This window comes from Mucilaginibacter sp. BGA-UO-ETr-C110 (assembly GCF_059567985.1).
The window spans coordinates 1-115,343 of sequence record NZ_JCAQPB010000002.1; the positions used below are offsets into that span (position 1 = coordinate 1).

Sequence of the window (115,343 nt, forward strand, 5' to 3'; positions counted from 1 at the left end):
GACAAACCATTAGCGCTGCCGCGCCGATTGACATACTGCCGCTTTATGTAAAAGCAGGTTCCATCATCCCAATGGGTCCGCATATGGAATACGCCACCGAAAAACCGGCCGATAACATCGAACTGCGCATTTATCCAGGTGCTGATGGTTCATTTAAATTTTACGAGGATGAGAACGATAACTACAACTACGAAAAAGGGCAATACGTCACTTTTACATTCCTATGGAATGACAAACGGAAAGAATTGACGATTTCAGACACCAAAGGAAAATTTGCCGGTATGTTAAGACGCCGCATTTTCAATATTGTTGTGGTTGATGGTAAACATGGATCGGGTCCGTCAGAAACTGTCAGATTTGATAAAAGAGTGGTGTACAACGGCAGTGCTGTGGTGGCGAGATTATAGCATAGTTATTATAGTTAATACAAATATACCTGGCTGCTTTGATGAGGTGATGAGGCAGGTAATGCATCTGTACATCCGGTTACTGGCGCGTCCTTGTTTTTTTAGTGCCTTTTTACAAGAAACCAATTTTATTTACAATATGAGAACCTTAAACTATTTTTATTGCATCGCAATCATGCTGGTGGTATCGGGATGCCACAAACAGCAAATGGCCAATTCACCCGTTAATCCGCTTGTTAAAACGGGCACCAAAACGTTGACCGCAACCAGTTACCCGAGTTACAACACATCCCCCCTTCCGCCTGATCAGACAGGTATGAGCAGTACGGCGGTTCAGATCGCTTCAAGAATCCAGTTAGGATTTAACATTGGTAACACCATGGAAGCCGTTAATAATGAAAACGGATGGGGAGCTCCTAATATTACCCAGGCATTCATCGACAAGGTAAAACAAAGCGGCTTTACCGCAATACGGATTCCTTGTAATTGGAATTGGTCACATGTACCGGATTCTACAACTTCAAAAATAGACCCCGCCTGGCTTAGCCGTGTGCAGCAGGTGGTGCAATATTGTGTTAACGACGGTTTATATGTGATATTAAACATACATTGGGACGGCGGATGGTTGGATAACAATATTACAACTGCGGCGCAGGCTGCAGTTAACGCCAAACAAAAGGCCCTTTGGGAGCAAATTGCAACGCAAATGCGTGGTTTTGATGAACACCTGCTTTTTGCCAGCGCGAACGAACCTCCGGCTGCAGATGCCACAGGGATGAGCATTTTGCTTTCTTATCATCAAACTTTTATCAATGCGGTGAGATCAACCGGGGGCCATAACAGTTACAGAACTCTGGTAATACAGGGGCCAAGTACAGACATTGTAAAAACAAACAGTTTGATGAACACCCTGCCCACAGATCCGGCCTCCAATCGCATGATGGTTGAAGTTCATTACTACACCCCTTATAATTTTTGTTTGATGGACGGCGACGCATCATGGGGCAATATGTTTTATTATTGGGGATCAGGATATCACTCCACCACCGATCCTTCCCGCAATGCAACTTATGGCGAGGAGTCGGACCTCAATGGATATTTCCAATCAATGAAGACGAAGTTTGTTAACCAAGGCATCCCGGTGGTCTTAGGGGAATTTGCCGCGGGGCGCCGATCGTCCCTTACAGGAGATGCTTATAATCTCCATATTGCTTCCAGGGCATATTGGTATAATTATGTTATACACCAAGCATTGTTGAACGGTATGCTGCCGTTTCTTTGGGACACTGGGTCGATCATTGACAGGTCGACGTACACCGTAAAAGATCAACAACAACTGGCTGCAATGGTGCAGGGGACGCAAAGTAGTACATCTCCGGGAATTCAGGCTGGAAGCGTATATCAGATTGTTAACAGATACAGTTTTAAGGCTCTGGATATTGCCGGCTGGGGAACCGCTAATCAAACATTAGCAGATCAATGGGATTATTCAGCCGGATCAAATCAGCAATTTAAAGTGCAGTCTGCCGGCAGCGGCTACCTGTTAACGCCGATGCACACCTCTGGTAAGTGCCTGGAAATAAATGGCTGGTCTACTACTAACGGCGGTTTCGCAGATATATGGGCTTACACCGGTACGGGCGGAAATAACCAAAATTGGTTAATTCAGCCAACCGACAACGGGTACTATAAAATTATCAATGTCAATAGTGGGAAAGCCCTGGAAGTCGCACAATCTTCGCTCGCAAATGGCGGCGCGCTTGATCAATGGGATTACAATGGCGGCAAAAACCAGCAATGGGCATTTTTGAAATTATAACTTTTAGAACTGCTGCAAAGCAATTTAAACATCCGTTAAAAACCTGCTATCGGCCGGTTTAAAAGACAGATAAGAGAATAAAACATTTAGTTGAAAAGACAGGTCAATGCGGTCCGGGGTGCGATACGGACGCATTTTTTTAAAAGATCATAACCATAGTTGTGATTGAATTTGAAAAAGACAGGTCAATGCGTCCCGAGTGAGATCCGGGGCGCATTTTTTATGATCTATTGTGATCAATAACAGCAATGGATAATTAGCTGTATTGTTATATATTCATAATCTTATTGTGTCACATTTATATTACCTTAGTGTATTGGTTATATTTTAATTCTGTTGATTCCCGGTTCGTCCAATGTTGAACTCCATGCGCGTAAAATTCTATTATTACCTTCTTGTGCTTACATTGATTGGGGGATGTCTCCCCGCTTTTGGACAAAGCGGCCAGTACCGTTTCTCGCACCTCGATATAAGTGACGGACTATCGCATAACCAGGTCAACAGCATATTAAAAGATTCGGAGGGCTTCATGTGGTTTGGTACGGCCTCAGGCCTCAACCGGTTTGATGGCTATACCTTTAAAGTATTTAAGCATGACAGCAATAATAAAAATTCTGTCAGCTATGATTTTATCACAAATATTTTTGAAGGTCCTGATAAAAAATTATGGATATCAACGCGCAATGGGTTCTGTTTTTATGATCCTGATACAGAGAAATTTAATAGTGATATGTCATTGTTGTTGCGGCCTTTAAAACTCCCGCTTGATCAGAATGTCACTAAGATAGTCCAAACTAGTGCTGTGGACTTTTGGTTTTTGTATCCGGATTCAGGTATTTACCGATATAATACGGTAAGCAAGCAGACGAAACATTATGATCATGGTACTAATTCCATCCCTTCGTTATATTCAAACTCCATTACAGATATCTCCGTTGATAGTAAACGTAATATATGGATAGTATACAGTGACGGTACAGTGGAAATGTTGGATGTTAAGCTTAATAAAATCAGCTATCAAACAGATATTTTTAAAAAGGCAACCAATAAAAAAAATGGTTATTATTTCTTAACCGTCGACCGGGATAATGATCTGTGGTTTTACGCGCCATATGGTGATTTGGGTGTGTTTTATTATAAGCCACCAACAGGGACTCTTCAGCATATTGATAAGGAATCAGCCGGGATAAAGTTAAGCGCAAGTATCATTACCAATATCGTCGAGGCCGATGATGGCCGTATATGGATTGCGACCGATCACGGAGGAATCAACGTACTGGATAAAAAGAAATTTGAAATGACGTACCTGCTAAACCGTGAAGACGATGTCAAATCGTTAAGGCAGAATAGCGCTAAGCTCTATAAGGATAATTTGGGTATTATATGGGCCGGCACTGTTAAAAAAGGAATAAGTTATTATCATAAAAATATTATCAGGTTTCCGCTTTACCAGCATTTTGCGTCAGATCCCGCCAGTTTGAGTTTCAACGATGTCAACAAATTTGTCGAAGATAAGCTGGGGAATTTATGGATTGGCACCAACGGGGGAGGCCTGATTTATTTTAACCGCAAAAGCGGCAAATACACACAGTACAAACACGATCCGGGAAACCCCAATAGCTTGACTAATAACATTATTGTCACTTTATGTATTGATCATGACCAAAAGTTATGGATCGGAACGTATTTTGGCGGGCTGGATTGCTTCGACGGCAAAATATTCACCCATTATAAACACGATGACAAATTAGCCACCAGTATTGCTGATGATAGGGTATGGAGTATTCTGGAAGATTCCTCCCTCCGTTTATGGATCGGAACGTTTGAAGGTGGTCTGGAGATTTTCGACCGGCCAAAAAAAATATTTTATCATCCTTTTAAACAGTCCGATATCAGGTCCCGAATGGTGTCCTCTATCTTTGAGGATAAGCAAGGCAATATATGGACAGGGGGATACCTGGGTGTAGATGTTATATTGAAAAATACTGGACGGGTGATCCATTATATCGCCAATGGAAACAGCGTAAATAGCTTAATCGACAATACCGTAAACAGTATCAACCAGGATAGCCGTGGTTTGATATGGATCGCGACGGCAGGCGGCGTGAATATTCTGAATCCTGAAACAAACGCATTCATCTCACTGACGAAGAAAAACGGGCTCCCCGCTAATGCCGTATCGAATACAGAAGAGGATGACAGGGGAGCGATGTGGTTGAGTACGTCAAACGGGTTAAGCCGTGTTACCTTAACACCAACAGCAAATACTTTTACATTTCACTTTGAAAACTTTGACGAAACGGATGGCCTGCAAGGCCGGGAATTTAATATAAATTCCGCTTTAAAAACACATCGTGGGGAACTGATATTTGGTGGCGGCGATGGCTTTAATATGTTTGATCCAGCAAGTATACAACCTGTTACCAATAAATCCCGGTTAGTTTTTACCGATTTTCAATTGTTTAACAAGAGTATATCGGCCAATGAGGCTGTTAATGGTCATGTGGTGCTGTCAAAAGCCATAGCAGTAACACGAGATATAACCCTCAATCACAGCGAAAATGTTTTTTCCATAGAATTTGCCGCTCTTGATTTTTTTAACCCGGGCAAAGTTAAGCACCAGTATATGCTGGAGGGTTTTGACAAGGGCTGGGTAAATGCCGATAACAGGACGCGGAAAGCCAGTTATACCAACCTGGATCAGGGCGACTATGTTTTTAAGGTACGGGCCACTAATGCAGAGGGGGTGTGGGACCCGGATTATATTTCATTAAGAATTAAAATACTCCCTCCATTCTGGGAATCGACCTTAGCTTATATCATTTACCTGGCACTGTTTCTGGGTACGCTTTTGTTTATCCGGCAAAGGGGGATACAAAAAATAAGAAGAAAATTCCTTGCGGAAAAAGAAAAACGGGAAGCTAGATTAATCATTGAACAGGAGCGCCAGGAAATTAAGCGTATGCAGGAACTCGACCAATTGAAGACTAAATTTTTGACGAATGTTAGTCACGAGTTCAGAACGCCACTGTCTTTGATCATGGCGCCGGTTGATAAAATGCTTATGCGCGCTGATCGGGAACAGGAACAACAGCTGAACATGATCAGAAAAAATGCCAGGCGACTGTTAAACCTGGTCAATCAATTGCTTGATTTTCGTAAGATGGAAGTTCAGGAGTTGAAACTGCATCGCAAGCCTGGAGATATTGTAAAGTTCATCAGGGAGACAAGCCTTTCATTTACAGATATTGCGGAAGAAAAAGAAATCGGGTTTGTATTTGACACTACGATTGATTCTATGTTTACCACATTCGATCAAGATAAGATAGAAAGAATATTGTTTAACCTGATATCAAATGCTTTTAAATTTACGCCTGCCGGCGGCAAAGTAAGTGTCCTGCTTAATCCGAATGAGGAGGCTGATTGCAAAATTGTTCTTGAAATTAAAGTGATCGACACGGGCATAGGCATTCCCGAGGAAAAGCATAGTAAAATTTTCGAGCGTTTTTTTCAGCACGATATCCCCGATTCGATGATCAATCAGGGCAGTGGCATAGGCCTTGCGATAACCCGGGAGTTTGTGAAGATGCATGGAGGAGAAATTATGGTTGAAAGTGTGCCGGACTACGGCAGTTGCTTTATCATCAGGCTGCCGCTCGTCATTTGTACCCCTCCGGAAACGGACATGTCAGCCGGCGATGAGGCTGATAATGAAAACCTGGTTGATGTCAGCCAAAATGAAATTAAAACGGTCGCCAAACAGCAGCGGGCAAATAAAAAGCCGGTGGTCCTTTTAGTGGAGGATAACGATGACTTTCGTTTTTATCTGAAGGATAATTTAAAGGATATATTTTTATTGATTGAAGCTTCAAACGGACGGGAAGGGTGGCAAAAGGCGCTTTCACTACACCCGGATATTATCGTAAGCGATATCAGTATGCCGGAGATGACTGGGATTGAACTGTGCAAAAAACTAAAGAATGATAAGCGTACCTCACACATTCCTGTTGTACTGCTAACCGCATTAACGGGTGAGGAAGAGCAAATCAAAGGCCTGGAAATCGGAGCGAATGAATATGTGACCAAACCTTTTAATTTTGAAATACTGCTTTCAAAGATCAAAAACATCCTCACGCTCCGGGAAACCTACAAACGGACCTACAAAAAGCAAATCGATGTCCAATTACAGGAACTACTTATAGAAAATGAAGACGAAAAGCTGTTAAGGAGCATCGTCGAATATATAGAAATAAATATCTCTAATGACAGTCTTTCGGTAGAGGAGTTAAGCCGCAAGATGAACATGAGCCGCGGATCGCTTTATAACAAGATACTGATGCTTACCGGCAAATCACCTCTGGAGTTCATCCGCTCCATACGGTTGAAAAAAGCGGTGTATTTATTGGAAAATAGCCAAATGACCATTAGCCAGATCTGCTATGAGGTGGGTTTCAATACCCCTAAATATTTTACGAAACTGTTCAAGGATGAATACAACATGCTGCCCTCTGCCTACATCACTTCCGTTCGGCAAAACGGATTGTCCGAAGCTGAAAGCGGCAAATAATCTGATTTTACCCTGCCCCGGTTTCACCAACCGTTTCGGTCACTTCAATGACGGATTTGAAAATGAATTGATTCGAAATCTGCCCGGTATGACTGGAACAGGTTAGTCATGGTTTGTCCTCTATAACCCTTAATACTTCCAGTAAGTATGCTAATGGGCCATTTATTTCTTCAAACGTTCGCAAGTACCGGAATACTTACGAACGTTTTTTATATTTTCTCAGCTAAAGGGATTAATAGATCCTGATTACCATGCTGGCATGGCTATCAGCAGGTTTCATGCTTACTTCCAGCCTCCACCCAAATTTTGGTACAGCGTAACTATTGCAGTTAACTGTTGCAGCCTGTCGCTTACGCTGCTGAGCTGGGCCGATAAATATCCCTGCTCCGAAGTAAGTACATCTGTATAAGTTACAAAGCCCCCTTTCAATAGCAAACGGTTATAATCTACCGCCCGTTTCCAGGCATCAAGCTGCAGGTTACGGGTAGTTGTTTTGTTTTTTGCCGACTGGTAACTGTAAAGGGAGTTAGAAACCTCCTGGCCGGCGCTTAAAACCGTTTGCTGAAAGGTTAATACATATTCGTCATATTGGGCTTTAGCCACCTGTAACCGCTGTTTATTAAGGCCCTGATTAAAGATAGGCTGCGTTAAACCACCAACAATATTACCGAAGAAAGACGCTGAATTAAACAGGCTTTGGGTAGTAGCAGACTGCCATCCGCCCTGTGCGGTAATGGTAAGCGAAGGATAAAAATAGGCCCTGGCCACGTTAATTTGTTCAAAATAATACCGTACGTTAAATTCCGCCTCCTGAACATCAGGTCTGTTGCTTAATATTTGTGCCGGTAGGCCGGTTTGCAGTAAAGTATCTACCTGCTGCACCTCTAACGCGTTCCTTTGAATGGTTCCTGGTTGCCTGCCCACTAAAACACAAATCGCATTTTCGGTTTGACTGATATTATTTTGCAGATCAGGAATGGTAACCTCGGCTGCGTACCTGTTGGCTTCGCTTTGTGCTACTGATGCTTCATTGATACGATTAGCCTTTTTTAAAGCATGATTGGTTTCCACATCATTTTTGTAGCTTTCAACCGTTTGCCTGGTTATGGCCAGCTGTTTATCATAAGCCAGTAAATTATAATAATCAGTGGCTATGTTAGCAACCAGTTGTGTTTGAACAGATCTTCGGTAAGCATAACTTTTTAGCAATGAGGCTAATGCTGCTTTATTGGCGCCTTTTAGTTTACCCCAAAGATCAATTTCCCAACTGGCGCTTCCGGATAATTCATAAATACGGGTAGGGAATATACCCAAAGAACCACCTTGCGAGCCTGACGTTCTTTGCTGGGTAACCTGCGGTTCTACACTTAAAGTGGGTAGAAACGCAGCTTTACTTTGGCGAAGATTTGCTTCGGCTTGCTTGATACGGGTAACTGCTATTTTCAAGTCATAGTTATTAGCTATACCCTCCTGCAGCAAAGCTTGCAGCTTTTCGTCCGTAAACATTTGCTTCCAGGATATATTGGCCAAAGAGGTTGTGTCCTGATTATTTGCACCGCGGTATAAACTGTCTGTTTTAACATCGGGGCGTATATAGGCCTGTCTTAATTTACATGAAGGCAGGACTATTGCGGTTGCCACAACTATTGCGACAACACTGCTGAAATATTTTAAGTTCATAAACATTATCTTTTTTAATGTGTCGCGGCAGGGGCAGTACCGTCTGTTGATTCTTTAGGCTTGTTTTTGCTGCTCAGTTTCTCCTGCAGTGATTGAAAAATGATGTACAATATTGGGATAACGAATACACCGAAAACCGTCCCGATCAGCATACCACCTACAGCGCCTGTACCGATGGAACGGTTACCGGCTGCACCAACACCTGTTGAAAACATCAGTGGCATCAGACCGAAAATAAAGGCGAGTGAGGTCATTAATATAGGGCGTAAACGGGCTGTGGCGGCTTCAACGGCCGCCTCAATGATGGGCATTCCCTTTTCTCGCCTTGCTACCGCGTATTGTACAATCAGGATAGCATTTTTGGCCAGTAAGCCAATCAACATCACTACGGAGATCTGCATATAGATATTATTGTCGATCCCCATTATTTTGGCGAAGAGATAAACTCCAGACAACCCAACGGGTAAGGAAAATAACACAGCAAGCGGGATGATATAGCTTTCATAGAGCGCGCTCAGCAGGAAAAACACAAACACCACGCACAATATGTAAATAAAGATGGTTTGGCTTCCCGCACCAACCTCTTCCCTTGATAAACCCGAATAGTCAAAAGTATAACCTGCAGGCAGGGTTTTGGCGGCAGTTTCCTGCACTGCTTTAAGCGCGTCGCCACTGCTAAAGCCAGGTTTGGGGCTTCCTAATACCGAGATATTATTGAACAAATTAAACCGGGATAAGCTCTGCGGCCCATTGATGGCAGTAAGTGTTATAAATTCTGAAGCAGGGGACATGGTACCTGATCCATTTTTTACATAGATATTGTTAAGTCCCTGTGAGTTGCTTCTGTATTTTGCATCGGCCTGGATCATTACCCGGTATTGTTTACCAAACTCATTAAAATTTGATGCATAAATACCTCCATAGTAACCCTGCATGGCGGTCATCAGATCGCTGACCAATATGCCGGCCTGTTTTGTTTTAGCCACATTTACCGACATTAGGTATTGCGGGTAGTTGGGGTTAAAACCTGTAGCGCCGTACAATATTTCGGGCCGCTGATTTAAGGCGCCCAGAAAACCTCCGGTTACCTTATAAAAATCGGCAATGCTACCACCTGTTTTATCCTGCATTTCAATGGTGAATCCATTGGCATTACCAAAACCCGGAACAGTAGGAGGGGCGAAAAATAAGATCTTAGCATCTTTGATATCTTTCGTCAATCCAAATAGCTGCCCTATAACATCATCAACCTTGACCCCTTTTCTTTTGTCCCATGGTTTAAGCTTGAAAACCAGGAGTGAAAAGTTGCTGCCTGTTCCGTTAATAATACTTTGGCCGGTAACTTTAGCCCTGTTTGCAACCACAGGGATCCTGCTGGCAATTTTATCAACCATATCCGTTATTGCGGCTGTTTTTTCAAGTGAAGTACCTGGCGGCAAGGTGATATCGCCAAATATGGTACCCTGATCTTCGCTGGGTACAAATCCGCTTGGCGTTGTTTTCATGCAAAACACCAGGAGGGCACTAAAACAAACTACCATTACCGGAACTATCCAACGCCTGCGGTTTAAAAAGCCTATGGAACGCTGATACTTATTTTTTAAGGCATCAAAAGCGGTATTAAATGCGGCATAAAACCGTTGTAAAAGATTTTTCCTGTGCGTTTCATGTTCATCATGTGGTTTCAGGAACAAGGCGCATAATGCCGGGCTTAACGTAAGCGCGTTAATGGCTGATATAATGATTGCCGAAGCTAAGGTTAGCCCAAACTGTTTAAAAAACACACCCGAACTGCCACTTATAAATGATACCGGGATAAATACGGCCGCCATGACTAAAGTGATGGCAACTATGGTACCTCCCAACTCGCTCATCGCGTCAATAGAAGCTTCTTCTGCTGATTTATAACCCTCGTCAAGTTTAGCGTGTACCGCCTCGACCACTACGATGGCATCATCCACCACAATACCTATGGCCAGAACCATGGCAAATAGTGTAAGGAGGTTAATAGTAAAGCCAAACAGACTAAGACAGGCAAACGTACCAACGATAGAAACGAAGACCGAAACACCCGGAATAATGGTTGAACGGAAATCCTGCAGAAATATAAAAACAACGATGAAAACAAGTATATAAGCTTCGATCAAGGTTTCAATTACCTTTTCGATAGAAGCACTCAAAAAGTCGTTCGCGTTTAATAGAGAAACGTAACTCACGCCCTTAGGAAAAGATGTCGAAGCCTTGTCAAGCGTAGCTATGGTTTCTTTAATAATGGTTTGTGCATTTGAACCGGCTATCTGGCTCACCGAAATAACAGTGGAGGGTTTACCATCCGTACTTAAATTTGACGAGTAGGTAAGCGCCCCCAATTCAAGCCGGGCAATATCCTTTAACCGTAACAGGGAACCATCGGCATTTGAACGCATGACGATGGTTCCAAACTGGGTGGTGTCTATTAATCGTCCTGTGTATTGAATGGTGTATTGGAATACCTGGTTGCTGTTCTCACCGAATTTACCCGGAGCAGCATCAAAGTTTTGCTCGGCAAGCGCATTGTTTACATCTGTTGGTGTTAAACCATAGGTAGCCATTACATCAGGCTTTAGCCATATCCTCATGGAATAATCCTTGCTGCCGAAGGCTGATACGCTACCCACCCCGCTGATCCTTTTTATTTCCGGGATGAGGTTGATGTTGGCATAATTATTTAAGAATGTTTGATCATATTCCGGGTTATCACTTTTAAGCGCAAAGATGAGCAGGTTACTGCTTTGCTGTTTCTGAACAGTAACACCTGCCTTAGTTACTTCTGCAGGCAGTACGTTGCTTGCAACCGACACCCTATTTTGTACGTTTACCGCGTTCATATCGGGGTTGGTACCCAATTTAAAGTATACGGTTATAGTGGCGCCGCCGTCATTGGTTGCGCTTGATGTCATATAGGTCATTCCGTCTACACCATTGATCTGTTCTTCCAGCGGTACGATAACGTTTCTTTGAATAACATTTGCACTGGCCCCTGTATAGGTTGCTGATACTACAACAGTAGGCGGCGCTATATCCGGGTATTGCGAAACCGGCAGCCCCAGATAGGCCAGTACACCCAGTATCACAATCATGACTGATATTACAGTTGATAATACCGGCCTTTTAATGAATATTTTAAGCATGATAATATTTTTTAAATTCAGGCGATGCCCTATTTGTGATTTGAATTTTTAGTGCTGTTTGTAGTTTGTGTTTTGGCATCAGCATACAAACTGTCGGCATTGGCGGGTATTGGTTTTATAGCCATTCCAGGCTTTAAATTGCCTAATCCTTCTATTACTATTTTGTCACTTTGTTTTAAACCGCTTTGCACTACATATAAATTGCCTATCGGGTTATCAGATAGCTGCACTCCTGTATTTACGGTACTGTCTTTATCGCTTAGCGTATACACAAACTTTTTACCTTGCATATCATAGGTAGCGTTCTGGGGGATCAAAATGGCGGCATCCAGATTAACTGGTATTTTAATAGTGGCACTACTGCCGCTCCTGATTAAGCCGAGTGGGTTGGGGAAATTAGCCCTGAAGCTTACCGAGCCGGTTTCTGTGGCAATTAGTCCGCTGGCCATTACAATCCGTCCTTTTAGCGGATATGCTGAACCGTCGGCCAATACCAATGATACATCGGCCATGGTAGCCAGCTTATCCTTTAAGGTATTGCCTTTTACAGTTCTTGAAAATTCAAGCAATTGCTTTTCATTTAAAGAAAAATACACGTAGATGTTTTTTGTATTGTAAACGGTGGTAAGCGGATTGGTTGATGTGCTGGTAATGAGGCTGCCAACTTTATAAGGAATAGTACTGATTACCCCATCTGACGGACTGGTGAGATAGGTGTAACCCACATTCACCTGGGCGTTCACCAGGTCTGCCTTGGCCGAAGCCAGGGAAGCTTTTTTTGATTTCAATGTGAATTCATCAGATTTTAGTTCGTAATCGCTGATGATATTCTTATCTACTAATGGCCTTACCTTCTCCACATTCATTTCGGCCGTACTTACGTCTGCCTCTGCAATTTTTACATTAGCCAGGGCTGTTCTTAAAGCAGCATCATATTGAGGATTCCGGAGTTGAAATAAAGGCTGACCTTTATGTACAACAGCGCCTTCATCAACAAAGATGTTTTGTATAAAGCCATCAACTTTAGGACGAATCTCGATATCCTGTTCGCCCTGGATAGTAGCGGGATAATTATAATACATCGTTGCCGGACCCGAGTACACCCCGGCAGTTTTATAAGGGATTGGTCCTGATGGGCCGCCCGGACCTCCAGTACCGGCACCTGGTTTTGCTCCGCTATGGCAGGCAGTGAATAATATGGGTAGTAGTAACAGTATCATAAATGCTGTACTCTTTTGTGGCGATATGCTATTTTTCATGTTGTTTTATACTAATTGTTTGACTTTATTATTCTGTTAATTTGTTTTACTTTATTGTTTTATTAAATTGTTTAACAATTTTGTTAAATCAAGGTCAAAAAAAATGCTTTTTTCAAGCATCTAAAAAAAGCAATTTGATGATCACCTCCTTGCGTTCTGCAATCAGCTTTTTATATTCATCGTCATTAATGGAGAAAGCGTTTTTAATAATATCCCGGCCTAAAAACGGAAAAGAGCATAATGACATCATGCTAATGATAAAATGATGTGGCGTAATAGGTTTCATACGGCCCTCTGCAACCTCATTTTTAATATCATTTTCTAATTGTTCTATTCTTTCTTTCTCATTGCTTGGCTTTAATAGTTGTAATTGAATTGTTGGATTGGTATTAATTTCTGTTGCAATGAACATTTCCAGGTAGGGATGTTTTAGAGATTTTTCGATAAAAGTTTCAATGAATTTTTCAGTTCTCTCCCTGAATGAGAATCCCCCCTCCATAATATCTTGTATCTTACTTCTCATTTCTGTAGTTGCTTCGATAAAAACGGTATCAAACAGTTTTTGCCGGCTGCGAAAATAATAATGAATGGATGCCCGGTTTATTCCTGCTGCATCAGCTATTTCCTGGGTTGTAGCATGAAGTTTGCCCTCTGCAAAGAAAACCCTTTTCGCGGTTTCCTTGATCAACTGTTCGGTGTCTGTAGCTAAAATTTCCATTATCTGAATTGTTTAACAATATGTATATGCAAATTTGTATAACATTTTTGTTAAACAAAAATTAAATTGTTTCTATTGTGTAATCTTTGAATTAAAAAGTGTCATATCAGATATGCACACTCAGGGGATATGGTATATCTGTAAACTCACCAACTTTGGTCAGGGTACCCCGTCTGTTACGTGCATCGCAATTTCAGTTTTGCCGCCAGGCGTTGAGGCGGATGGTAGGTTGAAAAACGCACATTTATTCTACTTTTTACGAATATCTGCTCCTTCTTCCGAATCTTGCAGTTGCTAAATCTAATTTAAGCCTGAGTTTTCGTGAATTCTGGATTGTATAGGTGTTTGCTGTATGTGTAAATATCTTGTTTTCAGTTGTTTATAATTAATTGAACATTTAGTCTATATTTTTAGTCAACTCTGCCATGTCCTGTAGTTTAAGTTAGTATAGTTTCACTCCCCGGAATAAAGCCTCAAGGCGATGAGTTAACTCACACCGCCTTTGAACGATGTTCCACCAATTATCAATAAGCCAATAGTTAATTTTTCGTGACCGAGTAAACAGGCTGATGGCTTGCTTAGCTTTTTTGCTGGTAGTTCGAGCGGACTGATGCGCAGAAACTTATCCATGAAGTTGATTCAAACGGTTGTTATTGAGTACTGGTGTGCCCTGGAATTATACAAACCCAAACCCTATTGATATAGATAAGAATTAAAACTATTCATTACTAACCAAAACAACAATGAACCAATTATCAAACCTTAAAATCCCTTTGCAAAATGGATAAAAATTTACAAAAGCGAATGAGATACCGTATTTCCTTATTGATGGCAAGCATGTGGCTATGTTTTTCAAGCTACGCCCAAACTGTCAGTATCTCCGGAAAGGTAACAAAGGCCGACAACTCCGAACCGATGGTGGGAGTAAACATTAAAGTTAAAGGAACAGAAACCAAAGCTTCCACTGCCATTGATGGTAGTTATGTAATAATAACAAAACCGGGCGATATACTTGTCTTTAGCTATTTAGGTTATACATCTCAGGAAATAGCAGTTAAACAAAGCAACAAAATTAACGTCAAGCTAAATTCAACATCCAGTAACTTAGAGGAAGTAGTGGTTATTGGTTATGGTAAACCGATAGCAAGAAAAGATGGTACTGGCTCCATAAGTTCAATATCGGGGAACGAATTACGTAAAACACAACCGACTACTTTTGACCAGGCCCTGCAGGGAAAAGTAGCAGGTGTAGTGGTACAACAGATATCAGGTCAGCCTGGTGGTGGCGTATCTATTCAAATACGTGGTGTGTCGTCAATAACCGGCTCTAATTCGCCCTTATACGTAATAGATGGTGTTATTATTCCTCCGGTAAACGATCCTGGTTCCGGCTCCAATCCATTAAGTGGTATTAACCCTACTGACATCGAATCACTTGATGTATTAAAAGATGCATCTGCAACGGCCATTTATGGTTCGCAGGCTACCAATGGCGTTATTGTTATTACTACAAAAAGAGGTAAAGTAGGACCGCCAACAGTAAGTTACGATTTTTATACCGGTTATCAGGAAATTCGGTCGAGGCTCCCTACTGTAAACTTACAGCAGTTAGCAACCTTTTTGAATGCCCGTGCACAAGTTTGGGGCTACGGTACAAGGCCTGAATTGGCCAATCCGCAATATTTAGGTAAAGGTACCGACTGGCAAAGTGAATTATTCCGGAAAGCGCCGCCGACCAGTCATACACTTTCTATAAGTGGTGGTGATCCCAGAACTCAATATTTTTTATCCGGGTCTTATTTCGACCAGGAAGGGATAGCACTTGGGTCTGATTTCAAGAGATACTCCGTACGTTTAAACTTGGACAATAAGACCACTAACTGGTTAAAAATTGGAACCAGCCTTCAGTTTTTTCGTGTTCGTGAAAACACGGCTTCCAGTGATGGCGGTGTAATTGCTTCGGCACTAAGCCTTACACCCGATATTCCGGTAACTAACGCCGATGGCTCGTGGGGTGGTGTTACCACCACGGATGGCTGGGTACCTGGTGTTGCAAATCCTGTAGCGATAGCCTTGATCACAAAAAGCCAATCTGCAAGATATGAAGCCTATACCAATGCTTATGCGGAAATACAGTTTACTAAGGATCTGTCATTTCGAACAGAGGTATCGGGTAACTTCAGGTTTGGTACCCACGATAATTTTAATCCGGTTTATAATTTTGGTAAAACCACTAACGCTATCAACAGCGCCAGCTCCTCTGTGGATCAAGACGCCTACACCGTATGGCGCCAATATCTAACTTATAATCATGATTTCGGAAAATATAAACTCAATGTTTTAGGAGGGCACGAAGCAAATACAAGCTCTTTCGAAAAAGTAGGTGCCGGGCGTAAAAATTTCGTTTCCAATACTGTGCAGGCTATTGATGCTGGTGACCCTACCGTTCAAACAAATAGTGGTGATAATGGTCTCGGCAGTGCATCCGAGTCCTATTTTGGTCGTGTTAATTTTTCCTGGAATGATAAATATCTGATCACTGGTAACCTGCGTAACGATGGTTCTTCAAATTTTCCGATTAACCATAATTGGGCTGTTACCTATTCAGGCGCATTTGCATGGAAAATTAATAACGAGTCATTTTTGAAAAATGTAAAAGCTATCGATGAATTGAAACTGAGATTGGGTTATGGGCTTACCAACAATCAGGGTATACCGGGCAATACTTATGCAACCCAACTTAAAACCGTTGCTACCGGGTTATCAGGAACTTCGCAGTATCAAAGCAATTTGGCAAATCCAGACGTAACCTGGGAAAAAACAAATTATTATAATGCCGGACTTGATGCATCTTTTTTTAACGGCCGCATAAACTTTTCGTTAGATGTTTATGACCGCGAAACAAACGGACTTTTATTGAAAATTCCGCTTCCTCAATATAGCGGTACTACCGCGGGCTATTCCCCCGGGGCCATGACCGCACCTTATGTAAACGTCGGTTCTGTTCGCAATAGGGGTTTTGATTTCCATATCGGCACTACTAATATCACCCGCAAAAACTTTATATGGAAAAGTGATTTTACCTTATCGCGGAATGTGAACAAAGTGCTTAGTTTGGGTGCCGGCGGTGATGACGCCAGCTTAACAGCGAGCGCTCTAGGAGGCGTAGCTGAAAAAACCGTAGTAGGCAAACCTATCGGCGAATTTTATGGCTATATATTCGATGGCATATTTTCAAAGCCAAGTGATTTTCAAACGCATGCCCGATCTGCTGATCAAGCCGGAAACCCGTATCCGATTTCTTCCAGTGGCGGTGGTATTTGGTATGGCGACCGCATGTATAAAGACTTGAATGGTGATGGTATTATCGACTCCAAAGACCAGACTTTTCTGGGTTCGCCGATCCCTAAATTCCAATATGGGATCAACAACTCATTTACCTACAAAAATTTTGATCTGAATATCTTCTTCAGTGGCAGTTATGGCAACAAAGTTTTCAATCAATTGCGTGTATCACAAACCAGTTCACAAAATAACACTGCCTATTTTACCGATGTATTAAATTACGCGAAATTGGCTTTGATAAATCCACAAGGTTCGTCATCCGATGTCAACAACGTGTATGTCACTAACCCTAATACAACCGTTGTCGGTTTAAGAAACGATCAAACCAATTATAATGATCGGCCTTCTAATTTGTGGATCGAAGACGCTTCATTCCTGCGGTGTAAAAATATCACATTAGGTTACCGTTTGCCAGAAAGTGTTTTATCGAAAATATTTGTGCATTCACTCCGAGTATATGCTAATGTATCCAACGTATTTGTAATCACAAAATATAAAGGGATGGATCCTGAAATAGGTGGGTGGAATCCCCTTCAGGTAGGTTGGGATGGGGGGAATTATCCTCTGCCACGCGTATTTACTATTGGTGCAAACCTAACCTTTAGCAAATAAAACAATCACCAATTCTTAAAAGAAAAATCATGAAACCAATTAATAAAATCATAATTATTTTGCTATTTGGAGCGGCGATTGCCGGATGCAAAAAAAGTTTTTTGGATCGTCCGTCCACCTCACAAATTAGTTCGACAAACTTTTACAAAACCCCCGCCGATCTGAGGCTGGCTACGGCAAGCTTGTATGGCGGTGCGTCATGGTGGCAATGGCATAATGGTGCTGTTATCCCGTTGGGCGATATATTGAGCGGAACTGCTTATAAAAACTATAACGGCGATTTTGTGCAGCTTTTTACTCGTACAATCACAGCGCAAAATGGCGTTTTGCAAAGTGGCTGGGCCGGTTTGTATATTGAGATCGGTCAATGCAATAATGTTATTAATGCCATACAGCAAACAGCATCGGCATCTGTACCTCAGGCAAGCAAAAATGCTGCTCTTGCCGAAGCAAGGTTTTTGCGCGCGGTAGCTTATTACCACCTCGCTGTTTACTGGGGTGCCGTTCCTATTATTGAGGATAACACCAAGTTAATAAAGAACCCTCTGCTTTATCGCAATACTATTGCGGATGTATTTAAATTTATTACTATCGATTTAACCTATGCCGCGCAAAATCTTCCTTCAAAAGACGATAAAGGCAGGGTAACCACTTGGTCAGCGCAAGGAATGCTGGCCAAAGCGTATTTAACAATGTCGGGTGTGGGCAGCAAGGCGGAAGGAATACGCAACCAGGCTTTACTGGACAGTGCAAAAAAATATGCAGCCAATGTGTGTAAAAACAGTGGATTAGCATTGTTTCCCAGCTATTATGATCTTTTCAAAACGCAAAACAACGATAGCCCCGAATCATTATTTGCCTATCAATGGGCACCAGGTGTGGGTTACGGAAATGGTAATACCTATTTAACCTATTCACCAAGCAATGATATAAACCCTACAAAAAATGGTGCATGGAATGCCTTATCACCAACCTGGGATTTGTATAAGATGTACTCTGCTAAAGATACCGTACGGCGCAAAGCTACCATTATGCTCACCGGAGATTATTATCCCGAATTGAATGCTGCAGGTGGTGGTTATAAAGCAGGCGGGATATGTATGAAAAAACACATTATTGGCAACGAAATAGATAATAGTTCACCAACAATGGATTATTGGTCGTCCATCGAACATGACCCGGTACTCAGATTGGCCGATGTGTATCTGGTATATGCCGAAGCCATTTTAGGTAACAATGGTACCACAAGCGATGGTGACGCGCTATTGTATTTTAACAAAGTGCGAACAAGGGCCGGCGTGGATCCTGTAACGGTGTTGGACGGTGCTACACTACGCACTGAAAGAAGAGTTGAATTTGCTTTTGAAGGACAATATTGGGTAGATCTTGTTAGGTATTCTTTTTATAGTCCGGTTGCAGCAGTGAAGTTGCTTAATGATCAGGATGCCACTCACAGCCGACAGACGTTTAGTTATGATCCTAAAACGCGCATAGCTACAAGAGATACTACTGCGGCGCCATCTGCGCTTCCGGCCACTATCAGTGCATTTACATTACAAATTCCGGCGTCCGAGTTGGGAGCTAACCCCAAATTGGCGGCACCTCCGGTACCTTATTATTAATTAAAAACATTAAAAATATTATTATGAAAAAAAAATCATACTTAAGCTTGTATTTTTTGTCGCTTCTCTTCATGATAGTGGCCTTATTGCCGGCTTGTAAAAAAAGTACTGAGAACACTCATCCCCCGGTCATTTCAAGTATTAGGAATTATATAGCCTCGCCGAAAGATACAGTTTTGCATAGCGCCGTAGCAAAGGGACAATGGGTGGTTATAACCGGGCAGAATTTGCAAAATGCACTTCGAATAAGTTTTGATGGTGTTCCTGCCTCTTTTAATGTTGCTTTGTTTGCTCCGAACAGCGCAGTAGTGCAAATACCTGCCATACAGTTTTCAAAAATCGATATGGCCAAACTTTATACTGTAGAATATACTACAGCAGGAGGCTCAACAACGTTTTCTTTTAAATTGGGGCCGGCGGCACCTACGCTTACTGTTATATCGGACGTATTTACCAACCCAGGTGATTCGGTTTACGTTTCTGGTACCAATTTGGTATTGATTAAAAGCTTCTCATATGGGGGAAGTGCAATTTCCTCGTTTAAAACCGACACTAATGGAAATTACATTGGTTTTCTTATGCCGGCTGTTAAAACCACCGATCAGGTGATAGTAAATACAGCGAGTGGCACAGCTGCACTCAAAATAGTGGCCACCCCAACCATTACCGGTGTTTCCAACGAAAATGCCCAAAAAGGTGATTCTGTTTATGTTTATGGTACCAATCTTAGAAGTATTCAAACGGTTGTTTTTGCCGGCACTACAATTACTTCTTATAAAACCTCAATTAATGGAAAAGCTATTGGTTTTATTTTACCTGCATTATCGAGCAGTGAGCCAGTATCTGTTACTACAGAGTTTGGCACTGCTGCTACCGTGTATAATGTAAACGATGTAGGAACAGGCTCCATATCCAATTGGGATAGTAATTTTAATTGGCAATACTGGGGTGCTGGCAAAAAGACTAATGGCGATCCCAATTTCCCTGGCAATTCAAGTACCTATTTTGTATTGGATATTAGTGGGTTGGCCAAGGGCGACGGGTGGCCGTGGAGTACTAACATACCAATGAATGGAGCACAATGGGTGCCTAAGGCCAATATTGCTGACTCGGCTAGTCATTGGGCATTTAAATTTGAAGCAAGTATCCCAAAAGCCTGGAATGGTACCACTGTTGATATTGTAAGCGGAGTGGGTGGCTATATAGCCCGATGGGAACCATGGCAGAAAAACGCTACTACCATAGCGCCGTACACGACAAAAGGGTGGGTAACAGTAACTATTCCTTTAACATCCTTCCGTACATCAGATCCTACGCTTGGCGAGGGTATGGGAGCTTCCATATCTAAAATTGCCGATTTAACGGGTACATCCGGAAATACCTCATGCACATTGTACATACATAACTACGGTACTTCGGCAGCCGGCTTTTATGGGGCTGTTGATAATTTGAGAGTTGTAAAAATTAAGTAAGCTAAAGCACCACAGCAGCATATTGCTGTGGTGCTTTTAAACGAATTAAAAGATTAGCTTTTTTTCGATAAAACGAAACTAATATGAAAAAAATAAAAATAAAGGCGGCCTATCGTATTTTGGGAATAGCTATTGTAATTATAGCTGCCGTTTCTTGCAAAAAAACAGGGACAGCTCCCCCGGAGCTTACGCTATCTAATATAACGCAGGCTATACCGGAAGACGGTGGAACCGCAGCTTTGGCATTTACCAGTAATGCGGCATGGAGTATTGATACTACGGGCATCGGATGGTTGCATTTAGACAAAACATCGGGTAATAGCGGCGATGCGGCCATTAAAGTTACGGCAGCAGTAAATTCATCAGGCAGTACCCGGTCGGTGCTATTAAATGTGAGTTCGTCTAATGGTCAAAGCAGACGAATTACCGTAATGCAAAATGCCCGAATTTATCCATCATATAATACATCGCCCAAAGCACCTGATGCAACTGGTATGGGTAGTACTGCTTCGCAAATAGCTGCAAATATTACCTATGGTTGGAATTTCTATAACACCATGGAAGCCCCGGGTAGCGAAACCGGATGGGGAAACCCGCCAATTACCCAGCAAATGTTTGATTTAATCAAATCAACTGGTGTAAATGCGGTAAGAATACCAATTCGATACGATGGACATTTTATCAACACGAAAACGATGCAAATTGACCCGACCTGGCTTGCGCGTATAAAACAAGTAATTCAATATGGTATTAACGATAATATGTATGTGACAATCAATATCCATTATAATCCCGGTAATGAAACAGGTGTTCAACAGGATACCGCTAATGCTAAGCACAAAGCAATTTGGGAACAAGTAGCTACTTATATGCGCGATTTTGACGAACATTTGATGTTTGCCAGTGCCAATGAACCTGATGCGAGCGACGTGCCAACAACGGTTACGTTAATGCGTTATCACCAATCATTTATTAATGCAGTGCGTGGAACAGGTGGAAAAAACACTTATCGTACTATAGTTATTCAGTCGCCTTCTACATCAATAGATTTGCTTAACGCTTATCTTGATCCGACTAATGTATATAAAACACCAACATTACCTACTGACCCTACGCCTCATAAAATGATGCTTGAGTTCCACTATTATAGTCCGTCACAGTTTTGCATATTAGGAGGTCCAGGTACTATACCTGGCGACGCAAGCTGGGGTAAAGAGCTGTATTTTTGGGGAAAAGACTTTCATACTACAAATCCGAATTTTTTGGACCGCAATTGCACATCTGCGAATGAAGAAGCTTATGTAGATTCTATAATGCACACCATGAAAGCAAGGTTTGCGGATAAGGGCATTCCATTGTTTATGGGCGAGTATGCGTCGAATTATCACGCTGGTAAATTAACAGGGTATCCGGCCGATTCGCTATTGGCATTAAAGTCTGCGACTCATTTCACTGCTTATATTGCACAACAAGCCAAAGCAAATGGCGTAATACCGTTTTTATGGGCAGGTATATTTGACCGTCGAGGTAAGGACGGAGTCCCGCAAGGGCCCACAATTGTTGGAGACACTGCAACATTGAATGCTGTAAAACTTGGCGTAAACGCAGGCGTAGATAAATTTGGCTCAGGCGCAAAGTTTCATTAAGAACGCTGAATTATATTGTAAAGCCACGTTCGATGTATGCACTCATCGGGCGTGGCTATTACTGGATTATCATCCGAACGATATTTAAAATAAAAACTTTACCTATAGAAGATCATAAGCCGAATGAAAGCTAAACATTCTTTTAAAATATTATTTTTTCTAATTGCCGTCATATCTTTTTTTTCAGTCAAAAGGGCTGATAATAACAATACTGTCATTTATCCTTCTTATAATACCTCGCCAAAGGCCCCTGACTCAACCGGAATGAGTAGTAATGCTGTTCAGCTCGCCGCTAAAATCAGGTTAGGGTGGAACATCGGCAATACTTTTGAAGCCCCGGGCGGCGAAACAGCGTGGGGTAGCCCTGTTATTACGGAAGATTATATAAAATTCGTAAAACAGCAGGGATTTAATGCCATCCGCATCCCATGCGCCTGGAACTGGAAGCACTTAAGTAACCAGGCGACTGAACAAATAGACCCCAACTGGCTCAAAAGGGTAAAAGAAGTGGTTGGGTATTGCGTGAAAAATGATATGTACGTCCTGCTCAACATTCACTGGGATGGCGGCTGGTTAGATGGCAACATTAATACAGCTATGCAGGATTCTGTCAATGCCCGGCAAAAGGCATTGTGGGAGCAAATCGCCACAACGATGCGCGATTTTGATGAACACCTGATGTTTGCCGGCGCAAACGAGCCGCCTGCAGACAATGCGGAAAAAATGGCCATACTTAATACCTATCACCAGACCTTTATCAATGCGGTGCGATCTACCGGCGGCAGGAACAGTTACAGGGTGCTGGTCATTCAGGGCCCTTCCACAGATATCGACAAAACCAATGACCTGATGACTACGCTTCCCGAGGACCAGGTGGCGGCACGGATGATGGTGGAGGTACATTTTTACACGCCCTATCAATTTTGCCTGATGGAAGGCGATGCTAACTGGGGCAAAATATTCTATTACTGGGGAGCTGGTCATCACTCTGCAAGAGAACCGGACCGCAATGCCACCTGGGGTGAAGAGCGTGACGTAGATGCCTCGTTCGGTAAGATGAAGACGAAATTCGCCGACAAGGGAATTCCTGTCCTGTTGGGCGAGTATGGTGCTTACCGGCGCGACAACGGCAAACATACGCCTTTGGATCCGGCAACGCATAATGACGCGGTGGACTATTGGCTAACTTATATTACCAAACACGCGAAAGCCAATGGGATATTGCCTTTTTTCTGGGACACAGGCGGCGCTTTGGACAGGCGAAATTATACAATAAAAGATCAGCGTACGATCAGATCCCTCAACGCGGGTGCCAACTAAAATATGAACAGAGGATTTACAAATTATTTTCAATACCTATGACACACAACGCTGCCGCTATCATGGATTAAAACATGATAGCGGCAGCATTACGGATAGCAGAATTGCGAAGTTTTCCCAAGTTTATAGGGATGACATTATTGATCATGCTGAATGAAAAATGAACATGAAACGAGCTACAACTACTATAGAAAAAACGAACAGCCTCAGATGAGAAAATTTATAATCTTATTTATAGTAAGTCTTTTAATTCCTTCCGCTGCGTTAAGAGCGCAGGAAGTCAAACGGTTTTTCCCGGAAAAGGATCTGGTGACTACCGGTATCTATTATTATCCGGAACATTGGAGTGAAAACCAATGGGAACGTGACATCAAAAAGATATCAGAGATGGGTTTTGAGTTTGTCCACCTGGCCGAATTTGCCTGGTTCAAAATGGAACCCGAGGAAGGACAGTTTGATTTTACCTGGCTGGACAGGGTGCTGAACCTTTGCAGCAAATACCATCTCAAAGTATTGCTGTGTACACCTTCGGCAACCACCCCAACCTGGATGCGGTTGAACTACCCGGAGACCTTTGTTATGGACGGTCATTATATCCGTGCGGAGAATGGTACGCGGGGCTTGGAGTCCATTGTTAATCCGAAGTTTTGCGACTATGTCAAAAAAATCGTAGCGGAAATGGCCAAACGATATGGTCAGAACAGCAATGTGATCGGCTGGCAAATAGATAATGAACCGGGTGCCTTGTCCGATTATAGTCCCTCGTCACAGGAAGCATTCAGAACCTGGCTGAAGAATAAATACAAAACCATTGATGGATTAAATACGGCCTGGGGAGCGGCTTTCTGGAGCCAGTGGTTTAATAGCTTCGATCAGGTAATCATACCGAATACGAACCTCGTTGGTTGGTGGGGTAATAACCCTCATGCGCTGCTGGATTTTAAAAGGTATACAGCGGATGCACAAGCCGGATTCCTGGATTTTCAGGCGGGCATTTTACGCAGTAACATTTCAAAGGCGCAATTTGTTACAACCAACTATACGGCAGTTTGTACGGGTTCGGATCCTAATCGTACCCAAAAACTGGATTTTGCAGCCTACACGGCGTATCCAAACGGGGGGAGTGATAATATTGGTGAATCAGGCTTCCGTTTAGGCAACAGCGATGTTGTCCTTTTTGCGGCGGAATATTACAAATCTGTGGGCGGTGTGTCAGGGGTTATGGAGATCCAGCCGGGCCCCGTGAATTGGGGAAGCTATACCCCGCTGCTTTTACCGGCTACCGTTCGCCTATGGTTGTATCATAGTTTCGCGGCTGGGGGAAAGATCGCTTGTTCCTACCGCTTTCGTCAAATCTTGTATGGCGCAGAACAATATCATGCCGGTGTGATACAAACTGATGGCGTGACGCCTTCGCAGGGCGGTAAAGACTACATGCAGTTCATGAAAGAGATAACAGAACTGCGGAGACAATTTATATCCGGCAAAAAGATGCCGGAAAAGCTGGCCGCGAGGTCGACCGCATTGCTCTGGAATGTGGAAAATTACTGGAGCATTGACAGGCAAAAACAGACAGGGCAATGGAATACATGGGATTATCCGGTAAAATTCCTTAAAACGGCAAAGTCGTTGGGAGCGCCTATAGACGTCATTCAGGAAACGGCAGATTTGTCGAAGTATAAATTCGTCATCGTTCCGGCCTATGAAATGGTTGACTCTGCACTGGTAAAAAAATGGCATGACTATGTTGCAAAGGGCGGCCATCTGATCATTACCTGCCGTACCGCTACCAAAGATCGCAGGGGCCATTTTTGGGAGGGAGAGACCGCCATGCCCATTTCAAACCTGATCGGTGCCCATATTAGCCAGACAGATATGCTTTCGTCGTATGGTAAAGGCGATATACTGATGAATGCGAAGCATTATCCATGGCATAGCTGGGCGGATTTACTGATGCCGGATAATACTACGGAAGTGCTGGGCACTTATGATAATCAGTTCTATAAAGGAAAAGCTGCTGTTGTAAAACACCGGATCGGCAAAGGCGATATCACCTACATCGGTGTAGATACCGATGATTCCAAATTAGAAAAGGATGTATTGAGGCAGCTTTATCAGGATGCCGGCGCCGCAACGGAGGACTACCCACCCGGGGTCTTTGTGTATTGGCGCGATGGTTTCTATACGGCATTAAACTATTCATCAGATAATTACACGATAAAGCTGCCAGATAATGCGAAAGTTTTAATAGGGGAGAAGATACTTAAACCATCGGGTGTGCTCGTGTGGACAGAATAATTTTACTAAGAATAAATAAACAAATGAAAAAAATAATTGGGGCATTGGTGCTTTTGCAATTCGTTTTTTTGGCAAATGTCAATGGCCAAAGGGCGATCAATGTGGATTTTAACAAAAGCTCGGGTAAGCTTAATACCATGTTTAACGCCTGTGTAGGTGCGGGCAGGGCAAATGAAGGGTTGCGTGCCGATTGGCAGCAGCAACTGGAATATGTAAGAAAGCAATGCGGTTTTAAATATATCCGGATGCATGGATTGCTCACTGACGATATGGCGGTGTATACCGAGGACGCAAAAGGAAATCCTCAATATAATTATATGTATGTAGACGCGCTGTTTGATTTTCTGCATAAAATTGGTATGAAACCTTTTGTGGAGCTGGGTTTTATGCCCAATGCCCTGGCAAGTGGAAGCCAGACAATCTTCTGGTGGCGGGGTAATGTTACCCCGCCCAAAGATTATAATAAATGGGAGGCGCTTATCAGCAACCTTGTTCAGCATTTTACAGAACGGTATGGTGCAGAGGAGGTAAAGACCTGGTATTTTGAGGTATGGAATGAGCCTAATTTATCCCCCGGTTTCTGGACTGGAACGCAGGCGGATTATTTCAAACTCTACGATTATTCTGTCAAGGCGGTTAAAGGGGTAAATCCTCAATACAAGGTAGGCGGGCCGGGCACTGCGGGTGCGGCATGGGTTCCCGAGATGATCAGCCATTGCAGCAAGAATAACGTTCCCATCGACTTCATCAGCACACATTCTTATGGCGTAAAACAAGGCTTTCTGGATGAGTATGGTAATTCGGGCACGGTACTAAGTAAAGATTCATTGGCCGTAAGTGGCGATGTATTAAATTCCCGTAAACAAATTGCGCAATCCGCGATACCCGGTCTGGAACTGCATTATACGGAATGGAGCTCATCCTATACACCCGCAGACCCTGTGCATGACAGTTACCACGAGGCAGCCTATATTTTGGAAAAACTAAAACAAGTTGGCAATACGGCCAACTCCATGTCGTATTGGGTTTTTACCGACGTCTTTGAAGAACCCGGCCCGCGGTTTACACCTTTTCATGGAGGTTTTGGTTTACTCAACATTCAAGGCATCAACAAGCCTGCTTTTTATGCTTATCAACTTATGAATAAGCTTGGAAGCACTGAATTGGCCAGTACCGACACCCGTTCATGGGTTTGCAAAAATGATAAAGGGGATATCCAGACATTATTGTGGGACTATACTTATACTTTACCGGATTCTGTCAATAATCAATCCTATTATATCAGGGATTTGCCCGCCAAATCAAAAGGGAGGGTGAAACTAAACCTTTCGCACGTACCTGCCGGAAAATATACCCTGGAAATTTATAAAGTAGGTTATCGGGTAAACGATGCCTATACCAGCTATCTGGATATGGGCAGGCCGGGCCAGTTAAACAGGCAGCAAGTCGAAAAGTTAAAAGTAGAAAATGGCTCGCCTGTCGCCAAACAGGAGATTGAAGTAAAGCCCAATGCTGTGTACTCCCGCGAATTTAATATCCGGGAAAATGATGTTGTCCTGATAAACCTGATTAAAAAATCTTAACCTATGAATATATCCATACCGAAATTGAAAAGAATAAAGAAAATGTGCGGCTGTGTGCTGTTTTTTTTCCTGCTGATGGCAGGCGTGGCCGATGCACAGCATATACTGAATGATAACGAACAAAAAGAAAAAATCCATTCCCTGGTCAGCCAGATGTCTTTGCGGGAAAAGGTCAGCCTGCTGCACGCGAATTCCAAGTTTTATGTATCCGGGATAAAGCGCTTAGGTATCCCGGAATGGGCACTGAGCGACGGGCCGCATGGGGTGCGGGCCGAAATTAACAGGGACGACTGGGCTTATTCGGGCTTGACCACCGATTCTGCCACCTGTTTTCCTCCCGGAACGGCCCTGGCCGCCACCTGGAATCCTGAACTGGCCTTTAAACAGGGACTGGTGTTGGGTGAGGAGGCCCGGTTTCGAAAAAAAGATGTTTTACTGGGGCCTGGTATCAACATTATCCGTTCGCCGCTTTGTGGCCGAAACTTCGAATACTTGAGTGAAGATCCTTTGCTGATTTCAAAGATGACCGTTGCTTATATCAAGGCTCTGCAGTCAAAGGATGTGGCAGTGAGCGTCAAGCATTGGTTAGCCAACAACCAGGAAACACACCGTGATTCTATTGATGTGCAAATGAGTGAAAGGGCTTTGCGTGAAATTTATTTGCCCGGCTTCAAAGCTGCGATCACTGAGGGCGGGGCTTATACGGTAATGGCTGCTTACAATAAATTCAGGGGCGACTGGTGCTCGGAAAACGAATACCTCGACAGGCAAATTCTTCGGAAGGAATTTGGATTTAAAGGCGTCTTAATGACCGACTGGGCTGCGGCGCATACGACTGTGAAGGCTGCATTAAGTGGGCTTGATCTGGAAATGGGCACCGATAAAAAAGATTACAACGAATGGTATTTTGCCGATCCCCTAATAGAAGCGGTAGAAGAAAGAAAAGTGCCGGTATCGGTAGTTGATGAAAAAGTAGCGAATGTGCTGCGTGTCATGCTCAAGACAAAGATGTTTGATGAAGGTAACCGGGAAAAGGGAAAAATGAATACACCGGAGCATCAAAAGGCAGCGTACAATTCAGCGGCCGAAGCCGCGGTATTGCTTCAAAATAAGGGCAACCTGCTGCCTATCAATTTCAATAAAATAAAATCGGTTGCTGTTATTGGTGATAATGCTACCCGTAAACATTGCGCAGGGGGGCTTAGTTCCGAAATAAAAGCACTATATGAAATAACACCCTTGCAGGCTATTGAGCAAAAGTTCGGCGCCAACGTGAAAATAAACTTTGCTCAGGGATATGAAAAACAATCCACTTTCAAAGAAGGCAGTAACAGGGGGCAGGCAAATTCAGACCATGTGGATTGGAAATTGATTCAGGAGGCTGTAAAGGTTGCCAGGGAATCAGAGGTGGTGATCATTTTTGGCGGTTTAAACCACGATTTTGATACGGAATCTTTTGATCGCCAAAATATGAACCTGCCTTATGGACAGGAAGTTTTGATCCAGGAAGTGGCCAAAGCAAATCCGAACACTGTTGTCGTCATGGTAGCCGGTTCTCCTGTAAAATTAGCGGGCATTGTTAACCGGGTGCCTGCTATTCTATGGTCGTGGTATGGCGGTATGGAGGCCGGCAACGCGGTGGCTGATGTATTAAGCGGCAAGGTAAATCCATCCGGTAAATTACCTTTTACCATACCGGTGACACTAGATCAGTCGCCAGCCCATGCGCTGGGCAATTATCCTGGAAGAGACCTGAAAGTAAATTACGAGGAAGATGTTTTGGTGGGTTACCGCTGGTTTGATACCAAAAAAATCCAGCCCCAGTTTCCTTTTGGATACGGACTCTCTTATACCGGTTTTACACTTAACAGTTTTTCGACGGACAAGAAAAGCTATGGGCAGGACGATACCATTCATGTAAAATTCGTGATTAAAAATACGGGTGGCCGTTATGGCGCCGAGGTTGTGCAATTGTATGCAAGCGATCCCGTCAGTTCGGTTTTGCGCCCTGAAAAAGAATTAAAAGCTTTTCAAAAAGTTTTTCTGCAGCCAGGCGAAATGAAGACAGTTGAACTGCAGGTAAAGATCAGGGATCTGGCTTTTTATGATGAAACGAAAAAATCATGGAAAGTGGAAGCCGGCGAATCCGTGCTGCAATTAGGTAATTCCTCACGCAATATTTCAAAAACAGTAAAAGTTTTAGTCAAATAAACTCACCTGAACAATCATGGTGTAATAAAGGGAACAACGGTTGATGGAGGATCGGTGAACCGGAGAATACAAGTCCTCCGCAATATGAGGATGGATAGAATGACTTTCAATTATGAAAATAAGAATAAAAAAGCTGATTATATTTTCAACACTCTTGCTTACCGTCTTGTCGGTCAAAGCACAAACATTATACGTCGGAACCAATTATCATCCCCACGATGATAAAGACCAGGAAAAAATAAAAAGAGACATCGGGTTGATGAAGGCTGCCGGATTTAAGGTGGTTCGGATGGGCCATCTGGCCTGGGACAGTTATGAACCTGCTGAAGGTCAATTCGATTTTCAATGGTTTGATTTTGTGATGGACATGATGAATAAAGCGGGGATCAAGGTGATTTTGGATATCGCTGTTCGCCCGGCACCTATTTGGTTGCACCATAAGTACCCCTTCATTGATGTGACCAGTCCCAGTGGTGTGTCGCAATATCCGAACCATCGCTATATGGATGATGTAGGTGATCCGATGTATCAGAAATATGCCATCCGCTATGCGGATACGCTTACAAAACATTATGCCAAACATCCCGCTCTGCTGGCTTTTGGTATTGATAATGAATCTGGTGATGGCCCTATTTCATACTCAGAAACGGTGAGAAAAAGGTTCGTTGTTTGGCTGATGAATAAGTATTCAAACCTGGATAATTTTAACAAAGCCTGGGCTACACAACGTTGGTCCAGACGAATTACTCAATTTGATGAAGTTGGACTGCCCGTGACAGGTGAAAAGAACGGCGCCCACGAGAAAATATTGGATTTCAGGCGTTTTATTTCTGACGAAGTTAACCAGTTACTCTTTAAAGTGATTGGAGTGGTTAATACTAACGCACCCAATGCCCTAACTAATACCAATGCCTGGTACTACAGCTCGTTGAAATATTTTGACTATTCAGAGATGGCTTATTCAGGCAAGATGTCCCGGGAAGGCGCCGGCTTTTATCCTGGTAATTCTTTAACTACCAATTGGGGGGTGATGAATGCCTTGTTCGGAATTGCCCGTATTCAGTTTGAAAGTGCAACCCCGTTCTGGTGCAGTGAGTTTACTACGATGACGGCAGTTCCCAATTCGATTAGAAAATCGGCCTATGCCACACTGATGTATGGTAATCAAATGGTTTGCGGCTGGACCTGGCAAAGTATGTGGGCAGGAGAAGAACAATACCTGGAAGGCATGCTTGATTGGGACGGCATGCCCAACCGCAAATATGATGAATACAAGAAGATAGCTGCGGAGTTTAAAAAGATTGAAAAATATTTTCCATACAAGCCCTGCCCGGAAGTTGGCTTAGCATTCTCGTTTCCAAGTCAGATAGCCAGCAGTTCTTTCCCCGAGGCGCAGGACCAACAGTTACAGAGCTGCTGGAATCTGTTTTATACCCGTAATATGGATGCCAATGTTGTTGAGATCAGTAAAAGCCCATTAAAATATAAATTGCTTTTTGTACCCGGTGTAACTGTAATGGATGAAACCACTGCCAATAAAATCCGGGATTTTGTAAAAAATGGCGGAACTGTTGTTATGACCAGTAACTCCGCTGTGGTTGACGAAACCGGAAAAGTATTTGCGTCCACCCATCCAGGACGTTTAAGCGATGTATTCGGAATACGGGTAGCCGGTTATGAAGAAACAGAGCAGATGAACGAAGTATCCCGTACGTCGTTGAGAGGCAAAAAAATTCAATTAATTTATCAAGGGAAAACTATTGGAACTGAATCAAGCCGATATGATGTTATCCAACCTAAAGGCGCTGAAATTCTTGGAAATGTAACCAGCCTTGATAAAGATTACCCGATTATTACCGCTAACAAATACGGTAAAGGCAGGGCAATTTATGTCGGTTTGCCGGCAAGCGCCGATGTACTGAGCCCATTGCTCGATAAACTGATTGATGAACTGGATATGAAAAAAGGGCCACAGGTACCGGTGGGCGTTATAGCCAGACAAATCGACAGGAACCACTTTTTATACCTGAACCTAACGGGAGAACCAAAGGAAATACCGATGAATGGGAAATCGCAGAGTATTCTTTTGGACAAAAGTTACACCGGCAATTTTACTATTGCACCTTATGAGCCGGAGTTTATAGAAGTAAAATAGATTGATTTTTTATTCATGAAATAATTGAAAGTGACCATTCTTAAATACCATTAAATGCAGAAAATTCAGACCCTAATTATATCGTCAATATTGTTTATTGCCTTCTTATGGCCGGCTGATGGTAATGCGCAAACAAATTTATATGTTTCTGTCAAGGGCAATGATGGTAATCCAGGTACGCAAAGCAAGCCATTGGCTTCTATAAGTGGTGCATTGTCCAGGGCACGGAAAATTTCGGGAGCTGTTTTCATCAGGCTCTGCGGAGGTACCTATTATTTGAGTAAGCCTGTCGTGTTTACCTATGCCGACTCTAGGAAGGATAATGAACCACTGACTTTGACGAGTGTTGACCATCAGAAGGTGATCATAAGCGGTGGCGCCATATTGGGCGGTTTGAACTGGACAGCATATAAAAATGGCATCTGGCAGGCTAAGCTTGGTCCTGACCTTGTTTTTGATGAGTTGCTGGTGGACGGAAAATTACAGCACATGGCCCGTTACCCGAACTATGACCCGTTGGTGCAGATTCTTAGTGGTACAGCAGCCGATGCCATCAGCAAAGAACGGGCTGCAAGATGGAAGTCGCCCGCGGGTGGATACGTACATGCCTTGCACAGTGCTAAATGGGGCGATTTTCATTATATCATTACAGGAAAAGACAGTAGTGGTCAACCTATGCTGGAAGGAGGCTGGCAAAATAACCGGCGTTCGGGTATGCATGAAAAATATCGTTATACAGAGAATGTTTTTGAAGAATTGGATACCGTAAACGAATGGTATTACGATAAGAAAACGAAAATTCTATATTATTTTCCGCCTGCCGGTCTTGATTTGAAGACTGCAAGATTTGAAACACCACAGATTGCCCACTTATTTGAATTCAAAGGCACAGAGGAAAAGCCTGTTAAAAATATTATCATCTCCGGGCTTACATTAACAGAGACGGTACGCACCTATATGGAAAATAAAGAGCCCTTGCTACGCAGCGACTGGACGATTTACAGGGGTGGGGCAGTATTGTTCGAAGGCGCCATACATTGCCGCCTCGAAAACAGCCTTCTGCATAATCTGGGTGGCAACGCTGTTTTTTTTAATAAGTTCAATCGGGACTGCGAAGTGTCCGGGTGCCAGATTTCCGAAATTGGCGCAAGCGGCATTTGTTTTGTCGGCGACCCGAGTGCCGTACGTTCGCCCAGTTTTGAATACTATCAATATATACCACCATCGGAAATTGATCTTACACCCGGCCCAAAAACAAACAATTACCCAAAAGACTGTAAGGTTTATGATAACCTGATGTTTAACCTGGGTTATGTAGAAAAGCAATCAGCCGGGGTGCAGCTATCTATGTCTGAGGATATCACGGTTAGCCACAATACCATTTACGATGTGCCCCGTTCTGGTATAAATGTAAATGAAGGAACCTGGGGAGGGCATATCATTGAATATAATGACGTGTTCAATACCGTAAAGGAAACCGGAGATCATGGGTCTTTTAATTCCTGGGGCCGTGACCGTTATTGGCAGGCGGATAAGAAGAAGCTTGATTCAGTGATTGCCGAAAACCCGACGCTGGCCCTCCTTGATGTTGTAAAGCCCATTGTGCTTCGTAACAACCGGTTCCGCTGCGACCATGGTTGGGATATTGACCTGGACGATGGATCCAGTAACTATATTATTACCAATAACCTGTGCTTAAACGGAGGAATCAAACTGCGGGAGGGAGTAAACCGCGTTGTTGAAAACAATATTATGGTTAATAATACTTTTCACCCTCATGTATGGTTTAAAAACAGCGGCGACGTGTTTCGCCATAATATTGTTGGAGCAGGATACTTGCCTATCGGTATTTCCGCCTGGGGAAAGGAAGTTGATTATAACGCTTTTCCTGATTCCGTTTCACTGGCTGAAGCAAAGTCCCGCGGAACGGATGGGCATTCAGTCTACGGCCCCCTGACCTTTGAAAATCCTGAAAAGGGAGATTTTAGAATAAAAATTGGCGCTAGGGCATTGTCAGTTGGCTTCAAGAATTTCACGATGGATAACTTCGGCGTTGTTTCCACGCGGCTGAGGGCCATTGCCAAAAAGCCATTTTCCCCGGCAATCTCAGTTACTAATAATTTAAACAAAGACGACATCATAGATTTTATGGGTGCCAGGATAAAAAACCTGAGCACAGCCGGCGAGCAATCTGCAACCGGCATGGATCAGATCAGAGGTGTGCTGGTACTCTCTGTTACTCATGGATCGGCTGCATCGGAATTCCTTCAGGCCAATGATGTCATAATCACTTTTAATCGCAGGCAGATTAACAATCTTAAAGAGCTGCTGGAAGCCCGGGGCACGGTTACCGGAAAAAATACTGAAATAGTGATCTTTCGCAACCAACACCAATTGAAGCAAAAGATTGAAGTAAAGATGTAATAAATATGAATTTTATGAATAGAAATTTTTTCCTGGGAATCATTTTTTCTTTATGCCCAGTAGTGTTTTGCAATGCTCAAATCAGCGCTCCAAAACCATTTGGCCCGATCCCAACCAGTAATCAACTGCGTGTGCAACAAATGGAATCCTATGCATTTGTGCATTTTTCATTGAATACCTACACTGATCAATCCTGGGGATTTGGTAACGAAGATGTGGATTTGTTTAACCCAAAAGATCTGGACTGCCGGCAATGGGCACGGACCTGCAAAGAAGCGGGTATGAAAGGAATCATCATTACCGCCAAGCATCACTGTGGTTTTTGCCTTTGGCCATCAAAATATACGGCGTATTCTGTTAAAAATTCGCCCTGGAAAAATGGCAAAGGGGATGTGGTACGGGAAATGGCTGAGGCCTGCAAAGAATATGGTTTGAAATTGGGTATTTATTTATCTCCCTGGGACAGGAATAACCCGGATTATGGCAAACCGGAATATATCACCTATTTCAGGAACCAGCTCAGGGAACTGCTGACTAATTATGGGCCCATTTTCGAGGTATGGTTCGATGGTGCCAATGGCGGGTCGGGTTATTATGGTGGTGCTAACGAAACCCGCACCATCGACCGGACCACTTACTACGACTGGAAGAATACTTATGCGCTTATCCATAAACTGCAGCCAAATTGTGTAATCTGGAATGATGGCGGCGACAGGGGTGATCTTCGCTGGGTAGGAACGGAAGCCGGTTATGTAGGTGAAACCAATTGGAGCCTGCTCAACGCTACAGGCGAGGTAACCTGGAACATGTTACATTATGGTTTGGAAAGCGGTAACACATGGGTTCCTGCTGAAGTAAATACCTCCATCAGGCCGGAATGGTTCTATCATCCGGGTGAAGACACCAAAGTAAAAACGCTGCCACAGCTTATGGACACTTACTACCATTCCATAGGTCGCAATGCTACCTTCCTGCTTAATTTTCCGATCATGCCTAATGGTTTGATCAACGAAAGAGATGAGAAAGCAGCTTCAGAACTTGGCAAAGCGGTTAAAGAAACGTTTGCCGCAGACCTGGCTAAAACGAAAAAAGTAACTGCTTCTAATGTTCGTGGCGGCAGTAAAGAATTTGGCGCTGATAAAGCTGTTGATAACAACAAAGACACTTACTGGGCGACAAACGACAATATAAAAACCGCTTCCCTGACGATTGATTTGGGTAAGCCTACTTCGTTCAACCGGTTTCTGGCACAGGAATATATCCAATTAGGGCAAAGGGTAAAAGCATTTACAGTTGAAGTACTGGTTAATGGTAACTGGAAAGAAGTAGCCCATGCAACGACGATTGGGTACAAACGGATTCTTACTTTTCCGAGTGTGAGGGCGACAAAGGTCCGGTTGAATATTACCGATTCAAAAAGTTGTCCTCTTATTTCTAATATCGGTGTTTATAGCGCACCGCAGATCTTGACTGCTCCGATTATTATCAGGGATCAATCCGGTAAAATAATCATCACCCCGGCAGATAAAGAATCAGCAGTTTATTATACATTGGATGGAAGTGCACCCACCAGGAGTTCAAAAAAATATACCGGTCCATTTCAAACAGAAGGGAAATTGGACATAAAGGTAATTGCCGGCGATGCCGCTACAGGCAAAAGTAGCCCAGAAGTAGAGGAGAAATTTGACCTGTCCCGCAAGGATTGGAAAATTTTAGGAATCAACGATGAAAAGGCTAACGCGGTTTTAGATGGAGATCCTTCTACAGTATGGCATCAAAATAAGGATAAAAAAATGCCGGTTGATTTGGTGATTGACCTGGGAAAAGAAGAAAGTTTGTCTGGATTCAAGTATTTACCCGATCCTGGTTTATGGGGGCCTGGCATTATCACCAATTATCAATTTTATGTTTCGCCCGACAATAAAGAATGGAAACTGGTTAACGAAGGAGAGTTCTCCAATATCAAAAACAACCCATTGATGCAAATAAAAAAATTTACGCTTGAAAAGGCACGCTATATCAAATTGAGGGCTTTGAAGAATACAGAGGGGAATGATAATACAGGGTATGCCGAAGTAAATGTGATCACCAACGAGCGCTAAAATTATGGATACAAATAAAAACTTTAAAAATCGGGTGCCTGGAGTATTGCGTTTGGAGATTGCGCTCTTCTTGTTTTTAGCTTTATTTTCTATGAATGTAACAGCGCAAAACAACTCAAATCCACGGTCTGCAAGGACAAAGGAGAATTTTGATTTCAGCTGGCAGTTCCACAAAGGCGATATCGCTATCAAACGGGCAGTAAAAGCTGCCGGTTATGGTGGTTTAACAGATATCAATGTCAAAGTTGAAACGAATAAAGAAGCCATTATTGCTTATACTGATGTCGGTAAAGCGGCTACATTCAAACCCGAAGACTGGAAGGACGTAAATCTTCCGCATGATTGGTGTGTAGAGGGGACTTTTGTTAATGATAAATCCATCGGGAGCTCGCCGGCTGTCAGCGGATATTTGCCCGGCGGGACAGGCTTTTATAGAAAAGAATTTGAAATACCCGGAACCGATAAGGGTAAAAAGATATCCATAGAGTTTGATGGGATTTTTAGAAATAGTACTGTTTGGGTCAATGGTCAGCTCATAGGCAACCACCAAAGCGGCTATACACCTTCAAATTATGATTTGACAGATGTTTTGCGCTACGGTAACGAAGGCAAAAATGTTATTCTGGTAAAGGTTGACGCCACTGAATATGAAGGTTGGTGGTACGAAGGGTGTGGGATTTACCGGCATGTTTGGCTCAATAAAACCGACAGACTCCATGTTGACCGGTTTGGCACCTATGTTACTACTTCTTTAGTTTCGCCTGATGAAGCCGCGGTAACGGTAAAAACCAATATTAAAAACGAATACGGCGTAGTTAAAAACATTACACTCATTTCTAAGATTGTCGATAATAAAGGAGTTGTACTTGACACAAAAACTTCATCTCAGGTAATTGAGCCGTTTGGCACAACTGAGCTTTCACAAAAAGGAGCTATTCAAAAGCCTTTGCTTTGGACACCCGAAACCCCGGACCTTTATAAGGTACTGACTGAAGTTTCTGAAAACGGGATTGTCATTGATAATTACGAAACTATTTTTGGGGTTAGGACAATCGAAATAAACCGAAATGGGGTATTTCTAAACGGAAAACTTTATCCGGTGAAGGGTACTTGTAACCATCAGGATTTTGCCGGGATTGGTGTAGCCCTCCCCGATAAGATAAACGAGTACAAATTAAAATTGCTCAAAGAAATGGGTAGCAACGCTTATCGTTGTTCGCATCATCCTCCCACTCCCGAACTGTTGGATATGTGTGACAGGATGGGTTTACTTGTATTGGACGAAAATCGCATGTTGTCTAGTTCTGAAGAAGGGATAAAGGATTTGAAAGCTATGTTATACAGGGATCGTAACCATCCATGCGTATTTATGTGGAGTATGGAAAATGAAGAATGGATACAAGGCACGGTAACGGGAGCGAGGATACTGAAAACACTGGTTGACATTACTCATAAAATCGATCCAACCCGACCTGTGACTGCTGCCATGAATCACGGACGGAACGAAGGCGGCTATAGTGATGTGCTGGATGTTGTGGGATATAACTATGGAGACAAGGGTTTGGCATATGTGAAAGACCATGAAAAATACCCAAACCGGGTTGAGTTTTGTACAGAAGCCACAAGTTTCATTTCAACTCGTGGAGAGTATCAGAACGACTGGGGAAAAGGTTATGTTTCAAACCTTGGGTTATGGCAACCCGACTGGGGGCCACTGCCCGGCGAAGACTGGGCGGACATTGTTAAATATCCCTATCTCGGAGGGTTGTTTGTCTGGACAGGTTTTGATTACCGTGGTGAACCTACTCCATACCAATGGCCATGCGTTACATCACATTTCGGGTTTATGGATATATGCGGTTTCCCCAAAGACGGGTACTATGCGTATAAAGCGGCCTGGACAAACGAACCTGTAGTACATATTTTCCCCCATTGGAACTGGCCAGGCAAAGAAGGAGACAGCATAAAGGTGTATTGTTACACCAACTGCGACGAAGTGGAGTTATTTCTCAACAGGAAAAGAATAGGCAGGCAAAAAGCAGTTCCCTATACTAAACTGATATGGAACCTGGTATATATGCCCGGTAAATTGGAGGCCAGAGGGTATAAAAACGGAAAATTGGTAACCAAAGACATTGTTGAAACAACAACGGCTCCGGCTCAGGTGATGTTGGACAGCGATTGCAATAAACTTAAAGCTGACGGCACCGACGTGGCCGTTATTCGGGTGGCAATTAAAGATGCCAAAGGAAGGGTGATCCCGACATCGGCTAACCTGGTAAAGTTTTCAATTGAAGGACCTGGAAGAATTATTGGTACTGGTAATGGTGACCCCAGCAGCCATGAACCGGATAAAGCCAGCCAGCGGATGGCGTTCAATGGGTATTGTTTGGTGCTGGTTCAATCAAATAAACAGGCCGGGGAAATCCGGTTAAAAGCTTTTTCCGAAACCCTTAAAGGAGATGAGGTTGTTATTAAAGTCCAATAAAGTTAAAACATTATTTCTCCAAAAAATTACAGATCATCATGAAGATACATATAACTTACAACACCACATATTATGTTAAAGCAATAGTTACAGCCCTGCTGTTTTTGACTGGACATATCGCATGTCAGGCGCAAAACCACGGTAAAACAGAACGAAAACAATTATTTGATTATCAATGGAAATTTTTTCTGGGAGATACAGCATCTGCAAAATCAAGGGATTTTAACGATGCCGGATGGCGAAACCTTGACCTGCCTCATGACTGGAGCATCGAAGGAAACATAAGTCCTAAAAACCCCACTGGCGGTGCGGGCGGATATTTCCCGGCAGGTATTGGCTGGTACCGGAAAACTTTTAAAACCCCGGCTGAATGGAAAGACAAAAAAGTATCTATTTATTTTGAAGGGGTTTATATGAATTCGGAAGTTTTTATTAATGGAAAATCGCTTGGAGTTTATCCTTATGGCTATTCGTCGTTTAGTTATGATATTTCGCCTTTCCTGGATTTTGATCATGAAAATGTGATAGCGGTGCGGGTGGACAATTCGCAGCAGGTGAACAGCCGGTGGTACAGTGGATCCGGGATCTATCGCCATGTTTGGATGATGGTTGCCGATGCTGTACACATAGCCGATTGGGGAGTTTCTATCACAACCCTTAATGTTTCTCCAAAGAAAGCAACCGTTCAAATTAAAACACGGATAAAAAACGAAACCGGTTTGCCGCAAAGTATCGTTCTTAGCACCTGGTTAAAGGGTGCAAATTCTAAAAATGCAGGAAATAATCAAGTAAAGGTTAAACTAGCTGCCAATAGTGAACAGGAAATTGCTCAAACCATAATCGTAGCAGATCCGCTGCGATGGACGCCGGAAACACCTCGTTTATACGATGCTCAAATACACATCATACGAAATAAAAATGTCGTTGATGCAACGGAGACAAGTTTTGGCATACGTTCCATAAAATTTACAGCGGAAAATGGATTTCAGCTTAATGGCAAAACTGTAAAGCTTAATGGCGGCTGTGTACACCATGATAATGGTTGCCTGGGCGCTGCTGCTTTTGACCGTGCAGAGGAGCGTAAAGTTGAACTGCTTAAGGAAGCTGGATTTAACGCGGTGAGAACCTCTCACAATCCGCCTTCTGAGGCTTTTTTAAATGCCTGCGACAGATTAGGCCTGTTGGTTGTTGATGAATCATTTGATTGTTGGAAAGTCGGGAAAAACAAATACGATTATGCCCGGTATTTTAACGAATGGTGGAAACGCGACCTGGATGCCATGGTTTTGCGAGATCGTAACCATCCCTCCATCATTATGTGGAGTATTGGCAATGAAATAGTGGAACGGGGCACCCCTGGCGCAGTAGAGACAGCCAAAATGCTTGCAGATGCTATAAAAAAGATAGACACCACACGGCCCGTTACATCCGCCGTTGTGGATAATGGTAAGAATTGGACAACGCTTGATTCTCTTTTTGCGGCGCATGACATTGCCGGGTATAATTACCACCTGGGGAGTTCGCCGTTGGACCATAAGCGGGTGCCTTCACGAATCATCTTTCAAACAGAGTCGTATCCTAAGGATGCTTTTGCCAATTGGAAGCTGGTGAAAGACAATAATTATGTCCTCGGTGATTTTGTTTGGACAGCTATGGATTATCTCGGAGAATCAGGGATAGGCCGTTGGTATTATTCGGGTGATATGCCCGGTGAACACTGGGAGCATGACTTTTTTCCATGGCATGGCGCTTATTGCGGCGATATTGATTTGATCGGGTGGAGAAAGCCGATCTCGCACTATCGGAGCCTGTTATACAATAATACCGAAAAGCTTTACATAGCTGTTCGTGAACCCGAACCGGAGCCCTTGGAGATCAAAACAACGTGGTGGTCGGTATGGCCCACATGGGACAGCTGGACCTGGCCGGAATACACAGGAAAAGCCGTTAACGTTGAAGTTTATTCCAGGTATCCCAGGGTGCGTCTTTACCTCAATCACAAGCTCATTGGCGAAAAGCCAACAACAGAGGAACAGGAATATAAGGCTGAATTTGCAGTGCCTTATGCGCCTGGTCAGCTTAAAGCAGTTGGTGTGGTTAACGATAAAGAGATGGAATCAACCGTTTTGCAAACTTCCGGCGATGCTGCTAAAATTCAATTAACTGCTGATCGGAAGGAGATAGTGGCTAATGGAGAGGACTTGTCTTATGTTACTGTAGAGCTTACCGACAAGGAAGATATACTTCAGCCAAATGCGGTGGACCGCCTGCTTTTTAAAATTGAAGGACCAGGAGTAATTGCTGGGGTAGCCAATGCGGATATGAAAGATACAGACTCCTATGTTGGAAATACGCACAAGGCCTGGCACGGACGTGCTTTGGTTGTCATTCGAAGTACCCATAGTACTGGTGATATTAAATTGATGGTTAGTTCAGCTGGTTTATCAGGGGCTACTTTAAATATCAAAGCAATTTCCGGAAAAAACAGGTAAACAAGACGTATATTGGGCGCACAAGCAGCAAGGGATAAAAAATGTCAAAAGGTTACTTCTATACGCGTCTGCCTGACTGTAGCGGAATTTATCATAAATGCCTGAGAATAGCTGTCAATGGTTAACAAATATTATAAATTCGCTAAAGGGCTATGAAGAAATATCAAAAATATACGGTGTTGATGTTATGGGCTTTGTTTTCCATATCGGTATCACCAGCAAAAGCACAGCAAACACAATATCAATATTTATCAGGTACAGACAAGGATCACACTGTCGACTGGGATTTTTATATCAATACAGGTCAAAAAAGTGGCTCCTGGAGTAAGATAGCTGTCCCTTCCAATTGGGAACAGCAAGGCTTTGGCACCTATAATTATTACAAAGATACGCAGAACCCCGAAGAGCAGGGGAAGTACAAATATCATTTTAAAGTACCCGCATCGGCATCTGCCAAAAAAGTTTTTATAGTTTTTGAAGCTTCCATGACCGAAACTGAAGTTAAGATTAACGGAAAACTTGCAGGTCCTATACATCAAGGTGGTTTTTACCGGTTTAAATATGATGTTACACAACTGCTAAATTATGATGCTGATAATTTATTGGAAGTGACTGTTAGCAAAAGATCGACTGATGAGTCGGTTAACCAGGCGGAACGTAAGGCCGATTTTTGGTTGTTTGGTGGGATTTTCCGTCCTGTTTATCTGGAGATAGTTCCCCAAATATTTATTGACAGGTTAGCTATTGATGCCAAAGCTAACGGCTCTTTAAGGCTTGATGTATTTATTGCCAATGCGAATAATAGCCACACGATAAAAGCGCAGGTACAGAAACTTAACGGGCAACCGGTAGGTGCGCCTTTCAGCATAAAAGTAACTACAGGCGAGCAAAAGATCACCTTACAACAGCAGGTGAAAAATATTTTGCCCTGGAACCCGGAGTCACCAAATTTATATAACCTTGTGGTATCAGTTAATGACCCAAAGGGTGTAGTTCATGTGATAAAACAGCGTTTTGGTTTCCGTACTGCGGAGTTAAGGTTGCAGGATGGCTTTTATGTAAACGGCAAAAAAGTTGTTTTTAAAGGTGTATGCAGACATAGTGAATGGCCCGAATCTGGTCGTGCATTGAGTAAAGATATTAGCCTGATGGATGTTAAGCTGATGAAGGAAATGAATATGAACGCCGTAAGGATGTCACATTATCCTCCTGATCAGCATTTTCTGGACGTATGTGATTCGCTCGGCCTCTTTGTATTGGATGAGTTAACCGGCTGGCAAGCCAAATATGATACCGAAGTTGGTAAAAAGCTGGTAAAAGAGCTGGTGGTCAGAGATGTAAATCATCCTTCTATTGTGATATGGGATAATGGTAACGAAGGTGGCTGGAATACTGATCTGGATACCGAATTTGCTAAATATGACCCTCAGCATCGCCTGGTGATCCATCCCTGGGAAAAATTCAACGGTACTGACACCAAACACTATCCAGATTATAATTATGTAGCCAATTCGGTTTTATATGGCAAGGACGTGTTTTTCCCAACGGAATTTATGCACGGTTTATATGATGGAGGGCAAGGTGCCGGTTTAGACGACTTCTGGAACCTGATGCGCAGGCATCCGTATTTCGGCGGTGGGTTTTTATGGTCATTTCATGACGAGGGCGTGGCCCGAACAGACAGGAACGGACTGATAGATATACAGGGTAATGCTGCGCCTGATGGCATATTGGGGCCCCATCGTGAAAAAGAAGGCAGTTTTTATACCATTAAAGAAATTTGGTCGCCGGTGGTGATAGAAAAGCCTTTTATACCAGCAATATTTGACGGCAAATTGGAGGTGGAGAACCGGTATATTTATACCAACCTCAATAAATGTTCTTTTAAATGGAAACTGGTATCCTTACCATTACCAAGAAGTAGTGACCTGCATAGTAAAATTAACGCATCAGGAAGTGTGGCGCCGATAGATCTTGAACCGGGTGGCAAGGGGTTTTTACAACTCAATTTACCGGCAGATAGAGCAAACAGCGATGTATTGTATTTAACAGTCATTGGCCCCGATAACAAAGAGATCTTTACCTGGAGCTGGTCATTAAAATCACCGGCAAGCGGGATCAGTAAATATGTGGTACATAAGACGGCTAAACCTGTAGCTATGGAGCAGGATGGAAGCCTGGTTATTAAAGCCGATGGCATCAGTTATTATTTTGATACGCAAACCGGCTATCTTCAAAAAGTAATTACCCCAAAATCAACCATTGATTTAAAAGATGGACCGGCGCTGGCAGGCGCAAAACATACCCTTAAACAAATCAAACATTATACGGTAGGCGATGATGAAATAGTAGAACCAGTGTATGAAGGAGGCCCTCGCTTTAACATAAAATGGACATTCAGCGCCGGCAAACCGGCAAAGCTTGATTACCAATTTGATGAAAAGGGCGAGTTTGATTTTTCAGGTATTACCTTTAATTATCCGGAAGATCAGATAACCGGGATGGAGTGGGAGGGGCGCGGCCTATACCATGTTTGGAAAAACAGACTTAAAGGCCAGCAGTTTGGTATTTGGCACAAGGCTTATAATAATACCATAACCGGTGAAAGCTGGAACTACCCCGAATTTAAAGGTTATCATGCCGAAGTATATTGGGTAACGATTGAAAATAAGCAGGCTCCGTTTACCGTGTACACCAATCAAAAAGGTATGTATTTACAAATGCTGAAACCTGCTAAAGCTGCAGGTTCAGGTAATGATAATACTGATCCACCTTTTCCGGAGGGTAACCTGGGTTTCCTGAATACCATAAGTCCTATAGGAACAAAATTTCAATCCGCGGGGAAATTAGGTCCGCAAAGCCAGAAAAATGTATCACTGAATTATACACCAGTAAGCGGTAGCTTATGGTTTGACTTTCAATAGAAGCAGGTTGTCAAGTTTTGATAAGCACAAACTATTGATTTTTATCGAAACTTTAAATGCAGTTAATGATCATGACCAGCAACGGCATGATCATTTTTTTATGGGTTTAGCTGAATTAGTTTAGTTAATGGAATAAAACATAATTACTTTAATTATAACCTATTGCAAGGCTTTGAACATTTGGTCTATATTTTTATTCATTCTTGACCCTTCTCTTTTTATAAGTTATCATAGTTTCAACTCTTGGAATATTATTTCAATGCGGTGTATCTGAACGCCGGGTTTGAAGAGCGTTCCACCAATTATCAATTGAACCAATATTTTTTTAACCTAGGAGGCAGCTGAGATTCTGTTGAGATTTTAGGATGTGTTTGAAAATTCACTAATGAACTGTGATATGTTTTTTAATACGGGAGTTTCGCAATCGATTGCAAGCGTAAAACCATTAAATAGTCCTGATATCAAAAGAATGGAGATGTCACCGGGAAGCCGCGAGGAGAGCATCAGGATAGACCCTAATTTCACCTATAAATATAATTACGTTTTGATCCAAATTTCTTACAGTCAGTTATTCTCGCCCTTCAATAATCAGCCAATTATTTCACTTAAATTTTAAATTCATGAAAAGAAAACTACTAACAAAATTCCTGATTTTTATCGGGATGACCTTATCAGCTCTAATGATAAGTCTACCCGGTTTTTCCCAAACAGGAAAAATTACCGGCAAAGTGTCAGGTAAGGAAGATGGAACCTCTCTATCCGGCGTAACGGTTAAAGTAAAAGGTAAGTCCGAGGTCACCAATACGAATTCAGACGGATTCTATTCCATTAATGCGGTTCAGGGAAATACGTTGATTTTCTCTTTTGTTGGTTACGATCAACAAGAGGTTGTCATTCCGGCATCAGGTACGCTCAATGTAGCCTTATTGAAAACTATTAATAACCTGAACGAAGTAGTAGTAATAGGATATGGTACTGCCCGCAGAAAAGACCTGGTAAGCGCTGTTAATGTGGTGGCGGCGAAAGATGCAGGCGCCAATACATCAACAAGCCCTGCACAATTATTAATAGGTAAGGCGCCAGGCGTTCAGGTAGTTACTGCGAATGGCTCGCCAGGTTCAGATGCGCAAATTATTATACGTGGTACCGGCTCTTTCACTAATGTTAGCCCGTTATATGTTATTGATGGCATACAAGCTGATGCCGGCTTGTTCAATACGATTAGCCCACAGGACATTGAGAATATTACCATATTGAAAGACGCCGCTTCAACAGCAATATATGGCGCTTCGGGCGCCAACGGCGTTGTGATAATTACAACAAAAAAAGGTAAAACGGGCCCCACTCAAATATCATTTACATCACAGGTAGGTTTTTCAACTATACCCAAAAAACTCGATCTGTTAAAAGCAGCCGATTATGTAGATCTCATTAAAGATGTTGCCGTTACCAACAATGTTCCAATACCAACAAAACTTAACACGCCGTTTGTTTTGGTAGACAGAAACGACTGGCAAAACGAAATTTTTAAAACCGCTTTATCAACTCAAAATGATGTAAGTATAAGCGGCGGAGGTGATAAGGTTACCTATAATATGTCGGCAGGATATGTAACTCAGCAAGCCACGATTAAGGATTATACTTTTAAGCGGTTTAATAACAGGTTCTCGCTTGACGAAAAATTAGGCCGTTTTCATTTCGGGCAAACCTTAAATTTGAGGTACACCAAAACGCGGGGCCAGACAGCGGGCATAGGCAACGCCCTTAATTATGCACCTTATCAACCCATTTATGATTCCTCAATTACGGGCGGTTACTCCATCTTAACCAATAATGATGATAACAGCAATGCTATAAATCCATTGGCGGACCTGGGCCTAAAAACCCAAAGTAGCCAAGACATGGTATTATATCCACAAGTATTTGCCGAAGTGAAAATTATCGATGGTTTAACTTTCCGTTCGCAAGCATCAGCAACATATGACAGTAATGGAAGTGATTCTTATCAGGTACCTTTCGTAACTGCCAATAAACTAGCTTTCGACCGCCAAGCGGGCCATGCCTACGGCAGCTCCTCCTATTACATCATTGAGAACTATTTGTCCTATAACCATACCTTTGGTAAACACAATATTTCGCTAACAGCAGGTAACAGTTACATTGATGCAGGAACCAGTAGCTCTGCTAGTTTAACGGGTACAGGCATGCTGACTGATGCGGTAAAGGACATTGGCGTAGCCCCAACCGTTACCGTAACAGGCAGATCATCGGGTTATGCCACTCAATTTGGCGTCCAACAATCTTATTACGGACGTTTAATTTATTCTTATGACGATAAGTATATTCTTTCGGCCAGCATAAGGCGTGACGGGTCTTCCAACTTTCTCCCGGCAGTCCGTTACGGCAATTTCCCGAGCGCGGGCTTTGCATGGCGATTCAGTCAGGAAGATTTCGTAAAAGCGGCTCTTCCTTTTGTCAGCGATGGTAAACTGCGTGTAGGATGGGGACGTACAGGTAATAACCGGATCGATCTTGGCAGAACCGATGTATTAACATTTAACGGATCGCCTGTAGGAAACCTGGTATATTCTTTTGGGCAGACTGAGAAATTCGTTAACGGAACAACAGCTATTACAATTGCCAACCCGAAATTGCATTGGGAAGCAACTGACCAAACCGATGCCGGCATCGATCTGGCATTTCTCAACAACAGGATAACTTTTACCGCCGATTACTACAATAGAAAAAGCAGTGGATTATTAGTAAATATACCTGTACCGCCAAGTTTAGGAGTTGGCTTAAATACAAGCAACAGTTATGAGACTGTTAACGCGGCTAAGGTGCAAAATAAAGGGTTTGAATTTCAGTTAGGTTACCGTTCTGCAGTACAAAAGGATTTTAGCTATAACATAAGCGTTAACGGCGCTTTTAACAATAATAAAACATTAGCGTTAGACCCCCAATCGCCAACTCCAATAATCGGAGGAACCACTAGCGTACAGACAATGACTATGCCGGGTATTGCTATCGGGTCATATTATGGTTATAGGGAGGATCATGTAGCCAGAGACCAGGCTGAAATTGATGCATTAAATCAAAAGGCACAGCAGAAGACCGGCGATCCAACTAAGGTTTACCAGTCTGGATTGCTTCCCGGCGACTTTATATTTAAGGACCTGAACGGTGATGGCGTTGTTGACTCAAAAGACCAGCAGGTTTTAGGGAGCGCAATTCCAAAGTTTACCTATGGCATTAACGTGGGTGCTACTTACCATAATTTCGACCTTAACGTAGTATTATCAGGCGTGCAGGGCGTGCAGATTGGAAATGATCTGAGGGCTTCCACTTTGGATTTCGCAGCGACAGGGCATAATGCCTCAACCGACATATTAAACAGGTGGAAGAAACCGGGTGACAATGCCAAGCTGCCAAGAGCGGGGCAGAATGCAACAGGAACGGGAAATGTAAGGCCGTCAGATTTCTTCATCGACAACGGTGCCTATTTACGTGCCCGTAACGTAACCCTGGGCTATACTTTAACTAAAAACGCTTTAAAATCGTTTTCGGGTAATGTGTTGAGTAAACTGCGCATATATATTGCTGCGCAAAATTTATTTACCATAACCGGCTATAAAGGGTATGATCCCGAATTAAGTACGGTAAATGGGGACAACAATGCAAACGATACTATTTTTAGTCGCGGTATTGATACAGGCCAGATCCCGCAGGCGCGCACATTTTTATTCGGGATACAGGCAGGATTTTAAGTAATGTTTATAAAAAATACAATTATGAAAAAATATATAAAATTTCTTATGACAGGAGGGCTTTTAATTCTCTCGATAGGATGTAAAAAGAATTTGGATCTGGTTAATAAGAACGCTTATACTTATGATACTTATTTTACGACCGATGCTGCCGTAAATCAGGCCGTTGTAGCCACTTACGCGGGTTTGCTGCATACGGGTTTGTGGGCACGCGAGTGGTATTATACTTTTGATTTGTTGGGCTATGATGCCAAAAACAATCAGCCCCTGGTAGGCGACCTCCTGCAGTTGGCCCAGTATAATTTTGGCACCGATCAGAATCAGATGGGCCAAATATGGGCAGCGTTATACCAGATAATAGCGCGTGCTAACGTCGTTATTGATCGGGCCCAGACGTCGTGGAAGCCGGCTAACGCCACAGAGACAACTGACCAGGCTCAATATATCGCCGAAGCCAAATTACTGCGTGCTTATGCCTATTTTCAACTCGTTAATTTGTACGGGCGGGTGCCTTTGCGTACCAAGTTTATACAGCAGCCAACCCCTGCCGAGATTAATCTGGCCAGATCGCCTGTAGCCGATGTATGGGCATTCATTGAACAGGATTTAAAGGATGCACAGAAAGATCTTCCGCTTTCATACTCTTCTGACAATTATGGCCGGGCAACACAAGGTGTTGCAGTTGCGCTTTTGGGGAAATCTTACTTATATGAAAAAAAATGGGCCCTGGCACAAACAGAACTTGCTAAGTTAACCAAGGCGCCTTACAGCTATTCGCTTGCGCCGGTTTATAATGATCTTTTTGATGATCCGAACCAGGATGATCCTGCTTTGAATCCTGAAACCATTTTTCAGGTGATGAACCAGAAATGGACAGATTGGGGTATAGGTAATCAATACTACCTTTTTGGCGGTCAGGAAACCTGGGGTGGAAAAGCCACCCATTCTGGCCGTGCGCAGGAATATGGTTTTAATGATTGGAACAATGTACTTGTAACTACAACTGCTGTTAAAGCTTTCACCTATCCTAACCCACAAAACCCATCTGTGAATTACGTAGACCCCCGTGCAGCTTTCACTTTTTACGGCGATGCCGCAAGCGGCGGGCAAACGGAATATTGCCAGCAATGTGCCCCTCCTAAACCCGGAGTGTCGCCGGTTATAGCTTACCCTTACGCCTCAAAAGGATATGCGTGGCTTAAATATGAATATTATAATAAGATGGCCAGTTTTGGCGGACCGCAAAGTGGTATAAACGGGCAGGTAATACGCTATGCTGATGTATTGCTTATGCTGGCCGAAGCTTACATACAACAGGGTAATACAGGGTCACAGCCAATGGCATTGATTAACCAGGTACGCAGCAGACCAAGTGTTAATGCGCCTCTTTATACTTCGTTGGGTAGCCAGACAGAAGCTATGAACATTTTAATGCGTGAAAGGCAGCTGGAATTAACCGGCGAACAAAGCCGTTATTTTGATTTGATACGCTGGGGTATCGCAAAACAAACCATAAATGCTGAAAGGCAAGTTGAGGACGGTACACGGCCCTTTCAAGATAAAAACTTACTGTTTCCAATACCTTTAGCTGAGAAAAATGCTAATTCTTCAGTAGCAAGAGATATTTCTGGCGACTGGAATTAAAAAAATAAACTTATAATTTTGTTGAAAAAGAGCGTACGCCACCCTGGGTGTAGGCTCTTTTTTAACAAAATTAGATGTCAAAAGTCTGGTATAAAAGGGCCACGCCGAAATGGCCGATTGGTATTACCAATAAAGGAACGGTTACCAATTAATAAGCTCATTCAAAATAAATGAATAATGGAGGAATCACAATTTGAAAAGCTAAAATCTGGAATCGATCTAATTCAGACCAACACATCATGGGCATTTAATAATAATGACGAACTGGAGAAACTAAATGAAAAGATGGAAGTCATCCTCAGTGTTTTAGATGAAAATACCGGGCTATTGCGGGAATTAATTAGTGTTATCAAAGATCAAAGAAGCTAATGAACTGATTGATTTTGTTCTGCTGTTGGAATTACAACGGAAAAAGTTTGCTCGAAAAATAAAAAGGCCTTTTTCGCTATGAAAAAGACCTTTTTTATTCTGTGGTATCAGCTGGGATCGAACCAGCGACACAAGGATTTTCAGTCCTTTGCTCTACCGACTGAGCTATGATACCTCCTTTTGGGGAGTGCAAATGTAGCTTTTTTTTTATGTTTGAAAAGTTTTTTTTGAAAAAAGTTTAAAAATATTCTGAGGAAAGTATGCGTTAATTTTTGAAATTAAACAATTTGCCAGTTAATCAGTTACTTAGCTTTAAAGATATTTTTCAATCCTAAAACATTTTTCTCTTTCAACAATTCAATTAACTTTGAATAAAATACTATGCACGCATAATGATTGCACAAGTTATATTTATTATCATTTTAGGGGTTGCTATTTACCTGTTTGCTAAAAACGCAGCAAAAATAAGGCGTAATATTTTGCTCGGGAAAGATACAGACCGATCTGACCGGCCCGCTGAACGCTGGAAAGTAATGGCAAAGGTAGCTCTTGGGCAAACCAAAATGGTGAAACGTCCTGTAGCTGCCGTTATGCACTTTTTTATCTACATCGGGTTTGTGATCATTAACCTGGAAGTGCTGGAGATCATGATCGATGGGGTATTCGGTTCGCACCGTATATTTTCGAATCCATTGGGGAGTTTGTATGGGTTTTTGATAGGTAGCTTTGAAGTACTGGCAGTGTTGGTGCTTACCGCCTGCGTAGTTTTCCTTTGCAGACGTAACATCGTTCATTTGAAACGCTTTACGGGCACCGAGATGACCAAATGGCCCAGGTCTGATGCCAATTATATCCTCATTACCGAAATTTTGCTGATGAGCGCCTTTTTAACCATGAATGCGGCCGATTACAAACTGCAGTTATTGCATTTTAGTCATTATGTTAAAGCAGGCAGTTTTCCTGTGAGTTCATTAATAGCACCGCTATTACCAAATGAGGCGGGTGCTTTGGTTATTGTTGAACGCATATGCTGGTGGTTTCATATTATTGGGATATTGGCATTCTTGAATTACTTGCCTTATTCCAAGCATTTCCATATCCTGCTGGCTTTCCCCAATACTTACTATTCCAATTTAAATAATAAGGGGAAATTTACCAATATGGCATCGGTTACCAATGAGGTGAAGGCCATGCTTGATCCTTCTTTTGTTCCGGAGAATACAGGCGAACCAGCCCGCTTCGGAGCCAAAGACGTTACCGACTTGAGCTGGAAAAACCTGATGGAGGCTTATACCTGTACAGAATGCGGCAGATGTACTTCGGTATGTCCGGCCAATATTACCGGCAAGCTGTTATCGCCCCGGAAAATTATGATGGATACGCGCGATAGGCTTACTGAAGTGGGTAATAACCTGGATAAGCACGGAAAAGACCATGATGATGGTAAAACTTTATTGGATAACTACATTACCCGCGAAGAGCTTTGGGCTTGTACTACCTGTAATGCCTGCACCGATGCCTGTCCTGTAAATATTAATCCACTGGAGATTATTACCGAAATGCGCCGTTATATTGTGATGGAAGAATCACAGGCCCCTGCAAGCCTCAACAATATGTTTGGTAATGTAGAAAATAATGGAGCGCCATGGAAATATAGCCAGGCAGATAGATTTAATTGGGCAGATGTTGATTAAGTTGGGGATTTATAATAGATAATAAGAATGTCACAAGATATCGCAACCATTGAATCAAAATATAAGCTATTTATAGAAAAGACTGCTGCCAGTAAATTGGTATGGGCATTAAAAAGCAAGAACGGATGGGCAAACTCTCATTCAAATGATAGTGAAGAAATTGATGTAATCCCATTTTGGTCAGATAGAGCTTATGCTAAAATCTGTGCCAGGGATGATTGGAAAGGTTACTTGCCCGTTGAAATTCCGTTAGCGGAATTTTTAGAAAGCTGGTGTACAGAGATGGCTGATAATGAAGTTTTAGCCGGTATTAATTGGGATGCCAATATGCTCGGAAAGGAAAGTGCTGCTTTAAACCTGGCGATTGATATTCTTGAACAATTAAAGGCTATTAACTCGGCAATTAGCTTTAAAAATTATAATAGTATAAACCAATTTATAACAGAGATCGGTGAATCACTTGATTAACTGAGAAAAATCATAAATAATGGATCAAAAAATACCTACCATGGCCGATATGGCCGCACAAGGACAGGAGCCTGAGATTTTATTCTGGGTTGGTTGTGCCGGTAGTTTTGACGAAAGAGCGCAGAAAATAACCCGTGATATTTGTAAAATACTACAGCATGTGGGTATTAATTATGCGGTTTTAGGAACCGAAGAAAGCTGCACAGGTGACCCTGCCAAACGTGCCGGTAATGAGTTTCTGTTCCAGATGCTGGCCATGACCAACATACAGGTGCTTGATGGCTATAATATTAAAAAAATAGTGACTGGTTGTCCGCATTGCTTCAATACCATCAAAAATGAATATCCAGGTTTAGGTGGTAATTACGAAGTGATCCATCATTCACAGCTTATCCAGCAATTGATTGATGAAGGAAAGCTGCGTGCGGAAGGCGGTGAAAGCTTTAAGGGTAAAAAGATCAGTTTCCACGATCCTTGCTATCTGGGCCGGGGTAATAATGTTTATGAGGCACCGCGTGCGGCTCTTGAAATTTTAGATACTGAACTGGTTGAATTGAAACGCTGCAAGTCAAATGGCTTATGCTGTGGTGCTGGTGGCGGCCAGATGTTTAAGGAACCAGAGCCCGGCAAAAAAGAGATCAACATGGAGCGTATGACAGATATCCTGGAAGCGAAGGCCCAGGTTGTGGCTGCTGCTTGTCCGTTTTGTATGACAATGCTTACCGATGGGGTAAAACACCACGATAAGGAGCAAGAGATACAGGTACTGGATATTGCCGAGATAACCGTAAGGGCAAATGGCTTATAAAGCTTTTGCCTTAAAGTAGTTTAGTGCGTTCTTTAGGCTATCCAATCGGGCTGCACTCATATTCCTGACAGGCAACTCAAGGACCGTTGACATGGAGTCGATATCTCCCTTCGGATCCTCGTAAGTTTGTACAATAATGTCATCGGCATTGGTGCTTAATTCCAAGGTGCCTGTTTGCTCGTCTCCCTGGTAATTTACCCCATTTAAGCGATGTAAATTAAAAGAAAAATACTCCTGCCGACCATGTTGATAAGTTTTTCTGAGGCGCAGAAAATAGTCGTTGGTAAGGGTCAGTTCCCACTTTTTTAATTTCGTATCAGGCGGCGGATTGTATGATTCTGTAAGGCATTTATTGCTCCAGCTGAGCCATTCCTGGTCGTCTGTTTCTGGCCTGAAGCTATAATTTAGCCATCCGGCGAGCAAAATGAGAATAAATACTAAAATCTTTTTTGTTTGCGGCTGAAGTGATTTTTTCATGACAACAAAATGTAACCCGAAGTTAATAAATTGATATTTTTGTAAATGGAATTTTCTCAACACTCAAGAGTTTGGATATATCAGTCTGATAAAAAATTGACCGATCCGGAAGTAATACAGATACAGGAGGAACTGGATGATTTTACCATCGGCTGGACGGCCCATAACAACCAGTTAAAAGCACGCGCCGAGATCAGGTATAACCGTTTTTTGATTTTAATAGTTGATGAAAGCCAGGCGGGGGCCAGCGGCTGCTCTATCGATAAATCTGTTCATTTCATGAAGCACCTGGAGCAGCACTATCATATCAATTTGTTCGACAGGTTTAACCTGGCTTACCGGGAAGGCGGAGAAGTGCTTTCATTGCCACGGCATGCTTTTGAAGACCTTTTGAAACAAGGGAAAATAAATACCGAAACCATTGTTTATAACAACATGGTGCAAAATGTAAGCGAGCTGGAAAGTAAATGGGAAGTACCATTTAAAAATAGCTGGCATATACAATTATTCAGGGATCTGATTAATCAATAACCCTGTTGTTAAAGTTGGGTTGTTTGCATAAATTTAATGATGGAACAATACGATAACCGGGTAGATATTTATATTGCCCAATCGGCCGACTTTGCAAAACCGATACTGGAATATATCAGGGAGGTGGTTCATGAAGCATCACCCCTCATCACCGAAACCCTAAAATGGGGGATGCCATTTTTTGACTATAAAGGGCCGGTGTGTCAAATGGCTGCCTTTAAACAGCACTGTGCTTTCGGTTTCTGGCGATGGTCGTTGATGAAGGGTGATTTAGAGGATTCCAGTGATGCGGCCGCAGGTAGCTTTGGTCGCGTTACAGATATCACCGATCTGCCTGCGAAGGAAACATTAATCGCCTACGTATTGCAGGGGATCGAATTAAACGAAAAAGGCATTAAAAAAGCCACTCCGAAAAAGGCTCCTGCCGAAAAAGCCGAATTAGTGATCCCTGATTATTTTATCGAGTTTTTAGCTGCTTATCCTAAAGCTGTACAGGTGTTTTATGATTTTAGTTATTCCAACAAAAAGGAATATGTAGAATGGATAACCGAAGCCAAAACAGAGGCTACCCGGCAAAAGAGACTGGAAACGGCCGCGGAATGGATGAGTGAAGGTAAATCAAGGAATTGGAAATATAAGTAAGGTAAAATTGGGTTTACATGGTTTACACTTTTTATGGTTTACACTTTTTTAATTAACTGATAATCAATTAATTAATTCTATTTTGTCATAAAAAAACGGTTTACACTGTAAACCATGATTGAGTCTTACTTTATGCGTATCACATGTCACTCACGAGATATGCCACGCTAACCTCGCGGAAGCGAGGGAATAGCATAAAGTATAGTTGATTCACAGTCTAAGATTTTTAATACGCGCGTCATTGCTGTAAGGAGGAATGACATATGATGATTTAAGCATTCCAAACCTTTACCCACATAAAGCGTCATAGAACTCAAAGTATTCAATATTATGTATTTAAAAACAGGGTGTTAAAAATCCAGCGGACCCAGCCTCCGCATATTTTTCATGATGAGGTATTGTCTGTGCCTTAAATAACGGGTAGGGTTGGTGGCCGACCATCTGAGCGGGCTCGGAAATATCACCGCTATGGCAGCCGCTTCGTGCTTGGTTAAGTCTGCTGCCGATTTATGAAAATAAGCTTGTGAGGCGGCTTCTATGCCATAAATACCGTCACCCATTTCAATCTCATTGAGGTAAACCTCCATGATGCGCTTTTTACTCCAGAAAGTTTCGATCAATACGGTAAAATAAGCTTCAATGCCTTTGCGTAATAAGGAACGGCCATCCCATAAAAAAACATTCTTGGCTACCTGCTGCGATATGGTGCTACCGCCAATGAGCTTTTTACTGTGCGCGTTTTTTTCAATAGCCTTTTCAATGGCCCGGAAATCAAAACCGTGATGCTCCAGGAAGCTTTGATCTTCGGCTGCCACGGCGGCCCGTTTCATATTATCAGATATCTCATCGAAATCCTTCCACTGTTTATCAACCTTCCAATCCTTGCCGGCGGCCTTGCGCTGGAAACCGCGTTCGATCATGAGCCAGGTAAAAGGTGGGTTTACAAAACGATAAAAAAGCACACCCAAAAGGCTCAACCCTACAAAAAGTAAAAAGGTAAGTTTTATAACTCTGAATAAAAGCCGGGCAATTCCATTGTTTTTAAGCTTTGAAAACCACGACTTTGATCTGGAACTTTTTTTTGAGGATGAGGCGGAGGTGCGTTTCACAATTGATAATAAATTCTATAAAACAAAAAGGGTGTTTTGCATTGGCAAAACACCCTCTAAAATTCTACAATTAAGTTCAAAATCCGAAATCAAAACTCCGAATTCCGAAATATAAATTACTCAGCTACTACTGAGAAAGGAACCTGTACTTTTACTTCTTTGTGCAGGTTTATGTTTGCGATGTAATCACCAACAAACTTAGGCTCCTGATCAAAAGTAATACGACGGCGGTCAACTTCAAAGCCTTCTTTTTTCAATGCATCAGCAATTTGAATAGTGTTGATGGCACCGAAAATTTTACCGCTTTCACCGGCTTTAGCGCCAATGTTTAGTTTAACACCTTCTAAACGGGCAGCTATAGCGTCTGCATCCTTGCGGATTTTTTCTTGTTTAAACTGAGCTTGTTTCAAGTTTTCAGCTAAAACTTTGCGGGCGCTTTCAGTAGCTAATATGGCGTAGCCTTTTGGTAAAAGGTAGTTACGGCCATAACCTGGTTTAACGTTTACAACATCGTCTTTATCACCCAGGTTTTTTACATCTTGTTTTAAAATAACTTCCATTTTCTGAATCTCCTATTATTTTAATGAATCTGTAACGTAAGGTAATAAACCAATGTGGCGTGCGCGTTTAACGGCTTGAGCCACTTTACGCTGGAATTTTAATGAAGTACCAGTTAAACGACGTGGTAATACTTTACCCTGATCGTTAATGAACTTTAATAAAAAGTTTGCGTCTTTGTAATCGATATACTTAATACCATTCTTTTTGAAACGGCAGTATTTTTTACGGTTATCCTCCACTTTTGGAGCGGTAACGTATTTAATTTGTTCGTTAGCCATTAGTTTGCGTCCTCCACTTTAGCTGCTGGTTTTTTGTTGAAAGCACCGCTGCGTTTTTTGTCATTGTAAGCAATGGCATGTTTATCCAAAGCAATGGTCAGGAAACGCAAAACACGCTCATCGCGCCTTAACTCTATCTCCAATTTGTTAATTAAATCACCTGGAGCCTTAAATTCAGTTAAGTGATAGTACCCTGTAGTCTTTTTCTGAATAGGGTACGCTAATTTTCTCAAACCCCAATTATCCTCCTGGACAATTTCGGCTCCGCCATCAGTTAAGATCTTGCTAAATTTGGCAATGCCTTCTTTAGCTGTTTCTTCTGATAACAACGGGGTTAGAACGATCACGATTTCGTACTGTTGCATTATTATACTTTGATTTTTAATTAATTACCCGCTATTACGGGGCTGCAAATGTAAAGAGAATTATTGATTTTTCAAATAGTTTTTAAAAGGAAAAAACAAACGGTTAAGCAAAATAAAGATCAAAATATATATTTGATGAAAATTTTGATATGAAAAAATACCTAAGCCTTATTATTACTGTCTTCGCGCTTACCTGTGGTGCTGCTAATGCCCAAACAGAACCGGGCCCTGCTCAGCAAAAAATGCTCGATTCGATCTGCAACTGCATGTCTAAAATTGATATTTCAAAGATAAAAACGGCCAAGGAAGCAAACGATGTTTTTATGCAATGTTTTACTGCACAGGCCGATCTGTTGGTGGAGGTTGCCAAAGAACAAAATGCAGAATTTACCGATGATGCGGCTATGAGCCGTATAGGCACAGAAATAGGGAAGAATTTATTGAAGCGTAACTGCTCGTCATTTGTAAAATTGGCTATGCTAATGGGGCAAAAGGATGAAAATGAAACTGTAGCCGCGCAAGTAACCAATGGAACCTTTAAACGAATAGATAATAAAGGATTCAATTATATGGTTTTAACGGATAATACCGGGAACGAAAAATCTTTTATCTGGCTTCGTCAGTTTCCCAACTCAGAAAATTTCATGAATGGAATCACTAAATATGTGGGGAAAAAAGTAAGTATAAAATGGCAGGAGATGGAGGTATATCTGCCCCAGGCAAAAGGCTATTATAAAGTAAAAGAAGTTTTAAGCATTGATATTTTATAGATCATTGCGAAAGCTTGATTTTGAAGCTTATCTTTACATAGGTTGTTTCACCCTTAAATATTCATTATGCAATTTGTAAACCCTGAATATCAAGAAGCAGTATTGCCGAATAATAACATCATAATGTTAGCTCCCGGTGGGGATGATGACGAGTTTGAAAGCGATTGGAACGATGAGGACGATGATTTAGACAATCAATTGGACGATCTGCATGAGATTCAGGTAGATGACGATCTGGGCGAACCAGATCCGGAGGATGATTACCCTCAGCCCGACGATGATGACGAATAGGGTAGCGTAGTTTAATTACATAATCATTTCATCGATACTTTAACTTCAGGCATTTTCTTGCTAACTTCGTAGCTGTGGATAATTTTATTGTTTCGGCTCGTAAATACCGCCCGGCTACTTTTGAAACTGTTGTTGGTCAGCAACATATAACCAACACGCTTAAAAACGCTATTAGAAATAATCAGCTGGCTCAGGCATTTTTATTCTGCGGGCCACGTGGTGTGGGTAAAACTACCTGCGCACGCATCCTGGCCAAAACCATCAACTGTACCAATTTACAGCCTAACGGCGAAGCTTGCGGCGAGTGCGCCTCCTGCAAAGCGTTTGAGAATGGTAACTCCTTTAACGTACACGAGCTGGATGCCGCGTCAAACAATTCGGTTGACGATATCAGGAGTTTGATTGATCAGGTACGCATACCGCCACAGGCTGCCCGGTATAAAGTTTATATTATTGATGAGGTGCACATGCTGTCGCAGGCGGCTTTTAACGCCTTTTTGAAAACATTGGAGGAGCCACCACATTACGCCATATTTATACTGGCCACTACCGAGAAGCATAAAATACTCCCTACCATACTTTCGCGCTGCCAGATATTTGATTTTAACCGTATCAGGGTTGATGATATGGCTGGCCACCTGGCATCAATAGCGGGCAAAGAAAACATTAGCTATGAACCTGATGGCTTGCATATTATAGCGCAAAAAGCCGATGGTGGTTTAAGAGATGCCTTGTCTATGTTTGACCAGATTGTTAGCTTTTCTGGTGGCAAGGTTACTTATCGCTCGGTAATTGATAACCTGAACATTCTTGATTACGATTATTATTTTAATATAACAGACAGTCTGTTACTAGAAGATACAGGCAAAGTACTGTTGTTTTTTGACGAAATATTATCAAGAGGTTTTGATGGAGCTCACTTTATAGCCGGCCTGTGCGAACATTTCCGCAATCTGTTGGTCAGTAAAGATCAATCAACTTTAAAGTTACTCGAGGTAAGCGAAGGAATTAAAAATAAATACCTGCAACAGTCACAAAGCAGCCCGGTATCGTTTTTACTTTCGGCCATGAATATTGCCAACCAATGCGATATCAATTATAAGCTGAGTAAAAACCAGCGGCTTCAGGTTGAGCTCGCATTGCTTAAAATGTGCCACTTGCCCTCGGCATTTAATATGGTGACTTCGCCGCTCACAGCAACATCCGCCGCAGACGGGTCATTAAAAAAAAAACCTGATACCTCAACAGTAACAGCGCCGGTACAAACTAATAAGATCAATAATGAGGCAGCAGTATTAAGTGATACACCGCTAACTTATAATACAACGAAATCGCAAACTGTTGAAAATAAACAGGTAACAGAAGTAAAAGAGCAAGCACCGGCAGAAAAACCTAAAATATTTATACCCTCACCAAGCCTGGGTTCGTTATCCATAAAAATACCATCGCTTACAGATACCGGTAAAACCGCAGAAGAAGTAGCAGCAGAAGAGGAAGACCCCTATTTAAAAGGAGATGACCGTGATGATTTTACCATGGACAACTTTTTGCAATGCTGGAGTGATTTTGCTGCTAAGATTAAGGCAGACGGTAAAAAGAACCTGGTAACTATTTTTATAGCCAACGCTCCGCGGATGATTAAACCTTACGAGTTTGAGATAGTGGTGGGTACCAAATTACAGGAAAACTTATTTAAAGAAGAAAGACCCGCTTTACATAATTACCTGCGGGGCCGGTTAAAAAACTTTACTATTGAAGTAAATGCACGTGTAGATGAACAGGAGGTAGTGAGAAAACCGTATACGGCGATAGAAAAGTTTCAGTACCTGGCTGCCCGCAACCCCCAACTGGTTGATTTGCGTAACCGTTTTAATCTTGATTTTGATTAAGCTATTTGATCATGCCGAACTTGTTTCGGCATCTCACATACAAAGTTGCAGCATGCAGGTTAATTGTCCGGAGTGATCCTGAAACAAGTTCAGGATGATCGGAATGAGGTACTCAAAACTGAAAAACTTATTTTAAAAATTCCGTATCATTTTTAGGGTAACCTTCATCGTCAAGGTCGTCCCGATCATCTTCAGGAGTGTGTGCTAATGCAGAATCGGCGGGGTCAACTTCTACAATTTCGCCCTCGTCAATGTGCATGCCAAGATCATCAACGTCCGTTTCAAGCGATCTTTTACCTGCATACTCTTCATCCGTATTATCGTATGGATTGGCTTCGTCATAGGTCGAATTCATGTCGTTGCCGTTTTTAACGGAAGTGTTATAGGGATCGGGGTGATCATAATCCGGATCGTCGCTTTTTACATCATATTCAAAGCTGTTGTCGTCAGGATTGTATTTAAGATCCTCCTTGTCAATGGTTTCGCCTAATTCGTCTTTTAATGTTCTGTCCCGATCGGCGCTGTTATCATTTAAAGCGTCATCGTCTTCATAATCATCATCAAATCCGGGGTTTATATTTTGATTGTTCATCGGTTTTTGCTTTGATTAAATATACCAAAAAACCTTGCCAAAACCAAAGCAGGGGCAATTAATAATAATGCGAATCAAGGGTCAAGAACCAAGAGTCAAGAAAACAGCCAAATATGGAATAACAACCTACAAATTAGAGGATGTTTAGTTCTACTAATAGTAAACGAGTAGGTTTTCTTATTTTCTTCTTGATTCTAATATCTTGACTCTTGATTCTAATAATATATTTGTTTGCGGTAAGACGTTACACCGCCAATGGCCACTTTTACGCCCAGGGTAAACTGTGTAAATATATCATTATGAAGCCCGGCCTTGTACCCGTCAAGGTTATCATCCATTACCCTGTTATATTGGTAGCCCAGGTCTATTTTAATACCGGGATTGTTATACTGGTTAAATAACTTAATCTCATAACCTATTCTTATGGGTATAAAAGGTACCTGGCTGTTGTTGTCACCCGGAGGTTGAACACCAGCCGGCAGACCATTTTCTCCACCCTTTTTTACATGGTTCACCAGGTACCCGATGCCGGTTGAAAGGTAAAGGCCTTTAAATGCATTGGCCATTGGGCTATTAGAGTAATCCATCAGCTCGCCAGCCTGCAATTGTACCCTTAAGGCAAAGGCCCAAAAATGGTTTTCAAATATACGGCCATATCCCAAACTCGGGTCACCGGCTTTAAGCGTACCATATTGCCCTTCAAAAACATAGTTTATAAATGGGCCATGATTATAATTGAAGTTAAGTTGAGCCGAAGGGGTGTACTTTAAAGCTTTGGTTACATCTGTACTAATGGGATAGTTAAGACCAAGGCCGATGCCTACATCGTATTGAGCATAATCGTAACCTAACTGGGCTTTCGCAAAAAATGCGCTGGTGCATAGAATAATTGTAAGGACTGTTCTTAATATCAGTTTTGTCATAGATAGACATTAGGGGGCTACTAATTGGCAATCTGTTAATTTATTTAACTAACGTTTAATTTTATAAAAATAGTATTCGCCCCTGCAAACACAATAAACTTGCCACAATAAATAGTCAGGCCCAGGTAAATCAATAAATTTCATCTATTATTAATGAAAATGGTAAAGTCTATTTAATATATTTGAAGCCATTAAAATAAAAAAACAACATCAGGTATGTCAAAAATTAAAGTAGAAAATCCGGTAGTTGAACTGGATGGCGATGAAATGACCCGAATCATCTGGAAATTTATCAAAGACAGGTTGATAATTCCTTATCTGGATCTTGATATCAAATATTATGATCTGGGTATCGAGTATCGTGATGAAACTAATGATCAGGTGACCATTGATGCCGCTAATGCTATCTTAAAATATGGTGTAGGTATCAAATGCGCCACTATTACACCTGATGAGGCCCGTGTAGAAGAGTTTGGCTTAAAACAAATGTGGAAATCGCCAAACGGAACTATCCGTAACATTTTGGATGGTACCGTTTTTCGTGAACCCATTGTAATGGCCAACGTACCACGTTTGGTGCCTAACTGGACTGCTCCTATATGCATTGGCCGTCATGCCTTTGGCGATCAGTACCGTGCTACCGATTTTTTAACCAAAGGGAAAGGTAAATTAACTGTGACCTTTACTCCAGAAGATGGTAGCGCCGAGCAATCGTACGAAGTGTATAATTTTAAGGGCGATGGTGTAGCCTTAACCATGTATAATACCGATGAATCTATTACAGGATTTGCACATGCCTGCTTTAATCAGGCTTTGATGAAAGGCTGGCCTTTATATTTATCAACCAAAAATACCATCCTGAAAAAATACGATGGTCGTTTTAAAGATATTTTTGAAGCGATATATCAACAGGATTACAAACAAAAGTTTGCTGAAGCAGGCATTACTTATGAGCACCGCCTGATTGACGACATGGTTGCATCTGCATTAAAGTGGAATGGTAACTTTGTTTGGGCTTGTAAGAATTATGATGGCGACGTGCAATCAGATACAGTAGCACAAGGTTTTGGTTCATTAGGTTTAATGACCTCTACTTTAGTTACCCCAGACGGTACTGTTATGGAAGCCGAAGCTGCGCATGGTACTGTTACCCGCCACTACCGCGACCATCAGGCTGGTAAACCAACCTCAACTAACCCTATCGCATCAATTTTCGCGTGGACAAGAGGATTGGAGTTCCGTGGTTTGTTGGATAATAACCAGGAGTTGGTAAACTTCTGCAAAACTTTAGAGCAGGTTTGTATCGAAACGGTAGAAAGTGGTAAAATGACCAAAGATTTGGCCATCACCATTAAACCAAAGGTTGAACATGGTACTGATTACTTGTATACCGAAGAGTTTTTGGCTGCTATTGACGAAAACCTGAAAATTAAATTAGGTAAATAAGCTATAACCCAAGCTATACAAAAGCCCGCTCTTTAGAGTGGGCTTTTTTGTGCTCATCAATTTTTGATAAAAAAAGCTGAATCGGTTTATCTGTTTCTTTTTTTAACTCCTAACTTAGCGCTATAAAAACAAAACAGATGTCAGCATTATATCCGTTAAAATTTAAAACTATTTATAAAGACAAAATATGGGGCGGTCAAAAGATCAAAACCTATTTACATAAAGATTTTGGTGCTTTGCCTAACTGTGGCGAAACCTGGGAAATATCAGGTGTAAAATCTGATGTATCTGTAGTTGCCGATGGCGAACTGGCTGGTGAATCACTGGCCGACTTGCTGGAGAAATATCAAGGTGAATTGGTAGGTAAAAAGGTTTATGCCCACTTTGGTAATATATTCCCATTGCTGGTAAAATTTATTGATGCTAATGAAGATCTGTCTATCCAGGTGCACCCGAATGATGAACTGGCCAAAAAACGCCATAATTCATTTGGAAAAACCGAGATGTGGTATGTAATTGAAGCCGACCCCGGTTCAACGCTGATTGCAGGCTTTAACCAGGAACTTACCGAGCAGCTCTATCTTGATAAATTTAACAGCGGACACCTTACCGACATTTTGAACAAGGAAGATGTAACAGCGGGTGATGTGTTCTTTTTACCAGCTGGCAGAGTACACACCATTGGTAAAGGTTTGCTCATAGCCGAAATTCAGCAAACATCTGATATTACCTACCGTATATATGATTTTGACCGGGTTGATGACAAGGGCAACAAACGCGAGCTGCATACCCAGGAAGCGCTTGCGGCTATCGACTATAAACATTATCCGGAATATAAAACCAGTTACCAGCCTAAAAAGGATGAAACAGTAAAACTGGTTACTTGTCCTTATTTTACAACTAACCTGCTCGATTTTACGCATAGTACCTCTAAGGATTACTCAACGCTTGATTCATTTGTGATTCATGTATGCGTGGAGGGGGCTTACACTATAAAATACAACGGAGAAGTATACTCAGTAAAAATGGGTGAATGTATCTTGCTGCCTAAAAGCATCGATCAGGTTGAATTGGAAACAACCGGCGACTTTAAAATATTGGAAAGCTATATTGAATAATAGGTCTATTAGTACAGGTACTATTTTACAGTACCTGTACTAATTTCTTCTATTGTCTTGCTATTCCCTGCAGATCTTTGAAGATCTCCTGAAGACGCTGAACATCCACCGGTTTAAAAATATAATCAGAAATAGAAGGAATATTTTTCGCACGGTCAATATCGTGGGAGTCAATAGATGAGCTGAGGATATAAACGGAGATTTTTTTCCCCAGTTGAGATTTTATTTCCTCAAATTCTTTCAGAAATTCCCAGCCATCCATTACGGGCATGCTGAGGTCTAGAAATATAATATCAGGCAAATTCTGAGCATTATCAGGATCTCTTAAATGGGCAATTGCTTCACTACCATTATCAAAGTGAGTAACCTGATTGCTTAGGTCTTTTATGCTGAGGAGCTTTTTAAATCCGTAAGCGTAAATTTTGTTGTTATCAATAATACAGGTATTAACAGCGGAAGTGGGTATGATCATTTATCAGTTTAAATTACACCAGTTTAATGGTAAATTTAGTGCCAATATTTACAGTGCTTTCAATTTTAATGGTGCCACCAAGCGCTTCTATCTGGTTGCGGGTAATAAACAGGCCTATGCCTTTGGCATCAGGATTTTGATGAAATGTTTTGTACATGCCAAATACCTTGTCGCCATAACGATCCAGATCTATCCCTATCCCGTTATCTTCAAATATCAGGTAAATATGATTTCGCTCTTTCATGGTATAACACCTGATGATGGGTTGTCTATCCAGGTGGCTGTATTTCAGAGCATTAGTAAGTAGATTTTGTAAAATGCTCTCCATATAAGCTGGTATATAGCTTATTTGCGGGCACTGACTAAAATCATATTCTATACGGGCATTTAGGGCTTCTATATTGCTTTTTATAGCAGACTGGATATTGTTGAAAATGGCTTCAAAACTGATGATACTCCGTTCGTTGGTAATTTCAGTCTGTATCTTAACAATTTCGTTCAGGTGTTCAATGGTGGCGTTTAAGCTACTGCTGATCGATTTAATATGCGCGAAGATCTCGGTACGATCTTCAGCCAATTCTGTTTCTTCATACAAGTTCACCATGAATTGCAGGTTACCAGTATGCGAACGCAGATTGTGTGATACGATATACGCAAAATTTTGCAGGCGCCTGTTTTGATCGGTCAGTAAATTGAGTGATGATTCCAGGCTGAGCCCCTTGCGTTTGTTGCTGTCAATATCCTGTAAAATGCCCCGTATAGTAACACACCGGCCATATTCGTTAATAATGGGTACACCTTTGGCCCGTACCCAGATCACATGATTTTTGGCAGTTCTGAACAGCAATTCCAAGTCATAAGGCTGGCAAAACTCCAGCGCGTTGTTAATGGCGTTTTGTATAACGGTGCGATAGGGTGGTTCGAAAAAACTTACAGTCTCTTCAATGCTGAGCTTTATTTCGGCTTGTAACTCAAAAATATCGTATATCTGTTTGGATAATGTTAAATTGAGGGTAGCGGCATCAATTTCCCAGCTGCCCAATTTGGCAATCCTGATAGTATCACCGTAATGCTGGTCATTGCGGCTAGCCTGCAGTTCGGCTTGTTTATACTGGTTAATATTAATAATGGAGCCATAAATGATCTGCCCGCTTGTATCATACTGCCTTTTGATAGTGCTTTCAAACCAATGATATCCGGATGATTTGGTGAGTAACCTTATTTGAATCGGTTTAGCAGGGTTTGTGTTTTGATCATTTAAAGCGTTCAGAAAAACAGCCTTGTCCTGATGATATAAAAGGTGTTCAAAAAATATGTGATTGGAGCATTCAATTTCATTGGTATCATACCCCAGGATACTGTAAAAACCAGCCGACCATTTAATAGTCCTGGTATTAATATTATATTCCCAGATACCTGCATTAATGTTATCAATTATTTGAGCAAGATGCAGCCTGCTGTCATCAGAAAACTTATCCTCAGAAAAACTCATATAAATTAATACCTACTCATTTATTTGATAACAACACCCTCTCTATAAGAAAATTATGTGCCATAATTTAAAATCACGAAAATTACAACCATACGTTGTGTATGTTTTTTCTGATCTGCGGTATTAAAATCTAAATCACCAGACTTCAAATATAGTATTTGAAATTATATAAACAACTCTTATACTGATGATTACAAAATAAAATTTATTGTATTAAAATATAGCCATTTGGGTAGGTTCATAACTCAAAATAATTAATTTGGCTATAGTTTGTATATAATTTGTCTGCATTTGATTATAAAAGGATATTACAATCATGATTTGAGCGGCGATTTTTTTTGAAAAGAGGTAATAATCGTGCTACAAAAGAAAAAAGACCACTAAAATTGATATTTTTAAAGGGAATGTCCTGTTTTTAATCCGGTTTTACGCCGGCGGAAGATTATAATTATCTCGTTGTTAATTCAGCAAGGGCATTTGAAGCTATCCATTTGGCTGCTTTATGATCTTGTTTTAAAATATTTTGGGCTGTTTGTATAGCTATTTCCTTTAAAACATCGTTTCTTTTCCCGATCTGCCGGAGTGCCCAGTTCACCGCTTTTTTTACGAAATTCCGATTATCCCAGGCTTCCCGTTCAATAATGGGCATTAATGCTATAAATGATTCGTTTCCAGCTTTTTTATTGTGTACCGCGTACTCTGCCATGAGCACAAAGCCTGCCCGCTTTATAAATTCTGCCTCATGAGCGCTAAATTCAAGGGCCTTGCTTATGGCAAAAGGAGTGCGATCAAACAGATTACCACATACCTGGTCGCATATATCCCATGAATAAAAATCCTTTGTCCAGTTATCGATCTGTTCTTCGGTAACCAGAGCCGGATCATCAATTAGGGATGCCAGCAGGCGGGCCTCATGTAAACCTTTATCCCATAGATCAAGCGCAAGTTGGTGATCTTTTTTGATGGTTTTGGCCAGCTTTCGCAATTCGGGCAGGCGAACGCCAATAGCATTTGTATTATCAATGCCGTAACGTTGCATGCCAGCCAGGTAACCGGCGTCAGCCTTATCTTTTAAAAAATCAATGATCTCATGAACAGCCATGTGTCAATCTGTTATGCTTTTGCTTTGCAGCCTGCTGTGTATATCCACCACTTCCATCAATGCAGCCGAACAATAAAAAGGGTGCAGTTCCATGACCAAACTGCCTGCTTTTATAGCAGGATCGGTTTCGGTTAGCTTTTTGGCTTCGTCAAGGGTTTCGACATTAAAAATAAATATCCCCCGGATAGGCTGATCATCCAGGAACGGGCCTGCCACAACCAGTTTGCCTTCGGCAGCCAAACGGGTAATATTTTTTAAATGTGCCATTTGCAGCTGCATCCGTGCTGCTGAATCTTTGAGTTGAGTAGGGCCCTCCTTTAAAAAGGCAAGCACATATTTTTTCATACCATACTTGTCGGCACCCAGTTTTTTAGCCAGTGCGGCATCATAAACAGGTTTGGCGGTATCCTGTGCAAAACAGTTGATACTAAAAGTGATCATTGCGAAGAGGAGGATGAGCTTTTTCATTAGTATTATTTGTTTTTTAACTGTAATGAAGCTATCATGAGCTGTTTTATTCATGCTGGTTTGTGAGCTTTAGCTCATGATGGTTTCATTTACGTATGAATTTAGGTTCTATCAAATATAAAAAATCATAAGGCAAAAAAAGCCGGGCAATTTTGCCCGGCTCAAATTAAAACATCGCTAATAGTTAATAGAATATCTTAGATGGGTTATTCCTTAATTAAAGGTTCCCTCTTATTTCCTGTTCGCGCTCAATGGCCTCAAACAAGGCCTTAAAATTACCGGCACCAAATGATTTGGCACCTTTACGCTGTATGATCTCGAAGAACAGGGTTGGTCTGTCTTCAATAGGTTTGGTGAATATTTGCAACAGGTAACCTTCATCGTCACGGTCAACCAGGATACCCAGCTTTTTCAAGGGCTCCAGATCTTCGTCGATATGGCCCACACGGTCTGTTAACTCATCATAATAGGTGGTAGGCACGGTCAGAAACTCTACACCACGGCTCTGCAGGTCGGTTACGGTTGCCACAATATTGTCTGTAGCCAGGGCAAGGTGTTGTACGCCCTCGTCCTCATAAAATTCCAGATATTCCTCTATCTGCGATTTCTTTTTACCCTCAGCAGGTTCATTGATCGGGAACTTTACATAGCCATTGCCATTGCTCATTACCTTACTCATCAGGGCAGAGTATTCGGTGCTGATCATTTTATCGTCAAAGGTTAAAATGTTTTTGAAACCCATGATGTCTTCATAAAAATTCACCCATTCGTCCATCTTGTGCCAGCCTACGTTACCCACGCAATGGTCAATATATAAAAGGCCGGCGGTAGGTGGATTATAATTGTTCTCGTGCTTTTGATAGCCTGGTAAAAATAAACCATTATAATTTTTACGTTCGATGAACATATGGACGGTTTCGCCATAAAGTTTGATGCCACTGGTGCGTACTTCACCATGTTCATCAGTAAGGGTTTGCGGTTGTTGATAAGGCACAGCGCCGCGTTTGGTGGTTTGTTCAAAGGCGTCATAAGCATCATCAACCCAAAGGGCCAGCACTTTTACACCATCGCCGTGCTTTTTAATATGCTCGGCAATAGGGTGATCAGAGTGCAGGGGAGTAGTTAACACGATCCGGATCTTGCCCTGCTGTAATACGTATGATGCCCTGTCGCGCACACCGGTTTCGGGCCCGGAGTAAGCCAGGTTCTGAAAACCAAAAGCGGTTTTATAATAATGGGCAGCCTGTTTGGCATTACCCACATAAAACTCCACATGATCGGTACCGTTAAGCGGTAAAAAATCTGTAGAGGTTGGTTTTTTATCTAAAGTTTGTGTTTGCATGGTTTTTAATTATTGAATTATTGAGTTAGCGAATTAGTGATTGCTTTAGGCTTTTTGCTTTCAGCCTTTCGCTTACATCTGCCAGCTCTTGTAATAATTTTCGTCTTCAATTTTTATAGCGTCTTCGGTCAGCATCAGCGGACGGAAGGGATCTATCATTACCGCCAGTTCATCCGTTGATTCTTTACCAATTGATTTTTCGACCGAACCCGGATGAGGCCCGTGCGGTATGCCACCAGGATGCAGGGTGATCTGCCCTTTTACTACGCTTTTACGGCTCATAAAATCACCATCTACGTAATATAAAACCTCATCGCTATCCACATTGCTATGGTTATAAGGGGCAGGGATAGACAGCGGGTGGTAGTCAAACTTGCGGGGTACAAAAGAGCATATCACAAAGTTGTTGCCCTCAAAGGTTTGGTGCACAGGTGGTGGTTGGTGCAGGCGACCGGTTATCGGTTCAAAATCATGTATAGAGAGTGCCCAAGGGTAATGAAAACCGTCCCATCCAATAAAATCAAAAGGGTGGGTGCCATAGATATACGGATAGATCAGACCCTGTTTTTTGATCAGGATCTTAAAGTCGCCTTTTTCATCATGTGTTTCCAGATCGGTAGGGCGCTTGATATCACGTTCGCAATAAGGCGAATGCTCCATCAGCTGTCCATACTGGTTACGGTAACGCTTAGGAGGTCTTATCGGGCTAAAGCTTTCTACAATAAACAACCGGTTATCGGGCGTATCAAATTCCAGCTGATAGATGGTACCACGGGGTATCACCAGGTAATCTCCATATACAAATTTGATATTGCCGAAGCCTGTTTTCAGGGTACCGGAGCCTTCATGTATAAAAACTACCTCATCAGCCTGGCTGTTCTTATAGAAATAGTCTGTCATGGACTTACGTGGTGCGGCCAGTGAAATATGCAGATCGCTGTTTACCAGAACCGGCTTGCGGCTTTGCAGGTAATCATCCTCTGGTTTTACATTAAATCCGATCAGGCTGGTATGTTTCAGGTGTTTTTCGCGCGCTATTTTGGGCTCAACACTGTATGGCTCACCCAGGGTTTTTACAATAGTAGGCGGATAGGCATGGTATACCAGCGAGTAAAGGCTCGAAAAACCTTCGGTTGATACCAGCTCTTCGGCGTATAACGAACCATCAGGTTTGCGGAACTGCGTGTGCCGCTTATGCGGAATAGCTCCTAATGTATGATATAAAGGCATGATGTTTTAATTGGTTAACAATAAAACGTTTAAAATATCAGGATAGTTTTCTTGAGAGCAAGGAATAAGGATTTGGGGACTATTGGATTGTGCGAAAAGCAGGAACAGGTCTTACTTGTCCTTACTCCCATAGTCTTTATTCCAAAAATCTTTTTAGTATTGAGCCAGCACAATTTTGGCAAGCATAGCATCCCTGAACGATGATGCATCGCTCATGCTGGTGAGGCCCAGTGAAAAAAGAAAATGTTTTTGTATGCTTAACATGGTTAGTACGAAATTAGAAGTAATATTTTTAATATGCAAGCATAATATTTTAACCACGCATGCGGTAAAATGTTTAGTTTTGGCTCAACCAATTACCGGTTATGATAAAAACGAAAGCTATATGGTTAGGAATAGCCATCTGGATCATAATTACCGTAGTATTTTCAAAATCTGATGCTCCTTCGGATGGATTCACTTCCATTGGCTTTCCTCTGCATTTCTATTCATATACTGGAGGTAAATTGTCCTCTGGTAGTTATATAAATAACGGAGTCATTTTAACCTACCTTTTAGTAGATTTTATTGCATTAATAGTTTTTATTGTATTGCTCCATATTATTTTATTAAGTAGGCGAAAGCCAATTAAAACTCACTTATAAAAACATCGTCCTATGAAATTAGTATCCTATAAAACCGAAGACCGCGAGCATTTAGGTATTTTTATAAACAAGCATATTTATAACCTAAACTCCTGCGATAAGCTGATCCCCGACAATATGAATGAGTTTTTGTGGGGAGGAGATGAGCTAATGGATCATGCCCGGCGTGTTCATGAGGCCATCAGTTCGGGAAAAATGGAGGCTAAGGAGGAGTTGTTTTTTGAGTTGATAGCTCCCGTACCTCACCCTGCCTCATGCCGCGATGGTTATGCCTTCAGGCAGCATGTGGCCGCCGCGCGCCGCAACCGCAAGGTGGATATGATACCCGAATTTGACCAATACCCTATATTTTATTTCACTAACCATAACGCCATACAGGGCCCCGGCGAAATTGAGTGCATGCCCGACCATTTTAACAAGCTCGATTTTGAGCTGGAAGTGGCTGTAGTGCTCAACAAAAAAGGCCGTAACATTAAAGCAGCCGATGCGGATAGCTTTATTGCCGGTTATATGATCATGAACGATATGAGCGCCCGCACCCTGCAAATGGAGGAGATGCTGCTGAATCTGGGCCCGGCAAAAGGCAAAGATTTTTCAACCGTTATTGGTCCCTGGCTGGTAACACCCGACGAGCTGGAACCTTATAAAGTAGCCGCTAAACCGGGCCATACCGGCAACAACTACAACCTGCAAATGAAGTGCGTGGTGAACGGCAAACAGGTATCAGCCGGTAATATGGCCGATATGGACTGGACCTTTGCCGAGATCATTGAACGTTGCGCCTACGGCTGCGATGTGCTGCCTGGAGATGTCATAGGCTCGGGCACCGTGGGTACAGGCTGTTTCCTGGAACTGAACGGAACCGGTTTGCTGAATGATGCTAACTATAAACCCCAATGGCTGCAACCCGGCGACCTGGTTGAAATGGAGATCACCGGATTGGGCATGCTGGGCAATATCATTAAAAAAGCCAACAGCGATTTTTCGATATTGGGATTGAAGAAATAAGCTAAATACCGATGCTATCACTAAAAGTAAGCGAGCTTTCTATTTTTCAGTTACAAAACTATTTGAACCATGCTATAGCGCCGCGTCCTATTTGCCTGGCCAGTACGGTAGATAAGGATGGCAATGTTAACCTGAGTCCTTTCAGTTTTTTTAACGTATTCAGTACCAATCCGCCGGTTTGTGTGTTTTCGCCCTCGCGCAGTGTGCGGGATAATATCACTAAACATACACTACAGAACATTTTAGAAGTTCCGGAATGCGTGATCAATATCGTTGATTACAATATGGTACAGCAGGTTTCCCTCTCCAGTGTGATGTATCCTAAAGGGGTGAACGAGTTTGTAAAATCGGGTTTAACTCCTGTAGCATCCGAACTGATTAAACCACCCCGCGTGGCCGAAGCTCCGGTGCAACTGGAATGTGTGGTGACCCAGATGATTTCCCTTGGTGATACCCCCGGCGCCGGTAACCTGATTTTGGCCGAAATAAAGATCATCCACATCAAAGACCATGTTTTAGACACCGATGGCAAAATTGACCAGGCTAAAATGGACCTCGTGGCCCGCCTCGGCGGCGACTGGTATTGCCGTATAACCCAGGACAACTTATTCAAAGTAGCCAAGCCCAATGCCAAAATAGGTATAGGCGTTGATAGCCTGCCGCATGCGATACGTAACTCCCGGGTGCTTACCGGCAACAACCTGGGGCAATTGGGCAACCTGGAAGCCCTGCCAGCCGACGATGCCATTGAGGTATATAAACAAGACCCCGCTATAAAAGAACTGCTGGACGCCACCATAGGCGATAACCAGACCCGCGAACTGCAACTACACCTGAAAGCCAAACAACTCCTGGATGAGGACAGGGTAGAAGAGGCGCTGATGGTGCTGTTGATAGATTAAAAAAAGAGTCAAGAGATAAGAGTCAAGAAAGACGGCAAAGTTTTATCCTTGTCTTGATTCTTGACTCTTACCTCTTGATTCTATTCCCCCTAAAACGCGTAATCCTTCCCTTTGATGTGATAATCGGCGGGGAGGTGGTTTTTTTCAAACAGGTCATAACCAGGCTTTAGCGTTTTCCAGAACGGCATGTAAGGTTGTTGGCCAAAAATATCCATATAGTTTTTAGTCATCCGGAAGGGGTAGATATCCAGGTTGATCTTTTGCTGGCCAGCTTCAAATGCCTTGTAGATCAGCGTATAAATTTCTTCAATCCGCGGGTCGGTCATGGCGTAGCAGCCGATAGAGGCGCAGTGTCCGTGTATCATCACCGCGTCGCCGGTGTAGCCTTTTAGCTGTTCAACCTTGTTTGGATAGCCTATATTGATGGCCAGGTGATAATTACTCACCGGGTTAAGCTGTTTAGATTTAATGGTATAAAAACCTTCGGGGCTTTTGCCGTCGCCCGAGCGGGTTTTGGTGCCTACACCACCAGAATAGTAGCAAATATTATAGGTTTTGAACAGTGTATATTTTGTACCTGTTTTTAGCCACACCTCCAGCGCATCCTGGTATTTGAATATGCGCAAATAAACCGCAGAACCCGCTTTCAGACCTTTACTTTTTAACTCCTTTTGCAGCCTGGGCCATACCATGGTACGCACATCACTGGCGCGTTTGCTATCGGGGAGCTCGGTTTTTGGGCTTGTCATTACCAGGAACGATAACAACAGCAATTGTAATAATTTAGGCATTTAGGTTGATCGGTTTTTGTATAACTATACTTGTAGTTGTTCTGGAATTCTAACGAAATAATTCCGACGTTATTTTACCTTATACCTGTCCCTAAAACTTTTTAAACCTTAAATTTTAACACTTTTCTGCTCAAAACCGGGGTAAAACGGGTCGAAAACTGCTTCAAAAACCCTCATTTTAACACTTTTTAACAAATTTTAGCACGGTTTTGATGTGTTTTTGAAACTTTAAAAAGTATTAATTAGCTGAATGTCAAATAACTAAGTTGAAATTGGTTTGTTTTTGGCTTTGTTTTTCCTTTAACAAAACAGCCCGGTTTCCTGATAAAAAGGAAACCGGGCTGTTGGTTGATATAAATATACGAAAAATGATCGGACTATCCTAAGAATTCTACACTATGTCATTGCGAGGAACGAAGCAATCTCCTCGCGTTCTAACTGATTAGAATAGCTACGAGATTGCCACGTCGTTCCTCCTCGCAATGACAAGGTTGTTAGGTAATGGGCACAAAAAAAAGACGCATGTGATGCGTCTCTATAAAAAATATTTTAAATCCTGTTTTATATACCCAGTACTTGTTTCAGTTTGACGTAGCCGGTTTTGCTTACGGGTATTTTGGCGCCCGACTTGAGGATGGCCAGGTGGGCGTCTTTTTCATATGGATCGATACGGGTAATTTGCTGTATGGCGATGATGTAGGAACGGTGCACGCGCACAAACTGGCGGGCATCCAGCGTTTTTTCAAAAAAGTTCATCGTCTTGTTTTTCAGGTACGATCCTTCTTTAGTAAACACGCTTACATAATCATCATCGGCCTGCAGGTATTCCACATCGGCCACGGGGATAATTTTAACTTTGGTGCCTGTTTTTACCACGATACGCTCATTTTGTGCCGGCGATTGTGTGGCGGCGGTTTCCAGCAGTTCTTCGGTTTGCTTGGGCGCGTGTTTTTCGGGCGCGGTTGCCAGGAATTTTTCGATGGCTTTGGTAAAGCGGTCTTTACTAAAGGGTTTTAACAGGTAATCCACAGCATGGGCCTCAAAAGCTTTTATAGCGTACTCATCAAAAGCGGTAGTGAATATAACGGCAGGCGGTTGTTCCACCAGTTCCAACATTTCAAAACCATTTATTTTGGGCATCTGCACATCCAGGAAGATCAGATCAGGTTGGTGCTGCTGTATGGCTTTTAAACCTTCAAAGCCATCGTTGCACTCTTGTATCAATTCAATTTCACTAAAATTTTGCAGATATTCCTTTACAACCATTCGTGCTAAAGGTTCATCATCAATAATTAAGGCTCGCCTCATAACTGTGGTATTTTTATAATGGTTGTAAATATATTATCATTTCCATGAGTTTCCATCAAATCGTTACGGGCAAAAAGCAAATATAGGCGGCGCTGTACCCCGCGTAAGCCAAAACCGGTACCTTTTTGGGGGCGCGAGGTTTGCGGATCATAAGGGTTTTGAACCATCAGTACTAAATAATTATCTTCCATTTCGCTGCGGATGCTCACGGTTACTTCGCCGATGGTATCATATAAGCCAAATTTTATAGCGTTCTCCACCAGTGGCTGTAACAGCATGGAAGGCATCACGGCACTACCACATTTATCGTCGCAGCTTATTTCGGTTTGCAGGCGGTGGCCAAAACGTACTTTTTCAATCTCCAAGTACAGGTTCAGGTGTGCCAGTTCTTCGCTCAGGGGTACCTGTTGCTGATCATCTTTTTTCAGCGTGCCCCGCAAAAAGTCGGATAGTTGGTGGATCATCTTGCGGGCCTCATCGGGTTTAAAGCCGATAAGCGCATTGATGGAGTTAAGGCTGTTGAACAAAAAGTGTGGTTGCAGTTGCTGGCGCAGATTATACAGCTCGGCATCGCGGGCCAACTGCTCGGCCTCGGTTTTGCGTTTCTGCGTTTCTTTCTGATCGAGTTGCGAATACCAGAGCAAACTGATCATGGCCATCCAGCCGATAGCCAGGAAGTCGGTAAAAAAGCGGATAGTTATGGATTGCTGTATGAAATTAATAAACACCTTATCGGTATTGATAAGGGGCAGCAGGTAGCGGCAACCCAGGGTACAAATACCGGCCAGTGCCACGCACCAGATAAACAGGTTAATATAACTGCCCTTGCCGGGCTGGTAGTAACGCAGGTTATTATTGATAAGCCAGCAGGCGCCCGAAAGTAATATGGCGCTCAGGAAGCCATCGGTTGAGGCAGCGAACCAGTAAAAGCCAAAACTATGCACAATATAAGTTTGCAGGCCGGCCCAAACCAGGCCGCAAACAATAAATGCGCCGTATAATCTTGAAGCTGATATAGAGGGTAATGCCAAAACTTATATTTTTATATTTAGTATCAAGTAGTTAGTATCAAGATTTTATTAAGGTCCTGATGTTGTATGGAGCTCGATATTTGTATGTTTCTTTATGTTAAGTCTTTAGTATTAAGATTTTAGTATTTAAGTTTCGATTCTGTCGTGATACTTGATACTAACTACTTGATACTAATAATAAATCAATTTCTTACACCCAATAATGCCGATTTGTGGTGCGCCCAGGCAATGTACAGGTCGGCATCAGGTGTTTCATGTATATTATAGTACAGTTCGGCGCCATCGGTAAGTTCGCCTATCTGGTTTAGTTCGGCCACATCAATAAACTGCCATTTAACGGTTTGTTTTTCGATATTCTTAAAGCTATCCTGATTGGCATGGCCAATTTTGTTTGCTTTTTCAAAGGCACTCAGTTCATTATCGGCATTGATGAGGCGTAACTGCTCATCAAACTGCGCCTGGTGATCGCCTGCACCACTGATCACCCTGAAAACTAATTTTGCTACGTACCAGTTCATTATCTTTGTTTTTTTAGAAGTATCAAGTAGTTAGTATCAAGTATCAAGACCGAATTAAAACTTTGATGATAAAGTCGTGATACTTGATACTAGCTACTTGATACTTAAATCATTAATAGCTGCGTATATCAACCCCGGCAAAAATGGAGGTTCCTTTAAGTACCAGTATTTTATCGTTATTGGATGATGCGGTGCTGCGGATGCGTTTATCATCAACGCCTGCAAAAACCGCGGCCAGGTCTGATACCACCTGCCAGTTGGATGGCACAATGATTTTGGTGCCGCCAAATACCTGGGTAATGTCTATATAAACCCTGCCGCTGATGTCGGCCTGGGTAAAGTCAAGTTCGGCACCGCCAAAAATGTTCACTATTTCGCCGCCCCTAAAGTTTTTGGATAGTATGGTTTTGTTAACCCCGCCAAAAATAGAAACAGCATCCAGGTAGTCGTCGCCGTTATGGTAGCCAAAGGGAGGTGTATTAGGATCCTTGGGTGGTACATCGTCGCCATCTTTTATCGCGTAATCGGCTTCCGGGTCGTTTTTACCAAAATCAAAATTGGCGGGCTGTTTACTCCACGTGCCATCTTGTTTAGTCCATTTGCTATCCTTGATGTTCCGTTCCCAGTCATTATGCCTGCCGCGTCTTAAAATAAGCCATATACCAAAACCGATGATGGCTATGGGCCATACTACACGGTCGGCGTTGCCAATATTATCGTTTAATAAAAAGATGATCCCTAAAATGATCATGATGCTCCAGGATGCTTTCCTGAAGTTATGTTTAGCTCCAAAATAAAGGCCACATGCTATGATCCACATGGGCCAGCTGAATATCCAATCGGGAATTAAAAAATCGGCAAATTGCCTTAGGAGCAGCACTCCTCCTACGGCAAGTAGTATAACCCCAGCCATCGCTTTTCCTTTATTGGGGTTGGTTGTATGTTCTATATCGTTGTTCATTTGTGTGCAAATTAAATCATATCCAAAACTAAGGTAACATTATACATGTGCCAAACAAAAACTGGCGATATATTTAAAGAAATCGGTGGAAAGGTAGGTTTTGTCGGTGAAAAAGTTGACAAGGTTAGTATCAAGTAGCTAGTATCAAGTATCATGACCGAATTAAAACTTTAATAGTAAAAGTCTTGATACATGATACTCGCTACTTGATACTAAAAATTCCACAACAAAAGGGAGCCCGCAAACCGGTACTCCCTCATGAATTGACTACAAACTATTAACTATTAAATTAAACTTCTGGTTCGGTTGTTTTATCGAAATGAAAAGTATCCTTAGGCTTTTCAAAGTAAAGCTCTTCCTTGTGTTTACGGGGCTTAAATGCTACCCAGGCGCCAAAACCCATAATGGCTATCGGCCAAACAATGCGGTCGGCATCGGCTATGTTTTCGTCGAGCAGGAAGGCCACACCCACCAGGGTGATCAGGATCCAGGATGCTTTCCTGAAATTGTATTTAGCACCCATGTATAAACCCCAGGCCACTATCCACATCGGCCAGCTAAACAGCCAGTCGGGGAAAAGGAAAAAGTCAAATTCTCTGATCAATAGTATACCGCCAATGATCAGTAAAATTACCCCTGCAGCAGTTTTGCTATTATTGGGGGTAATGGTAGTTTCTATATCGTTGTTCATCGCTTTAAGTATTAATATTATACCCTAAAGGTACAGCGGTATACAAAGCAGGACAAGGTGATATAGGTGAACAGCGTGTAAGAAATCGGTAAAAGTATGGGTTTATCCGGTGAATGGAGATGGGGGTAGAGAGGCAAGAATCGAGAAAGGAGAAGCAAGATATAAGAATCAAGAATCAGGAAAAAAGACTATGATATTGGGATGACAGAACAGGGGAATTATAAGGAAAAAAATAACATGTCATTGCGAGCGTAGCGTGGCAATCTCGTCGCATGTATAAACGCGAGGAGATTGCTTCGTCGTTCCTCCTCGCAATGACATAATATAAGAACCCTCCCCAATGGGGAGGGCAGGGTGGGGTTACTCCGGCTCCTGTTGACTCAGGCAGTGGAAACTGCCCAGGCCCCAGATAATATCGGTTGAATCGATGCCGATCACTTCGTGATCAGGGAAGCATTGTTGCAGTATATCGCAGGCTTTATCGTCATTTACCGAGCGGTACGTAGGTACAATAACCGACGAGTTGGCTATGTAAAAATTAGCGTACGATGCGGGCAAACGGGTATCCTCGTAAATTACGGCTTCGGGCATAGGCAGCTCCACAATGTTAAGCTGTTTGCCGTTGAGCAGGCGCATGGTTTTTAAAGTTTCGAGGTTTTCTTGCAGCAGGTGATAGTTCTCGTCGTTTTTATCTTCCTCAACCACGGTAACTACGGTATCCTCGTTCACAAAGCGGGTAATGTCATCAATATGACCGTCGGTATCATCGCCAACAATGCCGTCGCCCAGCCATAAGATCTGCTCGGCGCCATAGTAGTTACGCAGGTAGGTTTCTATCTGATCCTGGCTGAGCAATGGGTTACGGTTTTTGTTGAGCAGGCAGGCGGTGGTGGTGAGGATAGTGCCCTTGCCATTAAAATCAACCGAGCCGCCTTCCATCACAATACCCGGGTTAAATACCGGCAAACCAAAATGCTGACCAATTTTGGTAGGTATTACATCGTCCAGATCAAAGGGCGGGTATTTACCGCCCCAGGCGTTGTAACCCCAGTCGATAATGGCTTTTTGTTTGGTATTTGGATTGATGACAAATGCAGGTCCGTGATCTCGGCACCAGGCATCATTAGTGCCAAAAGCAAACAGCTCAACCCGGTTCATGTCGACACCGGCATGCTGCAATTGAAAAATCACTGCGGCTTTCATTACCTCGTCGACCACGTTGATACGCACCAGCTCGTTACGGGTCAGGATTTTGATAAACTCGATGTATGAAGGATAAATGGTATCCAACTTACCCGGCCACGAAGCTTCCTTATGCGGCCAGCTCAACCAGGTCGCTGTATGCTTAGCCCATTCAGCAGGAAAGTGAAAGCCCTGCGAAGCAGGGGTTTGTATAGTTGAAATAGTTTGGCTCATATTGGTTAAAGCAAAATATATACCATACGTCATTGCGAGGAACGAAGCAATCTCTATGCTATACAGAGCGGCTCTGCAAATCGGGGATTGCTTCGTGCCTCGCAATGACGCGTGGAGGATTTAATCCTCGTCTAAAAGTCTTTTGGTTATAGGTTGGTATGAATCAATCCTTCTGTCTCTTAAAAACGGCCAGTGACTTCTGTAGTAATCAGATTTATCCAGATCAAGTTCCTGTACCACCACTTCTTCCTGATCATGCGAGGTTTGGTGAATGATGGCGCCAAACGGATTGGCAAAGAACGAACCGCCCCAGAATTTTACGCCGGCTTCTTCGCCTACACGGTTTACGCTTACCACGTGTATGCCATTGGCCACCGCGTGCGAGCGCTGTATGGTTTGCCATGCATTGTATTGCTCCACGTTAGTTGCTTCGTCCTGGGTAGTGGCCCAGCCAATAGCGGTTGGATAAAATAAGATATCGGCACCCATTAAAGCGGTAATGCGGGCAGCTTCGGGATACCATTGGTCCCAGCAAATAAGTACGCCTAATTTGCCGTATTTGGTTTTAAATACCTTGTAACCCAGGTCGCCGGGAGTGAAGTAAAATTTTTCGTAAAAACCCGGATCGTCAGGGATGTGCATTTTACGGTACTTGCCTAAGTAGCTGCCATCGGCGTCCAACACAGCGGTGGTATTGTGGTAAACACCCTGCGCGCGTTTCTCAAATAGCGAGGCAATGATCACCACATTCAGTTCGGCGGCTACTTTCTGCAGCTCGTCTGTTGATGGGCCAGGGATGCTTTCGGCCAGCTTAAAGTTGTCGTAATCCTCCACGTCGCAAAAATAAAGCGAGGTGAAAAGTTCCTGTAAACAAACTATTTGCGCGCCTTTTGCAGCGGCTTCCCTTACTTTAACAATAGCCTTTTGCAGGTTCTGCTGTTTATCAGCAGTGCAGCTCATCTGTACCAGGCCAACTTTTACTTTACTCATACTCATAAAATTTGCGCAAAAATAACAATTGCTACTTAAAGTATCGAGTATCAAGTATCAAGTATTGTGACTTAAATGTAAAAGTAAGTATCAAGAATTGAGTATCAAGTAGCTAGTATCAAGTATCAAGACACTTATGTGGTCACATTAAATAAATAAGTATTCTATAAAACATTCAGGAAGATAATTAGTTCAAGTCATGATACTTGATACTAGCTACTTGATACTAACTAAACAATACTGTAAGAAAATAATTAGCTTTGCAGCCAATGACAGAAGACGAAATACCAGCGCCAAAAACATTTAAGCAGCAACTGTGGAATGTTACAAAAACTGTGTTAAAAATAGCTGTTACCACAGCGCTGCTCATCTGGGTTTTTAGCAAGGTACCTATCCAACTGGTCAAATACCGTTTGCTGCACGCCAATTACTGGTGGATGGGCGCCGCGGTTGTTTGTTATTTCTGTTCGATGGTGGTGTCGTCATGGCGCCTGCTGAGCTTCTTCAGGTCGATAGGCTTAAAGCTGAACCCTAAATATAATCTGCGACTTTATTTCCTGGGCTTGTTTTATAATGTGCTGCTGCCTGGCGGTATCGGCGGCGATGGTTACAAGATCTTCATTCTGAACAAAGCACACAAAGTTCCCGGCAAAAAATTGTTCTGGGCCATTATGTTCGACAGGCTTAGTGGTCTTTGGGCTATAGGTCTGATCACCGTTGGACTGATATTTCTGATCCCGCAGATTGATATTCATAAGGCCCTGCCGGTAAGTATATTCCTGGGCGGTTCGGCGGTTTACTATTTTGTAGCCTACATGTTTTTCAAAGAGTACACTAAATACTTTTTCGAGGCGCATTTAAAAGCCCTGGTATTGCAGGGTTTCCAGCTACTGGCCATTATCTGCGTAATGTTCGGGCAGGATTTCAGTGGTAAGTTTTCACCGTATCTGTTATCATTCCTCATTTCGGCACTGGCATCTATTATACCTATTACGGCGGGCGGAGCAGGGGCGAGGGAGGCCATATTCACCAAGCTATCCGATTATTTCCCAATGGATAAAGGGCTCTCGGTTTTCTTGCCTTCGTCATTTTACCTCATCTCGCTTTTAGTAGCCTTGTTTGGTCTGTATTATGTGATACGTCCGAGCCGGTTGGATAAGGGTCTGAAAAAATATGACGAAGAGGTGGCAGAAACAGCCGTGGATCCTGGGGGTGAGTAGCGAAAATAAAGTGTGTGAGTACACCTAATTTTCTAAATTTGCGTTTCCTATTATAAAACCACTACAACGTAAATGAGCCATTTTAATGATTTTAACAATCCGCAGGTTGCGGCCTTGCCCGGTCATTTAAAACAATTTATAGTCGACCAGCACTACGAACATTATACACCCATTGATCATGCCGTTTGGCGCTATGTGATGCGCCAGAATTACAGCTATCTCAAAGATGTTGCCTACTACCCATATATCCCCGGCTTAACCAAGGCGGGCCTTACTATTGAACGTATCCCCGATTTGCAGGAGATGAACGATGCACTGGCCAAAATAGGCTGGGGCGCCGTTACTGTAGATGGTTTTATACCACCTGCCGCCTTTATGGAATACCAGGCTTACCGCGTGCTGGTTATCGCGGCAGATATACGCCAGTCGCGCCATATTGAATATACCCCGGCGCCGGATATTATCCATGAGTCGGCCGGGCACGCGCCTATTATTGCCGATAAGGACTATCACGAATACCTGAGTTATTTTGGTTCGATAGGGGCCAAGGCTATGTTTTCGGCACAAGATTTTGAGCTGTACGAAGCTATCAGGGCTTTATCCATCCTGAAGGAAATGCCAAATGCGGACGAAGCCGAGATCAAAAAGGCGGAAGACCTGGTAGCTTATCGTCAGGGAAATATGGGTGAACCATCTGAAATGGCCCTGTTGAGCCGCCTGCACTGGTGGACGGTAGAGTACGGCCTGATCGGTACGTTGGAGAATCCCAAGATCTATGGCGCGGGCCTGCTGTCGTCCATCGGCGAAAGCTCCAGCTGTATGAAACCCGAAGTTGAAAAACTATGGTACACCAGTGATGCGGTGAATTATAGCTATGACATTACCAAACCACAGCCGCAGTTGTTTGTAACGCCAACTTTCCAGAATCTGATAGATGTACTGGAAGAGTTTGCTAACACCATGTCTTTCAGAAAGGGTGGAACTTATGGGTTGACCAAAGCTTTTGAAAGTAAAAACACCTGTACCGCAGTTTACAGCTCGGGCCTGCAGGTATCAGGTACCATTACCGAATTTAAGGTTGATGGGCACGATAACCCATATTTTATCAAAACTACTGGTCCAACGGCTTTAGCAGTGAACGGCAAGCAGCTTCCTGGCCATGGTAAAAACTATCACAAAGATGGCTTTAGCTCGCCGGTGGGGAAATTGAAAAATATCCACAATCCGATTGAGGATCTGACAGAAGAAGAGTTAGAAAACATCGGCATAGTTAAAGGTAAAGCGGTAGCACTCGATTTTGAAAGCGGCATACAAGTTAAAGGAACCGTAAAAAGCATATTAGCATTCCTGGGCAAAACCCAGCTGATCACTTTTACCGATTGTACGGTTACCGATAAAAAAGGTCACGTATTGTTTGACCCATCATGGGGAGTATACGATATGGCTGTTGGCGAAAAGATTGTTTCCGTATTTTGCGGCGCGGCTGATAAAGCGGCTTTTGAAGAGATCGTTTATAAATCACAAACGGCTACCCATCACGTGGAATATGATCTGCGAACCAGGGAGTTGCATAAACTTTACCAACAGGTACGTAACCGTCGGCAAAAAGGTGGCGACTTTGGCTTTTTGGGTAATGTATGGTTCATGCTGCAGAAAAACCATCACGACGATTGGCTTTGCGCCCTCGAAATATTGGAATTGCTGGAGCATGAGGATGTTGAACCCTCATTAAGAACTGAGATCAGGCAGTTTCTGGAACAGAAGGCCAAAAACCAGCCTGAACTAAAAAAACTCATCAGCGACGGTTTTTATCTGATCGAGCATCCTGTTGAGCAAAAATTGGTATTTTAGGCGCGGTTAAACGCGATACAAAAGAACGCGTCATTGCGAGGTACGAAGCAATCTCTATGCTATACAGAGCGAATGACTAAGTGTAACTCACTAAGTGAACCTGCCTGTGTAGAGATTGCTTCGTCCCTCGCAATGACGGTAAATAACAGAACGGGCTTATGAACATTATTATAACAGGCGCCAGCAGCGGCGTGGGATTTGAAGCAGTAATTGAACTGATACTTTCGGGTAACAACAAAGTAATTGCATTGGCCCGCTCGCAGGACAAACTTGAGCGCCTGTTGGAAATTGCCCATGGTCTTAATCCCGATTGTCAGCTTTTTGCTCTTAACTTTGATATCGTGCACGATGATTATGAGGGCCTGCAGCAATTTATAGCCTCCAATTTTGATAACCAGGTGGATGTATTGATCAACAATGCCGGAATGCTCATCAATAAGCCATTTACGCAATTACTCGAGACCGACTTTGTAGAAATGCTGCAAAGCAATTTTATTGGTCATGTACGCATGATACAAGCCCTATTACCACTGATGCCAGCCGGTTCACATATCCTGAATGTAGGAAGCATGGGTGGTTTCCAGGGGAGTGCCAAATTCCCGGGTTTATCAGCCTACTCGGCCAGTAAAGCCGCGTTGCATACCCTTACTGAATGCCTGGCCCAGGAACTAATAGAGCAGGATGTCAAAGTAAACTGCCTGGCATTGGGTTCGGCACAAACAGAAATGCTGGAGAAAGCTTTCCCAGGTTACCAATCGCCGGTAATGGCTTTTGAAATGGGTAAGTATGTAGCTGATTTTGCGCTTACGGGGCATAAGTTTTTTAATGGGAAAGTGTTGCCTGTTGCAGCTACTACTCCATAAATATTCTCCCCGTCATTGCGAGGTACGAAAAGCACACGACACGTCATTGCGAGCGTAGCGTGGCAATCCCCTACTATACAGAGCGTAGATGTGTATGGTGTATACCCGCTCTTGGCCGCGGGAGGGCCAGTCACTTTTGTCGCCACAAAAGTAACCAAAAAGGCTTCAGCAGAAATGCTTCTTTGCGCACCAAGCCTCTGCCCCGCAAAGCAGGCAGAACCACGGGCTGCAATTATTTTGCCCTGCTTCGTTCGCGCCAACCCTACGCTTCAGCAAAAACTTGCTATGCCCCTGCAACCGCACAGTCCATCATTGTTCTGCCTGCTTTCACCCGAAGCTGTTCTGCTGACGGGAAAAGGAAAAAAGGTTGTTTCCAATCACTAATTCACTAAATTTCACTAAATCATTAATTAAGCTTCACCCGAAGCTTATCTGCTGACGAAAAAGGAAAGAGGTTTTTGCCAATCACTAATTCACTAAATCATTAATTCAATAATTAAATTTTTGCCAATACATTTTTATACTATAAATTGCAGTACCTAAACGATTAAAACTAAATGAGTATCGTAAAATGTACCCACTGCGGAGCAGAAAATGAAGCCGGTTCAAAGTATTGTTCCAATTGCGGACATGAACTCCTCAAAACAGAAGACGAAATTGCAGTTAAACAACCAGCAAAGGAGACAAAACAAAATCCAAAACCAAAGCTTCTAAGTTTAATTGTCAGTATTGTTGTATTCGGGTTATCCTATGCCGCTGTTCAACAGATATTCTTCAAGAAACCTTCATTTGATAAAGTAATGATGGCTGCTGCGAGTGAGATAAACAAAACTTGTCCAATTATGGTTGACAAAGATACTCGCTTTGATAATGCGGTCGCTTTGGCAAATAATACATTTCAATATAACTATTCATTATTGGGTTTTGATAAATCAAGGATCAATACCGACTCTTTACAAAAATTTATGAGCGTCAAGCTTATAAACGGTATAAAAACAAATCCGCAGATGCGAATTTACCGCGATAATAAAACAACGTTTGTTTACAATTATAACGACACTGATGGAAAGTTCATTATGAAAGTTCTGATAACTCCGGATATGTATCAATAAAAGTTAAGCCGGCTTACAGTGGTGTAAAAAACGCGGCACTCTGGAGAGTAAAAGAGCTGGGTAAACTAAAAAATTAAAATTAGTGCGATAAACCGGCTTACATATGAGCAGTGAATAAGGACGAGGTAAAATCAGGTTAATCACTGATTTCCAAAATCTCAAATCTCATATCTCACATCTCATATCAAATTTTTATCTTTGCCCATGCAAGAAAAAATCCTCATTCTTGACTTTGGCTCGCAATTCACCCAACTCATCGCGCGCCGCGTCAGGGAGCTCAATATTTACTGTGAGATCCACCCCTTCAATCATTATCCCGAAATTGACAGCACTGTAAAAGGAATCATCCTTTCCGGCAGCCCTTATTCTGTAAGGCAGGAAGATGCGCCTCATTTTGATTTCGCGCAGTTCCATACCACCCGTCCTATCCTGGGGGTTTGTTATGGTGCACAGTATGTGGCCCATTTTCATGGTGGCGAAGTATTAGCTTCGAGCACCCGCGAATACGGTCGTGCTAATCTGGATTATATCAACAAGGAAAACCTGCTGTTTAAAAATATTCCTGAGAATTCGCAGGTGTGGATGTCGCATGGCGATACCATTGCCAGCATAGGTGATAATTTTGAGATCATTGCCAGTACCGATAGCGTAAAAGTTGCGGCTTACCAGGTAACCGGTACCCAAACTTACGGGATCCAGTTTCACCCAGAGGTAACGCACAGTATTGACGGCAGGCAATTGCTGGAGAATTTTTTGGTAGATATTTGCGGTTGCAAACAGGACTGGACTCCCGATTCGTTCGTGGAAACTACCATTGCAGCCATGCGCGAAAAATTGGGCGATGATAAAGTAGTATTAGGTCTTTCAGGCGGTGTGGATTCATCAGTAGCAGCAGTGTTATTGCACCACGCCATCGGTAAAAACCTGCATTGCATATTTGTTGATAACGGCCTGCTGCGCAAGGATGAGTACGAGCAAGTGCTCGACTCCTACAAGCACATGGGCTTAAATATAAAAGGTATTGATGCCAAGCAGCGTTTTTACGACGCATTGACAGGCCTTAAAGATCCTGAAAAGAAACGTAAAGCTATCGGTCGTGTGTTTATTGAAGTATTTGACGATGCCGCGCACGAGGTTCAGGATGTAAAATGGTTAGGACAGGGAACTATCTATCCAGATGTTATCGAATCTGTTTCGGTAAAAGGTCCATCGGCTACTATCAAATCGCACCATAACGTTGGCGGTTTGCCCGATTTTATGAAATTGAAAGTGGTTGAACCGCTCAATACTTTGTTTAAAGACGAAGTAAGGCGTGTAGGCAAGGCTTTAAACATCGATCCTAATATTTTAGGCAGGCACCCTTTCCCGGGCCCGGGTCTGGCTATCAGGATTTTGGGTGATGTTACACCAGAAAAAGTAGCTATATTGCAGGAGGCCGATGCGATTTATATCAACAATTTGCGGTCATACGGTGTTTACGATAAGGTTTGGCAGGCCGGTGCTATATTTTTGCCGGTACAATCAGTAGGGGTAATGGGCGATGAGCGTACTTACGAGAACGTGATATGCCTGCGTGCTGTGGAATCACTGGATGGGATGACAGCGGATTGGTGCCATTTACCTTATGACCTGCTGGCCAAGATCTCCAACGAGATCATCAATAACGTAAAAGGAATTAACCGGGTAGTATATGATATCAGTTCGAAACCACCTGCTACCATTGAGTGGGAATAAATGGTTATTGTTTTTTAGCGCGGCGCTGATACTGGGTGCATGCTCACCAAAAGTGCGGCCTGTATCAACGCCCGTAAAAAAAGTTGAAAAACCCGAACCCAAGCCTGTAGAAAAACCTCCGGTAAAACCCACAGCAAAAGTTTCTGTTATATCCATGATATTGCCTATGGGGCTTGATCATGTGCGGCCACGTAACTATAGCGGTGCCGGCTTAAGCCAGGCCAACATGAGTATTGAATACTACCAGGGCTTTAAATTGGCTTTAGACTCCCTGGCAGCCCAGGGAGCTAATTTCAAGCTGCAACTTTTTGACTCTAAAGATGATGCCTCAGCGGCGCATAGCCTGGCTTACAACCCACAGATAAGAACAAGCGACCTGGTGGTTGGCCCGGTATATCCCGATGGGATGAAGCTGTTTACCTCCACCATGGGTACCCGTACGGCTATCCTGTCGCCATTATCACCCGCGTCGCCTGCTACTATCAGAAACAATAACTTAATTACCGTTATCCCCCCACTGGAATATCACGCTGTAGGTGCGGCGCAATACATCAACGATAAAATAAAACCTAAAAAAATATTTATCCTGCGTTCGGGCTTTAGCCAGGAGAACGATTATGTGGTAAACTTTAAAAAAGCAACCGACAGTTTAAGCAATAAAAAGGTTAAAATTGTAAGCGTTATAATCACACGGGGTAAATTGAGCGGTTTGCTGCCGCAGCTGTCAAAAACAGAACGAAATGTGGTTGTGATACCGGCTACCGATCAGTCATTTTTGGGTGTTACGCTGCGGTCATTGGATACTTTAAACAAAAACTATCCCGTGCTACTGTTTGGTCACCCCAGTTGGGAGAAGTTTAGCTTTTTAAAGACCGATATATTGCAGCGGCTTAAAACGCATATTACCTCCAGTGATAAGGTAAATTACAAACAGGAGGCCACGATTGCTTTTTTGCATAGCTATCGTAAAGTGTATCACGTTGAACCCACAGATTATGCCATAAAAGGCTTTGATGAGGGTATGTATTTTGGCCGGCAGCTGCTGGAGGGCAACAAGGATATGGCGGCGATTGACAAAACCGATTTTACAGGTATACACAATGGTTTCCATTTTGTAAAAAAGCCTGGCTTGGGTTGGGTTAACACGCATGTAAATATATTAATGTATAGTAACTTTGAGTTAAAACAGGTAGAATGAAGGCTATAAACCAGCTTAAAACGTTTCAGCGAATATTGGGTGAATACCCTGCCGATACGCCTCTAAGTAAGTTTTTACCCGGCTTCTACAGGCAAAATAAACAAATGGGATCAACCGACAGGCGTATTGCCAACCGGTTGATGTACAATTATTTCCGGATAGGGCTTACCCTTCGTAGTTTACCTGCCGATGAGCGTTTGTTTGTGGCCGAGTTTTTATGCAACACACAAACCAATTCTTTTTTACAAAATTTTAAACCCGACTGGGCCGCTTGTATCGGTTTTCATATCGACGACAAACTGGCCCTGGTAAAAACAGCGCACCCCGATTTTGACCTGGAGGATGTGTTTCCCTGGGTGGCGCAATTATCGCCGGGTATCGATCGTAATGCTTTTTTAAGATCATTCTTTTCACAACCCGATCTTTTTATCCGCGTGCGCAATGGTTATGATCATTTGGTTAAGGGCGAGCTGACCAAAGCGCAGATCGTATTTAAGGACGAAGGGAATGGTTGCCTGTCCTTACCAAACGGTACCCGGCTCGAAACCATATTTTCCAAACAGCACTGGTTTGAGGTGCAGGATTTTTCGTCGCAGCAAACCGGCGATTTTTTCAGGCCGCAGCGATGGGATAGCTGGTGGGATGCCTGCGCGGCATCAGGCGGTAAATCATTGCTGTTGCATGAAGATGAGCCCAATATCAAGCTGGTGGTATCAGATATCCGCGAGTCGGTGCTGACCAATCTGGATGAGCGTTTTCACCTGGCTGGTTTAACCAAATATCAGAAAAAGGCGCTCGACCTCACTACCAATGTCGATCAGACCCTGCATGATTATGCTTTTGACGGCATTATACTGGATGCCCCTTGCAGCGGCTCGGGCACCTGGGGCCGTACGCCCGAAATGATAGCCCAGTTTGATCAGCATAAGATCGAATTTTTCCAGAAGCTGCAAAAAAGCATCGCCCAAAACGTAGTAAAATATCTGAAGCCCGGTAAACCGCTTATTTACATCACCTGCTCGGCCTTTAAAGGCGAGAACGAGGATGTAGTTGATTTCCTGGTGAAAGAGCTTGGTCTGAAACTGGAAGAAAGTAAAATACTCAATGGCTATGAACGCCGGGCCGACACCATGTTTGTGGCAAGATTGAGCCCGCCTGGTGTCGGGTAAAAACTAATAACTATTTGTCATTCTGAACGGAGTGAAGAATCTGTTATACAATAGGCATAATGAAGAAGATCCTTCGTTCCTCAGGATGACAAAACTTGTTAGGTAAGTCATTTTACTACACCACCATTGTAACAAATCAGCATATTTTTTCGTCTGTATAGCTAAACAAAATATACAATGGACATCAACCTGATCAGTGTAAACGATTTTTATATAGCCGAGATCGTATCCGATATCATCGAAATTAACAACGCGCAGGACGCGTTAGATATATTGGCCAATTGCGCCTACCAGGATGCCCGGAGGATAGTGATGTACCAGGAAAATATCACTGATAGCTTCTTCGACCTGAAAACAACCCTTGCTGGCGACATCCTCCAAAAATTCTCCAACTACAATGTTAAGCTGGCCATCGTTGGCGATTTTTCAAAATACAGCAGCCAAAGCTTGCGCGATTTTATTTACGAAAGTAATAAAGCCGGGAGGATCAGTTTTGTAGCCACTAAGGAGGATGCTATTGATGCCTTATCAAAAGGGATCAGGGTTTAAGTAACTAAAAAATTGAAAATAAATTTGTGCAATTGATCGGTTGCGCTTATATTTGCAATCAATCGGTTGCAAATAATATGAGACGAGACATTTTTCAAGCTATTGCCGACCCTACCAGGCGGGCAATTTTAGGGTTACTGGCGCTGCAGGCGATGACACCAAATGCTATTGCCGAACATTTTGACAGTAGCCGCCAGGCCGTGTCCAAACATATCCAGATCCTGGCGGAATGCGAAGTGATCAATCAACAGCAAACCGGCAGGGAAATTTATTACCATTTTAATCCGCAGAAGATGAAAGAAATTGACTTATGGCTCGAGCGTTTCCGTAAGTTGTGGGACGATCGTTTTGATCAGTTAGATAATCTATTAAAAAACCTATAAAACAAATTCAATATGAGTACAAAAACAGAGATCACCAAAGATCTGGCCAACAAAAAAATACGCGTTACACGGGAATTTGCCGCTCCCATTGAAAAAGTATGGAAAGCCTGGACAGATGTTAGCTTGCTGGAACAATGGTGGGCGCCCAAGCCCTGGAAAGCCGTATCTAAATCATATGATTTTAGTGAAGGCGGTTTTTGGTTGTATTGTATGACCGGGCCCAATGGCGAGGCAGCCTGGTGCCGGGTTAACTTTAAAACCATCAGCCCACAGCAAAGCTTTACCACTACGGCCTTGTTTTGCGACGAAAATGGCGTTGTAAACCCTGATTTCCCTCCGATGCACTGGCTGGTTACCTTCCACGCGGTTGGAGCATCTACCCAGGTAGTAGCGGAGCTTACCTTTGACAGCGAGGCCGACCTGGAAAAAATTGTTGCAATGGGTTTCGAAGAAGGTTTCACTATGGCCCTGGGCAACCTGGACGAGATATTGGAAGCGTAATTATTATTTCAAAATACAAAGTAAAAGGCAGCTACCCGGAAATGGTGGCCGCCTTTTTTGTTTTCAAAAAATGAGGTGGTACATTGAAAAATGCGACTCATTTATTTATAAAGTATATGTCATTGCGAGCGTAGCGTGGCAATCTCCTCGCGTTCTCATCGGCAAGAATAGCTACGAGATTGCCACGTCGTTCCTCCTCGCAATGACATGAGTGAAACACGTTATGGGCGGCTTCGTTAAAGGGGGGCTACAAATGCGTATTACTCCTGAACAGTTTAATAGCGATGGCCAGCAAAATAATGCCGAAAGATTTTCGGAGGATGCTGAGGCCAACGGGGCCTAAAAGCTTCTCAATCCATTTTACATTTTTGAGCACGAAGTAAACCACAATAGTGTTTAATACAATGCCCACCAAAATATTCTGGGTTTGATATTGCGATTTGAGCGAGAGCAGGGTAGTCATGGTACCGGCGCCGGCAATCAATGGGAAAGCCAGGGGTACTATAGATGCCGACAGCGGAACTTCTTCTTTAAAAAAATCAACCCCAAGCACCATTTCCATCGCGATGATGAATATCACCAGCGAACCGGCTATGGCGAAAGAGGCTACATCCAAGCCGATAACGGCCAGTAATTCATCGCCCACAAACAAAAACACCACCATCAGGATCAACACCGCGATGCTGGCTTTTTCCGATTCGATATGCCCTACACGCTGCCTTACCTGGATAATTACGGGTATAGCGCCCAAAATATCGATAATGGCGAAAAGGATCATGGTAACGGATAGTACTTCCCTGAAAACTAATGGATGCATGGCTGTAGGGTTTATGCTGGTGCAAAAGTGCGATTAAAATATAAAGAAAGATAAAAAGAAAATACGATGTGTCGAAATTTATGCGGCAAATGTTTGTAAAAGCGAACCATAAAAAAAGGTCCTGATTAATCAGGACCTTTTTTTATAATATTTATCAATTGATATCCTTATTCAACAAATTTTGGGTTGATAGGGTCATTGGCAGCTTCAACTTTACCATGTCTTACATGGGAGCGTTTGATACTGTAACCGAAGTAGATCACAAAGCCGATCAGTAACCAAACAATAAGACGAGCCCAGTTTTCCCAACCTTCGCTGGCGATCATACACAAGCAGATCAATGCGCCCAGCGGACAAACGACCATATAAATTGGTGTCTGGAACGGACGTACAATGTTTGGATCGGTTCTGCGCAGGATGAATATACCAATACAAACCAGTACGAAAGCGAACAGGGTACCGATACTCACCATATCGCCCACATATTTATCAGGGATGAAACCCGCAAATATGGACACGAACACAAAGAATAACCATTGTGATTTATAAGGTGTGCGATGTTTAGGGTGCAGTTTGGAGAATATCTTAGGGATCAAACCATCGGTGCTCATGGTATAAAACACACGGGTTTGGCCCATCAGCATCACCAGGATCACCGAAGAGAAACCAGCCAGAATAGATACCGTTACAAATGAAGCTAACCAACCATAACCAGGCATCGCTGTTTTAATAGCATAACTCACAGAAGCTTCTTTACCCTGGATAAGGAAATCTTTGTAAGATACCAAACCGGTAAGCACGTGTGAGAATAAGATATATAAAGCAGTACAGAAAACCAATGATATCAGGATACCTTTTGGCATATCTTTTTGCGGGTTTTTAGCTTCCTGTGCCGCTGTTGAAACAGCATCAAAACCAATAAAGGCGAAGAATACTACACTGGCACCGCGTAAAACACCCAGCCATCCGTGGTTAAAAGTATCGCCATAATCAACAACACCTGTACTTACCTTTACGGTACCCGCATCAGCCGGGATCATGTAAGGTGTATGAAAAGCCGGATTGATATAGTGCCATCCCAAACCGATGATCAGGAGCACAATGGCTACTTTAATAATTACAATGATGTTGTTTACGATAGCCGACTCCGCCATACCGCGTATAAGCAGCAAGGTAAGCAGGAATATAATAAATATAGCCGGCAGGTTAACGATACCCCTGGTACCCAGTTCTGCGGCATACATACCAGCGGTTGTGTTTGACACTTCGAAGAAGGAGTGTGTCCACTGGTAGGGGATATGGAAATTGAAAAATGTTATTAAAAACTCGTTGAAATACTGCGACCAGCCAATGGCTACTGTAGCCGCTCCAAGCGCGTACTCCAGTACCAAATCCCAACCTATGATCCAGGCTATAAATTCGCCCATGGTAGCATAAGAGTAGGTATAAGCCGAACCGGCTATAGGTATCATACTGGCAAATTCTGCGTAGCATAAACCAGCCAGGGCGCAACCCGCGGCCGCGATAAGGAATGAAATGGTAACGGCAGGACCTGCATGTTCACCGGCTGCAGCTGCTGTACGCACAAAAATACCGGCTCCAATAATAGCACCAATGCCCAGTGCTATAAGCGATCCAACGCCTAAGGTTCTTTTCAGCGATTTCTCCGTCTCGACAGAGGCAGCCATCAATTGCTGAATAGGTTTCTTAATAAATAACTTCATTTGAAAATAGTAAGATCAGTTTTAAAATTTAAAAATTCACATTCCCCCAAACGTACTTAAATTTATTGAAATCCTAAAGGGCGGAATGTAACAATGGAATAATGAGGTATTTCCAAATAAAAGTGTGTAAAATCGAGTAAATCTATAGGTAATCAGATTTTTATAAGCGCTTATATAAGTGCCTCATTTGTAAGGGGAGCGGGGCAAAAGCGGTGTTTGGGTAACACTTTGTATTTTGAGCAAAAATAAATGTTGAATGAACACCGATAAGATCAAAAAATGTTTTTAAAGTTAAACGGAACTACCTTCTTTTTTCGGCTGATTTATTCTTGTTTTGCTTAAAAAGATATTTTAATTGTAAAGTTTTGTTGGTTTACTAATATCTACACTAAGGTATTTAGGTTTAATAATTTCGGGGAAGATTTGGAAAAAAGTGTGCAAGTAGATTAAACAAAACTGTGAGTATTATAATAAAAAGAATCAATCGACCCGTTCGCCTTGTTTTTAATTGAAAAGCGACAAAGAAAGAAAGTGCTGCATTAACTAAAGTGATTGTAATAATGCCCGATAAAAACTCGTGCAAAGTGTAATCAACGGTAATGATCAGCATCACTCCGTGAAAAAGACACTCTGCAATAAAAAATATCCATGTACTATAAAGCATCAAAAGAATAATGCTTATATCATGTTGCACTTTTATAAGTCTTTTTTGAGCAATGATGAGTACCGTAATGAAGATGGTACATAATATAGCTCCGTTTGTCTTAATGGGTGTAAAGGGTATATATTCAGGAATATTTAATGGAGATTCAAATACTACATACCATGTGGCTATGAACGCTACAAAAGTGATAAGGCTGTATTTGATAATGATCTTGTGGAAAGGTTTCATAATTACGAGCTAATATAAAAAAAGAGCCACCCTTGCAGGCGGCTCTTTTCAACACCATTATTCGAATTAAAGTTGGATATGACTTTTGATAACGAATTCATATCACTCATTTATCATATGGTTCTCTCGGAGCAATTTGGTGTGAAAATTTATACTTGATCAATAGCGTATTTAAAAAATGTCTGAATGTTTTACTCATGCCACTCAACATGTAATAAGCATCTTTACCTTCACCTATTTTTCCTTGCTTTTGAGCCGCTATTTCGATACTGGAATCTAATGCGTTACAATCAAGACATACAGATACATGAGCAACTATTTTAGTTTTATAATAATAAACAATTCCTAAGTGCGGGTCAAAACACGCAGCGGATCCGCTGCCATAGGAGCTTTTGCTATTCAGACTTTTGCTTAATTTATTTATTTCGGTTGTAGTAAGCGTGGCTTGTTTTGTCACGGTTTTAGCCAACCGGCCCTGCTCATCAATGATATGAAGGTAATAGTCTTTGCTGCCCGAATAGTCGTATATGATCACCCGATCATATTTTAATGAGCTGAAAGTTTTAGCTGGCTGCGCAAAAGCCGCAAAAAACAGGAAGGAGGAGGTAAGTGTTAGCGCTATGCGCCTGAAGAGAATATTTGTCATGTCTTTTTTATGCTTAATAAGCCTACACAATTGTCTTTACTCCTAAAATCCTTGTTCCTCCCGTCCTTGCTCTTTGATCCAAAAATCATTGTTCTTTATATCTCTCATTTATCATACGGGTCACCCGGGGTAATTTGCTCCGAAAATTTATATTTGATCAATAGCGTACCTAAAAAATGCCTGAATGATTTGCTCAAACCACCATCCAGCATATAATAAGCATCTTTACCTTTACCCATTTTACCCTTTTCTCCCGCCAACTCTATGCTGGAGCGTAACCTGTTACAGCCGAAACACACGGTCATATAGGCAGCAATTTTAGTTTTATCATAATAAACTATCCCAAAATGAGGATCGAAACATCCTGCTTCTACGTTGTCATAGGAATTTTTGCTATCCAGATATTTGCTTAAGTTATTCATTTCGGCTGTATTGAGTGTGGCCTGCTTTTTTGCATCTTTTATAACCCGGCCGTGTCCATCCACAATATCCCCACCATACCCCGAAAAAAACTCGTATATGACTACCTTGTCGTATTTTAATGAGCCTAAAGTTTTGGCCCCTTGCGCAAAAGATGTAAAAAACGCGAGTGATAGCACAAGGGCTAACGCTATACTTCTGAGGATACTATTCATGATGCTTTTTTATGCTTAATAAACTTACATCTAAAAAAAGAGCCACCCTTGCAGGCGGCTCTTTTCAACACTATTTATTCGAATTAAAGCTTTTTGTCGGTCTTGATCACCACGTGCGTGTTCAGGGATTGCCTGTGTATCTCGCGTTGGATACGCGGACTGGTATCAACTAAATGATTCAGGTGCGGCGCGATCACCAGCGAAACGATCGACATCAGTTTGATGAGGATGTTCATGGATGGGCCAGATGTATCTTTAAACGGATCGCCTACGGTATCACCGGTTACAGACGCTTTGTGTGGTTCTGACTTTTTGTAATGGATCTCGCCATTGATCTCCACGCCTTTCTCAAATGATTTTTTGGCATTATCCCATGCGCCACCAGCATTGCTCTGGAAAATACCCATCAGTACGCCCGATACGGTAACACCGGCCAGCAGGCCACCCAAAACTTCGGGGCCGAAGGCAAAACCAATAATGATAGGGGTGATGAGGGCTATCAGACCGGGAGCAACCATCTCGCGGATAGAAGCTTTGGTTGATATAGCCACGCATTTTTCATACTCAGGCTTGGCTTTGTATTCCATAATGCCCGGGATCTCGCGGAACTGGCGCCTTACTTCTTCCACCATGGCCATAGCCGCACGACCAACGGCAGATATACATAATGCCGAGAAAATGAAGGGGATCATTCCACCTACAAATAAGCCGGCCAAAACATCGGCCTTGTAAATATCAATATGCTCGATACCCGCCACACCCACAAAGGCCGCGAACAGGGCCAGTGAGGTTAACGCAGCCGAAGCGATAGCAAATCCTTTGCCTGTAGCCGCGGTAGTGTTACCTACAGCATCCAGGTTGTCTGTACGGTGACGTACTTCTTCGGGCAGGCGGCTCATTTCGGCAATACCACCGGCGTTATCGGCAATAGGGCCGAAAGCGTCGATAGCCAATTGCATAGCCGTAGTGGCCATCATACCTGCCGCCGCGATAGCTACACCATACAAACCAGCGAAGTGATAAGAACCATAGATACCTGATGCCAGTACCAGGATAGGCAGCACGGTTGATTCCATACCCACGGCTAAACCACCAATAATATTGGTAGCATGACCGGTTGATGATTGACGGATGATGCTTAATACCGGGCGTTTACCCATAGCTGTATAATATTCGGTGATGATGGACATTAAAGTTCCAACGATCAGTCCGACAACTATCGACATGAAAACGCCGTCTTTAGTGAATGGGATGATCCCGCTTTTTATAACATGATTAGCATCTTCATCACGTACCATGTGGAATTCTCCAGCCGGCAACATCCACTGTACTACAAAATAAGTAGCTATAGCGGTTAAAATGATAGATGCCCAGTTACCCATGTTCAGGGCTTTTTGTACGCTGTCGGTCTCGTTTTTGATCTTTACGAAAGCTGCACCAACAATAGAAAATATCAATCCTAAACCGGCTATCACCATCGGTAACAAAATAGGGGCTATACCACCAAAAGCATCATGTGACACAATTTCGCGGCCCAGCACCATGGTAGCCAGCATAGTAGCCACGTACGATCCGAATAAATCGGCACCCATACCGGCAACGTCACCCACATTATCGCCCACGTTATCAGCAATAGTAGCAGGATTACGTACATCATCCTCAGGGATGCCTGCTTCCACTTTACCAACAAGGTCGGCACCTACGTCGGCCGCTTTGGTATAAATACCGCCGCCAACACGGGCAAACAGGGCTATAGATTCGGCACCTAAAGAGAAGCCTGCCAAAACATCAAGCGCTTTGGCCATATCTTCACCATTTACCGTGCTGCCTGCTACGTTTTTAACGTATATGGTATAAAATACAATAAACAACGAGCCCAAACCTATAATGGCCAAACCAGCAACACCTAAACCCATTACCGTACCACCGGTAAAGGAAACTTTTAATGCTTTAGCCAGGCTGCTGCGGGCGGCCTGTGTAGTGCGTACATTGGCTTTAGTTGCAATGCGCATCCCCAGGAAACCTGCGAATGCTGATAAAAACGCGCCAATTAAAAATGATATGGCAATAACCGGGCTTGATGTAGCCACCGTGGTGCCAGACCAGGCCAGTAAAACGCCTGCAACTACTACAAAGTAGCCTAATACTTTCCATTCTGCACGTAAAAAAGCCATTGCCCCATCGGCAATGTACCCGGCCAGCTGGGCCATGTCGCCGTCGCCGGCATCTTGTTTGGTGACCCAGGCAGCTTTAACTGCCATGGCGAGGATGCCGATAAGGCCTATCACCGGAATTAAGTAGATCAAGTAGTTGTTCAAAAAATCCATGTTCACAAATTTGGTTTTATAAAATTTAGTAGTATCAAGTAGTTAGTATCAAGTATCAAGACAGTGGCACTTGTTTATGAGGCTTTCAAAAATCTTGATACTAACTACTTGATACTTGATACTGTTTTAATTGGTGGATGCAAAATAGTAATTTTATTTTCTTTACAAAGGCCTGCTGATTATAAAGTTTTTTGAATAGTTTAGGGCCTTCAACCTTTAAAAACACTTATGGCAAACAACTCCGGACAACCAAAAATGAAACACGAACTGAGCCTGCTGGATGGCACCATGCTGGTAGCAGGTTCCATGATAGGTTCTGGGATATTCATTGTAAGCGCGGATATTATACGTAATGTAGGCTCAGCAGGCTGGTTAATAGCTATTTGGGTAATAACCGGTTTCATGACCCTTACCGCCGCGTTAAGCTATGGTGAGCTAAGCGGTATGTTCCCTAAAGCCGGCGGCCAGTATGTTTACCTGAAAGAATCATATAATAAACTGATCGCGTTTTTATACGGATGGAGTTTTTTTATGGTGATACAAACCGGTACCATTGCGGCTGTTGGTGTGGCGTTCAGCAAATTTACTGCTTATTTGATACCCGCTTTTAGCGAGGATAATATCCTGTTGAATTTGGGCTTTATAAAGATCAGTGCCGCCCAGGTAGTATCTATCATACTCATAATCTTTTTAACTTTTATAAATACAAGAGGTGTAAAGGGCGGAAAACTGATCCAGAATACTTTTACGCTAACCAAGCTGCTGAGCCTTTTCGGATTGATAGGTTTTGGTTTTTTAGCTTTAAAAGGCGATATCTGGCATGCCAACTGGACTAATGCCTGGGATATTCATAACCTGGGTAAGGACGGCAGTATTACAGCTTTGACTATAGGTGGCGCCCTGGGGGCTATCGCGGCAGCCATGGTGGGTTCTATATTCAGCAGTGATGCCTGGAACAATGTGACCTTTATTGCCGGTGAAATGAAAAATCCAAAGCGCGATGTAGCGCTGAGCCTGGGCTTAGGTACTTTAATAGTGACTATTATTTATGTATCGGCCAACGTGGTTTATACGGGAGTGCTTTCATTACATGATATTGCGTCGGCAGATAAAGACCGTGTAGCTGTTGCTGCCTCACATGTGATATTTGGTAATATAGGTACTTACGTGATTGCGGTGATGATCATGATATCAACCTTTGGTTGTAACAACGGCTTGATCCTGTCAGGTGCAAGGGTATATTATTCTATGGCTAAAGATGGCCTTTTCTTTAAACGTACAGGCGATCTGAATAAACATGGGGTTCCGCAATTTGGATTATGGATACAGTGTGTGGTGGCCTCGATATTATGTTTAAGCGGGCGTTATGGCGATCTGCTCGACATGATATCCTTTGTGGTGGTGATATTTTATATGCTTACCATCATCGGTATTTTTATTTTACGCGCCAAACACCCTAATGCCGAGCGACCTTACAAAGCCTTTGGCTATCCGGTTTTACCAGCCATTTATATTTTGATGGGTCTGGCATTTTGTACATTGTTAATTATATATAAGCCACAATTTACCTGGCCAGGCTTAATTATAGTACTGATAGGTATCCCGATCTATTATATATCGCAGCGGAACGTTAAGCATGAGGATGAAACGGTTACTGATAGTTAGTTTATTTTTGATAAGCGGGCAGCTTTATGCCCAGGATCTTCAGCAAAAGCTCGCTAATGCCTTTGGCAGGTTACAGGCCGATAGCCAGTGTAGTTATGCATCGGTATCGTTAACGGTGCTGGACGCCAAAACCGGCGAACAGGTGTTTGCTGCCAACCCGAACATGGGTTTGGCTACCGCATCAACCCTTAAAACCATTACCAGTATAACGGCCTTTAATATTTTAGGGGCCGATTTTAAGTACCAGACGCAATTGGGTTATGCCGGCGAAATTGCCGCAGATGGTACGCTCAACGGTGATGTGATTATCAAAGGTGCCGGCGACCCAACCCTGGGCAGCTGGCGGTATGAGCAAACCAAAGAGGCTCATGTACTGGCTCTGATGACCGATGCCTTGCAAAAGGCCGGGATCAAAAAAATCAATGGCCGTATTATTGGCGATGACAGTATTTTCGGCACCCAGTCTATTCCTGAAGGATGGATCTGGCAGGATATCGGTAATTATTATGGCGCGGGTACCTCGGGCCTGTGCTGGCGCGAGAACCAGTTTGATATTAAACTGCGTACCGGCGTGGTGGGTAACCCGATAGGAGTATCCCGTACAGTCCCCACCGTTCCATACCTTACTTTTAAAAGTGAACTGGTAAATGGTGAGGCCGGTAGTGGGGATAACGCTTATGCCTTTTTGCCTGTTGGCAGTACGGTTATGTATCTGCGCGGTAGTTATGCTATTGATAAGGATAAAAAAAGCATATCGGCAGCCACACCCGATGCTGCTTATGATGCCGCCCTGCGTTTATCAGACACCCTTAAAAAGTTAGGCGTTTTGGTAACAGGCGGACCGGAATCGGCGGCTACTTTAGCTGCTAAAGATCTGAAGTTGCCCCTCATCAGCAAAAACTTAACTACTATATTATCGCCTCCATTGAGCCGCATCGTTTACTGGCTTAACCAAAAAAGCATTAACCTATATGCCGAGCAATTGCTCAAAACCATTGCCTGGAAACAGGGCCGCAAACCTACTTCTGCAAATGGTGTAGAAGAAGTTCAAAAATTTTGGAAAGCGCGTGGTATCGACCCAAACAGTATTAATACATACGATGGCAGCGGACTTTCACCCGGCGACAGGGTAACTACCTTAACGCTGGCCAAAATACTGCAATCGGCCAAAAAAGAAAGCTGGTTTGCTGATCTGTATGAGAGCCTGCCGGTTTATAATGATATGAAAATGAAAAGCGGCAGCATCAACAGTGTATTGTGCTATGCCGGTTATCAAACACGTAATGGGCGTGAGCTGTGCTTCTCTATCATGGTGAACAACTTTAACGGCTCAAGCCGCGGCATTAAGGAAAAAATGTTTCGGGTACTGGATGTGCTGAAGTAAGCCCCAACCCCCTGAAGGGGGAGCTTTTTGATTTGCTGATTTAATATCTTAAATTTATTGTCAGCAACCTGAATCATGAGAATATTAACTTTAACTCCGCATAAACCGATCGTCTACCTGCCTGGGATGATCAGCCTAGTTTTTCTGCCTGTATTTTGTTTGGTATTTTTGTTTCAGCATAAGGCGTTTGTTCATCAAGGCTATATTGATGTTGCGATGTGGTCGCCTTATTGGAATAAAATTTCACCCAAGGAGTATCAGGTTAAATTTCCTCCTGATCGAAATTATTTAACTATTAACCTGGATGGTAATGATGCCGCCAATAAAACCCGTTTAGACTTTGCCCGGTTGGAGATAAGAGAAATGCTCAATTCAAAGGACACTCATAAAGGGGTTAAATTTCACTTCGGAAAAACCAGCAAGTATTGGTCATATGTACAGGCATATGATATATGTCAGGTAGAAGGAGCTCCGGCCTATGGCCAATATCAGGATGATATGTATGCGATGTACATTAGGCCTAAAGTTGATGATAAACCTAAATATATGTTTTTCTGTGGTACAGGGCAAGCGCTACAAGAATCCATAAACAGGGAATTACATAAGGAAAGGTTAAAAGCTATTGATAAGATGACGAGAACCTTTTGGCCACTTGGTATCGTATTTTTAACAATGACGTTTTTTGCCGTCAGGAAACTATTCCTTAAATCTTAATTAACTATGAAAAAACTAAGCATAATCGCCATCCTGATAGCGTGCATCTTCTTCGCTTGCAAGCCTAAAAGCAACCCGGCCAATGAAGTTAAAAGCATCCAATTTAAATTTACCGAGCTGGGCCGCCAAACGCAGTTCAGGATAACCTGTGATAAGTTTGATTATTATTTCCCCGAAGGCAAGGTTAAAAATTTTACGCAGAAAGCCGCTGTTGATAGTGTGATGCTGTTGTTAACCGATATGAAAAGGACGGATGATGGCTATCAGCCCGATGTTCGAGGCAAAATATATCTGACGCATCCAAACAACACCGTGGACACACTTTGTGTAGGCGTAAAAGTGCTTACCTATAAAAGCGCTACTTACGAAACGCCGCAGGCTTTGCTGGCATTGATACAGAAATAAAATTAAGAGGTAAATTATGTCATTGCGAGCGCAGCGTGAGCCTCACCCAACCCTCTCCAAAGGAGAGGGCTTTAAAATGCTTTTTTTTAAAGTCTCCCCCTTTGGGGGAGATTTAGAGGGGGCTCTTTCTTCGTCGTTCCTCCTCGCAATGACATGTATAGAAAAATTTTAAGCGTAAGTAACGTTTAAAGTAATAGGTACGCTCAGTGCTTTTGAAATAATGCAATTGGCTTTGGCGCCTTCGGCAATTTGTTTGAAAGTAGCCTCGTCAACACCGTCAATAATTGATCCTTTAAGGTCCAATAGGATGCCGGTAACCGCCAAGCCAACCATGTCCAGATCTAATATGGCATCGGTGGTCAAATCGTTAGGAGTAAAACCGGCCTGGGTTAAAGCAGCGCCAACCGCCATGGTAAAGCAACCTGCATGCGCGGCAGCCAGCAATTCTTCGGGATTGGTACCGATGCCATCGGCAAAGCGGGTTTTAAATGAATATTGGGTTTTGTTCAATACGGTGCTCTGGGTAGTGATTTCTCCCTGACCTGCTTGTAATGTGCCGTTCCAATGGGCGTTTGCTGTACGTTTCATAGTGGTTTGTTTATTGATTTTTTATTTAGTTCATTGTTCATAGATCATTGTTCATAGTTTTTTGGCTCATGTATCTGATCATATTTTTTTCGACCATGATCTATGAACCATCCACTATGAACTATTACCATTTGGCGCGCTCATATTGAACAGGCCATTTTACTTCATGCCCCAGTTCATGCGCGGCACGTAAGGGGAAATGTGGATCACGCAGCATTTCGCGGGCCAGGAATATCAGGTCGGCTTCGCCTTCCTGTATAATTTCATCGGCCTGGTAGGCTGTTGTTATTAAGCCTACCGCTCCTGTAAGTATACCACTTTCCTTTTTAATTTTCTCTGCAAACTCCACTTGATAACCTGGTTTTAACGGTATCTTAGCATTGACCACATTTCCGCCACTTGAGCAATCGATCAGATCGACGCCTTTATCTTTCAGGATCTTCGCCAAAGCAACAGAATCATCTGCGGTCCAGCCACCTTCGGTCCATTCGGTTGTGGATAAACGTATAAACAAAAGGTTTTCTTTTGGCCAAACCTCTTTAACGGTTTCCACCACCTCTATCAATAAACGTATACGGTTGTCAAATGTTCCACCATATTCGTCAGTTCGTTTATTACTGATGGGTGATAGAAACTGGTGTAATAGATAGCCGTGGGCGCCATGCAGTTCGATCACTTTAAAACCGGCAGTTATAGCTCTTTTAGTAGCCGCTTTAAAATCGGCTTTTACTTTTTCAATACCTGCTTTATCCAGTTCAAGTGGTGCCTCTTCGTCGTCCTTAAACGGAAGGGCGCTTGGCGCTACTGCTTTCCACCCGTTGGGTTGATCTGATGGTATTTGTTTGCCGCCGTTCCAGGGTTCTACATGACTGGCCTTGCGCCCGGCATGGGCCAGCTGTACACCCGCAACCGCGCCATGTGCATGGATAAAATCGGTAATATGCTTTAGTTTTTCAATGTGTTCATCGCGATAAATGCCCAGATCGGCAAAGGTGATACGACCTTCGGCTGATACTGCGCAGGCTTCGGTAATGATGAGTCCCGCACCGCCAACAGCCCTGCTACCCAGGTGGATGAGGTGCCAGTCGTTAGCAAAACCATCCTCACTGGAATACTCGCACATGGGTGATACCGCGATACGATTTTTTAATTCAATGTTCTTTATTTTTAAAGGGGAAAACAGATGAGCCATTTTAAATTTTTAGGTAAATATGATAACTAACAGCGGTAACTACCTCACTGTTTTGTAAAATACCTGATAGGGAAAGCTAAGAGCCTAAAGCCGAAGGCCGAAAGTATTGAGTGGGTGTATTACTAACCGTGACCCCGAAGATTGGTTATATGCTAACTCACCAAACAATAACTAAATTACAACTGTTAAGGCTCATTTACATATGGACATTAAAGCATCCCTAATTTGACTACATATACAACCCTCATTATACTCAGCGGACTGGTCATATTCTCCTACCTGTTTGATCTGCTGGCCGGCAAAACCAAAATCCCTTCGGTTATTTTATTATTGTTGCTGGGCATCGGGCTGAAACAGATTGTGGAGTATTTTAATATCCCGATGCTTAATTTTTCGCTCATCCTGCCTACACTGGGTACATTGGGTTTGATACTCATCGTGTTTGAGGGGGCCCTGGAGCTGCGATACAACAGTGATAAAAATGCCATTATCAAAAAGGCCTTCTTTTCGGCATTGAGTATATTGTTACTGAGCGCGGTGGTTATCACCGGTATTATCTATTATGTCACCGGTGAGAGCATTTATAAATGCTTTGTAAATGCCATACCTTATTGTGTGGTAAGCTCAGCTATAGCCATACCATCTGCAGCCAATCTGATCAAGAGTAAAAAGGAGTTTATCATTTATGAATCCTCGTTCTCAGATATACTCACCGTAGTGCTGTTTAATTTTATAGTCAGAAATCCAAAGATTGACATCGGGTCATTTGCCAAGCTGGGTGGCGAGCTTACAGGTATTATCCTGGTGGCTATTTTATCATGCCTGGCCTTATTATATGTTATCGGACGTTTAAAACATCATATCAAATCGTTCCTGATCATATCCTTACTCATCCTAGTTTATTCCATCGGTCAGTCGTACCATTTATCAGCGCTGATCATCGTACTGGCCTTAGGATTGTTCCTGAACAATGCCAGCCAGATCAATTTTGCCTGGTTCAGGAGAACGTTTATCTACCCGGCCTTTAAGCACGATATTAAGCAGCTGCACCAGCTTTCGGCCGAGAGCGCTTTCCTGATGCGTACCTTCTTTTTTATCGTTTTTGGTTACACCATGAATATCCGCGAGTTAAATGATATGCCGATTTTGCTGAGTGCAGGGGCTATTTTGCTGTCTATTTATATTATACGGTTCCTGTATATTAAACTGGTATCCAAGACCGATCTGATGCCCGAGCTTTTTATTGTACCCCGCGGACTGATCAATGTACTGCTGTATTATAACCTGCCGGCTAATTTGCGCATCCCACAGGTCGGCGCCAGTTTATTATTTGTAATAGTATTAGGCACAAGTATTATACTAAGCCTCGGTTTGCTGGTAACCAAACGGCACGAAACAAGCCCAAACCAGGAATTTAATAATGTTTAGCCTCACCCTGCCCTCTCCATCCAGATAGCTATCGGGGGAGCGGAGCAAAAATAATAATTTAAAGTTCGCCCCTTTGAAGAGATAAATCATGGTTTACACTGTAAACCCAGAATATTATGTAAAATATATTCAACTTGTTTATTATCAATTAGTTGTATTTGTGTTAACCATAAAAAGTGTAAACCATGTAAACCCAATTTTAATAAAATGGGCCGAGCGACTGCGGGGGGCTTGGAGCCCTCTCCACGCGTCATTGCGAGGTACGAAGCAATCTCTAAGCTATACAGAGTGGCTGTGCATATCGGGGATTGCCACGTCGTTCCTCCTCGCAATGACGTTTTTTTCTGTTGTTCAAAATTCCCTCTTTGCGGCAAAGCCGGAGAGAGGGTCGGCGAGTGTAGCGTTGCCAGGGTGAGTCGGCTCTGCGACAATTTGAATTGCACCCAGGCCAAACAGTTATCAGGAATTTAATGATATTTGATCAAAAGAAATACCAATGACTATTACTACACGCCTCGCTACTTTCGAGGATATACCCTTTTTGCAGCAATTGATAGGCGCTTCTGTACGCGGCTTAAGTACAGCATACAATACTCCAAATCAGATAGAAAGCGCCATTAAATATATTTTTGGTATCGATACACAACTCATCATCGACGGCACCTATTATGTGGCCCAGGTTGAAGACACTATAGTGGGTTGCGGCGGCTGGAGCAAACGGAATACGCTGTATGGCGGCGATCAGCATAAGGCGGTAGAAGATCCACTACTTGACCCGGCGCAGGATGCCGCACGTATCAGGGCCTTTTTTGTACATCCGGATTGGGCCCGGAAAGGTATTGGCAAACATATTATGCAGGTATGCGAAAACGCGGCTAAAGAGAATGGTTTTACCAGTTTTCAGTTGGGGGCTACTTTACCTGGCGTACCGCTTTACGAGGTGATGGGCTATCGCCCGTTAGAGCATATAGCGCAGCCTATGCCCGATGGTGAAGTACTGCCTATTGTGAAAATGTATAAGGCTGTATAAAAGCGGGTAAACAGCGCAAGTTTCGGGTTTTATAGGGGGGGATATCGGGGTAAATTTGTTTATCAATAATTAATAAACAAGAAGATGAACACACAAGAAAAAATCAATTACGACCGTATCGCCGAGGCGATCAACTATATAAAGCTGAACTTTAAAAATCAACCCAACCTGGATGATGTGGCCGAAAAAGTGCATTTAAGCCCTTTCCACTTTCAGCGTTTATTTACTGATTGGGCAGGTATCAGTCCCAAGAAGTTTTTACAATACCTGAGTTTGGATTATGCCAAAAACCTGTTGAAGGATAAACAAGCTACCTTATTTGATACCGCTTTTGAAACCGGCCTGTCAGGCACCGGTCGCCTGCACGATCTGTTTATCAACATTGAAGGCATGACCCCGGCCGAATACAAGAATGGTGGCAAAGAGCTTGATATTAACTACAGTTTTGCCGAAAGCCCTTTTGGTAACATCATCGTAGCGTCAACCCCCAAAGGTATTTGCTATATGGCTTTTGCCGATGATAGGGAGGATGCTTTTAGTAAGCTCCAGGAGCAATTCCCGAATGCTTCATACACCCAGGTGGTGGACGTTGCCCAGCAGGATGCCCTGCATATCTTTAAAAAAGACTGGTCGGAGTTATCCAAGATAAAACTGCATCTGAAAGGTACCAGCTTTCAGCTCAAAGTATGGGAAACACTGTTAAAGATACCTATGGGCGATCTGAGCACTTATTCAGACATTTCCAAACAAATCCATCAACCTAATGCCAGCCGGGCGGTAGGCAGCGCGATAGGGGCCAACCCGGTAGCATTCCTGATCCCTTGTCACCGGGTTATCAAATCAACCGGCGAATCGGGAGGTTATCACTGGGGGCCAACCCGTAAATCGGCTATCATTGGCTGGGAAGCCGCTTTAGTTAACAACCAGGCTTAATTGTACAGATATGAACATTCAAGAAAGAATTGACGGTTTAAACTGGACGGATATCACCTCGTCGATGAATAGCAAAGGCTATGCGCTGGTGAAAAATGTATTGAAGGCTGATGAGTGTGATAGTCTCACTGCTCAATACCCCGATGAGCAATTATACCGCAAAACTATAGTGATGGAGCATCATCAGTACGGGCTGGGGGAGTATAAATATTTTAAATACCCCCTGCCCGTACTGATCCAGCAGTTGAGGGAAAGCGTTTATCCCAAACTGGCGCCCATTGCCAACGGCTGGATGCAGTTTTTGAACAAAGAGCAAAGCTTCCCGGATACATTGGAAGAGTTGCTGCAGCATTGCCATGAGCATGAACAGTTGAGGCCAACTCCCCTGATATTACAATATACCCAGGGAGGCTACAACGCTATGCACCAGGATCTGTATGGCGAAGTGTTTTTCCCCATGCAACTGGTTTTTATACTGGATGAACCCGGCCTGGATTATGAGGGCGGTGAGTTTATATTGATGGAGCAAAAGCCAAGGGCACAATCGCGCGTTATGGTGCTGAAACCTACTAAAGGGGATATGCTGTTATTCACCACCAGTTACCGCCCGGCAAAAGGCAGCACGGGTTATCACCGGGTAAATATGAAACATGGAGTTGGAGAGATCGCCTCCGGTAAACGCCGTAGCATGGGCATCATCTTTCATGACGCCAAATGATCAGGCATATTGAATTAGGCGATATCACTTTTACCCGGAGCAGGAGGCTAAAACAAATGCTCGATAACCATCAGGTACAATTTGGGGGTAATGCCCTGCTTAAAATTTATGGTACGATGAACTGCCAATCGGGTAAACGAATGAAACCGGAGAACCGTGTTTTCTTTACTTCAGAAGCAGAAGCAATTAGCTTGGGATACCGCCCCTGCGGGCATTGCATGGTGCAGGAGTACCGGAGGTGGAAGAATTCCCAACATAATTAAAGCGTACCTTATTGCGTTAATGAGATTGGCTAAGTACATTTAGCCAATCTTATCATCATGCTAAAGAAAACATTCTTCATTATATGTATCCTTATTGCTGGCAGAACTACTTACGCGCAAACCGCCGACGAGGTGTACGACCGCTACGTTGATTTTAACGAAGCATTCCTGAATGCCAATATGGAAAAAGCCATGACCCTTGGCGAACAAATACTACCCGATACAGCCAAACTGAAACCAAACACCCGTACCAGCTTCTATAATTTTATGGCACAGGTTTATGAAGGCGATCATCAAAGCATGAACGCTATTATGTACTATAATAGGGTTTTGGCGGCTCAACCCAATTACTATGTCGCTCATCGCGCCCTGGGTTATTTGTATATCAAGGATATCTCTGGTAAACCAGCTAATGAGGTGGTTGTGGATGCAGCTTATATCGACAAAATAAAAAAGGCCTTGCCTCACCTGGAAAAAGCACAGGCCTGCGACCCGGACGATCAAACGCTTAATCTGATCAAGCTGCTTTACCGGAACATAAAAGATCAGCATAGCATTGATACTCTACCCGCGCGGCTTGTCGGATTGAAAAAGAATTGTGAAGATATTTTAAGTAGCCAGTAACCCCCAGCCCCCTAAAGGGGGAGCATAAGGATATGCAGATGTTTAAATTTCAAATGTGCAGATGCTTTTAATATCTGTTTAATATGAATCATTTGCATATCTGCACATCTGAAATCTGCACATCTAAGGCTCACTTCTGTCTGAAACTATCGCCAATAAACTCCAGGGCATCGGTAATGCCGGTGCGCCAGTAGGTCCAGTTGTGGGCGCCATCACGGATCCTGAATTCATGAGGAACTTTCTTCTCCATCAGGGCGATATGCAGCAGGGAGTTACCTTTGCTCAAGGGGTCGTCATCACCGCAATCTATCCAGTAGCGTACGCTTTTCAGTTCGTCGGTAGTTTTGCTTTGTACCATGCCCAATATTGAATAGTTTTGCCAGGTAGCATTTAAGCGTTCTTTTCCCTTCAGGTCAGGACCGATCACTTTACTGTATACTTCGGCCCAACGTGCGTCAGGAATGGCCATCAGGTCCTCATCACTGCGAACGGCCGCGCTCAGCGCCGCCGCTGCCGAAAACATCTCTGGATGTTTTAAGCTGTACACCAGTGTGCCGAAACCTCCCATAGATAATCCCGCAACAGCCCTGTATTTTTTTTCGGCTTTGATGTGGTACTCCCTTTCAATATCAGGGATGAACTCCTTAAAAAAGAAATCCTCGTAGTTCTGTTTCCCGTCGTAAGAGTTGATGTAGAAGGTGCCCTGCGCATCGGGCATTATGATGATCATGGGTGGGATTTTGCCTTCGGCGATAGCTTTATCGGCATAGTGGTTCACCTCGCCAAACTGCAGCCAGCCGGTTTGGTCGTCGCCATAACCATGCAGCAGATACACCACCGGATATGTCCGGTTTGATGTTTCATAATCAGGAGGCAGATAAATGGCGTATTTTACGTTATGCTTTAAAATATCGCTTTTTATGTTTTGCTCGTCTATCACTTTACCAATATGCTGGGCAAATGCGGTGCCAGTGCTTAAAAATAGTAAAAGCAAGGAGAGCTTAAGGTATATTTTCATAAATTTTGGTATCGATTTAGTATTAAGTAGCGAGTATCAGGTATCAAGACATTTTCTAATGAGATATATGCGTTGTCATCTGCACATCAAAGGCTCTATTTCTGCCTGAAACTATCGCCGATAAATTGCAAAGCATCCGTGATTCCGGTACGCCAGTAGGTCCAGGTATGGGCGCCATCACGTACCCTAAACTCATGCGGCACTTTTTTCTCCATCAGCGCTATATGCAACAGGCAATTACCTTTGGTTAAAAAGTCGTCATCGCCACAATCAATCCAATAGTGTACGCTGCTCAATTGTTCGGTGGTTTTATCCTGTACCATACTTAAAACAGAGTTTGCCTGCCAGGCTTTGTTCAATCGATCTTTACCCTTGAGCCCACGACCATACAGTTGTGCAAATACCTTTTCCCAATTATCATCGGGCATGCTAACCATCTGATCGTCGGGTATTACAGCTGCGCTCAACGCCGCACCTGCTGCAAAAAGCTGCGGGTATTTAATAGTATAAATGAGTGTGCCATAGCCACCCATGGATAACCCGGCTACGCCCCGGTACTTTTTATCAGCTTTAATGCGATAAATTTTTTCAATCTGGGGCATAAATTCTTTGATAAAAAAGTCCTCATATTTCTCTTTACCATCATAGGAGTTAATGTACCAGCTGGAATCGGCATTAGGCATTACAATAACCATTGGTGGAATGGTACCATTGGCAATAGCTTTATCGGCATAACGGTTTATTTCGCCAAACTGAAGCCAGCCGGTATTATCATCGGTATAACCGTGCAGCAAATAAACCACGGGATAACTGCGGTTGGCTGTTTCGTAATCGGCCGGAAGATAAATAGTATATTTTACGTTGCGCTTTAAAATGCTGCTTTTAACAGTTTGCTCCTCAATTACTTTGCCCTGCGGTTGCGCAAATGAGGCGTTGGCCCATAAGATGCAGCAAAACAGCAGGCATTTCTGAATGGTATTCATAGATAGGCGGTTTAGTTTGGTTGATGGAAATTTAGGTAATTTTTGGCGTTAGCCAAATACTATCTAAAAATTAAGCGCTTTGCCCTGTACAGGATATATCAGGTTCAGCTGCAATTGATTGGCAGCTTTAAGCTGGGCTTTGATCCGGGTGATGCTGTTAGCAGGTGGTTTAAGGTGCGTTACCACGATGTTTAAGCCCTTTAATTCAGCCGGGCTTGTCAGTGTGGCCAGTTTATCCATTTCGGTCATGAACCAATGTGGTGTTAAATGGCCAAAAAGTGTTTTATCCGGCTGTTCATTCGGGAAGGATACCTCGATAAGGATAGCTTTTAGCTTTTTGTTTTTGATGAGCGGGGTAATAGCCTGCCACAGGTTTTGCAGGTTCGTGCTCTTCTCAACGGCATCTGACCCGGTATCGCCCAGGTATAAAACGTAATCATTATTACTTTGTACCAGAAAGGCGGTACTGGTAAGATTGGAGTGACTCAGTGGGAATGCCTGTACTTTAAGCTGGGTGCTTTCGATATCGGTTTCGGTACCCGGGTTAAGTACCTGGTATCGGTATTTTTTTAAAGCGGGTGTTTCGCCCTGATCGGCAAAGTTGGCCCAGCTTGCCCAGGTAAAATAATGGGTTTTGATGGTTTCGATAGTGCTCTGGAGACCATAAATGCTTTTGCTGCTGTCTTCGGGCGAATTAATGATGAGCCCAGCTATATGATCAAGATGGGCATGTGATATAAAATATCCTTTGATATACTGCCTTAATACCCTGTCGCCAGGTACCTGGAACGCTTTGTTGACTATTGCCTTTTGAATGCCGTAATGCAAGGTACCCGCATCCAGGCAGATATATTGGTTGGTACCGGCAGCAGCCAGCATATAGGCCGATAAGTTGCTTTCATCAATACCTCCCAATACTCCTAAAGGCACCAACCGAAAGGTAGGTTTGTTTTTGGATTGTGCCAGTGTAATAAAAGGCAGTAAAATACAGGTAATGATCAATAAAGCTTGCTTAAGGCGCATGTTTAGTAAGTTTTTCAATTGCAAACCTTGCAACTGGGAAGCCACTAAATTAATCATCCGGCGGCATTAAGCAGAGTAGTAATTAAAAAAGATAACGTACTTTAAGGCAGCGTGTACAAAAGAATTTTTTTAAGGGAAGCCAAAAGAGAAATGTTTTGATGAATGAACTTCTTTTACGGCGTAAATCAAGTACTTCATTGCACTTTTTGCACCTGTAAACAGGACGCTGGGGGGCATTGTCAATTTGCATTAGTTAGGGGGATTAATACAATACAAACTTAAAGTAAAAGAGGGGGATTTTAAAACACGTGCCTGTAAAAAGGTGTTATTTTTCTGTAAAATTAATGCTATTCTATTTTCATTTTGGCAGCGGCAGATTTTTTGTATTCGTAATCGCCACCCAACAGGTAACCCCATGGTTTTAAGCTCTCGATGCGGTCAAATATGATCTTGAAAATGGCAATAACCGGTATGGATAAAAACATGCCCGACAGGCCCCAGATCATTTCGCCTAAAATGATACCTATAAATGATATCAGCGCATTAAGTCGCACTTTTGAGCCTACAATAGTTGGCAGCAGGAAGTTGGCATCAACCGCGTGGATACCGATCACACTTCCCATTACTAACAAAGTGTCCTTAATGCTACCGGTTGCAAAAGTGATAATAGCACTAAGCAACAGTGCTGTAAAAATACCGATATAGGGTATAATGTTGAATAAGCCAACAATAATACCCAACAACGCGGCATATTTGATGCCGATAAGCAGGAAAACACTGATAGCCACAGCCGCTACGATCACCATTTCTAAAAGCAGGCCAAGGATATACTGTCTTAAAATGGATTGGATGTTCTCTACTATATCCATTACAATATGCTCGTTTTCATCGCGGAAAACCCAGATAACGAAACGGAGTAGTAACCGTCTGTAAAGCAATATAAAAAAGGTAAATATCAGGATGAATACATAAAAGAGCATGAGTGATGAAATAGCCCCGAAAGTTGTACCTAAAACGTCGCCACCCGATGCCATAAGCTTATCGGCGGTGCTGTGTACATAGTTCATTTGTTTTGCGGCATTAATATGAAATGCCGTTTGTATCCAGTCCCGCAGATCTTGCAATGATTGTGTTACCTGGTTTTTGAGCATAGGCCAATCGTTGGCTACTTTTGATATCTGTGAGCCTACCAGGTATAATACACCGTAAACAAAACCGATAAGCAGTAATATGGATATTAAGGATGACGCGCTGCGTGGCAGCCTGCATTTTTTTTCGAGGAAATTGGATACGGGTAACAACAGTATCGCGAAAATGAACCCGAATATCATCGGGTCAAGCAGGTCTTTACCTATAATGATCAGGTATCCGAGTGCCAAAAAGCCGATTAATGTTAATGCAAGTCGTTCGTAAAATGGTGCAATCAGCTTTTTGGTAGACATATGGATAATTTTCAGTTGGTAACATATATGACGAGCGGATGTTTGAAGTTAAGCAATAATTACAGATAATAATTTACCATTTTGATTTTAATAAGTTACCAGCAAAAGACAGGCTGTCGCTATCTGCTTATCAGGGCGCGAAAAGAAGGGGCTAAATGCCTAAAATAAAAACTAAATTTTTATTCTCTTCCGGTAAAAGCGTCCATTATATCCATCAATACAATGGCTTCTTCAATGCTGCAGGGGTTGGGGCCTTCGTTTTTAAAGTAGGCTACTATCTTTTCGATCATGGGTTGTTGGATATGCTGCGGATGCGTAAACGTTATGGTTTCATCCTCGGTATCGGTTTTCCAGCTGATGTAATTGCCAAAGAACGGGAAGGTGATCTTGCCATTGGTACCAATGATCTCGCAGGTATCGGTGGTGAGGTTTTCGGCCACATTAAAGCACCAGGAACCGTTTACCACTACCTTATTTTTAAATAAGATCTGCCCGCAAACATGATCATCGGCCAGGGTGGCGTCCGATTGGTTGAGTGAGAATCCATGATACTTTTCGGGTTCGCCAAAATAATACAGCATCAGATCGAGTTGGTGCGGGGCAAGGTCATGGAAATAGCCACCGCCCGAAAGCTCCGGGTTAACCCGCCAGTTGTCTTTGGTTTTAGCGATCAGTTCAGGCTTGCGGCTTTGCCACATCCTGATCTGTACGGTGCGGATATCGCCTATCTTTTTGGTGTCGATCAGCTCTTTGACCGCCAGAAACATAGGAACGGCACGGCGGTAATGGGCAACGGTAAGCTTGCTATTGCCCTGTTTTACAGCTTCGGCCATGGCACGGGCCTCAGCAGCGCTACGGGTAACCGGTTTTTCGACATAAACGTTCAACCCCTTTTTTAAAGCAGTTAACGCATAATCCAGGTGCGAGGACGGAGGAGTAGCGATGTAAATGGCGTTGACACCGGCCTCATCCATTAGCTTTTCAGCATCGCTATACCATTGGTCTACCAGGTGGCGTTGTGCGTAGTCGGCAGCTTTGGCCGCATCACGCCGCATTACGGCTAGCAGGTTACTATCGGCTACTTTTTTAAATGCTGGTCCGCTTTTTAATTCAGTCACGTCGCCGCAACCAATGATACCCCAATTGATATTGCTCATTTCGTAAGTATTTTAAAACTTTGTCATCCTGAGCGTAGCGAAGCATCCATCCTCCGATAAGCAAGGTTATGAATAGATGATCCTTCGCTATGTTACTCATGACGTGCCCCACATGTCATTGCGAGGAGGAACGACGAAGCAATCGCGAATAATGCAAGACGCCCCTGTATTCTACGAGATTATTAACGTTGCCATTTATTTTTTCAAGGCATTAATGAGCTCCCTCCGGTCGGTTGTCCACGCTACGCTCGCAATGACATATTCTTTATAAAATTGAATTCCCCCTTTAGGGAATTAGGCGGCTAATATTTTTTCTATCTGCGCTAATTCGTCAGCGGAGAATGTGATATTATCCAGCGCTTTTAGCGAGTCGGCCAGCTGCTCGGCACGGCTTGCTCCAATCAGCACCGAGGTTACACGGTTATCTTTCAACAACCAGGCCAGTGCCATTTGTGCCAGTGTTTGACCGCGTTTCAGGGCCAGGTCATTCAGTTGTTTTATCTGTGCTATCCTTTCGGGGGTAACCTGGTCTTTTTGCAGGAAACCGGTTGATTTTGCGGCCCTTGAATCTTCAGGGATGCCATGCAGGTATTTATTGGTCAGCAGTCCCTGCGCCAGTGGCGAAAAGGGGATACAACCCACACCGGTATTGCCCAACACATCCAATAAACCTTCTTCCGCATCGCGCACAAACATGGAATATTTGGGTTGATGAATTAAGCACGGCGTACCC

91 protein-coding genes and 1 tRNA gene (1 of these 92 running past the window's edge) are annotated in these 115,343 nt (G+C 42.8%); 52 read left to right on the top strand and 40 right to left on the bottom strand.

Annotated elements, in window-relative coordinates; all coding sequences use genetic code 11:
* The 3 genes from AC57BQ_RS01415 to AC57BQ_RS01425 all read left to right on the top strand — a co-directional run.
* Positions 1-407 (top strand): DUF5110 domain-containing protein (locus AC57BQ_RS01415; protein ID WP_496404578.1); only part of this gene is annotated, 407 nt, incomplete at its 5' end.
* Between the two features lie 139 nt (positions 408-546).
* Positions 547-2,226, top strand: a complete 1,680-nt coding sequence (locus AC57BQ_RS01420; RefSeq protein WP_496404579.1) for a cellulase family glycosylhydrolase — start codon at positions 547-549, stop codon at positions 2,224-2,226.
* 367 nt (positions 2,227-2,593) lie between these two features.
* Positions 2,594-6,793, top strand: a complete 4,200-nt coding sequence (locus tag AC57BQ_RS01425; RefSeq protein ID WP_496404580.1) for a hybrid sensor histidine kinase/response regulator transcription factor — start codon at positions 2,594-2,596, stop codon at positions 6,791-6,793.
* 282 nt (positions 6,794-7,075) lie between these two features.
* Here the strand turns inward: AC57BQ_RS01425 and AC57BQ_RS01430 are convergent, their stop codons facing one another.
* The 5 genes from AC57BQ_RS01430 to AC57BQ_RS01450 all read right to left on the bottom strand — a co-directional run bounded on the left by AC57BQ_RS01430 (position 7,076) and on the right by AC57BQ_RS01450 (position 14,250).
* Positions 7,076-8,473, bottom strand: a complete 1,398-nt coding sequence (locus tag AC57BQ_RS01430; protein ID WP_496404581.1) for an efflux transporter outer membrane subunit — start codon at positions 8,471-8,473, stop codon at positions 7,076-7,078.
* Between the two features lie 14 nt (positions 8,474-8,487).
* Positions 8,488-11,643, bottom strand: a complete 3,156-nt coding sequence (locus AC57BQ_RS01435) for an efflux RND transporter permease subunit (protein WP_496404582.1) — start codon at positions 11,641-11,643, stop codon at positions 8,488-8,490.
* Between the two features lie 29 nt (positions 11,644-11,672).
* A complete protein-coding gene (locus tag AC57BQ_RS01440) occupies positions 11,673-12,902 on the bottom strand; it encodes an efflux RND transporter periplasmic adaptor subunit (RefSeq protein ID WP_496404583.1) in 1,230 nt (409 codons plus the stop codon).
* Positions 12,903-13,014: 112 nt separating this feature from the next.
* Entirely contained in the window at positions 13,015-13,620 is a 606-nt protein-coding gene (locus AC57BQ_RS01445) for a TetR/AcrR family transcriptional regulator (protein ID WP_496404584.1), read from the bottom strand.
* Positions 13,621-14,106: 486 nt separating this feature from the next.
* On the bottom strand, positions 14,107-14,250 hold the full coding sequence (locus AC57BQ_RS01450; RefSeq protein WP_496404585.1) for a hypothetical protein: 144 nt from the start codon (positions 14,248-14,250) through the stop codon (positions 14,107-14,109).
* 174 nt (positions 14,251-14,424) lie between these two features.
* On the opposite strand from AC57BQ_RS01450, the gene AC57BQ_RS01455 reads away from it, so the two are divergent.
* From AC57BQ_RS01455 to AC57BQ_RS01535, 17 genes are all read left to right on the top strand, one after another.
* Positions 14,425-17,577: a SusC/RagA family TonB-linked outer membrane protein gene (locus AC57BQ_RS01455; RefSeq protein WP_496404586.1), complete on the top strand. Its 3,153-nt coding sequence runs from the start codon at positions 14,425-14,427 to the stop codon at positions 17,575-17,577.
* A 29-nt stretch (positions 17,578-17,606) separates the two neighbouring features.
* Positions 17,607-19,199, top strand: coding sequence for a RagB/SusD family nutrient uptake outer membrane protein (locus tag AC57BQ_RS01460; protein WP_496404587.1), 1,593 nt, complete (start codon positions 17,607-17,609; stop codon positions 19,197-19,199).
* Positions 19,200-19,222: 23 nt separating this feature from the next.
* Complete coding sequence (locus AC57BQ_RS01465; protein WP_496404588.1) at positions 19,223-20,671, top strand: glycan-binding surface protein; 1,449 nt, start codon at positions 19,223-19,225, stop codon at positions 20,669-20,671.
* An 83-nt stretch (positions 20,672-20,754) separates the two neighbouring features.
* The gene (locus AC57BQ_RS01470; protein ID WP_496404589.1) at positions 20,755-22,317 is read left to right on the top strand and encodes a cellulase family glycosylhydrolase; all 1,563 of its coding nucleotides are present in this window, start codon (positions 20,755-20,757) and stop codon (positions 22,315-22,317) included.
* A gap of 264 nt (positions 22,318-22,581) precedes the next feature.
* Positions 22,582-23,637: a glycoside hydrolase family 5 protein gene (locus tag AC57BQ_RS01475; RefSeq protein WP_496404590.1), complete on the top strand. Its 1,056-nt coding sequence runs from the start codon at positions 22,582-22,584 to the stop codon at positions 23,635-23,637.
* A 210-nt stretch (positions 23,638-23,847) separates the two neighbouring features.
* Positions 23,848-25,935 carry a beta-galactosidase gene (locus AC57BQ_RS01480; protein ID WP_496404591.1) on the top strand — a complete coding sequence of 696 codons (2,088 nt, stop codon included), beginning with the start codon at positions 23,848-23,850 and terminating at the stop codon, positions 25,933-25,935.
* 23 nt (positions 25,936-25,958) lie between these two features.
* Positions 25,959-27,518 (top strand): GH39 family glycosyl hydrolase, encoded by a 1,560-nt coding sequence (locus AC57BQ_RS01485; protein ID WP_496404592.1) that lies wholly within the window; start codon positions 25,959-25,961, stop codon positions 27,516-27,518.
* A gap of 3 nt (positions 27,519-27,521) precedes the next feature.
* Positions 27,522-29,729, top strand: coding sequence for a glycoside hydrolase family 3 C-terminal domain-containing protein (locus AC57BQ_RS01490; protein ID WP_496404593.1), 2,208 nt, complete (start codon positions 27,522-27,524; stop codon positions 29,727-29,729).
* A gap of 112 nt (positions 29,730-29,841) precedes the next feature.
* A complete protein-coding gene (locus AC57BQ_RS01495; RefSeq protein ID WP_496404594.1) occupies positions 29,842-31,884 on the top strand; it encodes a beta-galactosidase in 2,043 nt (680 codons plus the stop codon).
* Between the two features lie 54 nt (positions 31,885-31,938).
* Positions 31,939-34,308: a right-handed parallel beta-helix repeat-containing protein gene (locus AC57BQ_RS01500; RefSeq protein ID WP_496404595.1), complete on the top strand. Its 2,370-nt coding sequence runs from the start codon at positions 31,939-31,941 to the stop codon at positions 34,306-34,308.
* A 14-nt stretch (positions 34,309-34,322) separates the two neighbouring features.
* On the top strand, positions 34,323-36,410 hold the full coding sequence (locus AC57BQ_RS01505) for an alpha-L-fucosidase (RefSeq protein ID WP_496404596.1): 2,088 nt from the start codon (positions 34,323-34,325) through the stop codon (positions 36,408-36,410).
* A 4-nt stretch (positions 36,411-36,414) separates the two neighbouring features.
* Positions 36,415-38,898 carry a beta-galactosidase GalA gene (gene galA / locus AC57BQ_RS01510; RefSeq protein WP_496404597.1) on the top strand — a complete coding sequence of 828 codons (2,484 nt, stop codon included), beginning with the start codon at positions 36,415-36,417 and terminating at the stop codon, positions 38,896-38,898.
* Positions 38,899-38,936: 38 nt separating this feature from the next.
* Positions 38,937-41,390: a glycoside hydrolase family 2 TIM barrel-domain containing protein gene (locus AC57BQ_RS01515; RefSeq protein WP_496404598.1), complete on the top strand. Its 2,454-nt coding sequence runs from the start codon at positions 38,937-38,939 to the stop codon at positions 41,388-41,390.
* Positions 41,391-41,542: 152 nt separating this feature from the next.
* Positions 41,543-44,314, top strand: coding sequence for a glycoside hydrolase family 2 protein (locus AC57BQ_RS01520; RefSeq protein ID WP_496404599.1), 2,772 nt, complete (start codon positions 41,543-41,545; stop codon positions 44,312-44,314).
* A 620-nt stretch (positions 44,315-44,934) separates the two neighbouring features.
* The gene (locus AC57BQ_RS01525; RefSeq protein WP_496404600.1) at positions 44,935-48,081 is read left to right on the top strand and encodes a SusC/RagA family TonB-linked outer membrane protein; all 3,147 of its coding nucleotides are present in this window, start codon (positions 44,935-44,937) and stop codon (positions 48,079-48,081) included.
* Between the two features lie 24 nt (positions 48,082-48,105).
* A complete protein-coding gene (locus tag AC57BQ_RS01530) occupies positions 48,106-49,725 on the top strand; it encodes a RagB/SusD family nutrient uptake outer membrane protein (RefSeq protein WP_496404601.1) in 1,620 nt (539 codons plus the stop codon).
* A 177-nt stretch (positions 49,726-49,902) separates the two neighbouring features.
* Positions 49,903-50,094, top strand: coding sequence for a hypothetical protein (locus AC57BQ_RS01535; protein WP_496404602.1), 192 nt, complete (start codon positions 49,903-49,905; stop codon positions 50,092-50,094).
* A 102-nt stretch (positions 50,095-50,196) separates the two neighbouring features.
* On the opposite strand, the gene AC57BQ_RS01540 is transcribed toward AC57BQ_RS01535, so the two are convergent.
* Positions 50,197-50,269 (bottom strand) — tRNA-Phe (locus tag AC57BQ_RS01540).
* Between the two features lie 217 nt (positions 50,270-50,486).
* On the opposite strand from AC57BQ_RS01540, the gene AC57BQ_RS01545 reads away from it, so the two are divergent.
* The 3 genes from AC57BQ_RS01545 to AC57BQ_RS01555 are packed head-to-tail and all read left to right on the top strand — an operon-like array spanning position 50,487 to position 53,064.
* Positions 50,487-51,788: a 4Fe-4S dicluster domain-containing protein gene (locus AC57BQ_RS01545; protein WP_496404603.1), complete on the top strand. Its 1,302-nt coding sequence runs from the start codon at positions 50,487-50,489 to the stop codon at positions 51,786-51,788.
* Positions 51,789-51,815: 27 nt separating this feature from the next.
* Entirely contained in the window at positions 51,816-52,256 is a 441-nt protein-coding gene (locus AC57BQ_RS01550; RefSeq protein WP_496404604.1) for a DUF2750 domain-containing protein, read from the top strand.
* Between the two features lie 19 nt (positions 52,257-52,275).
* Entirely contained in the window at positions 52,276-53,064 is a 789-nt protein-coding gene (locus AC57BQ_RS01555) for a (Fe-S)-binding protein (RefSeq protein ID WP_496404605.1), read from the top strand.
* Here the strand turns inward: AC57BQ_RS01555 and AC57BQ_RS01560 are convergent.
* Positions 53,059-53,541, bottom strand: a complete 483-nt coding sequence (locus tag AC57BQ_RS01560; RefSeq protein ID WP_496404606.1) for a hypothetical protein — start codon at positions 53,539-53,541, stop codon at positions 53,059-53,061. The genes AC57BQ_RS01555 and AC57BQ_RS01560 overlap by 6 nt on opposite strands.
* A 45-nt stretch (positions 53,542-53,586) precedes the next feature.
* Between AC57BQ_RS01560 and AC57BQ_RS01565 the strand changes: the two genes are divergently transcribed.
* A complete protein-coding gene (locus AC57BQ_RS01565; RefSeq protein WP_496404607.1) occupies positions 53,587-54,072 on the top strand; it encodes an ABC transporter ATPase in 486 nt (161 codons plus the stop codon).
* 36 nt (positions 54,073-54,108) lie between these two features.
* Positions 54,109-54,714, top strand: coding sequence for a YdeI/OmpD-associated family protein (locus tag AC57BQ_RS01570; protein WP_496404608.1), 606 nt, complete (start codon positions 54,109-54,111; stop codon positions 54,712-54,714).
* Between the two features lie 350 nt (positions 54,715-55,064).
* Here the strand turns inward: AC57BQ_RS01570 and mtgA are convergent, their stop codons facing one another.
* The 4 genes from mtgA to rpsF all read right to left on the bottom strand — a co-directional run bounded on the left by mtgA (position 55,065) and on the right by rpsF (position 57,027).
* The gene (gene mtgA, locus AC57BQ_RS01575) at positions 55,065-55,745 is read right to left on the bottom strand and encodes a monofunctional biosynthetic peptidoglycan transglycosylase (protein ID WP_496409451.1); all 681 of its coding nucleotides are present in this window, start codon (positions 55,743-55,745) and stop codon (positions 55,065-55,067) included.
* A 194-nt stretch (positions 55,746-55,939) separates the two neighbouring features.
* Positions 55,940-56,383: a 50S ribosomal protein L9 gene (rplI, locus tag AC57BQ_RS01580; protein ID WP_090463850.1), complete on the bottom strand. Its 444-nt coding sequence runs from the start codon at positions 56,381-56,383 to the stop codon at positions 55,940-55,942.
* A gap of 15 nt (positions 56,384-56,398) precedes the next feature.
* Complete coding sequence (gene rpsR / locus AC57BQ_RS01585) at positions 56,399-56,662, bottom strand: 30S ribosomal protein S18 (RefSeq protein ID WP_022833472.1); 264 nt, start codon at positions 56,660-56,662, stop codon at positions 56,399-56,401.
* On the bottom strand, positions 56,662-57,027 hold the full coding sequence (gene rpsF, locus AC57BQ_RS01590; RefSeq protein ID WP_090463853.1) for a 30S ribosomal protein S6: 366 nt from the start codon (positions 57,025-57,027) through the stop codon (positions 56,662-56,664). Before rpsF ends, rpsR begins: the two co-directional genes overlap by 1 nt.
* A gap of 149 nt (positions 57,028-57,176) precedes the next feature.
* Between rpsF and AC57BQ_RS01595 the strand changes: the two genes are divergently transcribed.
* The 3 genes from AC57BQ_RS01595 (at position 57,177) to AC57BQ_RS01605 (ending at position 59,977) form a co-directional block, all read left to right on the top strand.
* Positions 57,177-57,797: a hypothetical protein gene (locus AC57BQ_RS01595; RefSeq protein ID WP_496404609.1), complete on the top strand. Its 621-nt coding sequence runs from the start codon at positions 57,177-57,179 to the stop codon at positions 57,795-57,797.
* Between the two features lie 123 nt (positions 57,798-57,920).
* On the top strand, positions 57,921-58,088 hold the full coding sequence (locus AC57BQ_RS01600; RefSeq protein ID WP_496404610.1) for a hypothetical protein: 168 nt from the start codon (positions 57,921-57,923) through the stop codon (positions 58,086-58,088).
* A gap of 74 nt (positions 58,089-58,162) precedes the next feature.
* Positions 58,163-59,977 carry a DNA polymerase III subunit gamma/tau gene (locus AC57BQ_RS01605; RefSeq protein WP_496404611.1) on the top strand — a complete coding sequence of 605 codons (1,815 nt, stop codon included), beginning with the start codon at positions 58,163-58,165 and terminating at the stop codon, positions 59,975-59,977.
* A 127-nt stretch (positions 59,978-60,104) separates the two neighbouring features.
* Here AC57BQ_RS01605 and AC57BQ_RS01610 read toward each other — a convergent pair whose 3' ends face one another.
* Positions 60,105-60,569, bottom strand: a complete 465-nt coding sequence (locus AC57BQ_RS01610; protein WP_496404612.1) for a hypothetical protein — start codon at positions 60,567-60,569, stop codon at positions 60,105-60,107.
* Positions 60,570-60,784: 215 nt separating this feature from the next.
* On the bottom strand, positions 60,785-61,492 hold the full coding sequence (locus tag AC57BQ_RS01615) for a hypothetical protein (RefSeq protein WP_496404613.1): 708 nt from the start codon (positions 61,490-61,492) through the stop codon (positions 60,785-60,787).
* A 216-nt stretch (positions 61,493-61,708) separates the two neighbouring features.
* On the opposite strand from AC57BQ_RS01615, the gene AC57BQ_RS01620 reads away from it, so the two are divergent.
* Together AC57BQ_RS01620 and AC57BQ_RS01625 are read left to right on the top strand one after the other, a co-directional pair.
* Positions 61,709-62,938, top strand: coding sequence for an NADP-dependent isocitrate dehydrogenase (locus AC57BQ_RS01620; RefSeq protein WP_496404614.1), 1,230 nt, complete (start codon positions 61,709-61,711; stop codon positions 62,936-62,938).
* A 137-nt stretch (positions 62,939-63,075) separates the two neighbouring features.
* Positions 63,076-64,056 (top strand): type I phosphomannose isomerase catalytic subunit, encoded by a 981-nt coding sequence (locus tag AC57BQ_RS01625; RefSeq protein WP_496404615.1) that lies wholly within the window; start codon positions 63,076-63,078, stop codon positions 64,054-64,056.
* 49 nt (positions 64,057-64,105) lie between these two features.
* Here the strand turns inward: AC57BQ_RS01625 and AC57BQ_RS01630 are convergent, their stop codons facing one another.
* The 6 genes from AC57BQ_RS01630 to AC57BQ_RS01655 all read right to left on the bottom strand — a co-directional run bounded on the left by AC57BQ_RS01630 (position 64,106) and on the right by AC57BQ_RS01655 (position 70,162).
* Positions 64,106-64,528: a response regulator gene (locus AC57BQ_RS01630; RefSeq protein ID WP_496404616.1), complete on the bottom strand. Its 423-nt coding sequence runs from the start codon at positions 64,526-64,528 to the stop codon at positions 64,106-64,108.
* Between the two features lie 13 nt (positions 64,529-64,541).
* Positions 64,542-66,020 carry a PAS domain-containing sensor histidine kinase gene (locus AC57BQ_RS01635; RefSeq protein ID WP_496404617.1) on the bottom strand — a complete coding sequence of 493 codons (1,479 nt, stop codon included), beginning with the start codon at positions 66,018-66,020 and terminating at the stop codon, positions 64,542-64,544.
* A 448-nt stretch (positions 66,021-66,468) separates the two neighbouring features.
* Positions 66,469-67,122, bottom strand: coding sequence for a DNA alkylation repair protein (locus tag AC57BQ_RS01640; RefSeq protein ID WP_496404618.1), 654 nt, complete (start codon positions 67,120-67,122; stop codon positions 66,469-66,471).
* A gap of 3 nt (positions 67,123-67,125) precedes the next feature.
* The gene (locus AC57BQ_RS01645) at positions 67,126-67,590 is read right to left on the bottom strand and encodes a YciI family protein (RefSeq protein ID WP_496404619.1); all 465 of its coding nucleotides are present in this window, start codon (positions 67,588-67,590) and stop codon (positions 67,126-67,128) included.
* Between the two features lie 217 nt (positions 67,591-67,807).
* Positions 67,808-68,932 (bottom strand): 4-hydroxyphenylpyruvate dioxygenase, encoded by a 1,125-nt coding sequence (gene hppD / locus AC57BQ_RS01650; protein ID WP_496404620.1) that lies wholly within the window; start codon positions 68,930-68,932, stop codon positions 67,808-67,810.
* A gap of 72 nt (positions 68,933-69,004) precedes the next feature.
* Positions 69,005-70,162 carry a homogentisate 1,2-dioxygenase gene (locus AC57BQ_RS01655; RefSeq protein ID WP_496404621.1) on the bottom strand — a complete coding sequence of 386 codons (1,158 nt, stop codon included), beginning with the start codon at positions 70,160-70,162 and terminating at the stop codon, positions 69,005-69,007.
* A 656-nt stretch (positions 70,163-70,818) separates the two neighbouring features.
* On the opposite strand from AC57BQ_RS01655, the gene AC57BQ_RS01660 reads away from it, so the two are divergent.
* A complete protein-coding gene (locus AC57BQ_RS01660) occupies positions 70,819-71,814 on the top strand; it encodes a fumarylacetoacetate hydrolase family protein (RefSeq protein ID WP_496404622.1) in 996 nt (331 codons plus the stop codon).
* A gap of 11 nt (positions 71,815-71,825) precedes the next feature.
* A complete protein-coding gene (locus AC57BQ_RS01665; protein WP_496404623.1) occupies positions 71,826-72,716 on the top strand; it encodes a flavin reductase family protein in 891 nt (296 codons plus the stop codon).
* An 89-nt stretch (positions 72,717-72,805) separates the two neighbouring features.
* Here the strand turns inward: AC57BQ_RS01665 and AC57BQ_RS01670 are convergent, their stop codons facing one another.
* The 8 genes from AC57BQ_RS01670 to AC57BQ_RS01705 form a co-directional block, all read right to left on the bottom strand.
* Entirely contained in the window at positions 72,806-73,507 is a 702-nt protein-coding gene (locus AC57BQ_RS01670) for a L,D-transpeptidase family protein (protein ID WP_496404624.1), read from the bottom strand.
* Positions 73,508-74,068: 561 nt separating this feature from the next.
* A complete protein-coding gene (locus tag AC57BQ_RS01675) occupies positions 74,069-74,815 on the bottom strand; it encodes a LytR/AlgR family response regulator transcription factor (RefSeq protein WP_076377877.1) in 747 nt (248 codons plus the stop codon).
* Positions 74,812-75,846 carry a sensor histidine kinase gene (locus AC57BQ_RS01680; protein WP_255366843.1) on the bottom strand — a complete coding sequence of 345 codons (1,035 nt, stop codon included), beginning with the start codon at positions 75,844-75,846 and terminating at the stop codon, positions 74,812-74,814. The genes AC57BQ_RS01675 and AC57BQ_RS01680 overlap by 4 nt, the downstream gene beginning before the upstream one ends.
* A gap of 182 nt (positions 75,847-76,028) precedes the next feature.
* Positions 76,029-76,364 carry a DUF4288 domain-containing protein gene (locus AC57BQ_RS01685; RefSeq protein WP_496404625.1) on the bottom strand — a complete coding sequence of 112 codons (336 nt, stop codon included), beginning with the start codon at positions 76,362-76,364 and terminating at the stop codon, positions 76,029-76,031.
* Positions 76,365-76,476: 112 nt separating this feature from the next.
* Positions 76,477-77,325, bottom strand: coding sequence for a LiaF transmembrane domain-containing protein (locus AC57BQ_RS01690; protein WP_496404626.1), 849 nt, complete (start codon positions 77,323-77,325; stop codon positions 76,477-76,479).
* A 289-nt stretch (positions 77,326-77,614) separates the two neighbouring features.
* The gene (locus tag AC57BQ_RS01695; protein WP_496404627.1) at positions 77,615-78,016 is read right to left on the bottom strand and encodes a LiaF transmembrane domain-containing protein; all 402 of its coding nucleotides are present in this window, start codon (positions 78,014-78,016) and stop codon (positions 77,615-77,617) included.
* 360 nt (positions 78,017-78,376) lie between these two features.
* Positions 78,377-79,432, bottom strand: coding sequence for an agmatine deiminase family protein (locus AC57BQ_RS01700; protein WP_496404628.1), 1,056 nt, complete (start codon positions 79,430-79,432; stop codon positions 78,377-78,379).
* Between the two features lie 120 nt (positions 79,433-79,552).
* Positions 79,553-80,422 (bottom strand): carbon-nitrogen hydrolase, encoded by an 870-nt coding sequence (locus AC57BQ_RS01705; protein ID WP_496404629.1) that lies wholly within the window; start codon positions 80,420-80,422, stop codon positions 79,553-79,555.
* A gap of 269 nt (positions 80,423-80,691) precedes the next feature.
* On the opposite strand from AC57BQ_RS01705, the gene AC57BQ_RS01710 reads away from it, so the two are divergent.
* From AC57BQ_RS01710 to AC57BQ_RS01755, 10 genes are all read left to right on the top strand, one after another.
* A complete protein-coding gene (locus AC57BQ_RS01710; protein ID WP_090463927.1) occupies positions 80,692-81,642 on the top strand; it encodes a lysylphosphatidylglycerol synthase transmembrane domain-containing protein in 951 nt (316 codons plus the stop codon).
* A gap of 72 nt (positions 81,643-81,714) precedes the next feature.
* The gene (locus tag AC57BQ_RS01715; RefSeq protein ID WP_496404630.1) at positions 81,715-83,493 is read left to right on the top strand and encodes an aromatic amino acid hydroxylase; all 1,779 of its coding nucleotides are present in this window, start codon (positions 81,715-81,717) and stop codon (positions 83,491-83,493) included.
* 158 nt (positions 83,494-83,651) lie between these two features.
* A complete protein-coding gene (locus AC57BQ_RS01720) occupies positions 83,652-84,356 on the top strand; it encodes an SDR family NAD(P)-dependent oxidoreductase (RefSeq protein ID WP_496404631.1) in 705 nt (234 codons plus the stop codon).
* A gap of 557 nt (positions 84,357-84,913) precedes the next feature.
* Positions 84,914-85,468 (top strand): zinc ribbon domain-containing protein, encoded by a 555-nt coding sequence (locus AC57BQ_RS01725; protein ID WP_496404632.1) that lies wholly within the window; start codon positions 84,914-84,916, stop codon positions 85,466-85,468.
* 204 nt (positions 85,469-85,672) lie between these two features.
* Positions 85,673-87,202 carry a glutamine-hydrolyzing GMP synthase gene (gene guaA, locus AC57BQ_RS01730; RefSeq protein ID WP_496404633.1) on the top strand — a complete coding sequence of 510 codons (1,530 nt, stop codon included), beginning with the start codon at positions 85,673-85,675 and terminating at the stop codon, positions 87,200-87,202.
* Positions 87,159-88,400 (top strand): ABC transporter substrate-binding protein, encoded by a 1,242-nt coding sequence (locus AC57BQ_RS01735; protein ID WP_496404634.1) that lies wholly within the window; start codon positions 87,159-87,161, stop codon positions 88,398-88,400. Before guaA ends, AC57BQ_RS01735 begins: the two co-directional genes overlap by 44 nt.
* The gene (locus AC57BQ_RS01740) at positions 88,397-89,569 is read left to right on the top strand and encodes an RsmB/NOP family class I SAM-dependent RNA methyltransferase (RefSeq protein WP_496404635.1); all 1,173 of its coding nucleotides are present in this window, start codon (positions 88,397-88,399) and stop codon (positions 89,567-89,569) included. The genes AC57BQ_RS01735 and AC57BQ_RS01740 overlap by 4 nt, the downstream gene beginning before the upstream one ends.
* A gap of 177 nt (positions 89,570-89,746) precedes the next feature.
* Complete coding sequence (locus AC57BQ_RS01745; RefSeq protein ID WP_496404636.1) at positions 89,747-90,118, top strand: DUF4180 domain-containing protein; 372 nt, start codon at positions 89,747-89,749, stop codon at positions 90,116-90,118.
* Positions 90,119-90,195: 77 nt separating this feature from the next.
* On the top strand, positions 90,196-90,501 hold the full coding sequence (locus AC57BQ_RS01750) for an ArsR/SmtB family transcription factor (protein ID WP_496404637.1): 306 nt from the start codon (positions 90,196-90,198) through the stop codon (positions 90,499-90,501).
* 12 nt (positions 90,502-90,513) lie between these two features.
* Positions 90,514-91,002 (top strand): SRPBCC family protein, encoded by a 489-nt coding sequence (locus tag AC57BQ_RS01755; RefSeq protein WP_496404638.1) that lies wholly within the window; start codon positions 90,514-90,516, stop codon positions 91,000-91,002.
* 247 nt (positions 91,003-91,249) lie between these two features.
* On the opposite strand, the gene AC57BQ_RS01760 is transcribed toward AC57BQ_RS01755, so the two are convergent.
* The 5 genes from AC57BQ_RS01760 to AC57BQ_RS01780 form a co-directional block, all read right to left on the bottom strand.
* A complete protein-coding gene (locus AC57BQ_RS01760) occupies positions 91,250-91,819 on the bottom strand; it encodes a MarC family protein (RefSeq protein ID WP_076377851.1) in 570 nt (189 codons plus the stop codon).
* 167 nt (positions 91,820-91,986) lie between these two features.
* Positions 91,987-93,543 carry an amino acid permease gene (locus AC57BQ_RS01765; RefSeq protein WP_496404639.1) on the bottom strand — a complete coding sequence of 519 codons (1,557 nt, stop codon included), beginning with the start codon at positions 93,541-93,543 and terminating at the stop codon, positions 91,987-91,989.
* 998 nt (positions 93,544-94,541) lie between these two features.
* A complete protein-coding gene (locus tag AC57BQ_RS01770) occupies positions 94,542-95,081 on the bottom strand; it encodes a hypothetical protein (RefSeq protein ID WP_496404640.1) in 540 nt (179 codons plus the stop codon).
* 104 nt (positions 95,082-95,185) lie between these two features.
* Complete coding sequence (locus AC57BQ_RS01775; RefSeq protein WP_496404641.1) at positions 95,186-95,716, bottom strand: hypothetical protein; 531 nt, start codon at positions 95,714-95,716, stop codon at positions 95,186-95,188.
* 83 nt (positions 95,717-95,799) lie between these two features.
* Positions 95,800-98,043 carry a sodium-translocating pyrophosphatase gene (locus AC57BQ_RS01780; RefSeq protein ID WP_090463964.1) on the bottom strand — a complete coding sequence of 748 codons (2,244 nt, stop codon included), beginning with the start codon at positions 98,041-98,043 and terminating at the stop codon, positions 95,800-95,802.
* 228 nt (positions 98,044-98,271) lie between these two features.
* Between AC57BQ_RS01780 and AC57BQ_RS01785 the strand changes: the two genes are divergently transcribed.
* The 4 genes from AC57BQ_RS01785 (at position 98,272) to AC57BQ_RS01800 (ending at position 102,211) form a co-directional block, all read left to right on the top strand.
* The gene (locus AC57BQ_RS01785; RefSeq protein ID WP_496404642.1) at positions 98,272-99,708 is read left to right on the top strand and encodes an APC family permease; all 1,437 of its coding nucleotides are present in this window, start codon (positions 98,272-98,274) and stop codon (positions 99,706-99,708) included.
* Complete coding sequence (dacB, locus tag AC57BQ_RS01790; RefSeq protein WP_496404643.1) at positions 99,686-101,092, top strand: D-alanyl-D-alanine carboxypeptidase/D-alanyl-D-alanine endopeptidase; 1,407 nt, start codon at positions 99,686-99,688, stop codon at positions 101,090-101,092. Before AC57BQ_RS01785 ends, dacB begins: the two co-directional genes overlap by 23 nt.
* 75 nt (positions 101,093-101,167) lie before the next feature.
* A complete protein-coding gene (locus AC57BQ_RS01795) occupies positions 101,168-101,806 on the top strand; it encodes a hypothetical protein (protein WP_496404644.1) in 639 nt (212 codons plus the stop codon).
* Between the two features lie 6 nt (positions 101,807-101,812).
* Positions 101,813-102,211, top strand: coding sequence for a hypothetical protein (locus AC57BQ_RS01800; RefSeq protein WP_496404645.1), 399 nt, complete (start codon positions 101,813-101,815; stop codon positions 102,209-102,211).
* A gap of 168 nt (positions 102,212-102,379) precedes the next feature.
* Here the strand turns inward: AC57BQ_RS01800 and AC57BQ_RS01805 are convergent, their stop codons facing one another.
* Complete coding sequence (locus AC57BQ_RS01805; protein ID WP_496404646.1) at positions 102,380-102,799, bottom strand: OsmC family protein; 420 nt, start codon at positions 102,797-102,799, stop codon at positions 102,380-102,382.
* 124 nt (positions 102,800-102,923) lie between these two features.
* Positions 102,924-103,991: an NADPH dehydrogenase NamA gene (namA, locus tag AC57BQ_RS01810; protein ID WP_496404647.1), complete on the bottom strand. Its 1,068-nt coding sequence runs from the start codon at positions 103,989-103,991 to the stop codon at positions 102,924-102,926.
* A gap of 225 nt (positions 103,992-104,216) precedes the next feature.
* Here namA and AC57BQ_RS01815 point away from each other — a divergent pair, with 225 nt between their 5' ends.
* The 6 genes from AC57BQ_RS01815 (at position 104,217) to AC57BQ_RS01840 (ending at position 108,987) form a co-directional block, all read left to right on the top strand.
* Complete coding sequence (locus AC57BQ_RS01815; protein ID WP_496404648.1) at positions 104,217-105,419, top strand: cation:proton antiporter domain-containing protein; 1,203 nt, start codon at positions 104,217-104,219, stop codon at positions 105,417-105,419.
* A gap of 496 nt (positions 105,420-105,915) precedes the next feature.
* Entirely contained in the window at positions 105,916-106,449 is a 534-nt protein-coding gene (locus AC57BQ_RS01820) for a GNAT family N-acetyltransferase (RefSeq protein WP_496404649.1), read from the top strand.
* 84 nt (positions 106,450-106,533) lie between these two features.
* The gene (locus tag AC57BQ_RS01825; RefSeq protein ID WP_496404650.1) at positions 106,534-107,382 is read left to right on the top strand and encodes a bifunctional helix-turn-helix domain-containing protein/methylated-DNA--[protein]-cysteine S-methyltransferase; all 849 of its coding nucleotides are present in this window, start codon (positions 106,534-106,536) and stop codon (positions 107,380-107,382) included.
* Between the two features lie 10 nt (positions 107,383-107,392).
* On the top strand, positions 107,393-108,100 hold the full coding sequence (locus AC57BQ_RS01830) for a 2OG-Fe(II) oxygenase (RefSeq protein WP_496404651.1): 708 nt from the start codon (positions 107,393-107,395) through the stop codon (positions 108,098-108,100).
* The gene (locus AC57BQ_RS01835; protein ID WP_496404652.1) at positions 108,097-108,363 is read left to right on the top strand and encodes an Ada metal-binding domain-containing protein; all 267 of its coding nucleotides are present in this window, start codon (positions 108,097-108,099) and stop codon (positions 108,361-108,363) included. The genes AC57BQ_RS01830 and AC57BQ_RS01835 overlap by 4 nt, the downstream gene beginning before the upstream one ends.
* Positions 108,364-108,420: 57 nt before the next feature.
* Positions 108,421-108,987, top strand: coding sequence for a hypothetical protein (locus AC57BQ_RS01840; RefSeq protein ID WP_496404653.1), 567 nt, complete (start codon positions 108,421-108,423; stop codon positions 108,985-108,987).
* A 130-nt stretch (positions 108,988-109,117) separates the two neighbouring features.
* Here AC57BQ_RS01840 and AC57BQ_RS01845 read toward each other — a convergent pair whose 3' ends face one another.
* The 6 genes from AC57BQ_RS01845 to mgrA form a co-directional block, all read right to left on the bottom strand.
* On the bottom strand, positions 109,118-110,005 hold the full coding sequence (locus tag AC57BQ_RS01845) for an alpha/beta hydrolase (protein WP_496404654.1): 888 nt from the start codon (positions 110,003-110,005) through the stop codon (positions 109,118-109,120).
* A gap of 95 nt (positions 110,006-110,100) precedes the next feature.
* Complete coding sequence (locus tag AC57BQ_RS01850) at positions 110,101-110,988, bottom strand: alpha/beta hydrolase (protein WP_496404655.1); 888 nt, start codon at positions 110,986-110,988, stop codon at positions 110,101-110,103.
* Between the two features lie 63 nt (positions 110,989-111,051).
* Positions 111,052-112,011: an MBL fold metallo-hydrolase gene (locus AC57BQ_RS01855; protein WP_496404656.1), complete on the bottom strand. Its 960-nt coding sequence runs from the start codon at positions 112,009-112,011 to the stop codon at positions 111,052-111,054.
* Positions 112,012-112,358: 347 nt separating this feature from the next.
* Positions 112,359-113,453 carry an AI-2E family transporter gene (locus AC57BQ_RS01860; RefSeq protein ID WP_496404657.1) on the bottom strand — a complete coding sequence of 365 codons (1,095 nt, stop codon included), beginning with the start codon at positions 113,451-113,453 and terminating at the stop codon, positions 112,359-112,361.
* Positions 113,454-113,632: 179 nt separating this feature from the next.
* On the bottom strand, positions 113,633-114,610 hold the full coding sequence (locus tag AC57BQ_RS01865; RefSeq protein ID WP_496404658.1) for a Gfo/Idh/MocA family protein: 978 nt from the start codon (positions 114,608-114,610) through the stop codon (positions 113,633-113,635).
* A gap of 294 nt (positions 114,611-114,904) precedes the next feature.
* Positions 114,905-115,343, bottom strand: the 3' portion of a protein-coding gene (mgrA, locus tag AC57BQ_RS01870; protein ID WP_496404659.1) for an L-glyceraldehyde 3-phosphate reductase. It continues 554 nt past the right edge of the window; the window shows 439 of its 993 coding nt (coding positions 555-993); its start codon lies off the right edge, out of view; the stop codon is at positions 114,905-114,907.

What these genes read in the sequence shown, in the direction of transcription:
- AC57BQ_RS01420 (WP_496404579.1), top strand. Translation starts at nt 547, where the DNA reads ATGAGAACCTTAAACTATTTTTATTGCATCGCAATCATGCTGGTGGTA.
- AC57BQ_RS01425 (WP_496404580.1), top strand. Translation starts at nt 2,594, where the DNA reads ATGCGCGTAAAATTCTATTATTACCTTCTTGTGCTTACATTGATTGGG.
- AC57BQ_RS01430 (WP_496404581.1), bottom strand. Translation starts at nt 8,473, where the DNA reads ATGAACTTAAAATATTTCAGCAGTGTTGTCGCAATAGTTGTGGCAACC.
- AC57BQ_RS01435 (WP_496404582.1), bottom strand. Translation starts at nt 11,643, where the DNA reads ATGCTTAAAATATTCATTAAAAGGCCGGTATTATCAACTGTAATATCA.
- AC57BQ_RS01440 (WP_496404583.1), bottom strand. Translation starts at nt 12,902, where the DNA reads ATGAAAAATAGCATATCGCCACAAAAGAGTACAGCATTTATGATACTG.
- AC57BQ_RS01445 (WP_496404584.1), bottom strand. Translation starts at nt 13,620, where the DNA reads ATGGAAATTTTAGCTACAGACACCGAACAGTTGATCAAGGAAACCGCG.
- AC57BQ_RS01450 (WP_496404585.1), bottom strand. Translation starts at nt 14,250, where the DNA reads ATGGATAAGTTTCTGCGCATCAGTCCGCTCGAACTACCAGCAAAAAAG.
- AC57BQ_RS01455 (WP_496404586.1), top strand. Translation starts at nt 14,425, where the DNA reads ATGAGATACCGTATTTCCTTATTGATGGCAAGCATGTGGCTATGTTTT.
- AC57BQ_RS01460 (WP_496404587.1), top strand. Translation starts at nt 17,607, where the DNA reads ATGAAACCAATTAATAAAATCATAATTATTTTGCTATTTGGAGCGGCG.
- AC57BQ_RS01465 (WP_496404588.1), top strand. Translation starts at nt 19,223, where the DNA reads ATGAAAAAAAAATCATACTTAAGCTTGTATTTTTTGTCGCTTCTCTTC.
- AC57BQ_RS01470 (WP_496404589.1), top strand. Translation starts at nt 20,755, where the DNA reads ATGAAAAAAATAAAAATAAAGGCGGCCTATCGTATTTTGGGAATAGCT.
- AC57BQ_RS01475 (WP_496404590.1), top strand. Translation starts at nt 22,582, where the DNA reads ATGAGTAGTAATGCTGTTCAGCTCGCCGCTAAAATCAGGTTAGGGTGG.
- AC57BQ_RS01480 (WP_496404591.1), top strand. Translation starts at nt 23,848, where the DNA reads ATGAGAAAATTTATAATCTTATTTATAGTAAGTCTTTTAATTCCTTCC.
- AC57BQ_RS01485 (WP_496404592.1), top strand. Translation starts at nt 25,959, where the DNA reads ATGAAAAAAATAATTGGGGCATTGGTGCTTTTGCAATTCGTTTTTTTG.
- AC57BQ_RS01490 (WP_496404593.1), top strand. Translation starts at nt 27,522, where the DNA reads ATGAATATATCCATACCGAAATTGAAAAGAATAAAGAAAATGTGCGGC.
- AC57BQ_RS01495 (WP_496404594.1), top strand. Translation starts at nt 29,842, where the DNA reads ATGAAAATAAGAATAAAAAAGCTGATTATATTTTCAACACTCTTGCTT.
- AC57BQ_RS01500 (WP_496404595.1), top strand. Translation starts at nt 31,939, where the DNA reads ATGCAGAAAATTCAGACCCTAATTATATCGTCAATATTGTTTATTGCC.
- AC57BQ_RS01505 (WP_496404596.1), top strand. Translation starts at nt 34,323, where the DNA reads ATGAATAGAAATTTTTTCCTGGGAATCATTTTTTCTTTATGCCCAGTA.
- galA (WP_496404597.1), top strand. Translation starts at nt 36,415, where the DNA reads ATGGATACAAATAAAAACTTTAAAAATCGGGTGCCTGGAGTATTGCGT.
- AC57BQ_RS01515 (WP_496404598.1), top strand. Translation starts at nt 38,937, where the DNA reads ATGAAGATACATATAACTTACAACACCACATATTATGTTAAAGCAATA.
- AC57BQ_RS01520 (WP_496404599.1), top strand. Translation starts at nt 41,543, where the DNA reads ATGAAGAAATATCAAAAATATACGGTGTTGATGTTATGGGCTTTGTTT.
- AC57BQ_RS01525 (WP_496404600.1), top strand. Translation starts at nt 44,935, where the DNA reads ATGAAAAGAAAACTACTAACAAAATTCCTGATTTTTATCGGGATGACC.
- AC57BQ_RS01530 (WP_496404601.1), top strand. Translation starts at nt 48,106, where the DNA reads ATGAAAAAATATATAAAATTTCTTATGACAGGAGGGCTTTTAATTCTC.
- AC57BQ_RS01535 (WP_496404602.1), top strand. Translation starts at nt 49,903, where the DNA reads ATGGAGGAATCACAATTTGAAAAGCTAAAATCTGGAATCGATCTAATT.
- AC57BQ_RS01545 (WP_496404603.1), top strand. Translation starts at nt 50,487, where the DNA reads ATGATTGCACAAGTTATATTTATTATCATTTTAGGGGTTGCTATTTAC.
- AC57BQ_RS01550 (WP_496404604.1), top strand. Translation starts at nt 51,816, where the DNA reads ATGTCACAAGATATCGCAACCATTGAATCAAAATATAAGCTATTTATA.
- AC57BQ_RS01555 (WP_496404605.1), top strand. Translation starts at nt 52,276, where the DNA reads ATGGATCAAAAAATACCTACCATGGCCGATATGGCCGCACAAGGACAG.
- AC57BQ_RS01560 (WP_496404606.1), bottom strand. Translation starts at nt 53,541, where the DNA reads ATGAAAAAATCACTTCAGCCGCAAACAAAAAAGATTTTAGTATTTATT.
- AC57BQ_RS01565 (WP_496404607.1), top strand. Translation starts at nt 53,587, where the DNA reads ATGGAATTTTCTCAACACTCAAGAGTTTGGATATATCAGTCTGATAAA.
- AC57BQ_RS01570 (WP_496404608.1), top strand. Translation starts at nt 54,109, where the DNA reads ATGATGGAACAATACGATAACCGGGTAGATATTTATATTGCCCAATCG.
- rplI (WP_090463850.1), bottom strand. Translation starts at nt 56,383, where the DNA reads ATGGAAGTTATTTTAAAACAAGATGTAAAAAACCTGGGTGATAAAGAC.
- rpsR (WP_022833472.1), bottom strand. Translation starts at nt 56,662, where the DNA reads ATGGCTAACGAACAAATTAAATACGTTACCGCTCCAAAAGTGGAGGAT.
- rpsF (WP_090463853.1), bottom strand. Translation starts at nt 57,027, where the DNA reads ATGCAACAGTACGAAATCGTGATCGTTCTAACCCCGTTGTTATCAGAA.
- AC57BQ_RS01595 (WP_496404609.1), top strand. Translation starts at nt 57,177, where the DNA reads ATGAAAAAATACCTAAGCCTTATTATTACTGTCTTCGCGCTTACCTGT.
- AC57BQ_RS01600 (WP_496404610.1), top strand. Translation starts at nt 57,921, where the DNA reads ATGTTAGCTCCCGGTGGGGATGATGACGAGTTTGAAAGCGATTGGAAC.
- AC57BQ_RS01610 (WP_496404612.1), bottom strand. Translation starts at nt 60,569, where the DNA reads ATGAACAATCAAAATATAAACCCCGGATTTGATGATGATTATGAAGAC.
- AC57BQ_RS01615 (WP_496404613.1), bottom strand. Translation starts at nt 61,492, where the DNA reads ATGACAAAACTGATATTAAGAACAGTCCTTACAATTATTCTATGCACC.
- AC57BQ_RS01620 (WP_496404614.1), top strand. Translation starts at nt 61,709, where the DNA reads ATGTCAAAAATTAAAGTAGAAAATCCGGTAGTTGAACTGGATGGCGAT.
- AC57BQ_RS01625 (WP_496404615.1), top strand. Translation starts at nt 63,076, where the DNA reads ATGTCAGCATTATATCCGTTAAAATTTAAAACTATTTATAAAGACAAA.
- AC57BQ_RS01630 (WP_496404616.1), bottom strand. Translation starts at nt 64,528, where the DNA reads ATGATCATACCCACTTCCGCTGTTAATACCTGTATTATTGATAACAAC.
- AC57BQ_RS01635 (WP_496404617.1), bottom strand. Translation starts at nt 66,020, where the DNA reads ATGAGTTTTTCTGAGGATAAGTTTTCTGATGACAGCAGGCTGCATCTT.
- AC57BQ_RS01640 (WP_496404618.1), bottom strand. Translation starts at nt 67,122, where the DNA reads ATGGCTGTTCATGAGATCATTGATTTTTTAAAAGATAAGGCTGACGCC.
- AC57BQ_RS01645 (WP_496404619.1), bottom strand. Translation starts at nt 67,590, where the DNA reads ATGAAAAAGCTCATCCTCCTCTTCGCAATGATCACTTTTAGTATCAAC.
- hppD (WP_496404620.1), bottom strand. Translation starts at nt 68,932, where the DNA reads ATGCAAACACAAACTTTAGATAAAAAACCAACCTCTACAGATTTTTTA.
- AC57BQ_RS01655 (WP_496404621.1), bottom strand. Translation starts at nt 70,162, where the DNA reads ATGCCTTTATATCATACATTAGGAGCTATTCCGCATAAGCGGCACACG.
- AC57BQ_RS01660 (WP_496404622.1), top strand. Translation starts at nt 70,819, where the DNA reads ATGAAATTAGTATCCTATAAAACCGAAGACCGCGAGCATTTAGGTATT.
- AC57BQ_RS01665 (WP_496404623.1), top strand. Translation starts at nt 71,826, where the DNA reads ATGCTATCACTAAAAGTAAGCGAGCTTTCTATTTTTCAGTTACAAAAC.
- AC57BQ_RS01670 (WP_496404624.1), bottom strand. Translation starts at nt 73,507, where the DNA reads ATGCCTAAATTATTACAATTGCTGTTGTTATCGTTCCTGGTAATGACA.
- AC57BQ_RS01675 (WP_076377877.1), bottom strand. Translation starts at nt 74,815, where the DNA reads ATGAGGCGAGCCTTAATTATTGATGATGAACCTTTAGCACGAATGGTT.
- AC57BQ_RS01685 (WP_496404625.1), bottom strand. Translation starts at nt 76,364, where the DNA reads ATGAACTGGTACGTAGCAAAATTAGTTTTCAGGGTGATCAGTGGTGCA.
- AC57BQ_RS01690 (WP_496404626.1), bottom strand. Translation starts at nt 77,325, where the DNA reads ATGAACAACGATATAGAACATACAACCAACCCCAATAAAGGAAAAGCG.
- AC57BQ_RS01695 (WP_496404627.1), bottom strand. Translation starts at nt 78,016, where the DNA reads ATGAACAACGATATAGAAACTACCATTACCCCCAATAATAGCAAAACT.
- AC57BQ_RS01700 (WP_496404628.1), bottom strand. Translation starts at nt 79,432, where the DNA reads ATGAGCCAAACTATTTCAACTATACAAACCCCTGCTTCGCAGGGCTTT.
- AC57BQ_RS01705 (WP_496404629.1), bottom strand. Translation starts at nt 80,422, where the DNA reads ATGAGTAAAGTAAAAGTTGGCCTGGTACAGATGAGCTGCACTGCTGAT.
- AC57BQ_RS01710 (WP_090463927.1), top strand. Translation starts at nt 80,692, where the DNA reads ATGACAGAAGACGAAATACCAGCGCCAAAAACATTTAAGCAGCAACTG.
- AC57BQ_RS01715 (WP_496404630.1), top strand. Translation starts at nt 81,715, where the DNA reads ATGAGCCATTTTAATGATTTTAACAATCCGCAGGTTGCGGCCTTGCCC.
- AC57BQ_RS01720 (WP_496404631.1), top strand. Translation starts at nt 83,652, where the DNA reads ATGAACATTATTATAACAGGCGCCAGCAGCGGCGTGGGATTTGAAGCA.
- AC57BQ_RS01725 (WP_496404632.1), top strand. Translation starts at nt 84,914, where the DNA reads ATGAGTATCGTAAAATGTACCCACTGCGGAGCAGAAAATGAAGCCGGT.
- guaA (WP_496404633.1), top strand. Translation starts at nt 85,673, where the DNA reads ATGCAAGAAAAAATCCTCATTCTTGACTTTGGCTCGCAATTCACCCAA.
- AC57BQ_RS01735 (WP_496404634.1), top strand. Translation starts at nt 87,159, where the DNA reads ATGATATCAGTTCGAAACCACCTGCTACCATTGAGTGGGAATAAATGG.
- AC57BQ_RS01740 (WP_496404635.1), top strand. Translation starts at nt 88,397, where the DNA reads ATGAAGGCTATAAACCAGCTTAAAACGTTTCAGCGAATATTGGGTGAA.
- AC57BQ_RS01745 (WP_496404636.1), top strand. Translation starts at nt 89,747, where the DNA reads ATGGACATCAACCTGATCAGTGTAAACGATTTTTATATAGCCGAGATC.
- AC57BQ_RS01750 (WP_496404637.1), top strand. Translation starts at nt 90,196, where the DNA reads ATGAGACGAGACATTTTTCAAGCTATTGCCGACCCTACCAGGCGGGCA.
- AC57BQ_RS01755 (WP_496404638.1), top strand. Translation starts at nt 90,514, where the DNA reads ATGAGTACAAAAACAGAGATCACCAAAGATCTGGCCAACAAAAAAATA.
- AC57BQ_RS01760 (WP_076377851.1), bottom strand. Translation starts at nt 91,819, where the DNA reads ATGCATCCATTAGTTTTCAGGGAAGTACTATCCGTTACCATGATCCTT.
- AC57BQ_RS01765 (WP_496404639.1), bottom strand. Translation starts at nt 93,543, where the DNA reads ATGAAGTTATTTATTAAGAAACCTATTCAGCAATTGATGGCTGCCTCT.
- AC57BQ_RS01770 (WP_496404640.1), bottom strand. Translation starts at nt 95,081, where the DNA reads ATGACAAATATTCTCTTCAGGCGCATAGCGCTAACACTTACCTCCTCC.
- AC57BQ_RS01775 (WP_496404641.1), bottom strand. Translation starts at nt 95,716, where the DNA reads ATGAATAGTATCCTCAGAAGTATAGCGTTAGCCCTTGTGCTATCACTC.
- AC57BQ_RS01780 (WP_090463964.1), bottom strand. Translation starts at nt 98,043, where the DNA reads ATGGATTTTTTGAACAACTACTTGATCTACTTAATTCCGGTGATAGGC.
- AC57BQ_RS01785 (WP_496404642.1), top strand. Translation starts at nt 98,272, where the DNA reads ATGGCAAACAACTCCGGACAACCAAAAATGAAACACGAACTGAGCCTG.
- dacB (WP_496404643.1), top strand. Translation starts at nt 99,686, where the DNA reads ATGAAACGGTTACTGATAGTTAGTTTATTTTTGATAAGCGGGCAGCTT.
- AC57BQ_RS01795 (WP_496404644.1), top strand. Translation starts at nt 101,168, where the DNA reads ATGAGAATATTAACTTTAACTCCGCATAAACCGATCGTCTACCTGCCT.
- AC57BQ_RS01800 (WP_496404645.1), top strand. Translation starts at nt 101,813, where the DNA reads ATGAAAAAACTAAGCATAATCGCCATCCTGATAGCGTGCATCTTCTTC.
- AC57BQ_RS01805 (WP_496404646.1), bottom strand. Translation starts at nt 102,799, where the DNA reads ATGAAACGTACAGCAAACGCCCATTGGAACGGCACATTACAAGCAGGT.
- namA (WP_496404647.1), bottom strand. Translation starts at nt 103,991, where the DNA reads ATGGCTCATCTGTTTTCCCCTTTAAAAATAAAGAACATTGAATTAAAA.
- AC57BQ_RS01820 (WP_496404649.1), top strand. Translation starts at nt 105,916, where the DNA reads ATGACTATTACTACACGCCTCGCTACTTTCGAGGATATACCCTTTTTG.
- AC57BQ_RS01825 (WP_496404650.1), top strand. Translation starts at nt 106,534, where the DNA reads ATGAACACACAAGAAAAAATCAATTACGACCGTATCGCCGAGGCGATC.
- AC57BQ_RS01830 (WP_496404651.1), top strand. Translation starts at nt 107,393, where the DNA reads ATGAACATTCAAGAAAGAATTGACGGTTTAAACTGGACGGATATCACC.
- AC57BQ_RS01835 (WP_496404652.1), top strand. Translation starts at nt 108,097, where the DNA reads ATGATCAGGCATATTGAATTAGGCGATATCACTTTTACCCGGAGCAGG.
- AC57BQ_RS01840 (WP_496404653.1), top strand. Translation starts at nt 108,421, where the DNA reads ATGCTAAAGAAAACATTCTTCATTATATGTATCCTTATTGCTGGCAGA.
- AC57BQ_RS01845 (WP_496404654.1), bottom strand. Translation starts at nt 110,005, where the DNA reads ATGAAAATATACCTTAAGCTCTCCTTGCTTTTACTATTTTTAAGCACT.
- AC57BQ_RS01850 (WP_496404655.1), bottom strand. Translation starts at nt 110,988, where the DNA reads ATGAATACCATTCAGAAATGCCTGCTGTTTTGCTGCATCTTATGGGCC.
- AC57BQ_RS01855 (WP_496404656.1), bottom strand. Translation starts at nt 112,011, where the DNA reads ATGCGCCTTAAGCAAGCTTTATTGATCATTACCTGTATTTTACTGCCT.
- AC57BQ_RS01860 (WP_496404657.1), bottom strand. Translation starts at nt 113,453, where the DNA reads ATGTCTACCAAAAAGCTGATTGCACCATTTTACGAACGACTTGCATTA.
- AC57BQ_RS01865 (WP_496404658.1), bottom strand. Translation starts at nt 114,610, where the DNA reads ATGAGCAATATCAATTGGGGTATCATTGGTTGCGGCGACGTGACTGAA.